Source organism: Ardenticatena maritima (assembly GCF_001306175.1).
Taxonomy (GTDB): domain Bacteria; phylum Chloroflexota; class Anaerolineae; order Ardenticatenales; family Ardenticatenaceae; genus Ardenticatena; species Ardenticatena maritima.
In genome coordinates this window covers 57,672-173,014 of the sequence record NZ_LGKN01000004.1, presented here as the reverse complement: position 1 = coordinate 173,014, position 115,343 = coordinate 57,672, and the positions used below count along the sequence as shown (strand labels likewise).

Annotated in this window: 95 protein-coding genes, 2 tRNA genes and 1 pseudogene (2 of these 98 cut by a window edge); 45 read left to right on the top strand and 53 right to left on the bottom strand. The window is 57.2% G+C overall.

All coding sequences use genetic code 11. The annotated features are described in order from the left end of the window. Positions 1–278: the 3' portion of an ECF transporter S component gene (locus SE16_RS05565; protein WP_054492330.1), read on the top strand. Its footprint begins 592 nt before the window's first position; the window shows 278 of its 870 coding nt (coding positions 593–870); its start codon lies off the left edge, out of view; the stop codon is at positions 276–278. Here SE16_RS05565 and SE16_RS05560 read toward each other — a convergent pair. Then, complete coding sequence (locus tag SE16_RS05560) at positions 256–972, bottom strand: response regulator transcription factor (protein ID WP_054492329.1); 717 nt, start codon at positions 970–972, stop codon at positions 256–258. The two genes, SE16_RS05565 and SE16_RS05560, sit on opposite strands and share 23 nt — an antisense overlap. Before the next feature lie 254 nt (positions 973–1,226). On the opposite strand from SE16_RS05560, the gene SE16_RS16355 reads away from it, so the two are divergent. Then, entirely contained in the window at positions 1,227–2,270 is a 1,044-nt protein-coding gene (locus SE16_RS16355; RefSeq protein ID WP_082381980.1) for a hypothetical protein, read from the top strand. 68 nt (positions 2,271–2,338) lie between these two features. On the opposite strand, the gene SE16_RS16350 is transcribed toward SE16_RS16355, so the two are convergent. The 28 genes from SE16_RS16350 to SE16_RS05415 all read right to left on the bottom strand — a co-directional run bounded on the left by SE16_RS16350 (position 2,339) and on the right by SE16_RS05415 (position 34,615). Beyond that, complete coding sequence (locus tag SE16_RS16350) at positions 2,339–4,558, bottom strand: CHRD domain-containing protein (protein WP_054493127.1); 2,220 nt, start codon at positions 4,556–4,558, stop codon at positions 2,339–2,341. A 50-nt stretch (positions 4,559–4,608) separates the two neighbouring features. Continuing rightward, on the bottom strand, positions 4,609–5,367 hold the full coding sequence (locus tag SE16_RS05545) for a GNAT family N-acetyltransferase (RefSeq protein ID WP_054493126.1): 759 nt from the start codon (positions 5,365–5,367) through the stop codon (positions 4,609–4,611). 3 nt (positions 5,368–5,370) lie between these two features. Then, positions 5,371–6,651 (bottom strand): NAD(P)/FAD-dependent oxidoreductase, encoded by a 1,281-nt coding sequence (locus tag SE16_RS05540; RefSeq protein WP_082374255.1) that lies wholly within the window; start codon positions 6,649–6,651, stop codon positions 5,371–5,373. Positions 6,652–6,669: 18 nt separating this feature from the next. Beyond that, entirely contained in the window at positions 6,670–7,500 is an 831-nt protein-coding gene (locus tag SE16_RS05535; protein ID WP_054493125.1) for a sulfotransferase domain-containing protein, read from the bottom strand. Between the two features lie 13 nt (positions 7,501–7,513). Continuing rightward, positions 7,514–8,548, bottom strand: coding sequence for a 3-deoxy-7-phosphoheptulonate synthase (gene aroF / locus SE16_RS05530; protein ID WP_060687325.1), 1,035 nt, complete (start codon positions 8,546–8,548; stop codon positions 7,514–7,516). Positions 8,549–8,592: 44 nt separating this feature from the next. Continuing rightward, positions 8,593–9,918, bottom strand: a complete 1,326-nt coding sequence (locus SE16_RS05525) for an HlyD family secretion protein (protein WP_054493124.1) — start codon at positions 9,916–9,918, stop codon at positions 8,593–8,595. A gap of 20 nt (positions 9,919–9,938) precedes the next feature. Next, entirely contained in the window at positions 9,939–11,876 is a 1,938-nt protein-coding gene (locus SE16_RS05520; RefSeq protein ID WP_054493123.1) for a polysaccharide biosynthesis protein, read from the bottom strand. 25 nt (positions 11,877–11,901) lie between these two features. Next, positions 11,902–13,080 (bottom strand): hypothetical protein, encoded by a 1,179-nt coding sequence (locus SE16_RS05515; RefSeq protein WP_060687323.1) that lies wholly within the window; start codon positions 13,078–13,080, stop codon positions 11,902–11,904. A gap of 20 nt (positions 13,081–13,100) precedes the next feature. Next, entirely contained in the window at positions 13,101–14,336 is a 1,236-nt protein-coding gene (locus SE16_RS05510; RefSeq protein ID WP_054492676.1) for a hypothetical protein, read from the bottom strand. Between the two features lie 27 nt (positions 14,337–14,363). Continuing rightward, a complete protein-coding gene (locus SE16_RS05505; RefSeq protein WP_082374168.1) occupies positions 14,364–14,999 on the bottom strand; it encodes a sugar transferase in 636 nt (211 codons plus the stop codon). A gap of 3 nt (positions 15,000–15,002) precedes the next feature. Beyond that, positions 15,003–16,193: a DegT/DnrJ/EryC1/StrS family aminotransferase gene (locus SE16_RS05500; RefSeq protein WP_054492677.1), complete on the bottom strand. Its 1,191-nt coding sequence runs from the start codon at positions 16,191–16,193 to the stop codon at positions 15,003–15,005. After that, on the bottom strand, positions 16,190–17,116 hold the full coding sequence (locus SE16_RS05495; RefSeq protein ID WP_054492678.1) for a hypothetical protein: 927 nt from the start codon (positions 17,114–17,116) through the stop codon (positions 16,190–16,192). Before SE16_RS05495 ends, SE16_RS05500 begins: the two co-directional genes overlap by 4 nt. Next, complete coding sequence (locus SE16_RS05490; RefSeq protein ID WP_054492679.1) at positions 17,113–18,351, bottom strand: glycosyltransferase family 4 protein; 1,239 nt, start codon at positions 18,349–18,351, stop codon at positions 17,113–17,115. Before SE16_RS05490 ends, SE16_RS05495 begins: the two co-directional genes overlap by 4 nt. Before the next feature lie 19 nt (positions 18,352–18,370). Further along, positions 18,371–19,654, bottom strand: coding sequence for an O-antigen ligase family protein (locus tag SE16_RS05485; RefSeq protein WP_054492680.1), 1,284 nt, complete (start codon positions 19,652–19,654; stop codon positions 18,371–18,373). Beyond that, entirely contained in the window at positions 19,651–21,180 is a 1,530-nt protein-coding gene (locus SE16_RS05480; protein WP_054492681.1) for a flippase, read from the bottom strand. The genes SE16_RS05485 and SE16_RS05480 overlap by 4 nt, the downstream gene beginning before the upstream one ends. Further along, positions 21,180–22,565 carry a sulfatase family protein gene (locus SE16_RS05475; RefSeq protein ID WP_054492682.1) on the bottom strand — a complete coding sequence of 462 codons (1,386 nt, stop codon included), beginning with the start codon at positions 22,563–22,565 and terminating at the stop codon, positions 21,180–21,182. The genes SE16_RS05480 and SE16_RS05475 overlap by 1 nt, the downstream gene beginning before the upstream one ends. A gap of 14 nt (positions 22,566–22,579) precedes the next feature. Then, positions 22,580–23,293 carry a WbqC family protein gene (locus SE16_RS05470; protein ID WP_054492683.1) on the bottom strand — a complete coding sequence of 238 codons (714 nt, stop codon included), beginning with the start codon at positions 23,291–23,293 and terminating at the stop codon, positions 22,580–22,582. Next, positions 23,268–24,257: an LpxL/LpxP family acyltransferase gene (locus tag SE16_RS05465; RefSeq protein WP_054492684.1), complete on the bottom strand. Its 990-nt coding sequence runs from the start codon at positions 24,255–24,257 to the stop codon at positions 23,268–23,270. The genes SE16_RS05470 and SE16_RS05465 overlap by 26 nt, the downstream gene beginning before the upstream one ends. Further along, positions 24,254–25,093: a DUF3473 domain-containing protein gene (locus SE16_RS05460; protein WP_054492685.1), complete on the bottom strand. Its 840-nt coding sequence runs from the start codon at positions 25,091–25,093 to the stop codon at positions 24,254–24,256. Before SE16_RS05460 ends, SE16_RS05465 begins: the two co-directional genes overlap by 4 nt. 22 nt (positions 25,094–25,115) lie before the next feature. Beyond that, positions 25,116–25,361 (bottom strand): acyl carrier protein, encoded by a 246-nt coding sequence (locus SE16_RS05455; protein ID WP_054492686.1) that lies wholly within the window; start codon positions 25,359–25,361, stop codon positions 25,116–25,118. Positions 25,362–25,413: 52 nt separating this feature from the next. After that, positions 25,414–26,742, bottom strand: coding sequence for an NAD(P)/FAD-dependent oxidoreductase (locus SE16_RS05450; protein ID WP_054492687.1), 1,329 nt, complete (start codon positions 26,740–26,742; stop codon positions 25,414–25,416). Continuing rightward, positions 26,739–27,686 (bottom strand): sulfotransferase family protein, encoded by a 948-nt coding sequence (locus SE16_RS05445; protein WP_060687321.1) that lies wholly within the window; start codon positions 27,684–27,686, stop codon positions 26,739–26,741. Before SE16_RS05445 ends, SE16_RS05450 begins: the two co-directional genes overlap by 4 nt. Positions 27,687–27,697: 11 nt before the next feature. Then, positions 27,698–28,954: an NAD(P)/FAD-dependent oxidoreductase gene (locus SE16_RS05440; protein WP_054493551.1), complete on the bottom strand. Its 1,257-nt coding sequence runs from the start codon at positions 28,952–28,954 to the stop codon at positions 27,698–27,700. Further along, the gene (locus SE16_RS05435) at positions 28,951–30,570 is read right to left on the bottom strand and encodes an amino acid adenylation domain-containing protein (protein ID WP_054493552.1); all 1,620 of its coding nucleotides are present in this window, start codon (positions 30,568–30,570) and stop codon (positions 28,951–28,953) included. The genes SE16_RS05440 and SE16_RS05435 overlap by 4 nt, the downstream gene beginning before the upstream one ends. 20 nt (positions 30,571–30,590) lie before the next feature. Further along, a complete protein-coding gene (locus SE16_RS05430) occupies positions 30,591–31,901 on the bottom strand; it encodes a phenylacetate--CoA ligase family protein (protein WP_054493558.1) in 1,311 nt (436 codons plus the stop codon). A 23-nt stretch (positions 31,902–31,924) separates the two neighbouring features. Next, a complete protein-coding gene (locus SE16_RS05425; RefSeq protein WP_054493553.1) occupies positions 31,925–32,533 on the bottom strand; it encodes a chorismate--pyruvate lyase family protein in 609 nt (202 codons plus the stop codon). An 11-nt stretch (positions 32,534–32,544) separates the two neighbouring features. Next, positions 32,545–33,690 carry an acyl-CoA dehydrogenase family protein gene (locus SE16_RS05420; protein ID WP_054493554.1) on the bottom strand — a complete coding sequence of 382 codons (1,146 nt, stop codon included), beginning with the start codon at positions 33,688–33,690 and terminating at the stop codon, positions 32,545–32,547. A gap of 409 nt (positions 33,691–34,099) precedes the next feature. Continuing rightward, a complete protein-coding gene (locus SE16_RS05415; protein WP_054493555.1) occupies positions 34,100–34,615 on the bottom strand; it encodes a Mut7-C RNAse domain-containing protein in 516 nt (171 codons plus the stop codon). A gap of 98 nt (positions 34,616–34,713) precedes the next feature. Here SE16_RS05415 and SE16_RS05410 point away from each other — a divergent pair, with 98 nt between their 5' ends. After that, positions 34,714–35,721: an LLM class flavin-dependent oxidoreductase gene (locus SE16_RS05410; protein WP_054493556.1), complete on the top strand. Its 1,008-nt coding sequence runs from the start codon at positions 34,714–34,716 to the stop codon at positions 35,719–35,721. Positions 35,722–35,739: 18 nt separating this feature from the next. Next, a complete protein-coding gene (locus SE16_RS05405) occupies positions 35,740–36,570 on the top strand; it encodes an FAD binding domain-containing protein (RefSeq protein ID WP_060687319.1) in 831 nt (276 codons plus the stop codon). Between the two features lie 71 nt (positions 36,571–36,641). Here the strand turns inward: SE16_RS05405 and SE16_RS05400 are convergent, their stop codons facing one another. Beyond that, positions 36,642–41,540, bottom strand: coding sequence for a lamin tail domain-containing protein (locus SE16_RS05400; RefSeq protein WP_082374330.1), 4,899 nt, complete (start codon positions 41,538–41,540; stop codon positions 36,642–36,644). 237 nt (positions 41,541–41,777) lie between these two features. Between SE16_RS05400 and SE16_RS05395 the strand changes: the two genes are divergently transcribed. From SE16_RS05395 to SE16_RS05330, 16 genes are all read left to right on the top strand, one after another. Further along, positions 41,778–43,091, top strand: a complete 1,314-nt coding sequence (locus SE16_RS05395; RefSeq protein WP_054493535.1) for a cytochrome ubiquinol oxidase subunit I — start codon at positions 41,778–41,780, stop codon at positions 43,089–43,091. Positions 43,092–43,101: 10 nt separating this feature from the next. Continuing rightward, the gene (locus SE16_RS05390) at positions 43,102–44,133 is read left to right on the top strand and encodes a cytochrome d ubiquinol oxidase subunit II (RefSeq protein WP_054493536.1); all 1,032 of its coding nucleotides are present in this window, start codon (positions 43,102–43,104) and stop codon (positions 44,131–44,133) included. 222 nt (positions 44,134–44,355) lie between these two features. Next, the gene (locus SE16_RS05385) at positions 44,356–46,077 is read left to right on the top strand and encodes a polysaccharide biosynthesis tyrosine autokinase (RefSeq protein WP_054493537.1); all 1,722 of its coding nucleotides are present in this window, start codon (positions 44,356–44,358) and stop codon (positions 46,075–46,077) included. 38 nt (positions 46,078–46,115) lie between these two features. Then, complete coding sequence (locus SE16_RS05380; protein ID WP_054493538.1) at positions 46,116–47,459, top strand: lipopolysaccharide biosynthesis protein; 1,344 nt, start codon at positions 46,116–46,118, stop codon at positions 47,457–47,459. A 51-nt stretch (positions 47,460–47,510) separates the two neighbouring features. Next, positions 47,511–48,905 (top strand): O-antigen ligase family protein, encoded by a 1,395-nt coding sequence (locus SE16_RS05375; RefSeq protein ID WP_054493539.1) that lies wholly within the window; start codon positions 47,511–47,513, stop codon positions 48,903–48,905. After that, positions 48,889–49,308, top strand: coding sequence for a hypothetical protein (locus SE16_RS15720; protein ID WP_152968815.1), 420 nt, complete (start codon positions 48,889–48,891; stop codon positions 49,306–49,308). Before SE16_RS05375 ends, SE16_RS15720 begins: the two co-directional genes overlap by 17 nt. A 488-nt stretch (positions 49,309–49,796) precedes the next feature. Beyond that, on the top strand, positions 49,797–50,579 hold the full coding sequence (locus tag SE16_RS15350) for a sulfotransferase domain-containing protein (RefSeq protein WP_082381976.1): 783 nt from the start codon (positions 49,797–49,799) through the stop codon (positions 50,577–50,579). Next, the gene (locus SE16_RS15715) at positions 50,572–51,306 is read left to right on the top strand and encodes a hypothetical protein (RefSeq protein WP_152918055.1); all 735 of its coding nucleotides are present in this window, start codon (positions 50,572–50,574) and stop codon (positions 51,304–51,306) included. Before SE16_RS15350 ends, SE16_RS15715 begins: the two co-directional genes overlap by 8 nt. Then, positions 51,296–52,276 carry a sulfotransferase family protein gene (locus SE16_RS15345; RefSeq protein WP_082381975.1) on the top strand — a complete coding sequence of 327 codons (981 nt, stop codon included), beginning with the start codon at positions 51,296–51,298 and terminating at the stop codon, positions 52,274–52,276. The genes SE16_RS15715 and SE16_RS15345 overlap by 11 nt, the downstream gene beginning before the upstream one ends. After that, complete coding sequence (locus SE16_RS05360; protein WP_054492363.1) at positions 52,269–53,447, top strand: glycosyltransferase family 4 protein; 1,179 nt, start codon at positions 52,269–52,271, stop codon at positions 53,445–53,447. The genes SE16_RS15345 and SE16_RS05360 overlap by 8 nt, the downstream gene beginning before the upstream one ends. A gap of 86 nt (positions 53,448–53,533) precedes the next feature. Next, positions 53,534–54,298 carry a WecB/TagA/CpsF family glycosyltransferase gene (locus SE16_RS05355; RefSeq protein WP_054492362.1) on the top strand — a complete coding sequence of 255 codons (765 nt, stop codon included), beginning with the start codon at positions 53,534–53,536 and terminating at the stop codon, positions 54,296–54,298. A 39-nt stretch (positions 54,299–54,337) separates the two neighbouring features. Then, the gene (locus SE16_RS05350) at positions 54,338–55,336 is read left to right on the top strand and encodes an NAD-dependent epimerase/dehydratase family protein (RefSeq protein ID WP_054492361.1); all 999 of its coding nucleotides are present in this window, start codon (positions 54,338–54,340) and stop codon (positions 55,334–55,336) included. A gap of 111 nt (positions 55,337–55,447) precedes the next feature. Continuing rightward, positions 55,448–55,894: a hypothetical protein gene (locus SE16_RS16155; protein WP_054492360.1), complete on the top strand. Its 447-nt coding sequence runs from the start codon at positions 55,448–55,450 to the stop codon at positions 55,892–55,894. Beyond that, positions 55,780–56,859, top strand: a complete 1,080-nt coding sequence (locus SE16_RS05340; RefSeq protein WP_161804513.1) for a sugar transferase — start codon at positions 55,780–55,782, stop codon at positions 56,857–56,859. The genes SE16_RS16155 and SE16_RS05340 overlap by 115 nt, the downstream gene beginning before the upstream one ends. 101 nt (positions 56,860–56,960) lie before the next feature. Beyond that, a complete protein-coding gene (locus SE16_RS05335; protein WP_054492358.1) occupies positions 56,961–57,992 on the top strand; it encodes a nucleotidyltransferase family protein in 1,032 nt (343 codons plus the stop codon). 165 nt (positions 57,993–58,157) lie between these two features. Beyond that, the gene (locus tag SE16_RS05330; protein WP_160316948.1) at positions 58,158–59,246 is read left to right on the top strand and encodes an O-antigen ligase family protein; all 1,089 of its coding nucleotides are present in this window, start codon (positions 58,158–58,160) and stop codon (positions 59,244–59,246) included. 46 nt (positions 59,247–59,292) lie between these two features. On the opposite strand, the gene SE16_RS05325 is transcribed toward SE16_RS05330, so the two are convergent. The 6 genes from SE16_RS05325 to SE16_RS05300 all read right to left on the bottom strand — a co-directional run bounded on the left by SE16_RS05325 (position 59,293) and on the right by SE16_RS05300 (position 66,752). Then, positions 59,293–61,845 (bottom strand): ATP-dependent Clp protease ATP-binding subunit, encoded by a 2,553-nt coding sequence (locus SE16_RS05325; RefSeq protein WP_082374105.1) that lies wholly within the window; start codon positions 61,843–61,845, stop codon positions 59,293–59,295. 63 nt (positions 61,846–61,908) lie between these two features. Continuing rightward, positions 61,909–63,069 carry a 30S ribosomal protein S1 gene (locus tag SE16_RS05320; protein ID WP_054492356.1) on the bottom strand — a complete coding sequence of 387 codons (1,161 nt, stop codon included), beginning with the start codon at positions 63,067–63,069 and terminating at the stop codon, positions 61,909–61,911. Positions 63,070–63,174: 105 nt separating this feature from the next. Then, a complete protein-coding gene (locus SE16_RS05315) occupies positions 63,175–63,555 on the bottom strand; it encodes a RidA family protein (protein ID WP_054492355.1) in 381 nt (126 codons plus the stop codon). 158 nt (positions 63,556–63,713) lie between these two features. Continuing rightward, positions 63,714–66,245, bottom strand: a complete 2,532-nt coding sequence (leuS, locus tag SE16_RS05310) for a leucine--tRNA ligase (RefSeq protein WP_054492354.1) — start codon at positions 66,243–66,245, stop codon at positions 63,714–63,716. Positions 66,246–66,588: 343 nt separating this feature from the next. Continuing rightward, a tRNA-Ala gene (locus SE16_RS05305) sits at positions 66,589–66,661 on the bottom strand. An 18-nt stretch (positions 66,662–66,679) separates the two neighbouring features. After that, positions 66,680–66,752, bottom strand: a tRNA-Ala gene (locus tag SE16_RS05300). Between the two features lie 231 nt (positions 66,753–66,983). On the opposite strand from SE16_RS05300, the gene rplI reads away from it, so the two are divergent. Then, on the top strand, positions 66,984–67,511 hold the full coding sequence (gene rplI, locus SE16_RS05295) for a 50S ribosomal protein L9 (protein WP_082374099.1): 528 nt from the start codon (positions 66,984–66,986) through the stop codon (positions 67,509–67,511). A 75-nt stretch (positions 67,512–67,586) separates the two neighbouring features. After that, positions 67,587–67,907 (top strand): hypothetical protein, encoded by a 321-nt coding sequence (locus tag SE16_RS05290; RefSeq protein ID WP_054492353.1) that lies wholly within the window; start codon positions 67,587–67,589, stop codon positions 67,905–67,907. A 58-nt stretch (positions 67,908–67,965) separates the two neighbouring features. Here SE16_RS05290 and SE16_RS05285 read toward each other — a convergent pair whose 3' ends face one another. The 9 genes from SE16_RS05285 to SE16_RS05245 all read right to left on the bottom strand — a co-directional run bounded on the left by SE16_RS05285 (position 67,966) and on the right by SE16_RS05245 (position 80,309). Continuing rightward, positions 67,966–68,868 carry an MBL fold metallo-hydrolase gene (locus SE16_RS05285; protein WP_054492352.1) on the bottom strand — a complete coding sequence of 301 codons (903 nt, stop codon included), beginning with the start codon at positions 68,866–68,868 and terminating at the stop codon, positions 67,966–67,968. 19 nt (positions 68,869–68,887) lie between these two features. Next, on the bottom strand, positions 68,888–69,691 hold the full coding sequence (locus SE16_RS05280; protein ID WP_054492351.1) for an inositol monophosphatase family protein: 804 nt from the start codon (positions 69,689–69,691) through the stop codon (positions 68,888–68,890). A gap of 9 nt (positions 69,692–69,700) precedes the next feature. Beyond that, complete coding sequence (ubiE, locus tag SE16_RS05275) at positions 69,701–70,453, bottom strand: bifunctional demethylmenaquinone methyltransferase/2-methoxy-6-polyprenyl-1,4-benzoquinol methylase UbiE (protein ID WP_200907204.1); 753 nt, start codon at positions 70,451–70,453, stop codon at positions 69,701–69,703. Between the two features lie 68 nt (positions 70,454–70,521). Continuing rightward, entirely contained in the window at positions 70,522–74,106 is a 3,585-nt protein-coding gene (locus SE16_RS05270) for an alpha-amylase family glycosyl hydrolase (RefSeq protein WP_054492350.1), read from the bottom strand. Between the two features lie 151 nt (positions 74,107–74,257). Beyond that, complete coding sequence (locus tag SE16_RS05265; RefSeq protein ID WP_054492349.1) at positions 74,258–75,229, bottom strand: thiamine pyrophosphate-dependent enzyme; 972 nt, start codon at positions 75,227–75,229, stop codon at positions 74,258–74,260. A 51-nt stretch (positions 75,230–75,280) separates the two neighbouring features. Further along, a complete protein-coding gene (locus tag SE16_RS05260) occupies positions 75,281–77,227 on the bottom strand; it encodes a 2-oxoacid:acceptor oxidoreductase subunit alpha (RefSeq protein WP_054492348.1) in 1,947 nt (648 codons plus the stop codon). 191 nt (positions 77,228–77,418) lie between these two features. After that, a complete protein-coding gene (gene cdd / locus SE16_RS05255; RefSeq protein ID WP_054492347.1) occupies positions 77,419–77,811 on the bottom strand; it encodes a cytidine deaminase in 393 nt (130 codons plus the stop codon). 97 nt (positions 77,812–77,908) lie between these two features. Continuing rightward, the gene (locus SE16_RS05250) at positions 77,909–79,288 is read right to left on the bottom strand and encodes a hemolysin family protein (protein WP_054492346.1); all 1,380 of its coding nucleotides are present in this window, start codon (positions 79,286–79,288) and stop codon (positions 77,909–77,911) included. A 16-nt stretch (positions 79,289–79,304) separates the two neighbouring features. Next, complete coding sequence (locus SE16_RS05245; protein WP_054492345.1) at positions 79,305–80,309, bottom strand: bifunctional UDP-N-acetylglucosamine diphosphorylase/glucosamine-1-phosphate N-acetyltransferase GlmU; 1,005 nt, start codon at positions 80,307–80,309, stop codon at positions 79,305–79,307. 423 nt (positions 80,310–80,732) lie between these two features. Here SE16_RS05245 and rplS point away from each other — a divergent pair, with 423 nt between their 5' ends. Next, positions 80,733–81,113, top strand: a complete 381-nt coding sequence (gene rplS, locus SE16_RS05240; RefSeq protein WP_054492344.1) for a 50S ribosomal protein L19 — start codon at positions 80,733–80,735, stop codon at positions 81,111–81,113. A 62-nt stretch (positions 81,114–81,175) separates the two neighbouring features. On the opposite strand, the gene glnA (SE16_RS05235) is transcribed toward rplS, so the two are convergent. The 7 genes from glnA (SE16_RS05235) to SE16_RS05205 form a co-directional block, all read right to left on the bottom strand. Then, positions 81,176–82,516, bottom strand: a complete 1,341-nt coding sequence (gene glnA, locus SE16_RS05235; protein WP_054492343.1) for a type I glutamate--ammonia ligase — start codon at positions 82,514–82,516, stop codon at positions 81,176–81,178. An 81-nt stretch (positions 82,517–82,597) separates the two neighbouring features. Next, entirely contained in the window at positions 82,598–84,028 is a 1,431-nt protein-coding gene (glnA, locus tag SE16_RS05230) for a type I glutamate--ammonia ligase (RefSeq protein WP_054492342.1), read from the bottom strand. A 263-nt stretch (positions 84,029–84,291) separates the two neighbouring features. Continuing rightward, on the bottom strand, positions 84,292–85,827 hold the full coding sequence (locus SE16_RS05225; RefSeq protein ID WP_054492341.1) for a helix-turn-helix domain-containing protein: 1,536 nt from the start codon (positions 85,825–85,827) through the stop codon (positions 84,292–84,294). A gap of 161 nt (positions 85,828–85,988) precedes the next feature. Continuing rightward, positions 85,989–87,641 (bottom strand): hypothetical protein, encoded by a 1,653-nt coding sequence (locus SE16_RS05220; RefSeq protein ID WP_060687317.1) that lies wholly within the window; start codon positions 87,639–87,641, stop codon positions 85,989–85,991. 86 nt (positions 87,642–87,727) lie between these two features. Then, positions 87,728–89,116, bottom strand: coding sequence for a DNA repair protein RadA (radA, locus tag SE16_RS05215; RefSeq protein ID WP_054493530.1), 1,389 nt, complete (start codon positions 89,114–89,116; stop codon positions 87,728–87,730). Positions 89,117–89,125: 9 nt separating this feature from the next. Further along, positions 89,126–89,857: a zinc ribbon domain-containing protein gene (locus SE16_RS05210; protein ID WP_054493529.1), complete on the bottom strand. Its 732-nt coding sequence runs from the start codon at positions 89,855–89,857 to the stop codon at positions 89,126–89,128. Between the two features lie 10 nt (positions 89,858–89,867). Continuing rightward, positions 89,868–90,659 (bottom strand): Nif3-like dinuclear metal center hexameric protein, encoded by a 792-nt coding sequence (locus SE16_RS05205; protein ID WP_054493528.1) that lies wholly within the window; start codon positions 90,657–90,659, stop codon positions 89,868–89,870. A gap of 129 nt (positions 90,660–90,788) precedes the next feature. Between SE16_RS05205 and SE16_RS05200 the strand changes: the two genes are divergently transcribed. The 18 genes and pseudogenes from SE16_RS05200 to hpf all read left to right on the top strand — a co-directional run bounded on the left by SE16_RS05200 (position 90,789) and on the right by hpf (position 109,982). Beyond that, a complete protein-coding gene (locus SE16_RS05200) occupies positions 90,789–91,499 on the top strand; it encodes a polyprenol monophosphomannose synthase (protein ID WP_054493527.1) in 711 nt (236 codons plus the stop codon). 90 nt (positions 91,500–91,589) lie between these two features. Further along, a complete protein-coding gene (locus SE16_RS05195) occupies positions 91,590–92,330 on the top strand; it encodes a sensor histidine kinase (RefSeq protein ID WP_054493526.1) in 741 nt (246 codons plus the stop codon). Between the two features lie 11 nt (positions 92,331–92,341). Continuing rightward, complete coding sequence (locus tag SE16_RS05190) at positions 92,342–93,061, top strand: response regulator (RefSeq protein ID WP_200907361.1); 720 nt, start codon at positions 92,342–92,344, stop codon at positions 93,059–93,061. A gap of 2 nt (positions 93,062–93,063) precedes the next feature. Further along, positions 93,064–94,185: a sensor histidine kinase gene (locus SE16_RS05185; protein ID WP_054493525.1), complete on the top strand. Its 1,122-nt coding sequence runs from the start codon at positions 93,064–93,066 to the stop codon at positions 94,183–94,185. 16 nt (positions 94,186–94,201) lie between these two features. Next, the gene (locus SE16_RS15710; RefSeq protein WP_152918159.1) at positions 94,202–95,008 is read left to right on the top strand and encodes a carboxypeptidase-like regulatory domain-containing protein; all 807 of its coding nucleotides are present in this window, start codon (positions 94,202–94,204) and stop codon (positions 95,006–95,008) included. 213 nt (positions 95,009–95,221) lie between these two features. Beyond that, on the top strand, positions 95,222–95,734 hold the full coding sequence (locus SE16_RS05175) for a TadE/TadG family type IV pilus assembly protein (protein WP_054493523.1): 513 nt from the start codon (positions 95,222–95,224) through the stop codon (positions 95,732–95,734). A gap of 5 nt (positions 95,735–95,739) precedes the next feature. Continuing rightward, positions 95,740–96,147, top strand: a complete 408-nt coding sequence (locus SE16_RS15340; RefSeq protein ID WP_054493522.1) for a TadE/TadG family type IV pilus assembly protein — start codon at positions 95,740–95,742, stop codon at positions 96,145–96,147. A 40-nt stretch (positions 96,148–96,187) separates the two neighbouring features. Further along, the gene (locus SE16_RS05170; protein ID WP_054493521.1) at positions 96,188–98,437 is read left to right on the top strand and encodes a VWA domain-containing protein; all 2,250 of its coding nucleotides are present in this window, start codon (positions 96,188–96,190) and stop codon (positions 98,435–98,437) included. A 109-nt stretch (positions 98,438–98,546) separates the two neighbouring features. Beyond that, on the top strand, positions 98,547–102,578 hold the full coding sequence (locus SE16_RS05165; protein WP_082381974.1) for a DUF7507 domain-containing protein: 4,032 nt from the start codon (positions 98,547–98,549) through the stop codon (positions 102,576–102,578). Between the two features lie 80 nt (positions 102,579–102,658). After that, positions 102,659–103,474 carry a Flp pilus assembly protein CpaB gene (cpaB, locus tag SE16_RS05160; protein WP_054493518.1) on the top strand — a complete coding sequence of 272 codons (816 nt, stop codon included), beginning with the start codon at positions 102,659–102,661 and terminating at the stop codon, positions 103,472–103,474. 69 nt (positions 103,475–103,543) lie between these two features. Continuing rightward, the gene (locus SE16_RS05155) at positions 103,544–104,878 is read left to right on the top strand and encodes a response regulator (protein WP_054493517.1); all 1,335 of its coding nucleotides are present in this window, start codon (positions 103,544–103,546) and stop codon (positions 104,876–104,878) included. Positions 104,879–104,894: 16 nt separating this feature from the next. Next, positions 104,895–106,274 (top strand): CpaF family protein, encoded by a 1,380-nt coding sequence (locus SE16_RS05150; RefSeq protein ID WP_054493516.1) that lies wholly within the window; start codon positions 104,895–104,897, stop codon positions 106,272–106,274. Positions 106,275–106,294: 20 nt separating this feature from the next. Beyond that, the gene (locus tag SE16_RS05145; protein ID WP_054493515.1) at positions 106,295–107,254 is read left to right on the top strand and encodes a type II secretion system F family protein; all 960 of its coding nucleotides are present in this window, start codon (positions 106,295–106,297) and stop codon (positions 107,252–107,254) included. Positions 107,255–107,262: 8 nt separating this feature from the next. Next, entirely contained in the window at positions 107,263–108,195 is a 933-nt protein-coding gene (locus SE16_RS05140; protein ID WP_054493514.1) for a type II secretion system F family protein, read from the top strand. Then, positions 108,195–108,557 carry a DUF192 domain-containing protein gene (locus SE16_RS05135; RefSeq protein ID WP_082374326.1) on the top strand — a complete coding sequence of 121 codons (363 nt, stop codon included), beginning with the start codon at positions 108,195–108,197 and terminating at the stop codon, positions 108,555–108,557. The genes SE16_RS05140 and SE16_RS05135 overlap by 1 nt, the downstream gene beginning before the upstream one ends. A 32-nt stretch (positions 108,558–108,589) precedes the next feature. Further along, positions 108,590–108,757 (top strand): annotated as a pseudogene (locus SE16_RS16695) (double zinc ribbon domain-containing protein); the annotation flags it as partial. Between the two features lie 15 nt (positions 108,758–108,772). Then, a complete protein-coding gene (locus tag SE16_RS15335) occupies positions 108,773–109,297 on the top strand; it encodes a ComF family protein (protein WP_161804512.1) in 525 nt (174 codons plus the stop codon). Between the two features lie 115 nt (positions 109,298–109,412). Then, positions 109,413–109,982, top strand: a complete 570-nt coding sequence (gene hpf / locus SE16_RS05125) for a ribosome hibernation-promoting factor, HPF/YfiA family (protein ID WP_054493512.1) — start codon at positions 109,413–109,415, stop codon at positions 109,980–109,982. Between the two features lie 67 nt (positions 109,983–110,049). Here the strand turns inward: hpf and SE16_RS05120 are convergent, their stop codons facing one another. Continuing rightward, positions 110,050–111,489, bottom strand: a complete 1,440-nt coding sequence (locus SE16_RS05120) for a DUF3536 domain-containing protein (protein WP_054493511.1) — start codon at positions 111,487–111,489, stop codon at positions 110,050–110,052. 271 nt (positions 111,490–111,760) lie between these two features. On the opposite strand from SE16_RS05120, the gene SE16_RS05115 reads away from it, so the two are divergent. The 4 genes in view from SE16_RS05115 to SE16_RS05100 are tightly spaced (at most 8 nt apart) and all read left to right on the top strand, a layout consistent with a single transcriptional unit that may run on beyond the window. Continuing rightward, positions 111,761–112,312: an SH3 domain-containing protein gene (locus SE16_RS05115; protein ID WP_054493510.1), complete on the top strand. Its 552-nt coding sequence runs from the start codon at positions 111,761–111,763 to the stop codon at positions 112,310–112,312. A gap of 8 nt (positions 112,313–112,320) precedes the next feature. Then, entirely contained in the window at positions 112,321–113,670 is a 1,350-nt protein-coding gene (locus tag SE16_RS05110; protein ID WP_060687313.1) for a M23 family metallopeptidase, read from the top strand. Continuing rightward, positions 113,667–114,323, top strand: a complete 657-nt coding sequence (locus SE16_RS05105) for a uracil-DNA glycosylase (RefSeq protein ID WP_054493509.1) — start codon at positions 113,667–113,669, stop codon at positions 114,321–114,323. The genes SE16_RS05110 and SE16_RS05105 overlap by 4 nt, the downstream gene beginning before the upstream one ends. Beyond that, on the top strand, positions 114,323–115,343 hold the 5' portion of the coding sequence (locus SE16_RS05100) for a protein kinase domain-containing protein (protein WP_054493508.1). The gene runs 221 nt beyond the window's last position; the window shows 1,021 of its 1,242 coding nt (coding positions 1–1,021); its start codon is at positions 114,323–114,325; the stop codon falls past the right edge of the window. The genes SE16_RS05105 and SE16_RS05100 overlap by 1 nt, the downstream gene beginning before the upstream one ends.

Below are 115,343 nucleotides of genomic sequence, written 5' to 3'. Positions count from 1 at the left end.
TTGTGTGGGGCTACCTCTACGGCGTCCTGATGAACCTCTTTTTCTGGCCCTTTGTCGGCGGTGGTGAGATGTATTGGGAACCGGGTATCACATGGCGCGAGACCGTCCAGCGGTATGCCGCGTTCTACCTGTTGACGTCGCTGGTCTGGGATACGGGGCGCGCTATCGGCAACGCCCTGCTCCTGAGCTTGTTGGCGGCGCCCATGCTGCGCATTCTGCGCCGTTTTTACGTGCGCTTTTTCTGGCAACCGGCGGTCAACGTGTCATCTGAACAATAGGTTGATCGTGAGCGCCCGGTATCGTCACCATGCCGTACTGGTAGGCGAAAATGACCAAATTGACGCGATCACGCACATTCAATTTGCGGTAGATGGTCGAAAGATGATGGCGCACGGTTGATTCGCTGACGAACAGCCGCTCGGCGATTTCCTCGTTTTTCAACCCCAGGCAGATGAGATTGACAACCTCGCGTTCGCGTTCCGAGAGGGATTGAATCAGCAAGCGGGCGCGTTCGTAGGGCGTCATTTCAGCGCGCCCTGAGATATGCCCGATGATGGTTGCCATAAAGTGGCGCTCCAACCAGACCTCGCCTTGCATGATTTTTTCGATGGCTTTGAAAAGCACGTTTGGTTGCTCTTGTTTGGAGACAATCCCGCGCACGCCCATGCGGATGAGTTGCGCGTAGTGGATGGGGGCGTCGTCAGCCAGCAAAATGACGTTGGGCTCGCGTATGGATTGGAGCAGGTTCAGAAAGTCAAACAATTCCGGGAAGGTGAAAGAATCGTCAAGCAGAAGGATATCAAAAGCCGTCTCGGCGATATCCGCCGCGAGTGTTTCCAGGTCGGTGTAAATGGTGATGGTGTCCTCTTTTCCCAGAAATTGTGTGCTGAGAAAATACTTGAATGCTTTCGCAATCATCACGTTTTTGTTGGCAATCGCCAGAGCGATGGGCTGTTTGAATGGTGTTGTCATGGTCAACCTCTCCTGGACCAAAGTCCCTTTTCAATCATGTTTTTGCGAAAAAATACCGATACTATGGTGTGAATTTTTCAGCATGCGCGTCGGTTTTTTTGATGTGGTATGACCCCCCTTGTACCTTTTTCCCGCTTCCAAAAGGCTTTTTCTCGACATTCGGTTGCCAGACTTTCCCATAGCGAGCGGCCTCTGTTCTTGCTAGGGTGTTGATGCGTGGAACACGCAGATACCCTTGCATGGAGGCGAACGCTATGCGTCGAACACTTTTCTACGCAATGTTGCTGATGAGTGTGATGGTTGGTTTTTGGTGGTACAGTGGTGAGAGCCAGACTGTTCTGGCACAGACAGCAGATAGCCATCAAGTGTACATGCCCGTTGTCCTGCGACATGGGCGTCCCCCTACCAAGACGCCAACGCCAACGCCGAGCCCTACCCCCAGCCCTACGCCGACCCCAACGCCAACGCCGACACCGACACCACCCCCCGGCGCTTCGACGTACCCCACGGTGATGGGCATTATGGGCATGCCGCTCGATGCGTTCAGCACGGTCTCGGCGCTGAATGGGCGCACTGTCGAGTACCGCGGGAGCACCAATCCGAGCCAGGTGCAAGCGGCGTTCGATGCCGCCAAGAGCCAGGGCTTGAATTTCTTGCTGCGCGGTCCCGACCGCCTGGCATTTACAACTGCTGATGGGCATTTGGATATGGCGGCGGTGACGAACATTTTGCACACCACGTTTGACGGAACAACGCTGATTGGCGACCCCGCCTTTGTGGGGTTCTACCTGATTGACGAGCCATGCCACCCGGACAAGTTCAACATTACGGGCGCGGAGATGGCGGAATTGTATGCGACGATCAAAGCCTACGACCCGTCGCTGAAACTCTTTGTGAACTTCGGCAAATTGTCGGGGTGTCTTGATACGTTGCTGGCGGAATCGGGCGGCGCACCGATTACCGATTTTGCCGCGTTTACCGTCACGGTGCCCAAGATGAACTACGCCGCGTATCTGGATGCGCAGGTGCAAACAACGCTGAACGCCAAAGCCACCACGCCGGGCTTGCAGGTGATTCCGATGCTGGCGGTGTGGGAAGGCGCGAACATGCCCATGCCCGATGAGCAATGGATTCGCGATACAGGGAGCGCGGTTTGGAACACCGGCGCTTTCGACGGCGTGCTCTTCTACCCATGGACAACGCCTTCCTGGGCGACCCGCAGTCTTGATGATGTGATTGACACGTATGCCGACGATGTGGCGTTTGTCTTCTCGATGGTCGCGCAAACTGGGCAGTAAACGTTTCGGTTGTTGGCTGATGTGGGGAGACGATTGCTCGTCTCCCCACGTTGTGTATGTGATCGGCGTCATGGTAAAGGTACAATCTGTCCGCGAATTTCGCCACCGGGGTTGGCAAGCGTGTGGACGTTGACATACGTGTCGCCCGCCCGCATGGCGGCAACCATGTCGGCGAGTGTCAGCCAGCCGCACCCATTGCCTGGATCGGGGGCGGTGAGGATGCCTTGCGTGAGGACGCCGAAGGTGATGCTCACAGGACCACCGCTAAAGAGTGTTGCGCCAACTGGACCGTTGACGCCCGGCGCGCCGCAGTGAATGTGTGCGGCTGTGCCATCCACCAGGTCGCGCACGAGCACGCGGTAGCGCAAACTCGTTTCGTCTTGCGAAAGGCGGAAACGGGCGCGCCCCAGGGTATCCGTGCTGACAGGCGGCACTTCATTCGCACCGCGCAGATTGGCGGAGAAGAAGAAGGCTTGCGGGTTTGGCGTGGGTGTTGGCGACGGTGTCGCGGTTGGTGTGGGCGTTGGCGGTGGTGGTGTGGCGGTCGGTGTGGCTGTTGGTGTGGGTGTGGGACCAGGCGGCGTGGCGGTTGGTGTCGGGGTCGGCGTTGGTGGTGTGCCGCACGTTCCTAAATCGAAAGCGCCAACGCGGGTGTGCCATGCTTGCTGGCTGGTCGTTGGGTAGTATTCCGTGACGTACCAGAAGGTGCAATCGTCGGTTGGGTCCACGCTGAGGGCGCTGTAATCGCCCCACCGCGAGAAAGAGGACGTTTGCGAGCCGCCGCCGGTGATGATGACGCCTTCCCCTTGCGGCATTGTGCCCAGTGGGTCGCTTGCGAGCCGTCCGGTGTAGTGGATGGAGGGGAAGAGCGTGCTGCTGGAAACACTGAACCCAATGGCGATATTCCCCTGCCCGTCCATAGCGGCGCTTGCCATCCAGCGATGGTGAGCGTCGGGGGCGTAGGTGCCTTGTTGGTGGACTGTCCACCCACTGCCGCTGTTGCGCAGTTCATACCAGCGGATGCCGGCATGGTCGGCGCCATTGGCGTCCACAGTGTGGTTGGTGACCAGGGTTTGGTGCGTCCCGAAGTCGCGGAATTGCAAGCGGAACATAAGCCGGTCCGAAATGGCGTCCACACGAACGCCGGTGCCGGGCTGGGGGATACAGTTGCGCACGTAGCCGCACATGTCGCTATCGAAGGCGGCGACCGGAAGCGCCGTGTTGAAGGTAAATGTCGAAGCGGCGGGGTTCACCCAGTCCACATGGAAGTCCCAGAGTTGCACCTGGTCAGGTGAATAGCCCCACGCGTCGTCATCCATTTGCATGACAACGTTGGGCGTCCCGCTTGGCGGCGCGGGACCGTCCAGGTCGGATGGGAGCATGCCGCCCAGGTTGGGGTCTACGCCGAACAGGTCGAAATAGACCATGTTGGCGGGAAGCCCGTTGAGCATTTGGTCGCGTTCAAAGGCGGCGACGCCCGCGCCCGCCCAGTTGCACGTGAAGATGCTGCACGTGAATTGGTTGACGGTCATGTAGTAGCCGTCAGGCCAGACGCCAAATTTGGGGTAATCATTCAGTTTGGTATTGCTGATGAGGAACTCATAGCGATGCCACGCACCCAGCGGGTCGCCTGTCTGGCTGATGGCGATGCACTGATAGAAAGGACCGGATGGGAAGTTGGGCAAGGCGAATTGGCTCATCATCCAGCGGTCGGCAAGATGGTCGTACAAGACGATGGGGTCGCCGTCGTTGGTCGTTTCGCACGGGCCGCCAAAGCCGGCGAAGAGCGTGTTGTTGTTTGCCGGACCATAGAGCAGGTTGCCACTGCGGTCGTAAATGGCAAACGCGATGTTGACCATTTCGACATAGTGATTGGGCCCGATATCCCCTACGGGGTCGGGGGGAAGCACATTGTTGACGTTGTCCAGCCCTTCAAACGTCAGGTTGGGGGCGGGAATGGCTGGTGCGGCCGGGGCGGCCGGTTCCAGCACGGGCGCGCGCTCGGTTGAATTGGTGGGGGCGGCTTTGCGCGGCAACGGCCACAAGGGAATTTCACGCGATTTCAGCGAATCGGCTTTGAGGGTGGGGGCGATGGTGCGCAGTTCTGGCGATGTGTCAAAATGTTGTGCCGGGACAATGGTTGGCGTGCCGGCGCTCAGATTTTGTGGTTGCCATGGGTTCGCGCCTTGCGCGGTGGCGGGTGCGGTGGAAGGACGCCATGCGCCATTGAGGAGCAGGAGTGTGGTCAGCGCCAGGAGCGCCACGCCCCAAAATCTTTTTGAAAACATACGAACGCCTCCTTCGTATTCAACGGCTCCAATGAGGGGATAGAGGGGTATCAGCCCGCATAGATGTGTGGCCTCCTTTCTTTGGAAAGCAGAAGCGGTTGACGTTGCCCCACAACAGGGAAAAGAAAGAAGAAATCTGGTATTTTGAAGCGGATATGAACGCGCGGTTTCCCCACAGGTGCGTGGGTTTCTTTGTCCAAAGACCAGAGCAGATGAATGTACAGGTGCCCCAATACCACATACGTGCGCATGAGGTCGTGTTTGGTGAATCCCAGGCGTTCAATCATGCGTTGCATGGGTTTGTTTTCCACCAAAACTGTGCCCCAGGTTGAGCGCAGGTCTTCGCCGAAGGTTTCCGCCAGTATCCGCTGGAACGCAATGCGAGCATGCAACCCGATGTTGCGGCGGCGCATGTCGGAGCGAATTTCCATGCGCCCTCCCAGCACTTCGCCCACGTTGAGCACATCGTGCAAACAGCCGGGCGACCAGCGGTGCAGTTTGGGCACGCACCAGAGATACCCGACCACTTCATCGTTGAGCAGGGCGTACAGCCCGACATAGCCGCGATTGAGCAGGATGCGAAAACGCCACGCATGCAAGCGCCCTTTCCAGGGGAGAATCCATGCCACGTTTTCGTGCGTGATGGGCGCGAATGATAAGCCCTCTGGTGCGGGTTTGTCCGCCGGCAAGGGCGTCACCGGTTCCAGATAGCGGTACTTATCCACACGTGCGACAAGCCCCTCACGCAACAACCGGTGCAGAACAAAGCCCAAGGTGGTTTTGTTTTCGGAATGGTGTCGGCTTCCCATAAGTTACTCCGTGTATGCAATCGTTGGTGATGCGAGGTCGAGCGGCATGGGCTCGGGGAGAGCGCAGTAGTGGGCGATGGTATCGAAGATGGGGTCGGCGGTGCCCTCGTAAATGCGCCCAATCAGCAAATCAATCAGATGCATGCGATGTTCGGGATGCTTGCGGACGAAATCGGCGAAGCGGAAATTGGGCGTGTAGAAGGCGTAGATGAGTTTGCGCATGGCTTCGATGCCGTGTACAAGGCGCGGTCCAAAGCGTTCCAGTCGGCTGCGTGATGTGTCATCAGCATTGAGCGCTTCGACGATGGTGTCCGCCGCCATTTCAGCGCTTGTGAGCGCCAAAAACAAGCCCGAAGCGTAAATCGGGTCAAGAAAACCAAACGCATCGCCGACCAATACCCAGCCGTCTCCGGCGCATTGGCGCGCACGGTAGGAAAAGTCGCTGATGGCGTACACGTCCGAGATGCGTTTGGCGGGCGCCAGCCGCTTTTTGATGAATGGCGAGAGCGCAATTTCGGCGTTCAAAATCGCTTCGGGATTGCGTTCGCGCCCTTCGTAGAGAAAATCGGGGGCGGCGACAACCCCAACGCTGACGGTGTTGTCCGGTAGCGGGATGTACCAGAACCAGCCTTGATGCTCGCGCACGTACACCACACGGGTCACACCGGCGTCAATGCCTTCATCGCGGATGCCGTTTTCGTAGTAGGCGAAGATGGCCATTTTGTTGAGGCCAGGGTCGCGCTCGATGATGCCCAGTTTGCGCCCCAGGAACGCGGTTTTGCCCGATGCGTCCACCACGACGCGCGCCGACACTTCAAATTCGGTCTCAGTCTCGCCCAGGCGTTGCACGGCTCGCACCCCCACCGCGCGACCGTCTTCAAACAACACGTCGCGCACGATGGTTTCTTCGCAGACGTCCACCCCATGCGCGCGTGCATTATCGAGCAGCATCTCATCGAATGTTTCGCGCAGCACCTGCCAGGTTTGCGAACTTTCGTGCTCGTTGGTCTCGTAGAAGTAGAACGGTCGCGCTTCGCGCCCCTCGGCGGTGACGAACTGCACGCTGTACTTTTTGGGGAAGGGGCTTTTTTGCATGGCTTCCAACACGCCGAGGCGTTTCAGGGGCCAGTACGTTTCGGGCATGAGCGATTCGCCAACCGAGAAGCGCGGAAAACGCGCTTTTTCGAGAATGAGCGTGCGCACCCCTTGTTGGGCGAGGAAGGTGGCTGTGGCCGCGCCCGCAGGACCGCCGCCAATCACGACAACGTCATACAATCCGTTCATAAGAGCAAACTCCTTTGATTATCCAATTTGGCTGAGCATGGTTGGCGACCACTTGGGGCTGACCAACCCGCTTTTGTCAAAGCCCATGCGGGTCATGGTCTCGCCGTGGTATTGCCAGAACGCTTCATGAATATCGGCGGGCATTTCGTCGCGCCATGCGCCAACTTTGCCGCGGCGGAAGAAGTGCGGCCAGCGTTCGTGCAGTTCCTCGAAGGTGGGTGGGCGCACATTCGCCGAGGGCGGAGCAAGGTTGAGCGTTTCCATGGCGCCGGTGATGGCTTCGACCGGGTTTTGGATGAGATGGGCGAAATAGATGGTCGCGGTTGGCGCTGGGCGGGCGTGCCAGGTTTCCACATGTGTGCCCCAACCGCCGTGTCGCCGGTCGTGTGTTTTGAGCAAGGCACGGGGCAGCGTGCGCGGATGCTGGAAGCGTGCATGCCAGCCCGCTTGCCCAAGTGAAGGGAGCACCAAATGCCACATGACCGTGCGGGGGTCGAGCAACCCGAAGGCTTGTTTGAAAAGGCGCAAGCGTTTGGCGTTTGTTTGGGCGTGGAAAATCAAGAAACGGGTGTACGAAACAATCGCGTCTCGCCCGTCGCGCACCAGGTAAATGGCGGGGCGATTATCTGTGGGCAGGTCGTGTGTTTTGACGAAGTGAATGGCGTCGTCACGGTCGAGGTCGTCGAAATGGCGCGGCAAAGGGGCGACGCCAATCGTGTCGCTCATATCGTTGGCGAGAAAAAAGTTGTCGCCCGACTTTGAGTAGGTGTTGATGCCGTACATGCGATGGAGCATGAGACGGCAGAATGTGCTTCCTGAGCGCGGGTAGGATGCGAGCCAGATAATCATTAAACAAACTCCTTTATGCGGTTTGCGGGGTTGGCGCGACTGGATGACCGACGGCGGCGGCGACCGCGCGCACATCATGCATCAGCGCGGTAAATTCCCGGTACGTCAGTGATTGAGGTCCGTCCGACCAGGCGTGTGATGGGTCCGGGTGGACTTCGATCATCAGCCCGTCGGCGCCGGCGGCGACGCCCGCCAGCGCCGCGGCGCGCACGTAGGCGCGTAGCCCCACCGCGTGGCTTGGGTCTACGATGACGGGGAGATGCGTCCAGGCGTTAAGCACGGGCACAGCGTTGACATCGAGGGTGTTGCGTGTGGCGTTTTCAAAGGTGCGAATGCCCCGCTCGCAGAGAATGACCTGGTGGTTGCCGTGCGACATGATGTATTCGGCGCTCATCAGCCATTCCTTGATGGTGGACATCATGCCGCGTTTGAGCAGGACGGGTTTGCCCGCTTCCCCCACGGCGTGCAGGAGTGGGAAGTTCTGCATGTTGCGCGTGCCGATTTGCAGAATATCGGCATATTGGGCGACCAGCGGCACTTGTTCGGGCGCCATGACTTCGGTCACGATGGGGAGCCCGGTTTGTTCGCGGGCTTCGGCGAGCAATTGCAAGCCACGTTCTCCCCAGCCTTGAAAACTGTATGGCGAGGTGCGCGGTTTGAAGGCGCCGCCCCGCAACATGTGCGCGCCTGCTTCGCGGACGGCGTGGGCGGTGTCCAGAATTTGCTCGCGGCTTTCAACCGAGCATGGACCGGCGATGACAGTGAGATGCCCGTCGCCAATGCGCACGCCGTTCACGTTCACAATGGTGTCCTGTGCTTGGAAGTCCCGACTGGCGAGGCGGTAGGGTTTTTCAACGTTCGCCAGCCGCAGGACGCCGGGAAGCCCCTCGAAAACGGGGGGTTCGATGTCGTTGGTGTCGCCGAGAATGCTGATGAGCACATGCCCGTTGGCTTGTGAAATGGCGGTGCGAAAGCCGAGGCTTTCGGCGCGCCCGACGACGTAGAGAATATCGTCCTGGGTTGCTTGGGGTGACATAATCACAATCATGGCAAACTCCTTTTGAGTTGGTGGATTATTGGTTTTTCTGAAACTCAGTTGTCCAGACGAAATGTGACGAACGCGCTCATATTCCAGCGCAAGCGTTCATCAATGTTGGTGGGGCGGACCAGGACGGTGTACATGGTGACGTTTTGCTCATCTTTCCCTTGCAGGCGGATATGTTCGATAGTGCCCTGGAATGAGGTGCCCGGCAGGGCTTCCACTTCGATGGTCACGGGCATGCCTTCGCGTAGGTGCACCACGTCGTACTCGCTCAGGTCTTGGGTTTTGATGAGCCAATCGGACGTGTCGGCAAGCCAGAGCACGGTTTGTGTGGTGCCAACCGTTTGCCCCGGCATAGCGTCCACCTGGGCGACAACGCCGTCGAAGGGGGCGCGCAGTTCCAGGTTGCTGAGCGCGGCGGCGGCTTTGGCGACACCGGCGCGGGCGGAGTCAACGGTGGCTTGGGCGGCTTCCAGTTCAGGGGCGCGGGGACCAGCCATGATGAGTTTCAATTGGGCTTCGGCTTCGCGCACCTGGGCGGCGGCTTCGCGAACGTCGGGGCTGTTTTCATCGATTTGAAGCGCTTGCAGTGCCACCTGGGCGTTCAGGATTTGCGCCTGCGCTGCGGCGAGTTCGGATTCGCTGGGTGGTTTGGTGAGCAAATCGTACTGCGCTTTGGCGGCAATGTAGGCGTTCGTGGCGAGTTCGAGGTCGCGGGATTCGGTGCGTGTGCCGATAGCGGCGTCCCACGCCACTTCATCGTAGCGGGCTTGCGCCAGGCGCAATTCGGCTTCGGCGTTGGCGAGTTCGGCGCTCGCCTGGATGAGGGCTTCTTCTTCCGGACCGGCTTGGAGTTCATCGAAGGCGGCTTGGGCGGCTTCCAGGCTGGTGCGGGCGGCGGCGAGTTGGAGCGGGTCGGCGCGTTCAAGCACCTGGTCGAGACGGGCTTGGGCGGCGTCGAGTGCGGCTTGGGCGGCGTCAATTTGTTCCTGGCGCGGACCGGCAATCAGCAGTTCGTAGTCGGCTTGCGCGACGCGCAAGGCGGCTTCGGCTTGGGCGAGTGCCGCACGGGCTTCTTCATCTTCCAGCCGCGCGATGACTTGCCCGCGTTGCACGGGTTCGCCTTCACGCACCAGGATTTCGGCAATGCGCCCCGTGGTGACGAAACTGAGCGGGGCTGATTGAATCGGCACCACGAACGCCTCCACTGTGATTTCGTTGGGGTTGGTGGGAACGATGAGTTCAAGGTTGTTGGTGCGTGGTGATGGTGTGGTGGCGGTGGTGGTGTTCAGTTGCGGCAGAATCATCCAGCCCGCCAGCCCAATGATGAGCCCAACGAGAAAGAGCAGTGTAATGGTTGACCAAAATCGTTTCACGGGTATGCCTCTCTTTTCTTTCAAGCAGTTGAAGGCAGCGAGATGGGCGCAATTTCGCCCCGCTCATGCCAGGCGTATACATGCTGGGCGATGTTTTCTGCGCGCCAGAGAGCGATGTCCATGCAGAGTAGACGCAACATGTCCGCAGGGAGCAGGCGCTGGGCGGCGTCCACCACCAGGTCTATCGCCTGTCCCAGTTCTTCGATGGTGTAGGGCGGCGGTGGTGGCGTGATGCAAAAAATGCGCTCGTGGGGTGTAGGGCGGCGTTCTTCATCCGCGTATTTCAGTTCTTCGTGCAACTTTTCGCCCGGACGCAAGCCGATGTAGTGGATAGGGATGTCTATGTGGGGACGCAGACCTTTGATGCGAATCATGCGCTCGGCGAGGTCGCGGATGGCGATTTCTTCCCCCATGTCGAGCATGTAGCATTCCCCGCCGGTGGTGTAGGCGCTGGCTTGAATGACCAGGCTCACCGCTTCGGGGATGCTGATGAAAAAGCGGTGCATATCGGGATGGGTGATGGTGACTGGGCGATGCCGTTCGATTTGGTGGGCAAAGGTCGGCACAACACTCCCCCGACTGCCGATGACGTTCCCGAAGCGCACAGCGGTGAAGTGTGTGTCGGATACGGATTGCATGGCGTGAATCCAGCGCTCGCCGATGCGTTTTGTGGCGCCCATGACGCTGGACGGGTTGACGGCTTTGTCGGTGGAGACGAAGACGAAGCGTTGCACGCCGTACTGCGCGGCGAGTTCGCTTACGGTGCGCGTGCCCAGCACGTTCGTCAGGATGGCTTCTTCGGGGAAGCGTTCCATCATCGGGACGTGTTTGTAGGCGGCGGCGTGGTACACAACCGCTGGGCGGTGTGTGCTGAACAGGTGTTCAAGTTTGCGGCGTGATGTCACACTGCACAGGTAGGTGTCAACGGTGATGTGTGGCAGTTCGGCTTGCAGACGAATGCGTAAATCGTGCAGTCCCGATTCGTCAATGTCGAGCAGAATAAGGCGGCGGGGGGCGAGGGCGGCAATTTGGGCGGCGAGTTCGGAACCGATGGAACCGCATGCGCCGGTGACGAGCACCACCTGGTTTTCAATCACACGGCGGCAGTCCAGTTCGTCAATCGTGGCGGGGTCGCGGTTGAGTAAGGTATCGGGTTCGATGTCGCTGAGGTCGGCGAGGTCGAGTTGTACACCGCTGACGAGTTGCAGGGTGCTGGGCAAGACCTTGATTTGCACATTCGCCTGATAGCAGAGGTCCAGCACGCGCTGAAAGGCGGCACGGTTGTTGAAGCGTTGCGCAATGACCACCATATCCACGTTGTCTTCTTCGACGGCTTCGGGCAGGGTGGCGATACGCCCCAGCACTGGCAGTTCTTCAACGCTCATCGCCTGGTTTTCGTCGGCGTCGTCGAGGAAGCCCACAACGATGTAGCGCCCCAGCAGGTCGTTTTGGAGCGAGTGCGCCAGTTGGCGCGCGCCATGGTTGACGCCCACGATGAGGACACGGGTCCGCGTGGGGCGGGTGTACTGGTAGCGGCGTGCACGCGGGTTGAGCCAGGCCAGCACAATGCGCCGAAAGTGCACGATGGCTTCAAGGAGCAGGACCAGCAAGGGCGCGACAAGGTGGACGCTGGTCGGCAAGCGTGCCGGCGTCGGCCAGAGCAGATGGAGCGCCAGCAGCATAGCGGCGGCGGTGAGCGTGCTTTCCGCCAGGCGCATGACTTCGCGCAGGCTGGCGAACACCCAAAGGCGGCGGTAGTTGCCAAAGGCGAAATTGGCGGCGATGTAGAGCAGGGTGGCGTAGAGGCTCCACCGCAGCCAGATAGACCAGTAGGCGCTGGGGATATGGCCGTCGAAACGCAATGCTAATGCGACCAGATACGCCATGGGCACAATTGCCAGATCAAGGAAAATGCGGCGGATATGACGTTGTGCAACGGGTCTTGGTTTTTTGAACATGGTGCTCCCTTACTTGCTTCCTTACTTACTTGGATTGCGCGTGGCAGATGGCGACAACGTTGGCGACCATCGCGCGGTAGGCGTCGCCTTCTGGTCCGCGCATGATGGATGCGAAATCAATCGCTTGTGGCTTGCTCCAAGTCCACCAGAACAACCCATTGACGCCTGGGGTTTCGCACGCCCGTGTGGCTTTGGCTTGCATTTCTTCGGGGGATGGAAATGGTCCAAAAGCGCCGCCCCCAATGGCTTGCAATAGCAACATGTAGCGCATGTCGGGGTCGCCGGCGCGTGCCGGTTGCAGGTTCGCCAGTTGGTCTTGCAGATAGGTCGTCACGTCGCCAAAAGAGCGTTCTTTGTTCAGATAGAATGTTGACATAACAATGTCGGCAACACCTGGTTCGATGATGGGCGGCACATAGCCCGCGTTGATGGCGGTGGGGATTGGTCCCAAAACTTCGTAGGAGCGTTGGGTGGCGGCGCGCAGTTCCTCAGCACTGATGGGCGTGCCCCCCCAGTTGGTGGGGTCGAACGGCTCATCCATGAGCATGTGAGCGTAGAATGTGTCGGCGTAGGCGTCGAGCCCCAGCCCGCGGTAGGCTTCTAGCGCGGCGGTGAAGGCGTCCAGGTCGAAGGGGCAGGCGCGCCGACCTTTCTCCGCGTAGCAATCGGGGTTGACCATTGCCTCGGCTGGCAGCAGATTGAGCACCACTTTCAGCCCTTCTTGGCGCGCCGCTTCCAGGTAGGCGATGGCGTCGTTGGGGTTGTGGGCGGCGTAGAAGACGATGTCGAACCCATACGAGGCGACTTCCGCCAGGTCGTTTGGTGGCACGCCCCAGACGCCCACGAGTTTGCCGCCCTCTGTCGGCGGGCGTGTGGCGGTGGCGGTGGCTTGCGCCTGCGGCGTCGGGCTGGGCGACGCCCCCACAGTGGGCGTGATGGCGCTGGCGGGGGTTGCCGATGCCGTGGGGGTCGGCGATGGGGCGATGGGCGTGCGTGTGCGGCGGGGCGGCGGCGTGCGTGTTGGGCGGCGCGTTGGTTCAGGCGCTTGTGTGGCGGTGGGCGTAGGCGCGGGGCGTCCTACCTGCACCAGGTCAAAGAGTGTCAGGCAGGTAAAGAGCAACGCCATCAAGAGCACCCCTGCGCCAAAGGCAATGAGGTGTGTGCGTGTGATGCGGTTGGTGAGTCCGTCGGGTTGTTGGTTCAACCGTCTATCCTTTCTGCGCGTCAGGCGCGGGCAACAACGGCGCCCCAGCAGTCAATATCCAACAGGTCAAGCACGTCGCGGGCTTCAATAGTCGCTGAGAGGCGACTGGTGCCGGACGTGACGGCGAGCAACGCCCCGTGTGCATGGCGGACAGTTTCGACGCTGACGGGCGAATGCAGCAGTGAGGGGGATGCCAGAATGACCACGTCGGCGTGTTCGCGCAGGGCGTGCAACACCTCGTCAAGTGAGGTGGTGTCGTCCCACACGGCGGTATGCAGGTTGGGAACGCTGGTGGGGTGCAGGCGGAGTTGGTGCGTTTCTTCGGCGTCTGCTTCAATGCCAAACCATTCGTTCAAGTGCGAGCGGGCGTCCGTGTTGAGGAGCACCACGCGTTCCCCCCGTTCCGCCCAGCCGGCGGCGAGATTGGCGGCGACCACTGCTGAGGCGTCGTTTTCATCCGGCGCGGCGACGGCGATGGTGTGCGGCACACCGTTGGCGCTGACGCCGTTGGCTTCCAATTGGCGGCGGCAGTGTTGGGCAAGCGCCCACCACGCCCCCACTTCTTGCGTGCGCCAGGGTTGCCCCGGTGTCGCGCGACGCCAGCCCTGCTTGGGGGTGTGGATTTCGACCAGCACCGGCATACCGGCTTCGCGTTCGAGCGATGCGCCCGAATAGACGGCGTCGCGCATGAATTCGCGCAGGAAGATGACGCCGCCCACCAGCAGAACGCCGAGCGCCCCCACAATCAGCGTCAACAGAAGCCAGGTGGGGTCGAGTTGGGTGGGCACGGCGGCGGCTTCAACCGGCACGACAAAGTTGCGCACGCGCAGGGTGGGGAGCGTTGCCAGTTGGCGCGCGATACCGTTGGCGATATCAGCCGCCAGCCGCGGGTCGCTGTGCGAGACTGTAATCTCGATGAGGTGGGTGTCTTGCACGATTGAGGTGGAAATGGCGTTTTTGAGGCTCGCCGGTGATGTATCCAGCCCCAGTTCGGCGATGACAGCGTCCAGGACGGGCGCGCGCGTTGCCAAATCGGCGTAGGTGGACGCAAATTCATCGGCAAGGTTGATGTAGGACGTGTTCTGGTCAACCGTTGCCACGTCGCCGCCGACCGCGATGGTTGCCGTTGCGGCGTAGCGGGGCAGGTAGCCCAGCCAAATGCTGGCGCCAACCCCGACCAGCAAGCCGGCGAGCAGCCCCAAGAGGAGCGAGCGCCAGTGCCGAATAAAAATGTATGCGTAATCTTGTAATCCCATGAGCGGTTGTGTCCTTTCTGCGAACGATTATTTGTGCGCGACCGGCATTTGTGTCGGCGGTTTGCGGAAGCGGTCGAGCACCAGCACTTTGAGCGTGGTCAGGATGAGTGTGATGTCGCGCCAGAGCGAGTGGTCGCGGATATAGTCCATATCGAGTTCGACTTTGGCGGGCAGGACTTTTTCCAGGTAATCGCGGTCAATGTTTTCGGGGTCGGTGAGCAAATCCTCTTCGTGTCGGAAGTAAATTTGCGTCAAACCGGTCAGTCCCGGCTTCACGTCGAAAATGCGTTTTTGCTCGTCCGTGTAGCGCTCGTAGTAGTAGGGCGCTTCGGGGCGTGGTCCCACAAAACTCATATCGCCTTTGAGAATGTTCCAGAGTTGGGGAAATTCATCCAGGCGCGCATCACGAAGCAGGCGACCAATGGGCGTGATGCGTGGGTCGTCGTCGTAGGTGACGGCTGGTCCCGTTTTTTCGGCGTCCACCACCATGGTGCGAAACTTGTACATGGTGAAGATGCGCCCGTGCTGACCAACACGCCGCCCGCGGTAGAAAACGGGACCGGGCGATGTCAGTTTGATGAGCAGCGAGACGATAAGAAAGTAGGGGCTCAGCACAATCAGCCCGATGCTTGCCATGAGAATGTCAAATGCGCGTTTGAGCATGATTTACCTCCGATAGTGGTGTGCAATGGCACGGGTGGCTTCGATGACTGAGAAAACGTCTTCTTCCGTCATGGTGGTGTAGAGCGGTAGCGAGATAGCCTGGTCGAAAATGGCTTCCGCTACGGGAAAATCGCCCCGCTGATAGCCGAACGTGTCGCGGTAGTAGGGGTGCAGGTGGACGGGAATGAAGTGCACCGATGTGCCGATGTTGGCTTCGCGCAGTTTTTCGATAAAGGCGGCGCGGTCAATACGCAGGGTTTCGGGGCGTAGCCGCAAGATGTAGAGATGCCAGGCGTGCTCCACGTCGGCGCGAGTGGTGGGCAGTACAAATGTGTCCATGTCGGCGAAGGCTTCGTTGTACAGCGCGGCATAGTGACGGCGCACTTCGATGAAGTCGTTGAGGCGGCGCAGTTGGTGCAAGCCGATGGCGGCGGCGATGTCGGTCATGTTGTACTTGTAGCCCGCGGCGGTGATTTCGTAGTACCAGGTGCCTTTGTCCGAGTAGCGCGCCCAGGCGTCGCGGTTCATGCCGTGCAGGCGCAGGGTGCGCATGGTCTCGGCAAGGTCGGCGTCATTGGTGGTGACCATGCCGCCTTCGCCGGTCGTCAAATTCTTGGTGACGTAGAAGCTGAACGCGGTTGCGGTGCCGATGCTCCCAATCATCTTGCCGCGGTAGCGCGCCCCGACGGCGTGGGCGGCGTCTTCGACGATGGGCAGGTTGTGGGCGGCGGCGATGTCGAGCAGTTCATCCATGCGGCAGGGGTGTCCCGCCATGTGGACGGGGATGATGGCGCGGGTGCGGGGGGTGATAGCGCGTTCCACGGCGTGCGGGTCAATGTTGAAGTCGTCGGCGCGCACGTCGGCAAACACGGGGCGTGCGCCCAGGTGCACAGCAACATTGGCGGTGGCGGCAAAGGTGAGCGGCGTCGTGATGACTTCATCGCCGTCGCCAATGCCCAGTGCGGCAAGCGCCAGGTGAAGCCCCGCCGTACAGGAATTGACGGCGATGGCGTCGGTGGCGTTGGTGTAGGCGGCAAAGCGTTTCTCAAATTCGATTGTTTTGGGACCCATGCTGAGCCAGCCGGAGCGGAGCGTGTCCACCACTTCGGCGATTTCCGCCTCGGTGATGTCGGCGCGTGCATAGGGCAGAAAGTCGGCGCGTCGCCAGTTGGTTTCTTGCGGTATCTGTGTCATGCGGACCCTCCTTGTTCGCTATAGGGCGTGGGGACGCCCGGCGCCGGCGCATGGGCGGCGAGTGAGAGCACATGTTGCACGCGCCGTAGCGTGTCGTTTTCGGGGTAGCGGTGTGTCAGAGCCTGCACGGCGCGCCGTGTCAGGCGGTTGGTGAGCAGGGTGGAAGCGATGGGGCGTAGCCGTACGGCAAAGGTAAGCGGCTCGAACACGAAGCCCATATGCGCTTTGAATTTGTCCAGCCCTTGCCAACTTGAAAGCCCGGCGGGACCAAAGCTGACGGCGCGAATCCCCGGCGTGCGCATCCATGTTTGCGTGAGCGCAAAAATCAGCGCCGGACTGCTGTGCTTTTTCAGGTAGGCGGCGCGGGACATGGTGTGCAAGATGTTGACCACACCGTCGGCGACGAAGAGCGCGGCGTATGACGCCAATTCACCCTCCACGAACGCCCCCCAGGCGTGCGCCCCGTCGCAGACTGTGCCGGCGTGGCAGAAGCGCGCCCACTTTTGGGCGTTGCTGAGCATAGGGTCGTCGCGGCGTTGGCGGGCGAGCGATTCACGATTGAGCGCCAACCCCTCTTGTTGCAAACGTTCAAACGAAATCGGGCGCACTTCGCACTGTTCCAGCCCGCGGCGCACTTTGCGGCGCTGGGTGGATTGCAGGCTGGGGAAGTCGTAGTTGGCGTCGCGCACGATGTAGAGCCCCCCGTTCGCTTCGGCGTCGGTGGGCGGGAGCGAATACTTCAAGCCCAGCAAGGAAGGGCGTCGCCACAAGTGCGCCAGTTCGTCGGGCGTGGGGTGGCGTGTTTCGTAGGGGGGGACACGCACAAAAAAGCCGTGCCCCACGCCATACCAGACGCCGCTGGCGGTGGTTTCGACGTCATAACCGGCTGTTTGCAAAAAGTGGGCGATTGGCGCGTAGGTCATGCAACACTCTCCAGACTTGGCATGGCTTGCGATGGCAAGGGTGCCAGGATTGATTGCGGGTCCAGATGGAGCCGCTCGCGGATGAGGCGGCGATACATCAGGTCGGTTTTCCAGAAGAAAAAGCGTTCGTCGAATTGGTTGATGGCGCGTTTGCGGGCGGCTTGTCCCATGGCGCGGGCTTCTTCGGGATGATACAGGATGTGGTAGATGGCGTCGGCGACGGCGCGTGAGTCGTACAGCGGCACGAGCAAGCCCGTCACGCCATGCTCCACGGCTTCGTTGTTGCCGCGGGCGTCGGTGGCGACGGCGGGGACACCCATTGCGGCGGCTTCCATCAGCACACGGGGAATGCCCTCGACGCCGTGCGAAGGCAGGACAATGGTGTTCAGAATGCTCAACAATTCGGGAATGTCGTCGCGATAGCCCAGCAACAAAACGTCGTCTTCCAGCCCGTATTCCCGAATCATTTGCTGGGGGGAGATGATGTTTTCCCCCTGGCGTGGTGTGCCCACCACAATGTACTTAGCCGGCACGCCGCGCGATTTCAGCAAGCGTGCGGCTTCGATAAACTCAAAAATGCCTTTTTCGCGCACCAGCCGCCCCATGTAGCCCACCACGAACTCGTTGGGGCGAATGCCGAGCGAGGCGCGCAGTTGCATTTGGGCTTCGCGGGTGTGGTGTTGGGGGTCGAAGCGGCTCAGGTCAATCCCGTTGCCCAGAAATTCAATTTTTGACGGGGGACAAATACCGCGCGTCGTCATCGTCTGGATGTCGGCGTGGTTTTGTGAAAGAATGCCGTGCGAAAGTTTCGAGCCCAGCGTTTCGATCGCTTTGAAGAAGCGGTATTGCCTGGGGGACATGAGTGTATCATGCAGATAAAGCCCGTGGATGGTGTGAATGATGATGGGCACGCCGGCAATAGCGGCTGCCAGCCGCCCCAGCAAGCCCGGTTTGACGGTATGCGTATGCACAATGTCGAACCGTTCTCGGCGGAAGTACCGCACCAGTTGGAGCAATGAGCGTAAATCGGTGAGCGGTGTGATGGCCGGGTCGAAACGCACGATTTTGACACGCACGCCATCCAGGATGGTGGTGTCGTGGGTCAGCCAGCGCCCCGGTGGGCAGACCGCATGCACCTCGTAGCCTTGCGCTTGCAAATAGCGCATGTAATTGCCGAGATGCACCCGTAAGCCCACGTCCAGATTGTCGAGATGAACAACTTTGATACGCCTCACTGTGCTTCCTCCTCTTGTTTTAGATTGTTTGGGCATGCGCAATGGATGCTGTTTGCGTGAGTGAATGGTCAACCTGCTTGTATTCGCGGGTGAGCAATTGCGTGTGCAGACAAATAGCCGCGAAGAGAACCCAAAGCGGTCGCCCGTGGGTGGCTTCGTGGGTGGTGGACATGAGCATGATGCCCAGAAGCCCCGCCAGGAGCGCCATGGTCGTCCAATAGTTGGCGGATGTGCGTCCCAGGCGCAGGGCGGTGGCGAGTGCGAAGAAGAGTTCGCCGAAGAGAATCATCAACCCGACGAAACCAATCAACCCACGTTCCACGAAAAAAGCCACGTAGTCGTTGTGCATGCCGCCGCTGACCACTTCTGCGGACATGTTGGCGCCGATGCCCAAGGGGCTTTCTTTCATCGCTTCAAGCCCCCCTTGCCAGATGGCGGTGCGTTTTTGCAGTTTGTCGGCCAGCCGGACATAGGCGAAGGCGAAATCTTGTTGCGAGAATTGGTCGAAGAGCATGGGACCAACAACAGGCGTCAGTGCGGCGAGCAGGCTGGTGCTGATGGCGAGCATGGCAACCAACAAGAGCAGCGCCCGTCCTTGTTTCATCAGCCAGGCAACGCCCAGCACGCCAAGCCCCAAAAGCGCCCCCAGCAATGCCCCGTTGGAGCCTGTCATCAGGATGGCGAGCAAGAAGATGAACCCCACAGGCCATTTGAGCCAGGTGTACTTGCCCAGCGGCAGGGCAAGGAAGAGATACATGGCCAGGAGCAGATAGCCGCCGGCGGCGTTCGAGTTGGAGAACGTGCCGCTGGCGCGCCCAATGCTTTGCAAGAAGGCGTCGGGGTCGGTTTTGCGTAGCGCGAGTGCGGCGTTTTTGCCGCCTTTGGGTGTCAGGAAGGCGATGCGTAGCCCCAGTCGGCTCAGAATGATGTACATCGCGCTGAGTGCGGCCGTGCCGGTCAGCACGAGCATGAAGCGGTTATAGGCGTCGCGTGTGATGAAAGCGTTGACCAGGGTCAGGAAAAGGATGTAGAGATAGATTTCTTGTACCACCGCGAGCATGACCGTTGAGAAGCCCAGCAATGTAAGCGTACCCAGTAACGTACCGACGAAAATGAGCCACATGCCCAACGCCAGCGGGAGATGAACGCGGGCGCGTTCTTTCCAGATGAGCAGCCACACAATCGCCATGGCCGCCATCATGGCGGCGTCGCCGGGTCCCAGGCTTTTCACCGTGAACCGTTCCAGCGGCATCATCAGCCCGAAAATCATCAGCAGAATGAGTGTCCAGCGTCCGCCTCTCATTCAATTTCTCCTTTCGCGGCAGAAAACGCCCAGGCTTCGGTTGCCGGCAGGCGAAGCAGACGGCGCACCGGCGTGGGAACGCGGCGGATACGCAAGATACGCAGAAGGTGTACCGTTTCTTGTGGCGAGAGTGCCCGCAACCCAATCACGCCGCTGGTGTAGGCAATTACCCCAACGGCGATGGTCAGCGGCAAGGGCAGGGTGGCGCGCACCAGCCAGACCACGCCCCCCATCAACAGCGCCGCCGCCAGTAAGCGCCCCAACGAATGCCACGGAATAGGCTCGTCCAGTTCGCGGCGAATCGCCCACCAGAAGCCGGCAAACACCGCAATTTCGGAGAGCACACTGCTGTATGCCGCGCCCATGTAGCCAAAGCGGGGAATCAGCCAGAGGTTCAAGCCCACGTTGAAGGCGGCGCCCAGCCCCATCATCAGGGCGCGCACGTTTTGCTTGTCGAGAGCGGTGAGCGTGAGCCCTAGCGATGTGTCCCAGAAGCGCAACAGCGTCATCAGCGCCATGAGTTGGAACGCGGTTGCCGCTACCATGAATTGCGCCCCAAAAATGAAGCCAATCAGCGGGGCGCTCAGCAGCCAGCCGCCAACACTGATGGGAAGCGCCAGCGCGGCTTGGAGTTTCATCGTGGGGCGCACGTACTTCACGACGCCGCGCCCTATTTGCCCGTACTGGCGGGCAATGAGGGGGAGCATGGCGACACTAAACATGCGCGCCAGGACGTTCAGGCGGTAGAACAGAATGCTGGCAACCTCATACAACCCCACTTCGACGGTGTTCCGCAGGTAGGAAAGCAGCAGAATATCCACACGTGCGAAGATGGGCGACATGGCCATGCTGAACGCATACGGCAAGGTTTTGCGCCCAAGTTGGCGTTGCAGGTGCATGTCGAACCGCAGGCGCGGCCATTGCCCCCAATGACGACGGTAGAGCCAGGTGCTACTGCCCAGCCCAACCAGGCGCGAGATGACGTAGACGACGAAGATTGTCATAAATGGCAAGTGTAGAATGAGCACAACCGCGCCGACGATGAAGAAGGCGGTTTCTTGCAGAATGATGGCGAACGCCGAAAGGTCCATGCGTTCGTGCCCACCAAATCCCGCGTTGAGGATGTTGCCCCACGTGTCAATCGCCATGGCGACCGCCGCCAACGCGACCGCTTCAACAATCATGCTGGGGTAGCCCAAGAGCCAGACGATGGTGGGCATGGTGATGATGCCGATCGCCCCCAAGCCCAGGCTCATGGTGAGCGCATTGCCAACGTAGGGGTGTACGTGCTCGCGGTGGAATCCAATATCGCGAACGAGCAGAAGCAAAAGCCCCATGTGGTTGAGAACGCCGAACGTCATCACGAATGTGAGGACGAACGAAAACGCCCCCACTTCTTCCACACCGCGGAAGCGGGCAATCGCAACCACGATGAGAAACTTCGAGACGCTGACCGCCAGGAAGTTTGCCAGTTGTGCCAGGCTGTTGCGTGTGACGCGCTGGGCGTCATTGAGAGATGGGTTCATTACAGGTATCCGAGGCTCTTCAATTGCGCGATGAGGTCGTCATCGAGTGTTTGTTCCAACACATTCACATCCAAGGGGTTGATGCTTTCTACCCACTCGGTCAACATGGCGTGCAACTGCGCGGCGCGTTCAGGCATGTGAGCGATGCGGTTCGTTGTTTCGCGCGGGTCGCTGGCGAGGTCGTAGAACTCGTGTGCGCCGTCGCCGCGCCAGATAAACTTTTCCTGCTCGGTGCGAATGGCGCGCAATGGTTGTTCCAATGCTGTCGTGTCAAAGTCGGGCGTCAGGCGCGCCAGCCGCTGCACATTGGGCGCGGGGTCTTCGCTCACTGCGAAGGAGAGCGGGGCTTGTGCGACATGCGACGGCCACAAAGCGCGACCGCGCACGTCGTTGGGCACGTCATCAGGCGTGAGCCCCACCAAATTGAGCAGAGTGGTAAAAATCTCGGTTGTTTGCACCAGCGAGGGCACGCGTTCGCCGCCGTGAGCGTATTCGGGATGGCGCATGATGAGCGGCACATGGATGAGCGGTTCGTACATGGAGTTGCCGTGCCCCGTGAGCGCGTGTTCACCCAGGTGCTCGCCATGGTCGGCGGTGATGATGATCAACGTATTGTGCAGCAAACCGTCCTCGGCGAGTTGGTCGAGCAATTGCCCGATGGCGTGGTCCAGAAAGGCGATTTCGCCGTCGTAGTAATCGGTCAGCATATCCAGGTATGCGTCGGTGGCTTCGATTTCGCCCGTGATGATTTTGTGACCGTCCATCCCGAAGACCCAGGGCGATGGGCGTCCTTCGCGTGTGGGTGTAAACCCACGATGGCGAAAGTAAGGCCAGTGGGGGTCGGCAAAGTGAATGACGGCGAAAAAAGGCGTTTCATCGTCGGCATTGAGCCAGCGACGGGCGTTTTGGCTCAGGCGTTTGGTCATTTTGCCTTGCGTGTCAGCGGTCAGGCGTTTTTCGATATGGCGGGCGAGTTTTTCGATGCGCGTGGTTTGGGGGAACCAGCGACGCAGGGGCTTGTATCCGCGCACTTCGGTTTCAAAGCAATCAAAGCCCCGCTGGAAGCCAAACGTGCGGTTGATCCAGCCGCCGGTGCCGAACATGGCGGTGCGGTAGCCGGCTCGTTGCATGACCTCGCCCAGAGTGGTCCAATGGGTGTCCAGGAACTGGTGCAGAAAGGATGTGCCATGTTGGGAAACGAACAGACCTGTGTAGATGGACGCCATGGTGGGCAGTGTCCAGGATGATGGCGAGATGCATTGCTCGTAGAGCACGCCCGTTTCGGCAAGTCGGTCGAGGGTGGGGCTTGTCGGGCGTTCGTAGCCATAGCACGACAGATGGTCGGCGCGTGTGGCGTCCATAATGAGCATCAGGACGTTGGTCATGGTTTTTCCCTTCTTCACTGGTTTGTTTGCAAAGTGATGTCAGCAGTGCCGGCGCGGATGATGTCGAGCGAGTCGGGCCCGTGGTTGAAGAGTAAATCAATGACCGCCATGTAGGGTATGAACTCACCATGGTGTTGGGAGTAGACGGGGTGGCAAAAATCGTTGTATGAGACGGTGAGCCCCCGCTCGGCAAAGATGGATTCGTCCAGGTACTCACGCCCCATGGGGCCTGAAAGGTATTCCGTGCCCCCAACCGCCGCCGTCAAGTCGGCAAGCAGTTGGCTGCTTTTGCCTTCAACGCCCAATGCAGAAGCCGTGTAAAGCGGTCGCTCAATCCCCAGGAGCGCCATGATGCACTGCATGAACGCAATGTTGAGGTCGGCAATTTTGTGCCATGGGCGTTCGTACATGGCGTGAATGGCTGGGGCGTAGGTCTCAAAATAGGGCGCGCGGCGGTAGTTCTGCTCAATGGATTTCCAGTGCGATTTTTGCCAATTGCGCTCGCTCTCAATTTCCACGTCGCAAATGCGCTGGTGATAGCGCCCTTTGGTGCGCACAGGCACTGACAGCCACATGCTGCCGTTGGCTGTGCGGATGCGGTTGCGCCGCACAAAATCGCGCTTTGCCATTTGGACATTGTCCAGGATGACCCACGCATCGGCGTTGAGCATTTTGTTGTAGTACCCGAGATAGCCGATATGTTCAGGCTGGTGAATGGCGATGCGCATGCAAAACCTCCATTTGGGATTGAGAAGCGGATGAGCGTGGACGCATGAACTGGTCGAGTGTTTCATGCCGCCAGTGCGCCCACGGTGCGGGGTCATCCGCCAGATAGGTGTTGAGCAGCGCCGCAAAATGCGTGAGGGGGGCTTCAAGCGGCGTGTCGCGGGAAACGGAGATGGGCGGGTGAAAGATCATGTCGTAGCCCACAGTGCGCCGTCGAAAGAAAAAGGGAACAATGGGTAGCCCAAGCCATTGCGCCAGGCGCACAGGCCCCGTTTTGAGCCGCAGTGTGCCGTTCAGGAACGGAATGTCGGCGACGTGCGGCGGTTGCAGGCGGATGGTCTCATCGTCCAGTGCATCACCCAGAATCATCAAGGCTTTGCCGGCTTGCGCGGCTTGCAGCAGGCGGCGTTGTGGCAAACCGTTGGTGGTGAGAATGTCGAACGAGCGATGCGCATAATTGCGTACGGGATAGACGATGCGGCGATAGACCTCGGAAGCGTTGGCGGGCATGTCGTACCCCAGCACGCCCAGGGTGGGAATGTTCTGGTGTTCCAGCATGTGCAGTGCAGGATACCCGTTCAAGCCGTAGTGCGCGCCCAGCAGGATGAAACTTTGCCGGCGTGCAAGCAGGGGCTGAACATGCTCAAGCCCAATAGGCGTTGCCAGGCGGGTCAGTTCTGCACGGCGGAGTTTGGGGAGCATATCGTTGAGCAACTTGTTGTAAGCCGTCTCACGAAAGAGATCGCGCGCGAGGCGGTCGGTCTCTGCGCGTCCCAAGCCCCATGCCATGTTGCGCCGTGTGTGGGCGGCGTCGGCGCGCGAGATGGTGTACCAAATATCGCCCAAGATGCGCGCGATGCGTGCGGCGCGCGGCAGGCGATGGCGTATTGGCATGGTGCGCCACGCCAGGGTCGCGCCAACAAACGCCAGATGTGGAAGGTCGGAAAAATGGAACAAGCGTGTCATGCGGAAACCTCGGAATATGGTTGCAACGATGCCAGGTGCTCAGCGATGGGCGCAAAGGTGAAGTCGTTGAGCAAAGTGCTCAGTTTGTCGGCGACCGACCGCCGCCCCAGCCCTTGGGAGAGCCGCAAGCGCCACGGCACGTGGTGCGGAATGCTGGCGAATTCGTCCGGGTCGAGTTCGTAGGGGTGGAGATAGACGACGGCGGGCATGCCTTCGGCTTCCAGGCGTTGGAGTGCGCGGCGGGTGAGGGCGTAGGGAAACAGGCGGAAGTAGCCGCCGCCGGCAACAGGCCAGCGCCGACCGCCCCATTCGATGGTCGAGAGCGGGACTTCCCACAAGCCGTTGTCCAGCATGTGGATGCGGCGCGGCTTGTCCGCCATGCCGTAGCGCGGTGTGCGCACGGGAAAGATGCTTGAATCGTAGAGCAAGCCCGCTTCTTTCAGGATGTCGAACGCCCAGGGCGTCTCCGCCGTCACCGAAAAGTCGGGCGCACGGTAGCCGCGTACCGCTTGCCCCGTGCACGCTTCCAGCAAGGCAACCGAGCGCGTCAGTTCGTCGGCAAAGCGATGTGCCCCGATGGCATAGACGGGGCGGTGAGAGTAGCCGTGTGTGGCAATCTCATGCCCTTCAGCCGCCATTTCGGCCACCAGCGCGGGAAAGGCTTCGGCGAACATGCCTTGCACGAACATGGTGGCTCGCACATTGTGGCGGCGCAACAGGTCGAGCAGACGGCGCATGTTGTCGGCGGCGCGTTCGGTCATGGGCAGGTCGAAGTTGAGTGTGGATTGCGGCCAGTCTTCGACGTCAATTGTGAGCATGTGGGTCATCTGTGCCATAGGGCGCACAACTTCCTTTGGGTTAGGCGGGTTGTTTTGCCGCAACGAAGGCTTCCATGCGGGCAATGGTTTCAAAGTTTTCTTGCATCACTTCATGGTCTTCGATGGCAATGCCAAAGCGTTCTTCGAGGAACGTGATGAGGCGCAACAGCGCCAGCGAATCCAGAATGCCACTGGAAATCAGCGATTCATCGGGCGCGATGGGGTCTTGGCGCATTCCCAAAAGCAAATCGTCGAGAATGAATTGTTCGATCACTTTGGCTGTCATAAGAACTCCTCCATTTGATTGATGATTGACGGGCACGATCTGCTGGACGTGGTTAGATGAAAAGGCGTTCCAGCGGTTTCATGCGGATGGGTATGTGTGTGGTGCCGGTGTTGGTGCTGTCTTGCCTGGCGAGATGCAAAAAGTTTTCGGCGCGATGGGTGGTGGCGGCGGCGGCGAGCGCCAATTCGCGCTCGTTTTCGGGCAAAAAGCGCATCAGGCGTTGCGCCAGGGCAAGGTCCATGCCCTCTTCGCCGTCCATGTGCCCAAATGAAATGGCGCGAATGAAGGCGTAATATTGCTTGACCTGGTTGGTGTAGATGCGGCGGTATGCCTGGGCGCGTTGCGGGCGTTTGAGTATGGATTCAATCGCCCAGGCGCAGACGGTGGCGTTGAAGAAAGCGGCTTGCACCCCCTGCGAGAAGATGGGGTCTACGAAGCCGGCGGCGTCTCCGACGCAAAAGAAGCGGTCGCCGGCGATGGTTTCGTTGTAGTAGGAATAATCGGGGCGCACGGCGAGCGAGCCGGGGATGAATTCAGCGCCTTCCAGCAAGTCGCGCAGGTAGGGAATGCCGGCGCAGGTCTCCAGGAAGTAGTGTTCCAGCCCCTCTTTGCCCTTGCCTTTGCGCACATCATCTTTGTTGATGACCAACCCCACGCTGGTTTTGCCGCGCAACACAATGTGCCACGCCCAACCGTCGGCGAACGACAGCACGAACGTCACCGGGCGCACATCGTGAACATCGGTGTCCGGGTAGGCGTGGGCGTCCACGCCAAGGAAGCGAGCGTTGCGGAAGTACCCCCAAATGCCAACATAGTGCCCGCCTTTCCCGACGAGTTTGCGGCTTTGGCATTTGCTCGCCATGAGCGTTTGATAGCCGGTTGCGTCCACCAGGTAGCGACAGCGAATCGCGCCTTCTGTTTTGGCGGCGTTGCGGTGGTCGTGATAGGTGACGGTGACGCCGTCGTCGTCAATATCCACGTCCTGCGCGGCGACTTTTTCAAACACGCGCACGCCTTCTGTTTCGGCGTGGCGCAACAAAATCTCGTCGAAGCGGTCGCGCTCGACGTGGAGCCCACTGCCGCCTGTGATACCAAATTCAGAGAAGGAAATCTGATGCAGGCTATCGTTCCAGGCAATGATGCCGCCCATTTTTTTGACGAATTGTTCTTCGCGAATGGCATCTGCAACGCCGAGCAAGTCCAGAAACTTCCAGACGTGCGGCAAAACGCTTTCGCCAACTTGCGGGCGGGGGTGTTGGGCTTTTTCGAGCAGGACTACATCCAGGCCGGCGCGCTGCAACAGCGTGGCGGCGCTGCTTCCAGCGGGGCCGCCGCCGGCGACAACAACATCGCATGTGGGGGGAAGAACGGTTGCACTCATGTTGATGCTCCTTGTGGGGCGCTGTTTGGATGTGCGAGGTCATACGCATAGCGGTGCGCCAGGGGCCAGGTTGCCCATGCCAGCAGGTGGGCGTAGCGTGGCAGCGCCTGTTCCCATGCCCGGTCGGCGCGAATGTGCACGGCGCCGGCGCGGCGCATACGGTTGCCGCCAATGCCATGACCACCTTCAAACGGTGCGCCTGTGTGCAATCGGTTGATGACCGGTTGCATGTCAATGTTCAAAAAGCCCCCAATCTGTTGCAGGGTGAGTGCAGGTGTGCCGGTCAGGTCTTCGTAGCGAATGCGTTTGACCGGGATATGGGGGTATGCCGCGCGGGTGCGTTCCACCGTGGCATGCGCCATCATCCAGCCGATGAGTACGCGCAACATGGCGGTGCGGCGTGTGGGGGCGTGCCCTTCTTGTTCCAGGCGGCGGTTGGAGCCGCGGAAGGTGGCGTAGAGAATGGCGCGCGGGTCGCGCACGAGGTGGATGATGCGCACCGGCAAGTGTGTGGTGCGAATGAGCGCGGCGGTGCGTTCGGCGGTGTTGCGCGAGTTTTTGGATGAATCGAGTACCATGCGCGCGCCCGTCTGGTGAGCGATGGCTTGAAAGATGGTGCGCCAGAGCAAGCCGTAGGCTTCATCGTTGCGTGGTGAGCCGCCCAGCCAACGCGGTGTTTCGGTGCGGCGGGTGAGGTGTTCGGCTTCGGCTGGGGTGGTGTGGGCGGGTAAGTGGTTCAGCACGTAGGACCAGATGGCGCAGGCGTCCAGGGGTTGCCCGCACGAGCAGGGGGTTCGCGCTGCGGCGGCTTCAAATATCTCGGTGAGTTCGCCCGCGCCGAAGATGTACGGGTGGGCGTTCAGCAGAATATCCAGCAAGGTTGAGCCACTGCGCCCATAGCCCGCGATATAGACAATGGTTGGTTCGGCGGTGTACGTGCTCACACGGTCTCCTTTCACGCGGTTGAAGCCATCTGGTTCTGTTGGGCGTGGGCGCGCAAATTGCGCAACCCTTGCAAGCCCCGGAAGGTGTCGGGGGCGTTGAAGAGCCGCCCGGCGAAGATGTCAATGAAATCCTCGCGGTAGCGTTGGTGTACGAAGAACGCGAATGCGAGGGGGAAATCCCAAAAACCATCTACCGTCTCTTGCAAGGCGTCCTGGGCGCGTGTGCTGAGGGCGGCGTAGGCGGCGAAGGGGTCGGCGGCGTCGCGGTGCGCCCCGTCGAGATAGTCGCGAATGGCGTCGGCGGCGAGTTGGGCTTCTTTCATCGCCATGTACACCCCGAATGAAAAAATGGGGTCAATGAAGCGGTGGGCGTCGCCGATGCAGAGGAAGCCGCGCCCGGTGAAACGGGGGACGTTGTACGAAAAGTTGGGAATGGCGCGCACCTCTTCCACCAGCCTGTCGTCGGTGATGCGTTCGGCAAGGTTGGGGTTCAGTTCGTGCAGTTCGCGGCGCAGAAATTCGGCTTTGCTCTCGCCGCGGGCGGCGACGTAAGCGCCCGGCGCGGTCACCCCCACGCTGACGATTTCATCGTCCAGCGGGATGAACCATGCCCAGTGGTGCTTGTCGCCGTAGAAGATGAGCGTGTCGTCGGGGTATTCGCCGCCGCGCACCGGATTGGCGATTTGCGAGAAGATGGCGACTTGCTTGGCGTAGCGTCCGGGCACCCGTGGCGCGGCGACGTCTTGCCGCGAAAGGAACGTGCCAAGCCCGGAAGCGTCCACCACCACGTCGGCGTCAATGTCCAGCAGGTGCTGGCTGTCGTGGGGGCGTACTTGCACGCCAATCACGTCGCCTTGCTCGTTGCGCAAGACGTTGACAACTTCGCCTTGCATGAAGTCCGCACCGACGGCGCGGGCATGTTCGAGCAACATGGCGTCGAAATCGCTGCGGCGCACTTGCCAGGTGGTGGAATCCACCAGGGTGTCGCCTTCGCGCCGCATGACGGGGACGTACCACGACGTGGCGCCCGTCGGTCCGAAGACCTTGACGCCATGCTTCACGGGATGGCGTCGGCGCGCCATTTCATCGCCCAGCCCCAGGTCGCGGATGATGGCGCCGCATTCGCCCGTCAATGATTCGCCGATGTGGTAGCGCGGGAAGGGGTCTTTTTCGATGAGCAGGCACTCAATGCCGGCGCGGCGCAGATAGGCGGCGGCGGTTGCGCCACCGGGACCCGCGCCAATGATGGCTACTTGCGTTCGCTTCATGGCGTTGCTCCTTTTGCCGCCATGGCCATTTTCTTCAAGCCGGTGCGGTCGGTTTTGCCGGTGGATGTTTTCGGGAGCGTTGCGAGCAGTTCAATGCGTTCAGGAATCATGTAGCGCGGCAGGTGTTGCGCGCAGTGCGCCCGCACGATGTCGGCGCTGAGGTGATACCCGTCTTCGGGGACGATGTAGGCGTCCAGCCGATTGCCGATGAGGTCGTCGGGGATGGCGACCACGGCGGCTTCCTTGATGTGGGGGTGGGCGTAGAGCGCGGCTTCAATTTCGCCCAGTTCGATGCGGTAGCCGCGGCTTTTGATCATGTGGTCGCGCCGCCCGATGTAAATCCAGTTGGTGCGGTCTTCGGCGAGTACCACGATGTCGCCGGTGCGGTAGGCGGTTTCCTCAAAGAAGGGTTGGTATGGGTTGCGCACGAACGAGCGGGCGGTCTTTTCGGGGTCGCCCCAGTAGCCTTGGGCGACGCACGAACCGCGCACCCAGAGTTCGCCTTCTTCGCCCGGCTCGGTGACGAGCGTGCCGTCGTCTTTCACGGCAAAGACTTCCATGTTCTCACAGGCTTTGCCGATGGGGACGGGGCGCGTGCGGTCGGGCGCGATGTCGGTCGGTTGCACTTTGTAATAGGTGCAGACGTTGGTTTCTGTGGGACCATACAGGTTGTAGTAGTCCGGGTGGGGGACCATGTTCACCAGCTGGCGCAGGTACTTGATAGGGAAGACTTCGCCGGCAAAAAGTACCAGCCGCAGCGCCGAAAGGTCGTGCTTGGGCAGTTGCCCGTAGTTGACCATCATCGAGAGCACGGACGGCACCAGATAGGTGACGGTGATGCGCTCATCTTGCAGCAGGCGCACCAGTTGTACCGGGAAGATGGAGAGCTGTTCGGGCACAAGCACCACGGTGGCCCCGGCTTGCATAGCGACAAAGATGTCGAACGTCGAAAGGTCGAAGTGGAGCGGGGCATGACTGGTCAGGCGGTCGTTCGCGGTGATGTTGAAGGTATCCGAGCACCAGTTGATGAAAGTGAAGATGGTGCGGTGTGAAATCATCACCCCTTTGGGGACGCCGGTTGAGCCTGAGGTGTACAGGATGTACGCCAAATCGGTTTCAATCACGCCGGGGTCGGGTGGTGGGGTAGGGGGTTCAGCCATGATGCGATACCAGGGGACAACGCGCACACCGCCATTGAGTTGCGCCGGCGCTTGTGCGTCCTGGTCGGTCATCATCACAACGCCGACGGGGGTCTCATATTCGAGCATGGCGTCCAGGTCGCGCAGTTTGTTGGTGGCGGAAAGCACCACGCGAATATCGCAATTGCGGGTGATGTACGCCAGACGTTTGGCGGGCGCGTTCGGGTCGAGCGGGACATACACGCCGCCGGCTTTCAGGATGCCGAAGATGGCGACCAGCGAGGCAAACGATTTGTGGACGTAGATGCCTACACGGTCGCCACGACGCACCCCCTCGTGTTGCAGGGCGTGCGCGACCCGATTGGTGATTTCATCCAGCTGGCGGTAGGTCATGCTTTGTTGCTTGAATCGGGCGGCTTCGTGGTGTGGGTAGCGTTGTGCGCTTTCGGAGAGCAGATGTTGAATGAGATACGCCATGAGAACACTCCTTCCTGACATCAAACGTGGGTGGTGGTGGTGCGGTGGTCGGTGAACCGGCGGGCTTTCAGGTCGAAGCGGGGCAGTGTGCCGTATTCGACAGGGAAGACGTTGACGCGCAAGCCTAATGAGTTGCGGATTTCGGCGCGCACGGTATTGGCGACGCGCTCCGGTTCATCGGCTTGTGTCTCGATACGAATGTCAATTTCATCCATGGCGCCGCGGCGGTAGATGTCTACGGCAAATTCGCCCACTTCGGGGGACAGGCGCACAATGTTTTCGATGGCGCTGGGGAAAATGTTGACGCCGCGCACGATGAGCACATCATCCACCCGCCCGATGACGCCGCCTTCAAAGCGCAGGAAGGTGCGACCACAGGCGCAAGGCGTTTGGGCTTTGCGGACGCGGTCGCCGGTGCGGTAGCGAATGACGGGCATTCCCACACGCCCCAGATTGGTGATGACCAGTTCGCCTTCGTCGGCTTCCTCGCCGGTCACGGGGTCAATCACTTCGGCGATGAATTCGCCTTCATTGACATGCAGTCCGTTTTGGGCTTTGCATTCAAAGCCCCATGCGCCCACCTCGGTAGCGCCGGCGTGGTCGTAGCAGCGTGCGCCCCAGCCGCGCTGGATGCGGGCTTTGGTGCCCGGCAGGCTGGCGCCTGGTTCGCCGGCGTGGATGGTGATGCGCACATTGGACGATGCGAGGTCGAAGCCTTCTTGTTCCGCCACCTCGATGAGGTGCATGGCGTAGGTCGGGGTGCAGATGAGTACCGAAATATCGTTGACCAGGATGGCTTTCACGCGCTGGTACGAGTTCATGCCGCCACCGGGCACCGCCATGGCGCCGATGACGCGCGCCCCCTCGTAGGCGCTCCAAAAGCCGATGAAGGGACCAAAGGAAAAGGCGAAGAAAATGCGGTCGCGCGAGGTGACGCCCGCGGCGCGATAGACGGTCGCCCAACACTTTGCCCACCAGCGCCAACTTTCTTCGGTATCCAGCACACGCAGGGGTTCGCCGGTGGTGCCCGATGTCTGGTGAATGCGGGTGTAGCGGTGGCGCGGGAAGGTGAGATTGGTGCCGTAGGGTGGGTGGGCGAGTTGGTCTTGCATCAATTCGGCTTTGGTGGTGAAGGGCAACTGCTTCAAATCGTCGAGCGTGCGGATATCCTGGGCATGGCGCACGCCGGCATCGCGGAGTTTGCGCCCGTAAAAGGTGTTGGTGGCGAGCACCTGTTCCAGCATGAGCTGGAATTTGCGCAGCTGGATTTCACGCATGGCTTCCAGCCCCAGCGATTCGATAAACGGGTCGAGATATGCGGCATCATACATCATGGGAATACTCCTTTTCGGTTTCATTCGTGGCGTGGGCGAAAATCGTGTTCGAGTGGAAATCGTTCGGTAATCATCATGAGGGGATGCCCCTCGGCGATAATGCGGTAGGTGCGTGTGAGAAATGTGCGCCCGACACGTTGCGCAAGCGTGTGGGGCAGGGTTGGAATCTCTTCATGCCCGTACCACAGCACATCGCGATAACTTTCCACCTGATCACCGAGCAACAAACGCCCCAAACTGCCGCCCTCAGTCTGCAAGCCGGCTTGCACATGCGCCCCCACACGGTCGGGCAGAATGAGCGAAGCCGCGTAGGCGTACACGGTGCGGCTGTATTCACCCACCAACAACACTGTGCGGCTGATGGCGCGGGTGCCGGCGTCCGCGGCGAGCCAGGGATGCGGGGCGTCGAGCGTGATGGTGGTTTGCGAGAGCCGCTCGACAGCGACGGGTTCCATGGTGTAGGCTTCAATAAACTTGGTGACTGTGCCATCAATGACGAGCAACGCCCGCTGGAAGGGGGTGAGCGCCCGCAAGTTGACGGCTTCCACGTGAGCGGGACGCTCGTCTTGGGCGAGAAAGAGATTGCGCAACGGGTCGAATGTCTGTGTGGTGTTTTGCACCGTCGTCATGGAATACTCCTTTACAAGCCCATCAGGCGGGCAATGACCACGCGCTGAATGTCTGAGGTGCCGGAGTAGAGCACACCCCCCAGGGCGTCGCGCACATTCTGCTCGATGCCGTACTCGCTCATGTAGCCGTAGCCGCCAAAGGTGCGGACAGCGTCCAGGCTCGTTTCCAGAAAGGCTTCGCTGAGGTACAACTTGGCGAGTGCGGCTTCCATCACGGCGGACTTGCCTTGTTGTTTGAGCCAGGCGACTTTGTAGAGCAGCAGGCGGGCGGTTTCCAGGCGCACTTTCATGTCGGCGATGCGGTTGGCGACTGACTGGAATTTGCCGATGGGTTGCCCAAACTGCTTGCGTTGCCGCGCGTAGGCGATGCTTTCTTCCAGCAGTCGTTCCATCACGCCCACATAACTGGCGAGAATGCACGCCCGCTCATATTCCATCGAGCTGTTGAACACAGCCGCGCCAACCCCTTCGCGCCCCAAGCGGTTCGCCGCCGGAATACGGACATCGTCGAGGAACACTTCCCCCATTGGCGATGTGCGTAGCCCCATCTTTTCGAGGGGACGCCCGACGGTGAGTCCGGGTGTATCGGCGGGCACCAGGAACGCCGAAATGCCCATGCGGCCTTTTTCGGGGGCTGTGCTGGCGAAGATGATGAAAAGGTCGGCAATGGGGGCGTTGGTCACGAATGTTTTGGATCCATTGAGGATGTACGTGTCGCCGTCACGGCGGGCGGTGGTGCGCAGGCTGTACGCATCGGAACCGGCCTCGGGCTCGGTCATGCCGTGTGCGCCAATCATTTCACCACGGCAGAGGGGAGGGAGATAGGTTTGTTTTTGTTCCTCTGTGCCGAATGCCAGGATGGGGTGTTGGACTGCCCACATTTGCGCGTTGATGGCAAAAATCAAGCCATTGTCGCGGCAGGCGTAGCCCAATCCTTCCATGACCAGGGTGGCCGTGAGAATATCCTGCCCCATACCGCCATACGTTTCGGGGATGGTGAGCCCCTGAATGCCCATGCGGGCACAGGCACACCAGGCTTCTTGGGAAAAGCGCCCAACTTGTTCACGGTGTTCAAAGTCGTCATTCAGTTGGCTTTGGGCAAACTCAATGACGGCTCGCTTGAACTCCATTTGCTGCGGGGAAAGCGAAAAGTCCATAGCGTACACCTGTCTGCTGTTGTTGGAAGATGGCGAAAAGGGCTCGCACCACGCCGCTTCTCTTATGCACGGGGGTAACGATGTCTGTACTCTACTGTTTTTGGAGGCGCTTCGCATCGGTTAGAGCGCCCAAATGTGCATGTCGTGTTGAACAGTCTTTCAGAGAGGCGAATAGCACAATTGTTTATGATAAGCATGCTAAATAGTGGGGGATTGTTGCAAAAAAAGCACGATTTATATGGCGATAGCGAAAGAATTTCGGAGTGGAGATGATGCGATGTGGCACTTTTGGGGGAGGAGCAAGGACGCAAAATAGGCGTTTTGTGGGGGAGGAAACGCTTTTGAATTCGCCGAAGCGATGATATGTTTATATCAACAGCCGGCTGAATGGAGGAAGCAAGCCGTGCGCTCAGCCGTCCGGCGGTTTCTCTTCTTCCTGAAAAAGCGCGGCAAATCGCGCTTCGATATCGTCTATGTGTGTGCCGCGCCAAAACACACGTTGGCATGTGGGGCATTCACGAAACGTTTGGCGTGTGCGCCAGACATACTCAGGCACGCGCGCTTGCGCGGCGGTGCGGCTGAGCGGGTGTAGCGGTGTGTTGCAACGGGGGCAGCGTGCCTGTTCGGGGCTGCGCCGCAAGTGGTAGGTGCGTACCACCTGGCGAAGTTGCTCCCACACGTCATCGCTTTCGATGAGAAGCGTGCGCAGACCACGCCGCTTGGTGAGTTGCACATCGCGCGTGAGGAGAATGCGCCCTTCGCGCCGCGCAATATCCGCCAGGTCGCTGTCCTCGATGTCGCGCTGGTAGAACGTGTCGTAGCCAAGCAGGCGCAGCCAGGTGGCGAGCCGACCGAGCATGGCGTCGGCGGCGAAACGGGGCGCTGGTGCTGGTTGCTGGGCGTGCAACGTCTGGTTCTTTTGCATTGCTTTGCCTCACATGCAGAAGTACGATACACTTTTCCAACCCACACAAGCCGTTGCCCAAGTGAAGCGTCGTCCGCAGAGAACAAGGAGGTTCATGCATGCCCGACCGAGTTGCCCTCTACCTGCAAGACAAGCACGACCTGCGCGAAAGTATCCGCTTCGTTCAGTATGCTGAAAGTAAAGGCTTTGAAGCCGTCTGGCAAGCCGAAAGCCGCCTCGTGCGTGATGCGATTGTCCCCATGGCAGCCTATGCCGCCACCAGTGAACGCATCAAAGTGGGCAGCGGCGTCATCAACAACTGGACGCGCAACGCCGCCGTGATTGCCGCCACCTTCCTCACACTCGATGACCTTGCCCCCAACCGCATTTTGCTGGGCATTGGCGCCTGGTGGGACCCCCTCGCGTCGAAAGTGGGCATTCAGCGGCGCAAGCCGTTGCAAGCGATGCGCGAAGTGGTCACGGTGGTGCGCCGTTTGCTCAACATGGAGCGCGTGACCTTCCACGGCGAATTTGTGCACCTTACCGATGTTGAGCTTGATGTGGTGCATGGGCGGCGTGAACCGCGCCACGTGCCCATTTACATTGGCGCGACTGGCCCCAAGATGCTGGAACTGGCGGGCGAAATCGCCGACGGTGTCTTGCTCAACTACCTGGTCTCGCCAAAGTACAACGAGATGGCGATGGAGCGCATTCAAGCCGGCTTGAAAAAGTCGGGACGCTCGATTGATGAATTCGACCGCCCGCAGTTGGTCGTCTGTTCGCTGGACAAGGACCGCAAGAAGGCGCTGGACAACGCCCGCAAACTGGTGACGCAGTACCTGGGGCAACAGCCGCACATTATGAAAGCCAGCGGCGTCAGCCAGGAATTGCTGGATGAAATTCACCAGATTTTGACGTGGCCGGCGACCGAAGAGCAAATCGAACGGGCGATGGAATTGGTGCCCGATGATGTTGTGCAGATGATTACCGCCAGCGGGACGCCAGAAGAGTGCCGCGCCAAAGTGCGCGAGTACATTGCGGCTGGGGCGACGTGCCCGGTGCTCTACCCCCTGGGCGACGATGTGCAGGCGATGATTGATGCGTTCGCCGACGGGTACAGTCATTGAGAGCGGAAGGAGCCTGAGATGCCTGATGTTCGCGCCTACGAACGTCCACAATCGCTCGAAGAGGCGCTGTTTCGCCTGATGCAAGAACCGCGCACGGTGCCGCTTGCCGGGGGGACGGCGCTCATGGCGTATGGTGTGCCGCACGAAGACGCCATTTTGCTGGATATCAGCGCGTTGCCTTTTGACGCCATCGAGCAGTGGGAGGACCGCCTGGTGCTGGGGGCGCTGGCGACGCTGGAAGCCCTAGCGCGCGATGAGAAGGTGCGCACGTTTGCCGATGGCGTGCTGGCGGAAGCTGCGCACGCGGAAGCGACCAGCCTCTTGCGCCAGCAGGGACGGCTGGCGGGGGCGTTGCTGACCGATGTGGGACGTAGCGAAATCGCGCCGGTGTTGCTGGCGCTGGATGCGCGCGTGAGCGTTCAGCAGATGAATGGACTGAAAACCTGGCCCCTGGCGGCCTTCTTCGAGCAGATGGAGACGGCGTTGGGGCGGGGGTTGCTGGTGCAGGTGGATATCCCGCGCCCACTCGCCGAAACACGGGTGCGCCGCGAGCGGGTGGCGCGCGCGCCGCGCGACCGCGCAATTCTGAGCGTGGCGGGGGCGGTTCGCCTGGATGGGGGGCGCATTGCCGCTGTGCGGCTGGCCGTTTCGGGCGTGGGGGCGCTGCCCGTGCGCTTGCACGCTGTTGAAGACGCATTGTCGGATGAGCCGGCGACGCCCGCGCATGTGCAAGCCTTGGCAACGCAGGCGATTGCCGCTGTGCCGCTCGCCGATGACCGTTGGGCGAGCGCGGCGTATCGCCGTGAGGTGCTGCCGGTGCTCATTCGGCGGGTAGTGTGTGGGGCGTAAACGCCGCGCCCCTGGGCAGAAAAAAAGGCCGTGGCAACAATGCCACGGCCTTTTGCATGCCGGCCAAACGCTTAGGGTGCGTTCTTGAAGAGCAGCGGCATGTAGATGCGCCGAATCGCGCCGAAGGTGGCCACGACGGGATCGTGGTCGGATGCTTGCCAGACCACCGGCAAATCGGCGTAGGGCGAGAAGGGATAATCGGCGTTGAGGTGCAATGGGCTGACGCCCTTCAACGCCAGCAGCAGGTCGTTCGAGATGAGCACATGGTCGAGCACCTGCGAAACGCCTTCAAAGATGTACGAGTAGCGTTCGTTCGGCGGCAGTTGATACCATGTGCTGGTGATGACGCCGCTGGCGTAGATGGCTTGCAACGGCGGCGAATCCTCAAAGTCGTTCAGGTCGCCCATGATGATGATGTGGCGCGAACCGTTGTTGTAGAGTTGCTGCGCCAGATTGCCGATGAATTGCCCCTGTTCAAGGCGGCGTGCGTCGGATTCTGCGCCGCCCCGTTTGGATTTGAAGTGGTTGGCAATCACCACCACGTCCATGGGAGTGCTGTTGAGCGTCACCGTCGCGGTCAATACCACCGGACGACGCGAGAAGAGCGGATATTCACCGGGAACGGCGTCGCAATAGGGGTCGTAGGTCGGCGCGCTGGTGCTTCCGTTGGGTGAACACGCCTGATACTGCGTAGACCAGACGGCGTTTGTCACCTGGTCGGTGCGCCAGAGCAGCGCCACGCCGTGCCCGCCCACGTCCGGATGCGAGGCTGCGTATGCGTAGGGGATGCCTTGTGCCGCCAGGTTGTTGATGAGGTCGGTGATGACGGTGGTGCTGTCAATTTCTTCCAGCGCGAGGAAGGTCGGCCCGCCCAGTTGCAGCACGGTTGAGACGACCTTGGTCATCTTCACAGCCGGGTCGGCGGCGTCGAAGTTGAGCGTGTTGAAGGTAGCGGCGGTGAAGGTCTCCGTCGTGGGCGGCGACCACGAGGGCGGTGTATCCGGCAAGGGCTTGGCGCTCACCACCTGCCACGGTTTTCCGGGCTGGGTGATGACCATGTAGTCGCCATAGGAGAAGCCCAGCGGTCCCGCCACGTCTGTCACCACGCTCCCCACGATGAGGCTGGGGGCGTCGGCGCCGTTGATGTTGCCGTAGCGTTCGTAGTGGCGCACGCCAACCGGCATGCCTTCTTGCGGTGTGTTGCGCAAGGCGCGTTCCACACCTTCACTGCCGGGGATGACATAAATCGCGCCGAAACTGGTGGGACCGGTGACGGTTTGCGTGTTGGGCGCGGTGACGAGCATGCCTTCCAGCGATTCCCAGTAGGCTTCGGACGCCACAGGGTCGCCCACCGGCGTGAGAACGGTCGGCATGACACTGCCCACACCGGCAACCTGCACGTTGGCCATGCTGGTGCGGATTTGCGTGATGCACTCGGTATCGGGGCAGGCGTTGTCGTCCCATTCGATGAACTCTTCAACCGTGCCCGTGACCGTCACCACATCGCCAATCTTCAACGTGGGCGAGACCGTATCGGTGCCAACGTGGACGAAAATACCGTCCGACGTGGCGGGGTCGCCGTCGCCGGTTTCATCCTGGATGAAGAAGCCGTTGAAACTGCCGCTCCCTGGGTAGTTGCCCTCGAAGAAGCCAACCACCACGCCGCGCGTCTTCACCGGCATGCCGCGGAAGGGCGAGAGGAAATCGTTGCCCTGGATGGTGTAGATGGGCGTGTAGTCGCCGATGGTGGTGAGCACGGGCGCGCCCAGCGTGGGGGTGATGAAGTTGGCGGCGACCACGCCGTAGGCGTCGTTTGTGATGACGCTGCCCATTGCGCCCGTCGCCGTCATCACGAAGCGCACGCTCACGCTGCTCATGTCGGCAACAGTGCCCACGTTCCACGAAATGACGCCGTTGCTGAGTGTGCCGCCGTCCAAGACGGTCGCCAGCGCCGCGTTGGCGGTCGGGATGCGGTCGGTAATCACCACGCCGGTCAGGTCGTAGCCCAATTCGTTGGTGATGGTGATGGTGTAGGTGAACACACTGTTCGGCGCGACGTTCAGCGGCGCCTGCTTCACCACGATGGGCGTGGTTTGCACCACGCGGATATCGTCATCACTGCGCGGTTCCAGTTTGTAGTTGCCGAACGAGTACCAGGCGATACCGCGGATGTAGCCGTAGGTGTCGCCCAGCGTCGGCAGATAGGTCAAGTCGCCGTCTTTTTCGCCCAGGTCGTCGGCGCGGGTGGGACCGCTGCCGTCGTCAAACTGCCATTCGCCAAATCCAAGGTCGGCGTCGGTGACGGTGGCGTTTTGGAATTCAACCAGCACGCCTTCCCATTGCTCCGAAACGGCGGGGTCGGCGTCATTGAAGGCGCCGGTGTTGAGCACCTGCGGCGCGGGTGGCGTCGCTGTGCCCATCGGTTCGGCAAGCGTTGTCGTCAACTCCGTCAGTCCGTAGTACTCCGTCACCGTACCGAAGGCGCGTACCTTCGTGCCCACGGGGAATTGGGTGGGGTCGAAGCCGGCCGAGCGGAAGAGCACCAACCCGCTCCATGGACCGCCGGCTGCATCTTGAATGACCATAATACGGCTGGGCGTGTCAATGTCGCCGGGTTCGCTCGTGACGATACCTTCCACCCACACACTTTGCCCGACCAGTGGGGAAGCGTCGCTGGTGGCGGGGTCGGTGACTTGCTGGATTTGCTGGATGGTGACCAGCGGCCAGGCGGTCGTAGTGGCTGTCGCGACGTTATCGGCCGGGTCATCCCCCGCCAGGTCCGAAGCGACTTCAACCGTGTTGGTGAGCACCGTGCCGGCGGCAACGTTGGCGTCAATCGTCACCGTGAGGTTGAAGGTGATGGTGGTGCTCATCGGAACGGTGCCGAAGTTCCAGACATAGACGCCCGGCGCGGCCATTGTCGGCGTGACGCCGCTGTTGTCGGCGACGTAGGTTGTGCTGACGGGGAGCGTGTCGGTCAGCACCACGTTGGGCGCATCGTTCGCGCCGGTGGTGAGTGTGATGGTGAAGGTGTGCGCTTCGCCGATGACGGCCAGCCCGCGCGTTGCCTTGCTCACCGCCAGCGCAGCGCCCGGCGTCGAAAGCACGTTGGTGCTGCCCAGCGTGCAGGTCTGGTCGAGCCAGGTGCTCCCACCACCCGACGAAAGCCAGTCGTAGCCGTCGTTGGGGCCGGCGCCGTCGGGCACGCGGGCGAAACATTCATCCTCGGCTTCGCCGTTCCAGCCGATCTGGTCAATGCGCACAAATGAGTCGTCGAAGAGATACGCCACGTCCGTGCTGCCAAAATCAACGCCGAAATCTTCGGGTTGCCAGTCCACGTTCTCTTCCAGCAGGGCAAAGCCGCCCGGCGGAATCACGATGTTGGATGTGATGACCGCCCAATCGTTGCCGTCGCTCACCCACCAGCCGGTCACCGTGATGGGGGTTGTGGTGGGGTTGTAGAGTTCGAGGTGGTCATTCCCGCTGGTGGGAACCGTGTCGATCTCATTGATGACGACCGACGAACCGAGCGCAACACCCGCCACATCGTTTGACGTGCCTCGGGTGGGCGTCTTGTCCACGTTCCAGTCGGCGGCATCGTCGCCGGTGCGTACTCCGTCGCTCACACGCGCAATCGAGGCATCGCCGGCGCCGGTCGAGGATGCGAGAGGTGCGCCGCCACTGTTGCCATAGGCGACGCTGTCGGCAAGGGTGTTGTCAGCCATGCAGAGCAGCAAGGTGTCGCCGTTGTTGCTCAATGCGAAGTTGTCGCCGGGCGCGCCATTCGTCACGGTGAAGAAGCCGCCGGGGGCGATTGGCGTGGTATCGGTGATGAGGCTCGTTGCGCCGGTGCAGGCCGTATCTGTGAGATACCAGCCGGTGAGCGTCTGCGTCAGGGGCGAGCGGTTGTAGAGTTCGACCCACTCTGTTCCCTTGGGCGCAAACTCATTGATGACAACCGGACCGCCGTTGATCGCGCCCAACGAGCAGGGCAGATCGAGCAGCGTTGCGCCGCCCCCCGACGAAAGCCAGTCGTAGCCGTCGTTGGGACCGGCGCCGTCGGGCACGCGGGCGAAACAGCCGTTTTCAAATTCGCCGTTCCACCCCAGTTGGTCCACACGCACGCGGTTTTCATCGAAGAGGTAGGCCACGTCCGAGCTGGTGAAGTTCAAGCCCGTGGTTCCCTCATCCTGGAGGTCCACCCCTACTTCCAGCGCCACGACACTTCCCGGCTCTACGACAACTGTTCCAACGACTTGGGCGACTTCGTCGCCGTCGCTCACCCACCAACCTGTGATGGTTATCGGCGTTGTCGTGGGGTTGTAGAGTTCGATGATGTCATTGCCGCTATCGGGGTACACATCAATTTCATTGATGAGCAGGCTACTTCCTAATGCGGTACCGGGCGCATCATTCGGCGTCCCAGGCGTGGGCGTTGAGTCAAGATTCCAGTCGGCGGCGTCATTGTCCGTATCCTGACCATCTGCCACGCGGGCGGTTGAGTAGATAAAGGCACCGTTGCTCGGAGGCACGGGAGCGCCGCCGTCGATCCCATATGCCACCCGGTCAACCTCGTTGTGTGCATTGTCACAAAGGCTGATGACCTCGGCGGTGCTGCTGAAATTGAAATTGCCGCCCGCATCCGAAACAGTCAAGACGCGGAAGTCATTAGGGGCAATCGTCCCCGTCATTGTGGTGGTTGGTGAACCACAGCCCGTATCGCTGACATACCAGCCAGCAACGCTTTGTGTGACGGCTGTGGTGTTATACAGTTCTACCCAGTCGGTGCTTTTCACCGAAAACTCGTTGATAACAATGAGCGCCCCTCCTTCTGGTGCGGCGTGCGCCACTGTGGTGCGCGTCACCCAGAGCGCGGGCACAAAAATGAACACCACAAGCAGACTGAATGTGAGGAGCAACACCACTGTGCTCCTCCAAAATGGACGGAGCGAACAACCATCCGTGGTCATACCAAAACCTCCTTGTTCGTTCAAAAAACACTGAATTGTTGCGGGAAGTGGTCGGGCGAGTGTACTCTACAATGGTTCAGGTAAGCGGTCAATCAAGGGCGTGTAAACATTCATTGATGTTCACATCTTTCTGTTCTGTGACAAATGACACCCTCGCGCCCATGACATTCGGCGCGCATTGCCCGGCTGGTTCCGGCTATACTCTGCGGCGTTCCAAACAATCCTGGTGAGGTGTCTATGAGTGATTTGTTCGCAGCCCGTTCGCAAATGGCGATGTCGTTGGCGTTTCACATCATCTTTGCTGTCATCGGCATTGGTATGCCCCTGCTCATGGTCATCGCCGAAGCCTTGTGGTTACGTACACGCCGCGAAGTGTATTTGACCTTGGTGAAACGCTGGGCGCGCGGCACGGCTATCATGTTTGCCGTTGGCGCCGTTTCGGGAACAGTGCTCTCGTTTGAATTGGGGCTGTTGTGGCCCACTTTCATGGCCTATGCCGGCCCGATTATTGGCATGCCCTTTTCGTTGGAAGGGTTCGCCTTCTTCACCGAAGCCATTTTTCTGGGCATCTACCTCTATGGCTGGAATCGCGTGCCTGAAAAAGCGCATTGGTTGGCGGGGGTGCTGGTCTGGTTGAGCGGAACCGTTTCGGGTATTTTCGTGGTCACGGCGAATGCCTGGATGAACACGCCTGCCGGTTTTGAGATTGTCAATGGCGAAGTGGTCAACATTGACCCGTGGGCGGCTATGTTCAACCCGGCGGCGTTTTCGCAAACCCTGCATATGACCATTGCGGCGTTTCAGGCGGTGGGGTTTGGTGTGGCGGGTGTACACGCTTTTTTGTTGTTGCGCCAACCGCGCAATGACTTTCACCGCAAGGCGATTGCCATCGCGCTGACGGTGGGCACGCTTGCCGCGCTCATCCAGCCGCTCAGTGGTGATATCAGCGCCAAGCATGTCGCGCGGCACCAGCCCATCAAACTGGCGGCGATGGAAGCCCAATGGGAGACGGAACGGGGCGCACCGTTGCGCATCGGGGGCATCCCGGATGAAGAGGCCGAAGTGACGCGTTTTGCGCTGGAAATACCGTATGCGCTCAGCATTCTGGCGTATAACGACCCCCACGCGGAAGTGATGGGCTTGAAAGAGGTGCCGCGGGAAGATCGTCCACCTGTGCTTATCACACACCTGGCGTTTCAGGCCATGGTGGGGCTGGGCATCGCCATGATGTTGATTGGACTGTTAGGGGCGTGGCTGGCGTGGCGGCGCAATCGTCTGCCCGACCAGCCGTGGTATCTCAAATTGCTGGTGCTGAGTGCGCCGATGGGCTTTCTCGCCATCGAGTTTGGCTGGACGGTGACGGAAGTGGGGCGGCAACCCTGGATTGTGTATGGGTATATGCGCACCGCTGACGCGGTCACATCCATGCCCAACCTGGTGATTCCCTTCCTGACCTTCACCCTCCTCTACATTGTATTGGGCATCAGCGTTGTCTACCTCATGGCGAAATTTGTCTTCGCCAGTCCGGTCATCGAGCCAGAAGAAGCGTAAGGAGTTTGGTATGGGGACACTGGCCTTTTGGGTCGCTTTGTTCATGTTTGGCGCCTTGGTGATTTATGTCTTGACCGGCGGCGCAGATTTTGGGGGTGGGATTGTGGCGTTGTTGGCGCGTGGACCCCGGCGTGAAGCAATCCGCGAGTTGGTGTTTCACGCCCTCGCCCCCATTTGGGAAGCCAACCACGTGTGGTTAATCGTGGCGATCGTGCTGCTTTTCGTGGCGTTTCCCAAGGTCTTTGCAGCCGTCACCACCGCCTTGCATATTCCTTTGACGTTGATGTTGATTGGTATTGTCTTGCGCGGGGCGGCGTTTGTTTTCGCCCAGTACGATGAAGAAACATCGCGCGCGCGTTATTGGTGGCAGCGTGTCTTCATGTGGTCGAGTCTGCTCACACCAGTGACCTTTGGCGTCGTCGTGGGCGCTGTGGCTTCCGGGCGTATTCGTGTCGAGCCGCAGACCGGCCTGGTGCAGGTTGGCTTTGTGGAAGGCTGGTGGGCGCTCTTCCCGTTTTTGGTGGGGGGCTTTGCCGCAACTTTGTTTGCCTATCTGGCATCGGTTTACCTTCTGCTGGAAACGGAGGATGTGGGCATCCGTGAGTGGTTGCGCAAATTGGCGCTTGGGCTTGGGGTGGCATTAGGTGTTGGCGCGTGGGTGACGTTGTGGTGGGCGCAGCACGAGACATTGACGGTGTACGACCGTTTGGTGCATAGCCCGCTGGCGCAGCCCTTTCACCTGGTGACGGGCGTGGCCGCTCTGTTGGCGCTTCTGGCGCTTTGGCGGCGGCGCTACACATTGGCGCGCATCAGCGCCGCCACGCAGGCGGTGGCTATCATGACGGGGTGGGGGTTGGCGCAATATCCGGCGTTGCTCGTGCCGGACATGACGATTGCCAACAGCGCCGCTCCGGATACCGTCTTGCGACCTTTATTGATTGCGTTGATTCTTGGCTCAGTGGTGCTGATTCCGTCATTTGGGTATCTGTATTGGGTCTTCAAGCAGCATACGTTAGCCGTCAGGCAGCGAGCGCCGCAGTAGATCGGTTGTGGAATGGCATTTGACAAAACAAGTAGGGCTATTGTACACTCCTCTCCGCCAAATGCAGTGGACAAAGGTCGCTTGTAAAAAGGACGAAAGCCCTTGATGTATTCCTCGTTGTCCAAGCGATGACGCCTCTTGTGCAGACGCAGACAACGTAAACTATTGGGGCTGATCATGCCGTCAGTAGCAAACCAAGGTTGAGAGGAGACGTTGCTTCTTATGAACACACCCCTTGTGCCCCCGGATATGCTCACCGATGAGGACACCATTGATTTGCGGCAGTATTGGCTTCTTATTCGACGGTGGTGGTGGGCGTTCGTCCTGGCGCTTCTGCTTGGTGCGGTGGCCGCCTACATCGCAAGCCAGTTTCAACAGCCGATTTATCGCGCCGAAGCCCGCATTTTGGTCTCCCAATCCTCTTCCAGTGACTTGAACGACATTTATCGAGATATCGTCATTGGTGAACGGCTTGTGAAGACGTATGCCGAAATTATGAAGAGCGACGCCGTCCTGGATCTGGTGGCGGAGACTGTGGGTGAAGAAGCACTGGAAGAGGCAAAGATTTCGGTTTCACCTGGGCAGGATACGCAATTGTTGGTTGTCGCTGTTGAACATCCTGATCCAGAATTGGCGGCGACGATTGCGAATGAAGTCGTGCGTGTTTTCAGCGCCTATATGCGCCGTGTTCAGACGGAACGTTTTGCCGAATCCAAGGCCAACTTGCAAGCGCAGATGGAGCGTGTCCAGGCTGAAATTGAACAGCTGCAACAGCAATTGGATGCGCTGGGAACGCCCGAGACGGAAGCTGAACAGACACGCCAGCAGCAATTGCAAACGTTGTTGACGCAGCAGCAAGCCGCCTATACCACTTTGTTGCGCAGTTATGAGGAAGTTCGCCTGGCGGAAGCCCAGGCGGTTGATTCTATTGTAGTGATAGACCCCGCAACACCGCCGGAGCGCCCTGTACGCCCACGTGTCTTGTTGAACACGCTCTTGGGCGGGGTGTTGGCGCTGGTGGCTGTTGGGGCTGTGGTAGTGCTTATCGAGGTGTTGGATGATCGGGTGCGGTCTCCTGAAGTGATCGAGCGCCTAACCGGATTGCCGATGATTGGCGCGATTGCTCATATCGAAGGCACAAATGGCGATGGCGTGTTGGTCGCGCGTGAGCAGCCGCGTGCCCCGGTAAGTGAAGCGTATCGTGTCGTGCGCACAAACTTGCAGTTTGCCGAGGTCCAGTCCCCGTTGCATTCATTGGTGGTGACGAGTAGCGAGCCAGGCGAAGGAAAGACCACGACGGCGGCTAACCTGGCGTTGGTGATGGCGCAAGCCGGGCGCAAAGTGGTGCTGGTGGATGCCGATCTGCGTAAGCCCTTGGTGCATCGCCTGTTTCAATTATCGAACGCCCAGGGATTGACATCTGCATTGATGCATCCCGAGATTGCCGTAGACCGCTTCTTGCAGCGTGTTGATGCGGGCGGCGGCCAAACACTCTGGGTCTTGCCGTCAGGCCCACTTCCCCCCAATCCTGCTGAAGTGGTCGGGTCGCGCCGAATGCAGGAGTTGCTGGATGAGTTGATGACGTTTGCTGATATCGTGATTCTTGATACGCCCCCCGTGCTTGTTGTTGCTGATCCGGCTTTGCTTGCTCGAATGAGCGATGGTGTTTTATTGGTCACACGTATGAATGTGACCCACCGACAGGCGTTGCAACGTGCGATTGAGCAGTTGCGTTATGCTGAGGCACGTATTCTGGGTGTCGTCGTGAATGACTTGACAGCCCGTGATGGCGGCTACTATTACTATGCCTACAGTCAATACTATCACCATGATGATGGATCAGGTGGTGATGGAACACGCCCCGAACGAAAGCGGCGCCGGGCGGATGCTTCGCGGAAAGGTGTAATGGCACGCTTGCTATCGTTTGTGAATGTAAAATCGTAGTTGTCAGCGTTGAACACGAGCACAAATCGTTGAATGGTATGAATCACAAGATGCAAGCGGCGTTTTCACGGCAACGCATTGTTGTTGTGCGTTTGTTGCGTTCGCCTTTGGCGCAAGAAACTGTATGGAGTTTTGTCCTCAAAGCATCCTATGCTGGCTTGACTTTTATTTCTACAGTTTTTCTCGCCAGAGTGCTCGGTGCGGAAGGGTATGGTATCTATGCATATGCTTACGCATTGGTTATGTTGCTTGCTATGCCGGTCACGGCTGGGTTACCGAACTTGGTCATCCGGGAGACAGCCAAGGGCTTAGCAAGTGGCCGTCCGGAGGTTGTGAAGGGGGTCTGGCAATGGGCAGGGCGCGTTGTAACAGGGCTTTCCCTGGCGGTGATTCTCATTGCCGGCCCGTTGCTTGTTCTCTGGCAGGGAGGCCTCGATACGCCTGCGGGGCAAACCATGGCTTGGGCGTTGGCGCTGGTGCCATTGATGGCGCTTGGTAATCTGCGCGGCGCTGCTTTACGTGGGCTGAAGCGGATTGTTGCTGGTCAGCTACCGGAGTTTGTGCTACGTCCTGGTATGTTTCTTGTCTTGATTGCTGTGAACGTGTTGGTCGTTGGTCAACGTATATCTGCGCCGATAGCCATGGCTTTGCAGGCCATGGCTGCTTTGTTGGCTTTGGTGGGAGCGGCTTGGTTGTTGTGGCGCTATACTCCTCAAGAAGTCAAGCACGTTTCTCCTTCGGTTGATACACATGGCTGGCTTTTCAGCAGTGTAATCTTTGCCCTTATGAGTGGTTTCAATGTAGTGAATAATCAGGCAAGCACGGTTGTTCTTGGGATATTTGAAACGCCTGGATCTGTAGGACGGTATAGGGTTGCTACACAAGTCGCGGCGCTCACGTCTTTTGGGCTGCAGGCTATTAATATGGTGGTGGCTCCTCGGTTTGCCGAACTCTGGGCGCGTGGCGAAAAGGAACGGCTGCAGCGTCTGGTTACTCAGAGTGCCAGAGTCGTGCTGGTATTCAATATATTGTTGACAGCCATGTTTGTATTGGTGGGGCGGCCGTTTTTTCGGTTTGTTTTTGGGGCTGAGTTTGACGCATCATATTTCCCATTATTGGTTTTGTTAGGCGGGCAGATGGTCAACTCAGCGGCGGGATCGGTGGCGTTTTTGCTCAATATGACGGGTCATGAGCGAGAAACGGTGCTTTGGATAGGCCTTGCTGCTGTTCTGAACCTGCTGCTTAATTTTGTACTGGTACCGCTATGGGGGATTTTGGGTGCCGCCGTTGCGACGGCAGTAAGCATGGCTGCCTGGAACGGTTTGCTTTGGTGGCGTGTTCTACGTCGCTTGGGAATTAATAGTTTAGCGTTTCACTTTTAGATTTGTTATGCAGAAAGGATTTATTTACACCTTTCATTAAAGAGGTGGCTGATGTCATTTAGTGTTGCTTATCGCAATGTGTCAAAAATTCAAATGGCGCTTGTATTTGTTATAACCATCAGCGTGGCTGTTGGTGCATTGATCGGTATGTTAAATGAAGTTGGGCTATTTGTGTTTTTTGCCTTACTTGTGACAATAGCATTCTTTTTGGTCCTTTGGCGACCGATTTGGCTTTTTTATCTTGTCTTTGTTGTTTCATCTTCTGCTTCCGCCTTCCGGGAAGTGAATCTTCCTTTTGGAAATACGACGCTCACACTCTCGGGTTTTCTGTGGCTGGGCATTACCGTTCTTATTGTTTTTTTCTTACTTATGCACATCAAAGAAGTCCAAGTGTTTGGATATTTATGGCCTTTCATATTCTTTTCACTTTGGATGATCATTCGATGGATAATAACTCCTACAGGTTTTGCGGGACTGAAAGATATCCTGTGGTATAGTATGCCGATTGTATTTGGACTGTTTGTGCCTGTCGCTTTGGGAAGAAACCGGCGAGTATTTTTACACAATGTCGAGCGTGTTGAGAAGGCTTTTCTCTTTAGTGCGTTGATTCCTGTCGTTCTGTATGGTGTAGCGTTGAGTACCGGGTTCGCAGAAATGACATCGCGAGGCCCACGTGGTGAATTAATTGGGTCTGCACGAGGAACACCTTTATATTTGCTTATTGTCCTTTCTCTTGCTCTGGGGAATTGGCGGTATGACTCTGAGAGAATACGAGGTCGAATCTTTAGTTTGATCTCTCTGGGAACTATTTTTTTCACTTTGGGACGAATGGTCATCTTCTTAGGTTTGTTGCAATTGGGTTTGAGTAGGGTAAACCTACGGCAGAAGTGGAAGGTCTTGTTTGCTGCATCTGTTACAATGGCATTCTTCTTTTATGCTGTAATGAATTTTCCCTTACTCCAGCAACGGTTCTTTTTTACGGATGCTTGGGATCCTTCTATGGGATTGAGAGGGGTAAACACAGCAGGTAGAAATGTTATTTGGCCAACAGTTTTTTCATCAGCTCTACAAGAGCCAATGATCGGGCGCGGCATAGGAACGGCCCGGGTTGTTACGGCACAACTTTTTGTTGATAAGAATGTTTCTGAGTACCACCCGCATAATGAGTATCTACAGGTTTTCCATGATGCAGGATTGTTCGGTTTGTTGTTGGTTTGTTGTGCGTGGATTGCTTTGTTTATTCGGCAGTGGAAATTATGGGAAAGGGCTGAATTGAAGGTAGTTCAAAAATGGGGTATGGCTAGTACATTGTCAGTCGCTATGGTGCTTATTTCTGCACTGACTGACAATACATTGCACTATTCTATAGTTATTGCTCCCACTTTTGTTTTAGTCACAATAGCCACTTTGATGCAAAGGATGGATTTGAATGCAGAAGACAATTAAGGTGCTTTATATTGCAGGTAGTGGACGTTCTGGCAGTACGATCCTTGGCCAATTGCTTGGTGAAATTGACGGATTTGTGAATTTAGGAGAGGTTCGCTACCTCTTCAATGAAAGAATGCAAAAACGAAACTTGCCTTGCAGTTGTGGTGCAACGCCAGAGATGTGTGAGTTTTGGGCTCGGTATATTAATAGCATTCCGCGCGAGCTGTGTCTCTGGTCAACGAAACGTCTTCGATTGCTCACATTGCCAAATCTAATGCTTGGCTCTCAATTAACAGGTCAAGCGAATTTGAAAGAATTTTTAAATGTTGTAGAGAAATTATACTTTGAAATGGCAAGGGATACAGGCGCCAGAGTCTTTATTGATACTTCAAAACACCCTGTTTTTTGGCGACGGCGATGAGTCAGGTGCCGGGAGTGGATGTGTATATTTTGCACTTGGTCCGAGATGCTAGAGATGTTATTGGCAGTTGGTCTCGTCGGAAGGATTATCTGCGGGCAAGATTTCCTTTTCGAACAATGATGGAGTGGATTGCCTATAATATAATATCTTTACGGAAGCCTTGTTCGCGAAATCAGAAAAATATATGCGTTTGCGATATGAAGATTTTGTTCACAATCCGTTACAGCGATTACAGGATGTGGTATTATTTGTAAATGAAGATACAAAAAGATGTACGTCTTTGCTCTCTGAGAGTGCGCATCGATTTCAACTCACACGAATTCAACATTCCCTCGCGGGAAATCCCGCAAAGATGCATGCTTTTAGATTTATAGATATTCAACCTAGGAAGGTAAAAAGAATGAATATTTTTTGGCAGATAGCGGCTCTGCTGTTTTGCGGACCGCTATTATCTAAATATGATTATAAAGCGAGAAAGGTAGAATAAAATGGATTTAAAAAAAATTATTTGGGATTTTCATCGGTTTGGACTTACTCCGAGGAAGATTGTAGCGCGAGTTTCTAATAAAAATATTCCTAAAATTATCGTAATCAGTGTGCCCAAGGCGGGTACCCATCTGATTGAGCGTGTTTTATGTTTACATCCTAATTTATATCGCCCTTTTGTCCGCACGGTGCATTCGAAGAATCTAGAGAGTTATGGAGGACTGGATACACTCCTACGAAGATTAAAGCCTGGTCATGTTTTGATCACACATCTGCATTATACCGAAGCATTTTACGATATGTTGAGAAATACTAATGTAAAACCTATTGTGGTTATTCGTGACCCTCGAGATATTGTCGTATCACGGGCATTTTATGTGGTTCGCAATAGAAAGCATTATTATTATCCATATGCAAAGGATCTTACTCTAGAAAAACGGTTATATCATGCTATTATAGGAGATACTAAACGTGGGTATCCATCTATGAAGCAAACTTTGGAGTGGTTTGAGGGGTGGCTTAATACAGAGTTTCCTATATCACGTTTTGAAGAGTTTGTTGATCCTGAACAGAGATTGTGCTTGATCGAAAATCTCTTTGCGTATCTTGGTCTTACCTTAACCCAGCATCAGATTGCGAGTATATCTGAGCAAATTATTTCCAGTGCCAGCCCCACTTTTCGGAAGGGGGCGACAGGTGAATGGCGCAAATACCTGCAGGGCGATCTTTATAACCTGTTTCTGGAGACTTGTGGGGACTTAATGCAAAGATATGGTTATGAATGAACCACTTGGCAAGATCATAACAAATTTTCGCTTTACGCTCAGAGCCGCATTAGCTGAGAAACCAGCATTCTACTTTACCCTTCAACGCCTGCGGCCAAGTAGAAGAGATCTTATAGTGTCAAAGGACACAGAAATCGTCATTGAAGGCTACCCGCGCTCGGCGAATACTTTCGCGGTGGCGGCGTTTCTTCTGGCACAGGAGAGACCAGTAAAAGTGGCGCATCATTTGCATGTGCCTGCGCAGGTAATACGAGCTGTGCAGTGGGGTATTCCAACCGTTGTGCTGATCCGAAAACCTGAGGATGCCATAGTGTCGAGACTTATAAGAAGACCAGATATGGATATAGTGTGGGCGTTACGCGGTTATATCTCTTTCTATCAAACAATTACTCAATATCGAACTGGATTCATAGTTGCGCCATTTGAAGAGGTGGTGTCAAATTTTGGTCAGGTTATTGTTCAAACCAATGAGAGATTTGGAACGAGATTTGTCCCTTTTGAACACACTGAGGAAAATATACAAAGGGCCTTTGCTCTGGTGGAAGATATGGATATGAAAGACAGGAAAAAGGGTAAGGTCACAGAAACAACGGAGGGTAGGCCATCTTGGATGCGTGAAGAATTAAAGGCTAGAAAGAAATCCGAACTTGATAATCCTATGGCCAAAGTGCTTTTGCAAAAGGCGAGGCTAATTTGTAAGTTGGAGATAGCACTCAATGCTTTCTAAGAGTGCGTTGCAGATTCTAAATGTCGTTTTGCGTCCCATTGACAGGTCGATCTCCATTCTCTTGTCGCCCCGATGGCGCAGCCAGAAAATTGAACGTCCCATCTTCATTATTGGAGTGGAACGTTCGGGGACCACGTTGGTTTATAGTCTGCTTGCAAATCATCCAGACTTTTATTGGCTTTCACGACTTGATTCCATTATCCCTGATTGCCCTCTTCTTTCATGCTTCATCCGGAGGGGCATTTCGTTCTTTATGCCAGATCAAAATTATGTGGCAATCCCTCGAGCAATTTCTCGCTCTCGAGGTATGATACCCCCCTCAGAATGTTTGCCTTATTGGAGGAGAATATTTAACTGGGGATCAGAGGACAATTATATCGTAGATGATGATTATTTCACAGAGATGGATGCGACGGACAGTTTGCGAAAGTTTATATATCGAGATTTGCGTGTTCGACTGGCATTTAGCAAAAAATCTCGCTTGCTTTTTAAGCAACCGGGTCTTAGTTTAAAGATACGTTTTCTAAACTCTGTTTTCGAGGACGCTATTTTCTTGCATGTGATTCGTGACCCTATAACTAATTTTTTATCCCTTGTTCAGGCCAAAAATAGAAGCCAAGAGAAGTTCTGGGGGGTAAAAGTTCCTGGTTGGCGTGAATTTTTACAATCCTCAAATGAGGTTCAATCTGTGCTTCAAATTCGGAGGACACTTGAGATTATCGATCAAGATATTCAGCAAATAAAAGGTACCAACCGATATTTTAGAATTTATTATGAAGAATTAACAAATCATCCTTACTTGGTCTTAAATAGTGTATTAGAATTTTGTGGCTTGGAATGGTCGGACCGTTTGAGCCCTGTTTTGCAAGGAATAAGTGCTCCGAGAAAGGTGAGTAACATACCCGAAAGTCTGCCTGAGGATTTACGGAAATCGCTTTACCTACTTCGAGAAAAGTACGGATATGCTTAGAGTATGTCTCATCCACAACCACTACCTCCAACCCGGCGGTGAGGATGCCGTCTTCGAGACGGAGATAGCCCTGCTGGAGCGGATGGGCCACGAGGTCATTCCCTTCGTGGAGGACAACGCGCGGCTCAGCGGGATGAACCCGCTCCAGGCTGTACGAAATGCGGTTTGGTCTGGGGAGACGCAGGAAAAGATGCGGCGGCTCATCCGGGAGAGAAAGCCCGACGTGGCCCACTTCCATAACACCTTTTTGATGATCTCCCCGGCGGCCTACTACGCCTGCCAGGAGGAGGGGGTGCCGGTGGTGCAAACGCTGCACAACTATCGCCTCATCTGCCCCGGAGCGTTGCTGATGCGGGAGGGGCGCGTTTGTGAAGAGTGCGTAGGTCGGACGGCTCCCTGGCCCAGTGTGATGCACGGCTGTTGGCGAGGTTCGCGCCTCCAGACCTCGGTGGTAGCGGCCATGCTCATGGTCCATCGAGCGATGAAGACGTGGAGCGAGCAAGTGGATATCTACATTGCTCTCACCGACTTCGCCCGGCGGAAGTTTATTGAAGGCGGCCTGCCAGCTGAGAAGATCGTCGTCAAGCCGAACTTCGTGGACCCGGATCCCGGTGTGGGACGCCATGAAGGGAATTACGCCCTCTTTGTGGGGCGACTCTCGCCGGAAAAGGGAATGCACACGCTCCTTCGCGCCTGGCGAATGCTCAAGGACGTGCCCCTCAAGATTGTGGGGGATGGACCGCTGCGGGCGGAGGTTGAAGCGTTCATCGGGCGCGAAGGACTTACAGAGGTGGAGGTGCTGGGACGAAAAGCGAGAGAAGACGTTTTCTGTCTGATGCAGAAAGCGCGGGTCTTGGTGTTTCCATCAGAATGTTATGAGAACTTTCCGGTGTCGGTTGCTGAAGCCTTCGCCTGCGGGTTGCCCGTCATTGCCTCGCGGCTTGGCGCGATAGCTGAGATTGTAGAGGATGGGCGCACGGGCCTTCTCTTCAACCCGAATGACCCGGAAGACCTGGCGGTCACGGTTGAATGGGCCTGGACGCACTCCGAGAAACTGGCAGAGATGGGACGCGAAGCGCGTCGAGCGTATGAGGAGAAATACACAGCAGAGCGAAACTATGCGTTGTTGATGGATATTTACGCCCAAGCGCGACAAATGGCGCTGGTATAATCGCATTGTCTCGGGTATCTTTTACCCCTAAAAAAGGTTTCCTTCATCGTTTATTTGTACAACTTTGATTGAGCAGGAGTCGTTTTATGGAAAGCCCTCCATCGTACTCGGTGTTAGGTGTGCGTGTACATGCGGTACAAATCCCCGATGTCATAGCCCTTATGGAAACATGGATTGCTGCACGCGAGCGGTGCCATTATGTGGCTGTCACAGGAATGCACGGGGTCACTGTCGCCCAAGAAGATGAGACCTTTCGCCAGGTCCTCAACGCTGCCGATTTGGTTGTGCCGGATGGGATGCCCCTTGTATGGCTCGGTCGCCGGCGGGGGTACGCTTTGAAACGGCGTGTGTATGGCCCCGAATTGATGGCTACCTTTTGCGAGCAAACCGGCTCTCGGTATCGCCATTATCTGTACGGTGGGCTTCCAGGCGTTCCCGAACAGTTGGCCGAAGTGCTGCATGCGCGGTATGATGTCAATGTTGTTGGGATGTATTCCCCGCCGTTTCGCCCACTCACACCTGAGGAAGACGCAGCCGTCATTGAGCATATTCACGCCGCGCAACCTGATGTCTTGTGGGTTGGGATCAGTACGCCCAAACAGGAACGCTGGATGTATGAGCACCGTGACCGTTTGAATGTCCCCGTCTTGCTGGGTGTAGGCGCCGCTTTTGACATTTTGAGTGGGCGCACGAAGGAGGCACCGACATGGATGCGTGAACATGGTTTGCAATGGTTGCACCGTTTGTTGAGTGAACCACGCAGATTGTGGCGGCGTTATTTGCTGGGCGGCAGTAAATTCGCCTGGTGGGTTTTGCAGGAAGAGTTGGGAATCCGTTCACAATCGGTGTGAATGGTGTTGTTGTCAACAGAAGCAAGGAGGAGGTTTTTCATGCAAACCAGAGTGCTTGTAACGGGGGCCGGTGGATTCATTGGGCATCACCTGGTCAAGTATCTGAAGCAAAAAGGCTATTGGGTGCGCGGGGTGGACATCAAAGAGCCTGAATTTGAACCTAGCCCGGCGGATGAATTCGAGGTGCTGGATTTGCGCCGCTGGGATAACTGCCTGCTGGCAACCCGCGGCGTTGATCACGTCTATCACCTTGCGGCAGATATGGGGGGCATTGGCTACATTACAGCATACCATGCGGTTATTGCGAGCAATAGTGCAATGATTAATGTCCATATGCTCGAAGCCGCGCGTCGTAATGGGGCTGAAAAATTCTTCTTCTCCTCGTCGGCGTGCATTTATCCGCAATATCGCCAGCAAGACCCGGATTTGACGCCCTTGCGTGAGGAAGACGCTTACCCCGCTGATCCCGAAGAGGGATATGGATGGGAAAAACTTTTCATGGAAAAACTCTGCCAGTATTACTATGAAGATTATGGGTTCAAAACCTATGTGGCACGTTTCCACAATATTTTTGGACCTTTGGGAACGTGGGAAGGTGGCAAGGAAAAAGCGCCTGCGGCATTGTGCCGTAAAATTGCGATCACAAAATTGACCGGGAACCCTGAAGTGGAGATCTGGGGGGATGGTGAGCAAACCCGTTCCTTCTGCTATGTTGACGACCTCGTAGAGGGTGTGTATCGCTTGATGCAGAGTGACTACCATCAGCCTCTCAATATTGGGCAAGATCGTATGGTGACGATCAATGAGTTGGCCGATATCATCGCCAATATCGCGGGTATTGAGATTGTGAAGAAGCATGTGCCGGGGCCGCAAGGCGTTCGCGGGCGCAACTCCGACAATACGCGCTTGCGCGAGGTCCTGGGATGGGAGCCTCAAATTTCGCTTGAAGAAGGTTTAGCGCGCACTTATGCCTGGATTGAGGAACAGGTGCGCCAGAAACTCGCGCGTGAGATGGATATCTCGTCTGCCTCGGTCTAACCAAACGATAGCTTTTGGTATGTGCTCGTCAAGATGAGTTTCCCATCATCTTGACGAGCGCCTTTCCCCGCTGGTTGTTGTGTCGTTTGTTGGAGGAAGGAGGAGTCTCCGATGTTGCGCCGCTATAGTACCGATTTCGCTATTTTATCAATGGTGCTGGATGCCGTCTTTGTCGTCGTAGCGTTTATGGTAGCGGCGCTCGTGCGCCCTTCATTGCATACTTATTTCCCATTCGTCACTCCGCATCCGGAAGGCCAGGTGCCGGCTTTCGTCTATGGACTTGCTCCATTAGTGTGGGTTGGCGTCTTGTTGATTGTCTCTGCATATGACCCACGCCATACCTATAAAGCCGTGGATGAATTTTCCCGTGTTGCTTTTGGGATTTTGCTGGCGGCATTGTGTTTTGCCGGCTTGCTCTATTTGACCGAACGCTCACTCTCGCGGTGGCTTTTTGGCACCTTTGTCATCCTGGTTTTCGTTTTTTGCTGGCCTGGCGGGTTGGAATGCGTGTGCTCTGGCGCATTCGCAAACTGCCCCCCAAAGAGCGCCGCGTGCTGATTGTCGGTGCGGGGCAGATGGGCCAACAAGTCGCGCAGATGATTGATAAATACGCATGGACGGGCTTGCGCTTTGTGGGTTATCTTGATGATTGTGTTGAGAAACAGCAACATGTTGAAGCACCCATTTTGGGGACGTTAGACGATGTTGCTCGCGTGGTTCAAAAATACGATATAGAAGAAGTTGTTATTACACTTCCACGCCGTGCGTATGAAAAAGTTGAGATGTTGGTTGTGACACTGCATGAATTGCCCGTACATACTCTCATTGTTCCCGATTATTTTTCACTCGCCTTGTACCGCGCGTCTGTTGAGGAGTTTGCGGGCATTCCCATGATCAATGTGCGTGCGCCTGCTCTGAATGAGTACCAACGCATGCTCAAACGCATCTTTGATTTAAGTGCGGGCGGGCTTGCTACACTGATGGCACTCCCCGTTATGGGGCTTATTGCGCTGGCGATCAAACTGGACTCACCAGGTCCCATTCTCTTTCGGCAAGTACGAGTGGGGGAAAATGGCCGCCTGTTTACCATGTACAAATTCCGAACGATGGTTGTCGGTGCTGAGAAGATGCAAGCGCTGGTCAACGAAGTAACCGAGGATGGCAAAATTATTCACAAAAAACGTGACGATCCTCGTGTCACCCGTGTTGGACGATTTTTGCGCCGCACAAGCCTGGATGAATTGCCGCAGCTATTCAATGTCCTCAAAGGCGAGATGAGTCTGGTGGGGCCACGCCCGGAATTACCCTGGTTGGTCGAACAGTACGAACCCTGGCAACGTAAACGTTTTTGTGTGCCGCAAGGGATTACTGGTTGGTGGCAAGTCAATGGGCGCTCTGATAAGCCCATGCATTTGCATACCGAAGATGATTTGTTTTACGTACAGAACTATTCGTTTTGGCTTGATTTAAAAATTCTGTGGAGAACGGTTTGGATTGTTCTGTTTGGAAAAGGGGCATACTGAACGCAATGGAAGCATACACACATTTTGCACGAAGTCACCAGCACAGGTACAAATAAGTGGCTTCGTGCTTTTTTATTGACAAGAAACGCCAAGGCGAGCACATGGTGAAACAAGGTATTGAAGCATATTTGTATCTTACACAGACGCGATTAGCGTTGCGGCGAGAAGACGCAACCTCTCTCAAACAAGCCTACTACACCTCACTTGGGCATGCGGCATTGCTGGAAGCACAATTGCACCAGGTATTGCCGCTGGTGCAGGATGTGGAGCATGCTGTGTTAAAAGGCGTTGCATTGGCGTACACGCTTTATCCCGAACCAGCTGCCCGTGAAATGTCAGATATTGATCTTTTGGTACCTTTTGAGACATGGAATCTGCTTGTTGAACGCTTCCACACTCGTGGATACAGAGTTGTTCCTTCCCCTGCAACGCCGCCGGCTTTCACACGCATGTTCGGGGGTGAATTGAAACTCGCGCCGCCCGGACAGCATCTTTTTCCCGTTGAGCTGCATTGGCCTTTGGCGCGGGGCGAATGGGTGCGTTTGACGACAGAGATTGATTTTGCGGCGGTATGGGCGCGGCGGCAACAGGTCGAAGTTGCCGGCTTTCCAGTTTCTATTCTGGCGTTTGAAGATATGTTGCTCTATGCCGCCATTCATTTTGCGGTCAACCATCGCTTGGGACATTTTGGCGTTCGCGCTTTGTTGGATTTGCATGTTCTGGCGCAATATCCGCATCTCAACTGGGATCAAATTGTGCGTGACGCACGGGCTTGGCGTATTCAGACAGTGGTCTGGTTGGTATTGGGGCTCACCAAGCATGTTTTTGACTCGCCTGTTCCACAAGATGTTTTGACCCAACTCCAGCCAGGGAAGGCGCGTCGTTCCCTTTTGCAATTGTTGCATCCAGAGCATGCGGTGCTATCTCCAGCCGACGCTCGCCCATTTCGGCGTTTCTTGCTTCTGTATCTCCTTGTTGATCGTCCACAAGATGTTGTGCGGTTTTTGCGCCATACCTTTTGGCCAGACAAACATTGGGCGATGGCGCGGTATGAAGCAGAGACATGGCGGGGGATTTGGAAGGCGCGCTTGAAGCATTTTTGGGATTTAGCAACCAATGCGGAACGCTTGTGAACCATGCGGAACAACGCAAGTACGTTGACCAAAACCTGGTGGTGGGTGACGCTCTTCCTTGTTTCTGGAAGTGTGGCTTTGGGCTTTGTCAAACCGCGTTTTCTGCCTGTCGCCCCACTCATATTTGTTGGCTCGCTTCTCGTGTATGCGGCTCTCCGGAGGCGTATGGCCTGGCGTCACACACCGCTTGACTTCCCCCTGCTGGCGTTCGTCCTGATGACGCCCATCACCCTCGCGGTGACGACACAATGGGCAACCACGCTTGAACAGGTATGGCGATTGCTTGGGGGTATTGCTTTGTTCTTTTCAGTCGTGTATGCGGTGCAACGCCCCCAGGACCTGCGGTTGTTGTTTGCAGGAATATGGGTGGGGATTGCTGCGCTTGCGCTGACAAGCCCGATAACGGCGAACGGTGCTCGTTTGATGTGGGAGATAGCCGCCCTTGATCCTTTGCGCGGGTTTATTCACCACAATGTCATGGGAGCTTTGATCGCGATTACGTTGCCTTTGGGTTTGGCTCTGTTGTTCTTTGCGCGGGCATCTCTGTCATGGCTTGAAATCTTGCTCTATGTATTGGGATGTGCCGCAATGGCGTTTGGTCTTTGGGTTGTGCCCTCACGTGGGGCTTGGCTTGGCGTTGGCGTGGCTGGACTGCTCTTGTTGCTCTGGCACAGCAAGTGGACACGTATGCTCTTGGTCGTTGCTTGTCTGGCCGGCTTTTGGTTGATCACGACTGACTCAGGGCGCGCCATTCTTTTTTCAGATGCATTGTTGGGGGCGTCCGTACCAGGTGAGCATGATCCCTTGCAGTGGGGGCTTGATGCCCGTTGGGAGATTTGGCAACGCTCGTTTGCATTAGCGCGATTATTCCCGTTGACGGGGGTTGGCATGGGAACATTTCACGAGGTGATGCGCACAGTAATTGCCGATGATGTCTTCATCTATTCCTGGCCGCATGCGCACAATATCTTTCTGCAAGTTGCCCTTGACTTGGGCGTGGTCGGCGTGATTGCATGGACAATCATGCTTGGAACGCTTGGCTGGTGTTGTCTGCATATGGCGCGTCACTCGGATGGGGTAGTGCGCGCTGTCGGTGTTGGGGGCTTGGCGAGTCTTCTTGCGTTTGTTACACAAGGCATATTTGATGCCGCACTCTGGGGGATGGTGCGTGCCGGCGTTTTTGTGTGGATGGTGTGGGGCATTCTCATAGCCGCTTGGCTATTTGCGCCACAGCAAAACACCCCCGCTACGTAGCGGGGGTGTTTTCTTGCATTCAGCCTAGCGCGCTTTGCGTTCGGCCTTACTGCTCCGCCTCGGGCATATCGCCGGGCTCATTCTCATCCGTATCGAAGAGTCGCTCGATTTCGTCAATATCCTCATCGCTGACGAGCAACTCCGTGGCGCCGCCTGGCTCGCGACGGAAAACCAGCTTCTCTTCATCGGGCGCTTTGTCCACGATGATAAGGTCGCGTGGCTGGTATTCGCCTGCCAGCAATCCTTCGCTAATCGGGTCAATCACCAATTCTTGAATGACGCGGCGCAGCGGGCGCGCACCGAAGTGCGGATCGTAGCCCTTTTCGGCCAGCAAATTCTTGGCCGCGTCGGTCAGTTCAAGCGCCAGTTCTTGCTCGGCCAGCAGGCTGTGCAGGTTGCGCAACTGGATATCCACGATCTGCTTGATTTCGTCGCGCACCAGCGGCCGGAAGACGATGACGCCATCCAGGCGGTTCAGGAACTCGGGGCGGAAGCGGCGCTTCAGCTCATCCAGCACCTTTTCTTTCATCGCCTCGTATTCGCTCTTCATCTCGTCCGCTTCACCAGGCTTGCGGAAGCCCAACGCCGCCTGGCGGTTGAGCAAATCAGCCCCGACGTTCGACGTCATCAGGATAATGGTGTTGCGGAAGTCAACGCGCCGCCCTTTGGCGTCCGTCAGGTTGCCGTCTTCCAGAATTTGCAACAGCATGTTGAACGCTTCGGGGTGCGCCTTTTCGATTTCGTCGAAGAGCACCACACTGTACGGGCGACGGCGCACCGCTTCGGTCAATTGGCCGCCTTCTTCGTAGCCAACGTAGCCCGGCGGCGAACCGACCAGGCGGCTCACGTTGTGGCGCTCCATGAACTCGCTCATGTCCAGTTTGATGAGCGCCTCTTCACTGCCGAACATAAATTCGGCGAGCGCCTTCGCCAGCTCAGTCTTCCCTACGCCGGTGGGCCCCAGGAACATGAACGAGCCGATGGGGCGCTTGGGGTCTTTCAGCCCGGCGCGGGCACGCCGTACCGCCTTCGCCAGCGCTTTGATGGCTTCTTCCTGCCCGATGACGCGGGCATGCAGCTCTTCTTCCATGTGCAGCAACCGTTGCGACTCTTCTTCCGCCATGTGCGAAACGGGGATACCCGTCCACATCGAAATGACTTCGGCGATGTCTTCCTTGGTCACAACGGGCTGCTCTTCGCCCCATTGGTTCTTTTGCATCTCTTCGATTTGCCGTTGCAATTCGAGCTCGCGGTTGCGGAGCTCAGCGGCTTCCTGGTAGCGCCGTTCGGCAAAGGCTTCCTCTTTTTCGCGCTGGATATCGCTCAACTGGCGATACGTTTCGCGCAAGCCGCTCACTTGCGGCGCTTTGTACATGCGCACACGGCTGGCGGCTTCGTCAATCAGGTCAATGGCTTTATCCGGCAAGTAGCGGTCGGGCACGTAGCGGGCTGAGAGATGCGCAGCGGCTTTGATGGCTTCATCGCTGATAATCAGCCCGTGGTGCTCCTCATAGCGTTCCTTGATACCGCGCAGAATTTCGATGGTTTCCTCGATGGTCGGTTCTTCCACCATCACGGGCTGGAAGCGGCGTTCCAGCGCGGCGTCACTTTCAATGTACTTGCGGTATTCATCAAGCGTGGTGGCGCCGATGACTTGCAGCTCGCCACGCGCCAGCGCTGGCTTGAGAATGTTGGCGGCGTCTACCGCACTGCCGGCGGCACCCGCGCCGACAAGCATGTGCACTTCATCAATGAACAGGATGGCTTCGCTGTTCTTCAATTCATCAATCACACGCTTCAGGCGCTCTTCAAACTGCCCGCGATAAATCGTGCCGGCTACGAGTGAACCGACATCGAGCATCCAGAGGCGCTTGTTGCGCAATGTCTCTGGAACATCGCCATTGACGATACGCTGCGCTAAGCCTTCCACAATCGCCGTTTTACCAACACCAGGCTCACCAATGAGGGCGGGATTGTTTTTGGTGCGGCGGCTCAAAATCTGAATCACGCGCTCAATTTCTTGCTGCCGCCCAATGACCGGATCAAGCTTGCCCTGGCGCGCTTCCTCGGTCAGATCCACGCCCAACTGGTCCATCAACGGCGTTTTGGTCTGTTGTGGCGTGCTGGAAGGTGTGCGTGCCTGTTGGGGTGGCGGTTCCTGCTTCATCATTTCCAGCGTGCGGCGGCGCACCGCGTCCAGGCTCACGCCCAGGCTGGCCAGCACATCGGCTGCAATGCCATTCCCTTCGCGGGCGAGCCCCAACAGCAAATGTTCCGTGCCGATGTAGTGGTGCCCCAACCGACGCGCTTCGTCAACCGCCAGTTCGATGACGCGCTTGGTGCGCGGCGTCAAACCAATGCGGCCAACAGTGGTGCGTTTACCGCGCCCGACAATATCCTCGACGGCTTGCCGCACTTTCGGCAAATCCACGCCAAGGTCTTTCAGCACGCGGGCTGCCACGCCATCGCCCTCGCGGACCAGCCCAAGCAATAAATGCTCGGTGCCGATATAGCCGTGATTCAACGCTTGCGCTTCTTCCTGCGCGAGCGAGAGCACACGGCGTGCCTTTTTGGTGAAACGATCAAATTTGTTGGCCATAGTTACACCTTTCTTGTTTACGTCCTACTCTACAGATGCCGGTTGACACCTGTATGTTACGTCTTACTGGATTTCGTTGGTTTCTTCGTCTTCGGGCTGCGTGATGTCAGATTGCTCGTCGTTGATGATACTGTTTGTTTGACTGGCCAAACTGAGCCCCAGCCGCTTGCGATCAGATTCGATGCGCACAATCCGCGCCCGAACCTGTTGCCCTTCCTGCACCACATCTTGCGGCTGAGCAACATGCCCATCGGCCAGTTCGGAGATGTGAATCAGCCCTTCGACGGGCAAATCAACCAGGCGGGCGAACGCACCAAATTCAGCCAGCCGGGTGATGATGACGTCCACTTCGTCACCCACCTGGTATTTTTCGACCAATTGCTCCCACGGCTCGGGATGCAAGCGTTTGAGGCTCAGGCCGATACGTTCACGCTTGTGGTCAATTTTCAACACATACACGTCCAGCTCATCGCCAACCTTGACGACTTCACTGGGATGCTCAATGCGATCCCACGACAATTCGCTGATGTGAATCATCCCATCTACGCCGTCCAGGTCTACGAAGGCGCCAAAGTCCACCACGTTGGTGATACGACCGCGCAACACGTCGCCAACTTGGAGCGATTCCAGCATGTGGCGCTTGCGGCGTTGCAGCTCTTCTTTTTTGGCTTCGCGCTCCGACAAAATCAGGCGGTTGTCTTTGCTGTCGGCTTCCAGGACTTTGAGCGTCAAGGTTTTGCCGAGCAGCTGGCGCAGCACCGCCTGGCGATCAGGCACCTTTGTGTTGACACTGACAACGTGCGAAGCGGGCACAAAGCCACGCACCATGCCGACGTACACAATCAAACCACCTTTGTTGACTTCGGCAACGCGCCCCTCGACGAGTTCGTCGTCGCTGAGGTTTTCCAGCCACTGCCAATCTTTTTCCTGAGCGGCGCGCGAGATTGACAAGAGTGGTGGCTCGTCATCTTCAAATGTGCGCATGACGTACGCGCGAACGGTGGCGCCTTCTTTGATGTTGGCTTTGATGGATTCGTCCACCCATTCAATGTCACTCAGCGGGACAATCCCTTCTTGCTTGGCGCCGATATCCACCAGAATTTCGTTCGGCGTGATGTGTGTGATGACGCCTTCGATGATTTGACCTTCACTGAGTTCGGACAATTGCGACTCGACGAGGTCGAGCCACTGCTCCATGGACGTGATGGTGCTTGTGTCTGGCATCCCTTTCTTTACCCTCTTGACTAGAATTTCGACCGTTGGTTTATGCCGCGGGTCACGCATATTATAGTCGCGACCGTAGGCAAAGGCAACACGTTCCAAAAAGTTTTAGGGAACGACCGCAACCATTTCAATTTCGACGCGAGCATCGAGTGGGAGGCGCGCGACTTGTACTGTTGAACGCGCCGGTGGCTCGCCTTCAAAGTAGCTGCCGTAGATGGTGTTGATGGTGGCAAAATCGTTCAAGTCGGCGACAAAAATGGTTGTCTTGACGACGTGCGCCAAATCTGTGCCGGCGGCTTGCAAGATGGCTTGCAGGTTGCGCATCGCCTGGTGAGTTTGGGCTTCGACGCCTTCGACCAGTTTGCCTGTGGTGGGGTCGATGCCCAGCTGCCCGGCGGTGAAGACCAGTTGCCCGGCACGCACGGCTTGGGAGTATGGTCCGATGGCGGCGGGTGCCTGGTCTGTGTGAATGATGTCGCGGTTCATGGGTGCCTCCCTGTGTCGTCTGGCTTCAATGGCAGTGATTGACTGTGGCGTCTATGAGGTCGTGTGTTGTGTGTGGTTGTAAAGTATACACGCTTCACAATGTTTGGCGAAACAGGGTTGTTTGGGGGAGCCATGCAGCGGCTCCCCCTTGAACATGCTTACTTGGCTACGATGTTCAACAGTCGCCCAGGCACGTAGATAACGCGTTTGATGCTCTTCCCGGCCAGATGGCGTTGCACATTCGGGCTTTCCAGGGCTTTTTGCTTGGCTTCCTCTTCGCTGATGTCAACCGGCAGGGTCATTTTGTCGCGCGTTTTGCCGTTGACCTGAATGACCAGCTCGAACGCTTCTTCGGCGGCGCGGGCTTCATCCCATGTCGGCCAGGGTTGTGTATGCACACTGGGTTCGTTGCCCAGCCGCACCCACATTTCTTCAGCAATGTGCGGCATGAGCGGCGCCATCAACTTGATGAAGGTTTCCATGCTTTCGCGCCACAGCGGATGATTGACGACCGCCGTCTTCTTCATGTCGCGCAAGTCATTGCTGAATTTCATCAGTGCGGCAATGGCGGTGTTGAATGCAAACTGGCGCAGGTCGTTCGTCACATCGCGAATGGTTTGGTGCAGGCGGCGTTCCAGTTGGCGCACGTCGGCATCGCTTGGTTGGGCGTCGCTCGGCACATCAGGCGGTGTGAGCACCATATCCCACACACGATTCAGGAAGCGATACATGCCTTCGATGCCTTGCGTGCTGAATGGCCCGCCTTCGTTCCACGGACCAATGAACATCAGATAGCCGCGCACCGTATCGGCGCCGTATTGGTCAACCAGCGCATCGGGGTCTACCACGTTGCCGCGGCTCTTGGACATTTTTTGCCCGTCGGGCCCCAGAATGACGCCCTGGCTGTACAGACGTGGGAAGGGCTCATCGAAGTCCACCATGCCCATATCACGCATGACCTTTGTCCAGAAACGGGCGTACAGCAGGTGCATCACGGCGTGTTCCGCCCCACCCGTGTACTGGTCAACAGGCAGCCAATGTTTTTGTGAGGGGTCGAAGGGCCCCTTATCGTAATGAGGGCTCAGGTAGCGATATTGATACCAGGACGAATCCACGAAGGTATCCATCGTATCCGTTTCGCGTTCAGCTGGCCCCCCACATTGCGGGCAGGTGGTATTACGGAAGCCTTCGTGGAACTTCAGCGGCGATTCACCCGTGGGGCGGAAGTCCACATCGTCGGGCAGGGTGATGGGCAGTTCTTCTTCGGGCACAGGCACGGTGCCGCAGGTGGGGCAGTACACAATGGGAATGGGCGTGCCCCAGTAGCGCTGGCGTGAAATCAACCAGTCGCGCAGGCGGTAGGTGACGTCGGCATGCCCGATGCCTTCGGCTTCCATGTGGGCGATGATGGCTTCTTTGGCTTCCTCTCCTTCGGGCGGCAGCTCAATGCCGTACTCTTTCGCCAGCGCCTCATTCCACTCATCGCGCCAATACTTGCCCAGCGTGATGCGCCCCGTCAATGGCCCGCTGTACACCATCTTGCCGGGACCCGTGTACGCTTGCGTCAGCGGCTCCCCGTTCCAATCCGGGGGCACCACAACGATGCGAATCGGCAGGTTGTACTTGGTGGCAAACTCCCAGTCGCGCTCGTCGCCTGAGGGGACAGCCATGATAGCGCCGGTGCCGTAGCCCATCAACACGTAGTCGGCAATCCAGATGGGAATGCGCTCCTTGGTGAAGGGATTGATGGCGTAGCCGCCCGTGAACACCCCCGTTTTTTCCTTTTCGGTGCTCATGCGCTCGATTTCACTTTGGCGAGCGGCTTGATACTTGTAAGCTTCGACGGCTTCGCGCTGCTCAGGTGTGGTGATTTTTTCCACCAGGGGGTGCTCCGGCGCCAGCACCATAAACGTTGCGCCGTAGACGGTGTCGGGGCGTGTGGTGAAGACTTCGATCACATCGTCCACCCCTTCGACGGGGAAGCGGATGGTTGCCCCGCGGCTTTTCCCAATCCAATTGCGCTGCATGACCTTGATGCTTTCCGGCCATTCCAGCTTTTCAATGTCATTCAGCAATTCTTCGGCATAGTTGGTGATGCGCAATTTCCACTGTTCCAATTCGCGCTTGATGACTGGTGTATCGCAACGCTCGCAGCGGCGGTCTTCGCCGACCACCTGCTCACGCGCCAGTGTCGTGTTGCACGTGGGGCACCAATCCACCGGCGCTTTCTCGCGATATGCCAGCCCCCGCTTGTAGAATTGCAGGAAGAACCACTGATTCCAGCGGTAGTATTCTGGTTCGCAGGTGATGATTTCGCGCGACCAGTCGAATGAAGGCCCCATGCGCTTGAACTGCCAACGCATGTGTTCGATGTTTTTGTAGGTCCATTCTTTGGGGTGAATGTTGCGCTTGATAGCGGCATTTTCGGCGGGCAACCCAAACGCGTCGAAGCCTATCGGAAACAGCACATTGTAGCCTTGCATACGCATAAAACGGGCGTAGGCGTCCGCCGGTGCAAACGCATACCAGTGGCCTGTATGCAAGTTCCCGCTGGGGTAGGGGAACATGGACAACAGGTAGAATTTCTGGCGCGATGGGTCATCTTGTGTGCGGTAAATCCCCATCTCTTCCCATTTTTCCTGCCACTTCGTTTCAATTTCGCGGGGATTGTACTCGATTGGCGTGCTCATGGTGCTGCTCCTGTACCCTATTTGTCGTTTCTTGATTGAGGAGATGCGATAAAAAAAGCCTTCGTCCCCTGAGGGACGAAGGCTGAGCCTCCGCGGTACCACCCTCGTTCCGGCTGCTAGGGCAACCGGCACTCGTGGGCGCTATAACGGGCGCACCCGTCAGCGGCTACTTGCCTTCACCGCTGCGACTCGCAGGCGAGTTCAGCCTGACGCGCTCCCGTGGCACGGTGTTGGGCTTCCACTCTCCCCAACTCGCTGCGGGATGGCCTACTACTCCTGCTCACCGTCTTTCACCTGATGTGGTTGTAACAAAAACGCCCGGTCGAACCAGGCGTCATCGCAGTGGAGCCGAGGGGACTTGAACCCCTGACCTCCTCAATGCCATTGAGGCGCTCTCCCAACTGAGCTACGGCCCCGTGATGAAATTTTGAAGATGGAGCTGAGGGGACTCGAACCCCTGACCTCCACAGTGCGATTGTGGCGCTCTCCCAACTGAGCTACAGCCCCTTGCACATGCGCGGGGAAGTATATCCAGAAGCGGAGATGTGTCAAATGTGGGATGGGGGCGATGAGAGAGGCGAAATGCTTTTAGTGGAGATGGGTGCGTCAAAGTAGCGCGCACCAACGTTTATTTGACTGACGCCTGGAAATGAAAATGCCCCTTTCTTTGCTCTTTTGGGCACTCTCGTGTATAGTACGCGGCCGTAGCCAGAGAAGCAGAAGGGAGGCATTGGAAACATGGAAGTCTTGCTCTTGAAAGATGTTCCCAATCTGGGATTGGCCGGTGAAATCAAAAATGTCAGCGATGGCTTTGCGCGCAACTACTTGATTCCCCAGGGGCTGGCGAAAGTTGCCACACCTGGCATTAAAAAGCAGGCTGAGCAGATTCGCCTGGCTGCTGAACGTCGCCGCGAACGTGAACGCAAAGACGCTGAAGCGCTGGCCGCACGTATTGCTGAATTGACACTCGAATTTACAGCGAAAGTTGGTGAAACCGGGCAGCTGTTTGGCTCGGTGACGGCGGCGCAAATCGCCGATCGCCTGAGTGACGCATTGGGTGTCGAAATTGACCGCCACAATCTCGACTTGAACCGCCCAATTCGCCAGTTGGGCACGTATGAAGTGCCGGTGCGCCTGGCTGGTGGTGTGGTGCAAGCCGTGAAAGTGGTGGTCGTTGGTGAAGGCGGCGAGACGGCCGAATCGTTGGGATTGACCGCCGAACAGGGCGAAACCGAGGCGGAAGCCGAAGCCGAAGCAGAAGCATAAACGCGCCCACGTTCGGGGGTTGTTCCGCAGGCCGCATAGACATCCCGCCGCAAAGGGATGAAAGGGCAAAGAAGCATGGATTCGCATCGTTCCGCGGAACTCCGCCGACAAATCGCCGAAGCACGGCGGTGCCGCCAGTGTGGAAGCACGTATGCGCAAGAGCATGTGTATGTGCTCGGCTGTCGTGAAGCGCTGTGGGCAATTGCTCTCAAATGCTCGGCCTGCGGTGCTCAGGCCATTCTCTTTTTGAATGAGCCGCCGCCGTATACGCACGAACTGACACCAGCAGAAGAACAAACCTTTTTCAACATGCCGCCGATTGGGCGCCGCGACCTCTACACCATCCAGTCAGCGCTCAATGCGGTGGAGGATGACATCAGCAGTTTGTGGCAGTAACAGCGCCGACAACAAAACGCCCCCACTTCGGGGGCGTTTTTCTTTTTTCTGCTCATGCTCATTGCGGAACCCAGCGCAAAACCCCACGCACTACTTCGGGCGCAATTGTTCCTTGCTCGGTGAGATGCGCCAGGTAGGCGGCAATCGTGGCGCGCATGAGGACGTAGGTGCTGAGTGTGGTGGGGGGATTTTCAAGCCGCGCTGTGACGGCATGGACCACCTCATCGGTGGTCGCGCCGTCTCCGACGGCGTCGCGCACCCAGGTGATGGCACGTTCAATCGCCGCACGGTTTTCCTGAACGGCGCGTTCAATGTCTTCGGTCGGCGTGCCATGCCCAGGAACAAAAATGTCGTAGGGCAGGGAGCGCAAGCGTTCAAGCGCTTCTATCTGGCGGGCAACGTTGTGGGTGAAGGGAATTTCGTACTTGTTGAGCACTTCGGTGCCGAAAAACGCATCGGCGGCAAAACAGACGTTTTCGGCGCCGATGGCGGCTTGGACAACCGCATGCCCCGAAACGTCATGCACCTGCAAGCGCATCTCGCCAATCTCCAGCAGGGGCTCTTCGGCTGGATCGTACACGTGGTCTACCGGCGATGGTTTGGCCATGAGCCACTTGTTGCGCAGTGCCGTGGGTGGTGAAGCGCCGTCAAACAGATACATCGGTTCCAGCAGTGGATAACGCAGGATGGCTTCCTCAAAACGCGGCGCCCAGACGGGCACGGCAAATTGGCGGCAGAGATAGTCGTTGCCGCCGTAGTGGTCGGCGTGGGAGTGCGTGTTGATGATGGCGATGGGGCGCAAGCCCGCGGCATCGAGGGCTTTGCGCAGCGTGCGCCCGTGGTGTTTGTCGCCCCCGCTGTCAATCAGCACGGCTTGCCCGGCGTCGTTGAACACAATGCCGACGTTGACGCTACCCGGCAGGTAGGCGGTGTGCGCCGAAAGGGTGCGCAAGTCGCTCATGGCTCCTCCACGTTGCTCCTTATTCTGTCTCGCGTGTGCGCGCCGATTGCAATGCTTCGAGCAGGAGCGGCAACAGGTGTGGATTGGCGGCGGCAATACTTTCAACGCCCAAATGCCACGGGTCGCCCTCTACGGTGGTGATAGCGCCCCCCGCTTCCGTCACAATGAGCGTGCCCGCCGCCCAATCCCACGGCGCGAGGTAGTATTCCCAATAGCCGTCCAGCCGCCCCGCGGCGACATACGCCAGGTCGAGGGCGGCGGAGCCGAGCCGGCGCACGCCTTGCACGCGCAGCGCCACGGCTTCAAATTCGGCGATGTTGTTGTGGCGCACACGGTCGCGCAGGTAGTGGAAGCCCGTTGAAACAATGCTTTCACGCAGGCGGCGGGCGTTCGACACTTGCAAGCGGCGCACACTGCCGCCGGCGTCGCGCATCCACGCGCCCTTGTCGCGTTCCGCCCAAAAAAGTTCGTCGCGCATGGGGTCGTAAATCACCCCCAGGTGGGCGCGGTCGCCTTTGTAGAGCGCAATGCTCACGCAGAAGTGCGGCAACCCGTGGGCAAAATTGACCGTGCCGTCCAGGGGGTCAACGACCCAGCGCCACTCGCTGGCGCTGGTTTCGTGCGCGCCGCTTTCTTCCGCCAAAATGGCATGTTGGGGGAATGTGCGGCGCAAGCGCTCTAAAATCAGCGCCTCGCTGGCGCGGTCAGCGTTCGTTACGGGGTCAATCTCGCTGGATTTGGTTTCCACTTCCAGCGTGCCGCCAAAATGTTCGCGAAGCACTTGCCCCGCATCGAGGGCGAGTTTGATGGCAAAGTCGCGCATGGTGTTTCCTCACTCGCTTGGTTTTTGTCCGACGTGAATGGCGATTGTGCCGAGCATCAGCCGCTTGTAGTGCACCTTCTCAAAGCCGATGGAGCGCAAGATGTTCGCCAGCGCTTCGGGCGGCGGAAAACGGCGCACTGATTCGGGCAGGTAGGTGTACGCGTCGGGAGCGCCTGCGACTAACCCGCCGATGATAGGGACGAGCCGACCGAAGTACCATTCAAAGGCTTGTCGAAAGCCGGGTGTTTGCGGCATGGTGATTTCCAGACAGACGACGCGCCCCCCTGGTTTGAGGACGCGATACTGTTCGGCGAAGCCGCGCGTCACGTCTTCGACGTTGCGCATGAGGAAGGCGCTCAACACCGTGTCGAAAGTGTTGTCGGGGAAGGGCATTTGCAAAGCGTCAGCCGCCACAAATTGCAGGCGCTTTTCGTTGCGGCGCGCGAGTTTTTGTTGCCCCACAAGCATCATTGGCAAGGCGAAATCCGCGCCAATGACGCGCGCCGAGGGGCGTTGTTCGAGCACGGCAAGCCCCAGGTCGCCCGTGCCTGTCGCCAGGTCGAGGACGAGGGCGTTCGGGGGAATATCCGCCATGGCGACCGCTTGCCGCCGCCAGGCTTGGTCGCGCCCCATGGTCATCAGGCGGTTCATCAGGTCGTAACGGGCGGCAATGCGGCTAAACATTCGGTTGACATAACTTGCTTTTTGCTCGCCATGCAGGGCGCGGCGCATGGCGTCAAGGTCGGGTGCCTGGTTCGACATAGGCGTTTCCTTCTCCTTTGTTGGTCTTTTTCAGCGAGAAGGGCGACCACTGGTCGCCCTCGGTCTCATCACTCGGCTGCGTGCGCTTCGTTCTCTTGCTCGTCGGGTGGTGCGGCGTCGTCTTCCGCTTCGGTGAGCTCATCCGCATCCTCGGCGGTTGCATCTGCTGCTGGCAAAGCCGAGGCTGCCCGCAACGCCTGCACGCGATAGCCGGCCCCGTCGGCGGCGTTCAGCAACAGGCGCCCCAGGGTGGTGACGGGCGCATGCAACGTTTCTTCGCGTGTCGCCGCATCCACGGCGGCGGTGAGGGCGATGGTTGTGCGTTCAAAGGCTTCTTTGTTGAACCACTCGACGCCCTCATATTCATGGACGTTCCAAAATTCAAGCACGCGCGGGTCGTCCAAAAGTTGCATGATAATGCTGTCCAGCAAATCGGCCAATTCGGCGTCGCTGTGTTCGTGGGGCAGGTCTTCTTCGCCCACAATGAGCATGGCGGCAATGGCGCCGGCATGGGCGAGCAGAATGTCGAAGAGGCGCATGGTCTGCCGGACCTGCCAGGTGTCGCCGCCGAGGGTGTGCAGGGTTTCTTCGATGGCTTTGCGCAACAGCCATTCATCGAGCAGGCGCTCAATGGTTTGGGATGGCGTTTCGGTGTCGTCGGTGGCGAGTGCGCCGAGCGGCGTCAACAGCACCCACAGGAGCAGGGCGTGCCAGGTGATGGTATCATCGTCCAGCAGGTCGGCGAGCGGGGCGTCGGCGTCGTTCTGCCAGTGAGCGGGCAGGCTCAGCAAGCGGCGCACGTGTGTTTCGAGCGTGTCGAGCGCCGCTTCAAGGTTGGGGTGCAGGTGGGCGAACGCCGCCATGGCGGTGTAGGTTTGCTCGGCTTGGGCACGCACGCGGGCAATCAGGGCATCGTCGGGCGTGGCGTCGGCGGTGAAGGCGCGTTGTGCGAGCAGGTCGCGCAGGGTGTCGGCGTTCAGGAACATGCGGAAGGGGTGCAAAACGGGAGCAAGTTCCATTTCACGCAGGGCTTCGGCGATGGATGGGACGCCGCGCCCCTGGAGTTGGTCGGTGAGTGTGGCGTAGTGGCCGCTTTCATCCTGAACAAATCGGAAGTCCAGGAAGACGTGGTATTCGTAGGCGCGCAGATGGAGCGTGAGCCCTTGGGTGCGCAGGGTTTCGACGCGGTAAATGTGTTCCAGATTGGTCACGTGGTCGCGGAAGATGACGTAGGTGTTGGGCGTGTCGGGTAGGGCAAGTCCCTCGGCGAGCGTTTTGGAGACAAGGTGCTTGGCGCCGTCTTCGCTCTTCACGGCAAAGAGGGCGGATGTGCGGATAGTGCCGCTTGTTTCGGCATAGCGGTTGTGATAGACCACGAGCGCGCGTTCTTCGCCCAAGCGGTTGGAATAGGCGAAGACGTTTTCATCCACCGTGCCGTCGGGCCGCCAGAAGTCGTAGAGCAGGAAGTTTTCCACGTCGGCAAAGAGACGGCGTTTGCGGAAGAGCGGGAAGATTTCGCGTTCGTGCCGACGAATGAGGTATTCGTCGGGGCTTTCGTCCAGGTAGGCACGGCGGTATTCCATGCCGTACTTTTCAACAAAGCCTTCAATTTGCCCGTGCCCCACCATGGGCAAGCCGGGCAACGTGGCGAGAAGCGTGGCAACGCCGAAGTATTTATCACCTTTGCCGAATTGCGCCACGGCGGTTTCTTCATCGGGGTTGTTCATGAAGTTGACGTAGCGCTTCAAGATTTGCGGGTCGAATTCGAGCGTGTCTTTCATTACTTTGCGGTAGCCCGCGTTGTCTTCATCGCGCAGCATGTGCATGAAGGCGCTGTTGTAGACGCGGTGCATCCCCAATGTGCGCACAAAATAGCCTTCCATGAGCCAGAACGCTTCGGCGAGCAGGAGCGTGTCGGGGGCTTCCTGCGCGACGCGGTCAACCACTTCACGCCAAAATTCGTTGGGCATCAGGCGGTCGAATTCTTCTTTGGTCATGGCGAAGGCGGCGCGTGAGGGGATACTGCCCCCTTGCCCCGGCTGGGGATACCAGAGCCGCTGGATGTGGCGCTTGGCGAGGGTCATGGCGGCGTCGAAACGGATGATGGGGAATTTGCGCGCCACGTGCAAAATTTGCTGGATGACGGCTTCGCGCACCTCGGCTTTCAGGTAGTCCAGTTGGGCGGTGTCGTTCCAGGGCGTGCTGGTGCCGTCGTTGCCGTGGTAGATGTAGCGCACTTCGCCGGTTTCGCGGTTCACCCACTTGAAGACGACGGCGGCATCGGTGCGATCGTAGTAGTGGTCTTCCAGGTAGATGCCAATGCGCGGGTTCCACGATAAATCGGGACCGTTGAATGTGTAGGATGGGAAGGGGGGGCGGTCGGTCCAGATGAAGCGGTCGGGGTATTCCATGACCCAGCGCGAATCAATGCCCATGTGGTTGGGCACCATGTCGCTGGCGAGGCGGATACCCCGTTGCCAGGCGCGGTCGCGCAGGTTGCGGTAGGCCTCTTCGCCGCCCAGCGCCTGGGCAATTTCGTAGTCGAAGAGCGCATACGCCGAGGCTTCGGCGTCGGGGTTGCCGCACAGGTGCTTGATACGTTTGGACGCGGGACTCCGCTCCCAGATGCCAATCAGCCAAAGCCCGGTGATGCCCCAACGGGCGAGTTTGTCGAGTTCTTCATCGGGAATCTGGTCGAGGCGTGAGATGTCGCGCCCGTACCAGCGCGAAAGTTGGTGCAGCCAGACGTAGGTGTTTTTGGCGATGAGGACGACGTTGGGCATCCAGTCAAGGTCGGGGCTGAAGGCTTCGTATTCTTCATCAAGGTTGATGGTGACACCGAAGGCGTCCGTTCCGTGGAAGACGGGCGCTTCGCCTACGCGTGGACCACCGGGAGCGGCATGGCGCAAGGCAAGGGCGCGTTCTTCTTCACGGGCAAAGTCCAGCCCGATGAGGATACGCCGCGCCAGGTGGGGGGGCAGGAAGTCGAGCCAGTGCTGGCGGATGTAGTCGAGTTGGGCGAAGATGGAGTGCGGCGCGATACGGCTGGGGAGCGCCAGCAGTTCCAACAGGGGTTTGTTTTCGGGTCCGAAAGGTGGTTCACGGCGGAAGAAAGCATCGAGTTCGGCGAGCAGCGGTTCGTAGGCGGTTTGGCGTGCCAGCATGCGGTCGTCGAACAAATCGCGATACCGGGTGAGGGCGGGGTTGTTGTTTTCAAGCCAGATGATGATGCTTTCTTCGAGCAAGCGTTCGCGATGGGATGCGCCTGTTTCGTCGGTGGCGGCAAGGTACTCATCGGCGGTCATTTCGCCCCGCTGGACGGGGAGCGGGGGGAACGTTTCGACGATGGCGCGCAAAGTGGTTTCAAGGGCGATGCGCCCAAGGCGTTCTTCGAGCCACGCAATGGCATCGGCGAGGGCGCGGGGGCGGCGTTCGGTTTGGTAGCGGGTGATGATGGTGTGCGCCAGTTCGTGCAAGAGCCCCATGGCGTGGAGTTCCGCGGGCGATGCCTGATGCTCCGCTGGGCGGTGGCTGTTCAGCCGCTGGGCGAGCAGGTGGGCGGTGTAGAAGTCGGTTGTCGCGACGTCGCCATTGGGCAGGAAGAAGGTTTCATCCAGAGCGTAGCGTTCGCGAAGTGCGCGTGCAATGTGCATGTCCGGCTCCTTTGTGTTGGCGTGGATTCGTTGTCGCCATTCTACGTGAGTGGTGAAAGTTAGGCAATCTGTTTTGTGGATGGTGCCGGCGGGGGAAATGCAACAACGGGGGCGCAAGGCCCCCGTTGTGTGTCCTGGCGTGCTGTGCGGTTTAGTAGTTGATGGCGAGTTCTTCGTAGAAGGGTGAAAGGTCTACTTGCGAGTAGCCGTTTTCGTCGCGCACGTCGCGCACGGCGGGCGGATTGCTGCGGTAGGACGGGATTTTCTGGCTGATGCGCTCTTCGTAGGTGGGAATGGCGCGGTTTTGCAGCAGAATACCCGTCGGGATACGGTCGCCCCATTCGTTGGCTTTCTGCATGAAGGCGAGCATTTTGGCGTTGATGGTTTCTTCGTCAGCGCCTTCGGGAATGACGGGGTCGTACCCTTCTTCTTGCACGTCGTACACGCGCGGATGCCCCAGATCTTCGCCGTTGTACCATTCTTTGGTGTGAATGTTGTTGTAGGTGGGGCAGGGTTGCAGCACTTCCAGGTAGGAAAGCCCAGGGTGCTGGATGGCTTCTTGCATGAGTTTGACGAGTTGTTTCACGTTGTAGGCGTAGCCGCGCCCAATCCACGTGAAGCCAGAGGTGAGCGCCAGCATGAGCGAGTTGATTTTGTTCTGCATGTTGGGTTCGGGCAGGGCTTTGGTCTGCATGCCCAGTGGCATGGTGGGGGCGGCTTGCCCTTTGGTCAGCCCGTAGACTTCGTTGTTGAAGAGGATGTAGGTCATGTCAATGTTGCGGCGGCCGGCGTTGACGAAGTGCGCCGCACCGATGCCCAGCCCGTCGCCGTCGCCCCCGACGGCCACAACGGTCAGTTCCGGGTTGGCGAGTTTGGCGCCTTGCGCATAGGGCAGGACGCGCCCGTGCAGGGTGTGCACGCCATAACTGCTGACGTAGTAGGGCGCTTTGCCTGAGCACCCAATGCCGCCGAAGACGGCGACCTGGTGGGGCAGCAAACCAAGTTCGGCGAGTGCGCGTTGCAAGGACGAAAGGATACCGAAGTCACCACAGCCGGGGCACCAGTCCACCGGATGGGGTGGGCGGTAAAGTTTGGGTGTTACTTTCACATTTTGCACAGTCATGGTTTCGCTCCTCTCACATGCTCGGTCGAGATGACCGCTGGTTTGTCAGGTTTATTCAAACGGGTTGCGAATGACGTAGCGGGCGTCGGTAATGTCGCCGTTGTGGATGCCGCGCAGAACGTCGGCGAGGACGTGCCCGGCAATGGGGCGACCGTTGTACTTCACCACCAGGTGGTCCACGTCGCGCCCCATTTGCTCGCGCATGAGCCGCGCCAACTGGCCGGAGTAGTTCAGTTCGACGTCCACCAGCGGCTTGGCGGTGGCGAGCAGTTCGCCCAGCACTTCGCTGGGGAAGGGGTAGAGCACGCGCACCTGGATGAACCGCGCTTCGATGCCTTCTTTGGCGAGCCGTTCAATGGCTTCGAGAATGCTGCCTTTGGTGGACCCCCAACTGATGATGGTGAATGCCGCGTCGGGGTTGCCGTAAACCTTCACCTTTTCTTCGGGGGTGAGGTCTTTGCGGATGGTTTCCAGTTTGCGCATGCGCTTTTCCATTTGTTGCTCGCGGATGGTGACGTCTTCGGTCACACGCCCGTGCACGGTGTGTTCGCCACCCGTCACCCAATGTTCGCCGCCGGGTTGCCCAAGCACGGCACGCGGCGAGATACCGCTTTCGGTGACAGCGAAGCGCGGGAAGGTGCCTTCGTGCTGTTTTTCTTCCGGGTTGTAGCGCAAATCGCGTTCAATTTTGATTTTGCTGGTGTCGAACGCCGGCAGGCTGACCGAGTTGCTTGCCAGGTTCTTATCCAGCAGGTGAATGACCGGCACTTGATACTTTTCAGCATAACTGAGCGCCTGTGCGGCGTCGTAGAACGTTTCTTCCACGTCGCCCGATGCCAGCACAATGCGCGGAAATTCGCCGTGCCCGGCGTGCACCGCAAAGAGCAGGTCACCCTGTTCGGTGCGGGTGGGCATCCCCGTGCTGGGGCTCCCGCGCTGGTAGTCGGTGATGACAACCGGCACTTCCACCGTCCCGACCCAGCCGAGGGCTTCAACCATCAGCGCAAAACCGGGGCCCGACGTGGCGGTTGCGGCACGCGCACCGGCAAGCGCCGCACCGGCGGCCATCGTGATGGCGGAGAGTTCGTCTTCGGTCTGGACGACGATGGCGGCGCCTTCACCACCGTTGCGCAGCGGGAAGTGGTTGTGCCCTTCCAGGTAAACGCTCTCGTCGGTCGCCGGGCTGATGGGGTAGTAGGTTTGCATGGTCAGCCCGCCGGCGAGTTTGCCCAGCGCGCCCGCCTGGTTGCCGTTGACGAGGATGTAGCGTTCGTCGGTCTCGCGGCGGTCGAGGCGGAACATGAACTTGGAGAGATCGTATTCGCTGCGCACGTATTCGTAGGTGGTTTCGGCGGCGGCGACGTTCAGATCAATGATTTTTTGGCGACCGGGGAACGATTTTTCAAGCGCTTTGACGACCGTGGTTTCGTCGAATTCGAGCATGGCGACGGAGATGGCGACGGCGATGGTGTTGATGGTGCGCTGCGCCACCGATTTGTGGATGCCGCGCTGTTCAGCCAGGCGCTCCATGATTTCATCGTAGGGGAAGGCGAACACCTGCACCCCGCGGCGGCGCGCGTCTTCAAGCAAGCCGGCTGTGGTGGGGGGCAAGTCGCGCTCCGCGAGGTAGGCGGCAAGGTCATCGGCGTAGCGCTTGTCAAGGTAGGTGATGCGGTCAAAGGGGACGTCGGCGTCGGCAACGTTGTACACGATGGCGCCGCCCGGTACGACGTTGACGGCGTGGCGTGCGAGCGACTCGGCTTCAAAGGTTGCCAGCAAGTCAACTGTTTCGCGGTGCGATGTGAGGCGGCGGTGTGAAACGCGCACGTCGTAGAAACTGTGACGCCCCATGATGTTGGAGTAATACTCACGACGACCGAAAACAAAGAGCCCGCCGTACATGCAGGCATAACTGAACATTTTTGCGGCCGTATCAACCCCGCTTCCCTGGGGGCCGCCGACCCGCCAGGCTAATTCTTTTCGCTCAACTGCTGCCATGATGCCTCCTTGGTTTTACAGACTATGCGTTTTGATAGAACAGCATGGACGCGCAAAATTATATCCTTTTCCACATGAAGGGCTATTCGCGACAAGAAACACCAGAAAAATGTAAGGCAGCCTGCACAACGATAGACAAAAAACCCCGACAGCGCGTTGATTGCTGTCGGGGTGAGGTGGTTTGGTGGCTTTTATGAGGCGTCGCGCCGAAATTCAAAACCATCGAGGAGTAGGTCTCCCAACCGATAGCGTTTGACGATCTTTTCTGGCGTTGCGATGATGACGTCCATCTCTGGGGAGCCAAACTCCGCCATCACAGAGCGGCACCCGCCACAAGGCGTGCCGCCGTCTTCGGTGACGAGCAAAAGGCGCCGTATGCGGCGATGCCCTTCGCTGACGGCTTTGAAGATGGCGACCCGTTCGGCGCACATGCATTGTGGGTAGGCGGCGTTTTCCACGTTGCACCCTGCAAACAGTGTCCCATCCTCAGTTTCAACGACGGCGCCCACAGCATAGCGTGAATAGGGCGCGTATGCCCGTTGACGGACTTCGACGGCGTAGCGATGCAGTTCTTGTTCAGTCATGGATGGACTCCGTTCTATGTGGTCTTCTTCGACGCAAGGGTATCAAGAGAATATGCTATCTGAGGGCGGGCGCAATCCACGCGAGATGTGAATTTTTTCATCCAACGGTATCAAAGCCGTAGTGCATGCTGGTATTCTGTGGTGGTGTTTCTTTCGCACTGGTTGAAGGTTCATCGCGCGTCGTAGCGGGTGTCTCTTCTTCCTCTAATGAAGCATCGGGCGGCAGTTTTTGGACGTGTACCTTGGTAATGCGCCGCTCATCCCGTTCGACAACGCGCAGACGTGCGCCGTCAATGATTTCTTCGTGCCCGACTTCGGGAATATCGCCAAGCAGGGCGTACAGCAAGCCGCCGATGGTGTCGCTCGTATCGGTGGGCAAGGCAACATTGAGAATGCTGTTGATATGGTCAATGTCGGCGTGCGCATGGCAAAGCAGTTCCGTGGGCGAAAGGTGTTCGATTTCGGGGGCTTCTTCATCGTATTCGTCTTGAATATCGCCCACGATTTCTTCCATGATGTCCTCGATGGTCGCAATGCCGGCTGTCCCGCCGTATTCGTCCACCACCACCGCGAGGTGCATATGTTGTTGCTGCATTTCTTTCAGCAGACGGTCGAGTTTTTTGCTTTCGGGCACAAAAAGCGGTTGGCGCAAAATACCGCTTTCGGCGATGGTGCAGTGCAAATGCCCCGCCTGCAACGGTTTGAAGAGGTCTTTGGCGTAGAGCAAGCCCACAATGTTGTCAATGTTATCGCGGTAGATGGGAATGCGTGAATGCCCTTCTTCGAGAATGAGGGCAATTGCATCGGCAAGGGTGGCCGTTTCCGGCAGGGCGACAATGTGAATACGCGGTGTCATCACTTCGCGCACGTTGGTTTTGTCCAGGTCCAGAATGCGCTCAATCATGCGGCGTTCATCTTCGGGAAGCCCTTCAACGGCTTCGGTTTCGCCGACGATGGTCGCCAGAATACGGATTTCGTCATCGCTCAGGATGTTGATTTGGGGGTCTTCCTCGCTTTCTCGTTGGGGTTCCAGCCCAAGCAGGCGTTCGTAGAAGGCAAGAATAGGCTTGCTCAGCCAGAGAAGCCCTTGAATCAGGTAGAAGATGATGTCGGCGTTCCGTGGGCTGATGTGCCGCGCCAATGTTGCGGGCAAAATGTGCCCGACGGCAAGGAAGACCAGCATGATGACGCCGAAGAACGCCCAGGGTGACCAGGGCAGGCGTGTTGCGCTGGGCATGAGGGCAACGAAAGCAACCATGAGCAAGGGCAGGCGCACCGCCGCAAAGGCGAGCGAGGCGTGCAGTGGATGGTCGCGCAGGTGGGTGGCGAGTGAGCGGTGCTTGTCGGTGAACAGTTGGCTGCGCGGATAGGTGCGCAAGACCGTTTCGGCATAGGTGACAAACGCATAGAGGAAAAGGACTATCACAACAAGAACAAGCGCAAGCGGGGAACTACTGTCAGGTTCCAATGTGATCATCTCCTTTCGTCTGATTTCACCCTATGGGAATACCGTTTTCTTCACCAACCAGTTTGACGCCGTCGGCAAAATCGCGGTTGTAGAGCCGTACACCGCTGAGCAGGCAACCGCGCCCCGTCGTCACGTTGGAGAGATGGGTGAATGGGCCAATGTAGTTTTCTTCGCCGATAATGGTCAGCCCATCCAGGTGGACGTGCGGCTCAATCAGCGTATCGCGCCCCACGCGCACATGCGGCCCAATGAAGACGGTTTCGGGTTGGACGAGCGTCACGCCTGCGCGCATGAGGGCTTCGCGCCGCCGATTGAGCAGAACGCGCGTGGCGGTGGCGAGTTGCACGCGGTCGTTGACGCCGAGCACTTCTTCGGGGTCTTCGGCGACGATCGCGGCGACGGGCAACGCATCTTCGACCGCCAGCGCAACCATGTCAGTCAGGTAGTATTCGCCCTGCGGGCTGAGTGGAACGTCGTCCAGGCGCGCCCATAGCCAATCGGCGCGGAAGGCGAGAATACCGCTGTTGCATTCACGGATGCGGCGCTGTTCCTCGGTGGCGTCTTTGTGTTCCACGATGGCTACCACGCGCCCGTTGGCGTCGCGCACGATGCGCCCGTACCCTGTGGGGTCGGGCGGCTCGAAGGTGAGCAGGGTCACGGCGGCATTGGCTTCGGTGTGGCGCGCAAGCAACGTGCGCAACGTTTCCGGCCGAATGAGCGGCGTATCACCATAGAGCACGAGCACGGTGTCTGCGCGCCCTTCCAGCAGTGAACGGGCTTGCGCCACGGCATGCCCTGTGCCCAACTGGCGGGCTTGCAGGGCGTAGCGCACGCCGTCGCCCACAAGGTCGCGGACTTGTTCCGCGCCGTGCCCGACCACCAGCACCAGTTCGGCGGGGTTGAGGGCGCGGGCGGTTTCGATGACTTCTTCAATCATTGCGCGGCCGGCAACCGGGTGCAGGACTTTGGGTAGGCGGGATTTCATGCGGGTGCCTTGTCCGGCGGCCAGGATAATCGTTGCCAGTTTCATGGGTGTGTCGTCCTTTCGTGGGGAATGAAGTGAAACAAAAAGAGACCCGCGCACCGGTGGAATTGTTGCGAAACAGTGTCAGCCGGGCGGGTCGTCCAGCACATGGCGATATTGAGTTGGTGGATGGATAGGTCTGCGAGTTGTTTCTTCACAGTCCTCGGCAAATTGGTTCAACTCCTTACCTGGTAGGATATTCAAAACGGCCAGAAAGTCCAGAAATTTTGTGAAACGGGGGGCGAAAATCGGAGAGCGCGCCTGTTTGAGCGAGAGAGGGCTTTCTTTGTAGGGAAAAGGCGCGCCATCGCTTCCCATTTGCTCACTTTTTGAGGTTGTGTTATACTCCCAAGCCGCTGTCGAAGAACAACAAAACGCCCGCCACGAGGGCGTTTTTCTGTGTGAATTTAGCCAAAGGGAGTGACAACAATGGCCGACCTGGTACAGGCTCTCGAATCAGAAGTGTTGGAACAATTGGCCGCCAAAAAGGACGTGCCCCGTTTGCGCCCTGGTGATATTGTGCGCGTCCACCTGCGCATTGTTGAAGGCAATAAGGAGCGTGTGCAGGTCTTCCAAGGGACCATTATTGCAATCAAGGGGCGCGGGGTCAACCGCATGATTACGGTGCGCCGCATTGCTTCGCACGGCGTGGGGGTCGAACGTATCTTCCCCGTCTATTCGCCGCGTGTGGAGAAAATCGAAGTGGTACGCCACTCGAAGGTGCGCCGCGCCAAACTCTACTACCTGCGCGACCTGACCGGCAAGAAGGCGCGTTTGCGCCAGCGCTTCATTTCCGAAGACAAGGAATAGCAACGGTTTCCTTGCGAACGAACAAAACGCGCGTGGTTTTGCCACGCGCGTTTTTGTTTTCCTCAGAAAATTTCAAAGTAGCGTTCAATCTCCCATGTTGAGACGTGCGCCCGATAGTCGTCCCATTCACGCCGTTTGGCTTCGATGAAGCGGCTCAACAGGTGCGGACCCAGCGCCGACGCAATCACCTCGTCTGATTCGAGTGCGTCCAACGCTTCGGCGAGCGAGTTGGGCAAAAGTTCCAACGGGCGCGAGAGACGGCGGGCGTCCAGGTGGAAGAGGTCTTCTTCGGCGGGTGGTGGTGGTTCAAGTTGGCGGCGGATGCCGTCCAGCCCGGCGGCGAGCATGGCGGCAAAGGCGAGATAGGGGTTTGCCGATGGGTCGGGGCTGCGCAGTTCGACGCGCGTGCTTTGCCAGCGCCCGGTGCTGATGCTGGGCACGCGGATGAGCGCCGAGCGGTTGAAGCGCGCCCACGAGACATACACGGGGGCTTCGTAGCCGGGCACGAGGCGCTTGTACGAGTTCACCGTCGGCGCGACGACGGCGCTCAATGCGCGGGCGTGCGCGAGTTGCCCGGCGATGAACCAGCGGGCGATGGCGCTCAATCCGTATTCGCCATGCGGGTCCACGAAGGCGTTTTCGCCTGTTTCAAGCCGCACAAGGCTTTGGTGGGTGTGCATGCCACTGCCGTTGATGCCGGAGATGGGTTTGGGCATGAATGAGGCGTACAACCCGTTGCGCTGGGAAATGGTTTTGACGGCGATGCGCAAGGTGACCACGTTGTCGGCGGTGCGCAGGGCGTCGTCGTAGCGAAAATCTATTTCGTGTTGCCCAGGGGCGACTTCGTGATGGGTGGCTTCCACTTCGATACCGAGGGCTTGCAGGGCGTTCACCATTTGGCGGCGCACGTCGAGCCCCAAATCGGTGCTTTCGTCGAAATAGCCGGCGCCGTCATGCGGTTCGAGGATGGGGCGACCGCTGGCGTCGCGCTTGAAGAGGAAGAATTCGGGTTCGGGACCCGTTTGGTAGCCAAAACCGAGCTCGGCGGCTTCGGCGAGCGCGCGCCGCAACACCTCGCGCGGGTCGCCTGGGAAGGGGTCGCCGTGCGGCGTGTACACGTCGCAGATGATGCGGGCGGTGGCTTGTTCGCGCCGTTCCCATGGCAAGATGGCGAAGGTGCTCAGGTCGGGTTTCAGGTACATGTCGCTTTCGGCGACACGTGCAAAACCTTCAATGGATGACCCATCGAACCAGACGCCGTGGGTGATGGCGTCTTCCAATTTTTCGACAGGAATGGTGACGTTTTTGACGTGTCCGACAATGTCGGTGAATTGCAGACGGATGAAGCGCACATTTTCGGCTTCGATACGCGCCCAAATCTCCTCGAATGTTGGCATAGGCATGCTCCCCTGCTTTGTCGCCAGGCGCAAAGGCGGCGTGTGCTTGCCGACACACGCCGCCTCGGTTGGAATGCGCGCCGCAGTCTAAACGTCGAAGTAGAGCACGAATTCTTGCGGATGTGGACGCAAGCGCACCGCGTCAATTTCCTCAGTCACTTTGTAGCGGATGTAGGCGTCCAGTACGTCTTCGGTGAAGACGTCACCGCGCAGCAAGTACTCGTGGTCGGCTTTGAGTTCTTCAATGACGGCTTCGAGTGAGCCGGGCGTGTTCTTGATGTGGGCGGCTTCTTCCGGTTCCAGGTCGTAGAGGTCTTTGTCAATCGGTTCGCCCGGATCGAGGCGGTTTTGGATGCCGTCCAAGCCTGCCATGAGCAGTGACGCAAACGCCAGGTAGGGGTTCGCCGATGGGTCGGGGGCGCGGAATTCGATGCGCTTGGATTTCGGGCTCTTGCTGTACATGGGAATGCGGCAAATGGCCGAGCGGTTGCGCTGGGAATAGACGAGGTTGATAGGGGCTTCATAGCCCGGCACCAAGCGCTTGTACGAGTTGGTGGTGGGGGCGCAGAACGCCAGCAGGCTCGGCGCGTGCGTCAGAAGCCCACCAATGTAGTGCACAGCGGCTTCGGAGAGTTGGGCGTAGCCCGCTTCATCCCAGAAAATGTTGACGCCGTCTTTCCAGATGCTTTGGTGGACGTGCATACCACTGCCGTTGTCGCCATAGAGCGGCTTGGGCATGAACGTCGCCGTCAATCCATGCTGGCGCGCCACGTTTTTGATGATGTACTTGTACATCATGATGCGGTCTGCCATGCGCACGAGGGTGTCAAAGCGCAAGTCAATTTCGCCCTGCCCGGCGGTGGCCACTTCGTGGTGATGCAGTTCAACCGGAACACCGGCGGCTTCGAGCGCCAGCACCATGCGGCTGCGCACATCTTGCAAGGTGTCGGTGGGCGGCGTGGGGAAGTAGCCGCGCTTGGGCGGAATTTGCGCGCCCAGGTTGGGGCCAAGGTCTTTATCGCTGTTCCACCAGGCTTCGGGGCTGTCCACTTTGTAGAACGCCTGGTAGGGATAGGTGCCGTAGCGCACATCGCTGAAGACGAAAAATTCAGCTTCGGGCCCCCAGTAAGAGGTGTCGCCGATACCGGTTTGCTTCAAGTAGGCTTCGGCTTTTTTGGCGATGTAGCGCGGGTCGCGCGTGTAGGGTTGCAGGGTGATGGGGTCGTACACGTCGCAGATGATGGCGAGTGTCGGGACTTCGAGTACCGGGTCTACGAACGCCGTCGTCGGGTCGGGGAGCAGAAGCATATCGGATTCGTTGATGGCCTGGAACCCGCGGATGGACGAGCCGTCAAAACCAAGCCCTTCTTCAAAGAGGTCTTCATCTATGAGGCGGACGGGCACGCTGAAATGTTGCCAGGTTCCCGGCAAGTCGGTGAAGCGGAAATCCACCATTTGGATGTTGTGTTCTTTGATGGCGTGAATAACGTCTTTTGGGGTTTTGCAGTCGAGAGCCATGGTTGAAAATTCCTCCCAAAGTTGTCTGGTTGGTTGAAGTGCCTCAAGACGCTCTCAGCATAGCAAAGTGCCCATATGAATCCTACGGCTTTTTGGCTAAAAGTCCCTGGGTCTTGTTTGTGCATGTTGCACAAATGACAGGCGTGGAATGGACCGCGTGGGTGTCGCTGCGCCTGTGGGGGTGCCCATATGCCCCTTGGCGGCGTGGCTTGGGCGAGAAGAGGGGCAGCCGGCGTTTGTGCACTTTGAAAAAGCAGGCGCGGTCAATCGGGGGTGTGCAAATGGGGTTCAACCAGGGGGCGCAGATAGAGAGCCAGATGGAACCGGAAAGCGTCTTCGGGGTCGAGAGGGTCAAGGTGGGTAATGTCTTTGATGCGTTGGAGACGGTAGGCGAGTGAGTTGCGGTGCAGGTGAAGCGCGGCGGCGGTGCGGCTGATGTTGCCGCGGTGTGCCAGAATGGTTTCCAGCGTGTGCAACAGGTCGGTGTTGTGTTCGCGGTCGTAGGCAATCAGTGGGGCGATGGTTTGGGCGTAGAATTCGAATAGTTCGGGATTGCCGTCCAGGTGGCGGAAGAGGCGGTAAAGCCCCATGGCGGTGTAGCGGAACGTCTGCCCATGTCCAAAGAGGCGCACACCGAGCGCGAGCGTATCTTCGGCTTGCGTGAGCGCGTCGCGCAAGCCGTCCAGCCCCTGGCGAACCTCGCTCACCGCCAGCGTCAGCGGTTGACCATTCCACGCGGCGCGGCAGGCGTCCAGCCATTCGTTGAGCCCGACGAACCGGGCGGCATTTTCTGTGCCGAGCAAAATCGCCAGGCGGTCGGGGCGATTGATGGTGAGGGCGTTCCAGTTGTGGCGTGCCGCCAGGTCGCGAATGCGGCGCGCCCATAAGTCCCACTGCGTTTCGGTGGGCGTGGCGGCTAGAATCACCAGGTGGGCGCCGTCAATCTCGTAGCCCAGCCCGCGCGCCCGCGCCCGAATGATGTCGGGGTCTTCGCGGGCGGTGATCGCGTCGAGGATGTCGGCGTGGATGGCGTGTTGGACGGCGCTAATGGCGCGAAGTTTGGAGAGTTCGAGCGAGAGGGCGGTTGCCGCTTGTTCAACAGCAAGTTGTGTGAGGCGGTCGAAGTTGTCGGCGTTCGTGTTGAAAAGGCGCAAGGTGGCAATGGTGGCGCCGTCGTTGTCATGAAGTGCGTGGGTGTACACAGGCCACGTGATGGGGCTGTGGGGAGCGTCCATGTGCGGCGGGGCGTGGCGCAGGGTTTCCCCCCCGACACTGAGTTCGACCAGATGCCCGGTGAAGGTTGCCAGCGCCTGCAAGACCGCGTCGAGTCCCTCTTCGTGCGCTAGCAGGGCTGTGAAACGGCGGAGCAGTTCGGCGCTACGGGTTTCTTCCTGAATTTCACGGTCAATCAGCAGGCGCACAACAGCGCGCGCTGTGCGCTGAAGGTCTTCTCCGGCGGGCAGGATGAAGAGCGGCAACCCGTTCTGTTCGGCGGCGCGCAGGGCGCTTTCGTCAACCTCGCTGTTCACCGCCAGCCCGGACACAGGAATCTCGGCAAGGGCGTGGACAACACGTTCAAGCCGCAACAGGGGGTTGATAGTGCGTGCGGCGCGCATGTCCAGGATGGCGAGTTCGTCCGCGTTCAACTCAGGGAAAAGCGGGAGCGTGGGGTTGCTGGTGCGTACCCAGCGGACAGAGCGCACAAGCCCAATGCGCCCGGCGACGAGCCGCGTGCCCAAGGGCAGGGCAAGCCGCCAGACGTCACGCATGGTTTGGGTGACCAGTTCGCTTGAAGGCATAGCAGTTTAGGCTGGATTCTTGGTTGGCTTTGTGCAGATTGTAGCATAACAGGGCGGTGCGTGGGAAGGTATGCCCAATCATGCCGAAAACGCGACGGTTCTTTCTGTGCAATGTGCACAGTTTGGGGCGAGGCGCGCCCAGATGGGTGAGCCGGCGGGGTTTAGGGGGACTGTTCAATCAGCGGAAGGAACAGGCGTTCCTGCGGCGGGGTGAGGGGGGCGAGCGGTTCAAAGAGTGGACCGGCAAAACAGGGGTAGGTTTCGGGCGTGGGTTCGCCGTTCACCGTCCAGCAATAAAAGCCGTTGGCGTCGTCGCCGCTGGCGTCGGTTTGCATTTGCGGCACGTACCAGAGCACGATGTTGGTGTCGGCGGCGGCTTCACCGTCAATGAAGAGGTCGGGACCTTGCTGGTGGTTATCATTGCAACAGCCCCCAATGGAGCCTAAGTCGCTATCGCCTTCGTCGGGGTGATGGCGGGTGAGGTAGATGTAGGCGTAGTCGCCGCGTTCTTCGGGGGCGAACAATCCGGGTTCGCCGGGGATGAGGCGGTAAGCGGTGTTGGTAAGCGTATCGCTGATGACCCAGTTGGTGGTGGGGGTGTTTTGCAGCCACCATGTTTCGGTTGCGGCTTCGTTCCACGTTTGCCCGTTATCGTTCGATGTGCGTAGGGTATCGTGGTTGTCGCCGTCCAGGGCAATGTCAATGCGCAGCACAGGGCGATAGACCGGGTCGGTACTGCACCCACGCCCATATGCGCCCCCCACAATGCGAAAACGCCCATCGGTGAAGAATTGCATGTGTTGCTCGTAGCGATAGTTGCACGATGCGCCCCAGTTGCTCATGCGAAAATCTTGCACGATTTCAAAGCCGAGATAGGCGTTGCTGGCGTCGCGCAGGTCGCGCACTTCGGTTTCGCCATACGGGGCTATGGCAAAACCCCCGCCGCCGTCGCCGCAACCGGTTGAATCGCGGAAGCCGGTTGTGCCGTAGTCCACGTGCCATTCGACGAGTTTGGCGCTGGTGAGCAGGGTGTGCGTGTAAAAGGAGACGTCGAAAATGCGCAAGCCGTCGGTGGACGTGGTTTCGTAGGCGAGCGACCAGCCGTCGCGTTGGACGGTGCCGGGTTGGGGGCATGTTTGGGCGGTAAAGCGGATGGACGCCCCGTCTTCCGCCACAGTGGTCCAATTGGTGCCCACCAGGCGTTCATCGGTGAGGTCCACGATGGCCCACAAGATACGGTTCCCCACGCGGAACGTGGGTCCCACACAGAGATGGCCTGCTTCGCAAACGGAGTTGACCATGTCGGCGTCCACCGGCGCCATGTCCACGCTGGTGGGGCGAAAGCCGAGCGCACGTTGCACTTCAGGGGCGTTCAGGGCGATGGCTTGGGCGCGTTCGGCGAGGCGTTTGTTGATGCCGGGGCGCACGCCGGGCTGGTAGAACACGTCCAGCACCGTGCGGCTGTTGACATTGACGATGGCGATGACTGCGGCGTCTGCCTCGAAAACGTAGAGTTCCACCTGGCGGCAGTCTATCTCCGGTTGGCGGCATTCGGCGGCGCTGGGGGGAACGTCGGTGCGGAGACGGCGCACGCCAAAAACCTCGCTTCGACGCCCCGCCGTGTACGCCTGAACGCGCGGGTCGGCAAGCGCAAGGTCTTGGGCGAGGCGTTGTTCGGGTGAAAGCGTGTCCGTGAGCGGGTAGGCGGCGGGTTTGCCGCGCAGTGGGCTGGGCGCGTTGTGCAATGCCCACCATACCATGATGGACAGCACGCCGAGCATGAAAAGCAGACGGGCAATGAGTGGGCGGGACACGCGCTCCCTCGCTTGGCTTGGTTTCGCTGTTTACGGAGAAACCCAAGTGTAGCATGGCGGACGCCCAGGGAGAAAGCGCGTGCGTTTCAGGCGTGTTGCCCCGATTTGAACGCGGCATGCAGGGCTTCGACGACGGTTCCGCACGGGATGACGTGAATGCCCTCGGCGCGCACGGGGCGGCTGGTTTTGGGCACCAGGCAATGGGTGAAGCCGAGTTTCGCGGCTTCGCTCAGGCGCTTTTCGAGTTGCCCGACGGGGCGCAATTCGCCGCCCAGCCCAATTTCGCCAATGGCCGCCATGCGGCGCGAGATGGGTTTTTCGCGATAACTGCTGGCAATGGCGAGGGCGACGGCAAGGTCGGCGGCGGGTTCGGCAATGCGGAGCCCACCCACCACGTTGACAAAGATATCCTGGTTGTGGAGTTTCAACCCCACGCGCTTGGTCAATACCGCGATGAGCAGATAGAGCCGATTCAGGTCGAAGCCGGTGGCGGTGCGGCGGGGTTGGCTGAACGCGGTGGTGGTGCTGAGCGCCTGAATTTCCACCAGCAACGCGCGCGTGCCTTCCAGCGTGACGGCGATGGCGGCGCCTGTGGGGTCGGCGCGGTGGTCGCCCAGGAAGAGTTCACTCGGGTTGGCGACTTCGAGCATGCCGCGCTCCGCCATTTCAAAAACGCCCACTTCGTGCGTGCTCCCAAAGCGGTTTTTGACGCTACGCAAGAGGCGGTAGGCGTGCAGGCGGTCGCCTTCCAGATAGAGCACGGCGTCCACGATGTGTTCCAGCACGCGCGGTCCGGCGATGTCGCCGCTTTTGGTCACATGCCCGACGAGGAAAATGGGGATGTTGAGGATTTTGGCGGTTTGCAGCAGACGGGCGGCGCATTCGCGCACCTGTGTGACCGAGCCGGCGCTGGACGCGAGCGAATCGAGATAGACGGTTTGGATGGAGTCCACAATGACAGCGCGGGGGTGCAGATGCTGGATGTGGGCGACGATGCGTTCCAGGTTCGTTTCGCTCAGCAGGTACAAGTCGGCGGCGTGGATGCCCAGGCGTTCGGCGCGCATGCGAATTTGATGCGTGCTTTCTTCCCCTGAGACGTAGAGCACAACGCCCTGACGTTCCGCTAACTCGCCCGCTACTTGCAAAAGAAGCGTGCTCTTGCCGATACCGGGATCGCCGCCGATGAGCACCAGCGAGCCTGGGACAATGCCGCCGCCTAGCACGCGCGCAAACTCGCGATTGGTTAGCGGGATGCGCTGCATGGCTTCGGCTTCAACTTCGGTCAGGCGGCGGGGTGGGTTGTCGCTCGCCCCGAGCCAGGTTTGGGCGGTGTGCCGCGTTGATGGTTCGGGCGCGATTTTGAACTCTTTGAGGGAGTTGTACGCGCCACACGTCAGGCACCGCCCCCCCCATTTGGGATGTTCGGCGCCGCATTCTTCACAGACGTAAACGGTTCGGGCTTTTTTGCGTGCCATAAGTTTGCACTACGCTCGCTTGTGTTGTGATGTGTTGCGTGTCGCACGGACCAAAATGCGGTCGCAGTTGCCGCATTGGACAAGGTCGCCCCGTTGAACGGCGATGATTTTTTGTTGGGAGACGGCAACGCCGCACAGACCGCACACCTCGTCTTGCAAGGGAGCGACGACGGGCAAGCCCTTGCGTGCTTTCAGGTATTCGTAGCGTTCGATGTCAGCCGCGTTGATGGTGGCGCGAAGTTGGGAGACTTTCTTCTGCATGACCGCAAGATAGCGCGTGAGTTTTTCTTCGGCTTTTTGCAGTTTGGCGCGGCGTTTTTGCCAATCGGCTTCGGCGGCGCGCAAGGCTGTCGCGGCTTCGTCGCGCACCTGCTTGGCGCGTTCTGCAGCTTCTAGTGCTTGCAGCACTTCATTGGAAAGATGATTCTGGCGCTCTTTCAGGTGGTTCACTTCTTCCTGAATGGCGCTGAGCTCTTTCGGGTTGCGGACGGAGCCGTTGTAGAGCCGTTCTTCTTCCTGGCGAATTTTGGCTTCGACCTGCGACAGTTCATCTTCGAGTTCGCGTTGGCGTTGCCGGGCTTGCACATAGGCGACTTCGGCCTCTTCAAAATCGCGTTGCGCTTTGGCAAGTTTGCGTGAGCCGCGTAGCGCCTTCTGTACTTGACGTAATTTCTCTTCTTTTTCGGCGATGTCTTGTTCCAGCTGTTGGAGTTCAAACAGCAGATGTGCCGATGTCGTCATCGTTCACTCCTCACTTGGTTGGCAAGTAGGTGAAAGGCGTGGTGGCGATGCGGCTGATGGTGACGCTGACGCCAAGCGGGCGCAGATGGTCGGCCAGCAGGGCAAGCACGGGGGCTTCGCTGTAGAAGTGGTCGGCTTCGATGAGGGTCAGCCCGATGGCGCGTGCGTCTTGCGCTTCGTGGTATTTGACTTCACCGGTGATAAAGCATGTGCAACCGGCGGCGCGTGCCTGGTGAATAAAAGCCGCCCCGCTCCCACCAAGCAAGGCGGTGCGGGTGTGTGTGGTGTGCCCAGCGTCGGTGATGCGCGGCGAGGGTGTGCCGAGACGGGTATGGACGCGTTCGGCGAGTTCGGCGGTGGTGAGTGGTTCGTGCTCGCAAATCACACCGAAGCCGAAGGCGTCGGGAGCGTGCGGCAAGGGGGCAAGCGCACTTTGCCACGAAAGCCCGAGGGCGTCCGCCAAGGCGGTGCTCACGCCGGGGTTGGCAGCGTCCAGGTTGGTGTGGGCGCTGTAGACGCCAATGCCGGCACGGATGAGTTCGGCGATCAGGTGTCCTTGGGGGGTGGCGGTGTCAATGCGTGAAAGCGGGCGAAAAATGAGCGGGTGGTGCGACACGATAAGGTCGGCGTTGTGCGTGCGTGCTTCATCCAGGACGGCGGCGTCGAGGTCGAGTGTGATGTGCACGCGTGCGACGGACATGGTGTCGTCGCCGATTTGCCAGCCTACATTATCCCATGATTCCGCCCAGGCTGGGGGGGCGAGCGTTTCAATGGCTTCTCGAATGGCTTGCGCGGTGAGCATGCTTTCTCCTGCGTGGTTGGTTCGCTTTCATTGTACCGGAGGCACTTTCTCGGGCAAACCGTTGGGGATTGTCAAGGTCTTTTCTTCTTTTACAATGCGCGCTCATCAATTGAGCAGCGGAGTGTTTGGATGCAAACGGCTATCATTCTTCCCACCTACAACGAACGTGAGAATGTGCCACAGTTGGTTGAAGAGATTGCCCGCCTGGCGCTCGGCGCGGATGTCATCATTGTGGACGATAACAGCCCGGATGGAACAGGGGCTGTGGCGGACGCCTTGCGTGAGACGTATGGATGGGTACACGTCCTGCACCGTGCCGGAAAATTGGGGCTGGGCACGGCGTACAAAGATGGGATGCGGTATGCGCTGGCGCGCGGTGCGGAGCGTATCATCACGATGGATGCCGATTTTTCGCACCATCCGCGCTATCTGCCCGACATACTGGCGGCGAGTGAGCGCTACGATGTGGTGATTGGTTCGCGCTATGTTCCCGGCGGCGGAACGGCGAATTGGCCGCTTTCGCGTGTGCTGCTGAGTTGGACGGCGAACATGGTGGCGCGGTTGGTGTTGGGTTTGCAAGCGCACGATTGCACAGCGGGCTTTCGGTGCTATCGGCGGCATGTGCTGACGGCGCTCGATTTGGAGCGCATTCGTTCAAATGGGTATTCTTTTCTGGTGGAAATGCTCTTTTACTGTCAGCAAGCAGGCTGGCGGATTGGGGAAGTGCCCATTTTGTTTGAAGACCGGCGGCAAGGTGTCTCCAAAATCTCGCGGCAAGAAATCTACAAAGCCGCTTTGACCGTGTTTCGCTTGCGGTTGGCTGGTGGTGCAGAAAAGTAGCCATAAAGTCGCATTGCATGGGGCGTCAAAAAAGGGCATGCTGAACATGTGAGGCAATGCTTATTTTTCATTGACGCTCAGGAGTAGAATATGGTATACTGGCATACAGATGAAACAGACCAAGACCCGTTGGCGGCTGAATGGGCGAAGCAGTTTGTCAACACCAGGCGGCAAGAAGCCTTTTGGGCGCTCTGGTGGACCGAAGAGACGGCGCTCCGCCTTGCTCGCTTTTTGAGCGACGGTCCTGGTCAATTGTTGGCGAACGCAACATTTGAAATCAACGCTTGTCTGCAACTACTCGATACGTCTCCCGATGTGGCGCGAAGTGGTCTTGAAGCCTTGCGTGATGAATTACAGCAAGGTTTGCGCGATGTGCAGGCGTTGGTCAATGGGCTGTATCCACGCACACTATTCGAATTGGGATTCCATGCGGCGTTGAAGGCGTTTCAAGAAGCGCTTGATGGGCAAACGGCTGTCCGCATTGTCTGGCAGAATGAATTGACGCGGCAACGCTATCCGTCGTTGTTTGAATTAGTTGCCTTTCGGGTGGTGCAGGAACTGGTCTTTGCGGTACTTTATTGGGGAAATAGCAATTCGTTGCACGTTGCCTTGCGTGAGAGCGACCAGGGTATCGAAATGTATTTTGAGGATGATGGTGCACCGGTGACGTTGGCGCTGGATTTTGATGCTGAACCCGATATGCGGGCATTGGCATTATTGAGCGCATGGGAACGGGTACGATGGCTGGGGGGACGCATGCATGTCGAAAATGGCAACCCTCAGGGGACGCGGGTTGTCGTGCACCTTCCAATGCGCCATGAAGAAAAGTGAAGGGGGCCGTTGTGAGGAGTGGAGAACAAATCGAGCGTATTCGGGTCGTCTTGTGTGATGACCACCCATTGTTTCGGCGTGGATTGCGCAACACATTGGAAATAGACCCGCAAATTGAGGTGGTGGCTGAGTTGTCCAGCGGCGAGGATGCCACCGAGCGCATTTTGGAAATTGAGCCGCATATTGTTCTTATGGATATCAACCTTCCCGGCAAGAATGGTTTGCGTATCACCCGGGAAGTGACTATGCAGAACAGCAAAATTTATATTATCATTCTCACAGCATATCATGATAAAGAGCAATTATTCCACGCTATTCGTGCCGGTGCTTCCGCTTATTTCCCCAAAGATGTTGACCCTGAAACCTTGCTGAACGCTATTCACAAGGTGTATGAGGGGAAATATGTGGTCAATAATCAGGTGATGAGCGAGCAGCAGATGGCGGCTTGGTTGCTCAAGCAGTTTGAGGAAATGGCGCTTTACGGCACGGCGGATGAAGATGCGTTTGTTCCCTTATCGCCGCGTGAAATGGAGATTTTGACGCTGATCACCAAAGGCTATTCAAATAAGGAAGTAGCACACCATTTGGGCATCAGCCGCCAAACCGTCAAAAATCATATGACCTCCATTTTGCGCAAACTGCAGGTGAACGATCGGACACAGGCGGCCGTGTATGCATTGCGCCACGGCTGGATTCGCTTGGATGAAATTGATGATGAGGATGAAGGGTAGGTATGCAACAGCAAACAGGATTTTTGCGAAAACTGGCTGATTTGCGGACCGATGCTGCGCAAGAGCTGGAGCGTATTCAAGGTGAATTGCGAGAGTTGGATGTCTTGATTCGGCAAAGCACCGCGGAAGTGGAGCGTCTGGCGCAGCGGAATTTGCAGGCACAGAACCGTGTACGGCAAATGGAGATGAACTTTGATACTGTGCCGCGCGAAGATATTAAAGCCCTTTACACGGCGGCGCATGAAATGCAAATGCGCTTGTTCATGATGCGAAGCCAGATTGAACAGTTGCAGAATAAGCAGCGCATTTTGGAACAGTATGCTGAAATGCTCCAGCGGGTTGTCGAGTTTGCCGATACGGTTGAATCTGTTCCGGGGACGTCGGCTTTGCGATTGAGTGATGAAGAAGGCGAGTTTGTGCCGCTGGATAGCATGGCTATGGTGGCGCAACTCATTGAAGCCCAAGAAAGCGAACGCCTCAATCTGGCGCGCCAGATGCACGATGGCCCCGCGCAATCGCTGACGAACTTGATTTTGCAAGCCGAAGTCTGCCAGCGGTTGTTTGATATGGATGCTGACCGTGCACGTGTCGAGCTGAATAATCTCAAGAATGCGGTCAATACGACATTTCAGCAGATTCGCGATTTCATTTTTGATTTACGCCCCATGATGTTGGACGATCTGGGGTTGGTGCCTACGGTCAAGCGGTATGTTGAAGCACTGCAAAAGAAAGTCCCGTTTGCCATTCGCTTGCAAGTCTTCGGCGATGAACAGCGCTTTGACCCAACGATTGAAATCACACTTTTCCGCACGCTGCAAGAATTGCTGCGCAATGTCGAGCGCCACGCGAATGCCAGCAATGTGTTAGTCACGTTGGATCGCCAAGGGGATGAAGTGATCCTCACTGTTGAGGATGATGGCGTTGGTTTTGATGTGGGTTCGGTCTTGCGGACGTCGGCGCAACAAAAACGCATTGGCTTGACGACCTTGCAAGAGCGTATTGAAATGTTGCAGGGCAAAATGCAGGTGGACAGCGCCGCGGGGCGCGGGACGCGTGTCCAGGTGCGTATGCCGGCGTTGACGCCAACCGAGCATACCTCGCCGCGCTTACCATCAGCATCATGAAAGGGAGCGATAGGATATGAATACTCACGCCAAGCGCATTGGTTTGTCGCTCGTTTTGCTTCTTTTGGTCGCTTTCCCATCGGTGGGCTATGCTGCATCGCCGTTGCAACAACGGGCAACACCGACACCAACGCCAACTGCTACAGCAACCCCTGTCCCTCCAACAGCCACGGCTACGCCGTCGCCTGAACCAACAACATCTGCACCATCTATTACGCCGACGGCAACGTTTACCTCTACGCCAGTGCCGCCAACGGCAACACCACCTGCGCCAAGTACACCACCAGCCACGCAAACGCCTCTTCCTCAGCCCACAGAAGTGCGTGCGCCGACTGCAACGGCCACGCGTACCAACGCTGGGACGGGAACCGATACACAAGCTTGCTGCTCGCGCGTTGAGGGGTTTGTTGTTGATGCCCAAGGGGCTGGCTGGCCGGGTGTATTGGTGCGTTTGCGGGGAGGAGGCTGGCAAGCCGAGTGGCTTACGGATTCCAATGGCTTTTTCTACTTCAACAACTTGGGGGCTGGGCAAGCCATTATTGAAGCGTTGGTGGAAGGGCAAGTGTTAGCCCAAGATGTTATTGAAACAACCGGTACACCCGGTGAGGTCATTTCATTGCGTTTGGTCCTTGGGCAGACAGGTATGGCTACCGCTACACCTACACCAACGCCAGAGCCGACCAAAACACCGCAGGTGCAGACTGTTCTCCCTCAAACAGGGAATGATGTCAGTGTGTTTTCTCAACTATGGTTGCTGGTTGCAACGCTCTTTGCGCTTTCGCTCATGGGGGTTATTGCTTTGCGACGCCGATTTGACACATGAATCGGCTTATTTTATCTTGTAATATATCTTGTAATCTTCTTCCTGTACAATCACCTATGTAAAAGGCGATTGTAGGAACATCCTTCTTCATAGCCCTAACACTGCTGACAAAAGTCCCACATTCATGCGTGCAAAGACTGCACAGAATGCCTATTGCATCTTCCCGTTTTTCCTGTTAGAATGTTGAAGGAAAACAACGTTGTATGGGGTATTATGCGCCAAGTGAAAAGTCAAATAAAACGATATATGCGCAGACATGAGCGAGGCCAGAGCCTTGTTGAAACGTCATTGACACTCATTTTCTTGTTGGTGATGTTGCTTGCTGCCTTTGAAATGGCGCGCGTTTTTACAACGTATTTAACTCTGGTGTCGTCTACGCGGCATGGGGCGCTGTATTTGGTGGATAAACAATCCATGCTCAATGAGGTAGGGCGTTCTCATTGCCAGGATCCAGAATTAAACCAGAGTGAAACGCCAACATTGTATGAGTTTTGCCGCCGAATTATTGAATCGGCACAAACAAAAGGGCTTGACCCGGCACGTTTAGTCATATCAGACCCTGTGTACACAGAGATTGGAAACGGGCGTTACGAAATCTTTGTCAGCGTGACATATGCCTTGGATGACTTGTTTACGAGTACAATGAACTTTCCGATTATTGGTCGAATGGGGCTTCCCAGTTCATACCAAATTCGGTATAACATGACGGTTGAAACGGTATGGTAAGAAGTATGGCGCGTATTCAATCGAAATGGAAGCAAGAAAAAGGGCAATCGTTGACAGAGTTTGCTCTTTCTTTGCCTTTGCTGGTTGTTACGCTGGTAGGGTTTGTGGCGATGTCCTATGCGTTTTATGCCTGGATTGTGATGTACCATGCCACAACTGAAGGGGTGAGTTATGCTGTACGGCATCCAAATGCCACAAACCAGGAGATTATAGATAATGGTGTCAAACCGAATTTTGTGGGGTTGGTAGGTACACCGTCAATTGTGTTGGATCGCACAGGGAATCAGATAACGATTACGTCGTATTATACCTTCAATCTACCAACGATACGTATACCGTTATTGTTGACAAACAACAGCATCACCATTTCTCGACCATTTTCAATGCAAGTGACATCCATTGGTTTTTACTGAAGTGTCAAGATCACTTATTTAAGGAAGAAGAGGTAGGCTTATGAAAGGAACAACGTTTTTCCGTTCAGTGCGTCGGGAAACCGGGCAATCACTCGTCATTATTGGTGGTGCTCTGGTTGTCCTGATGGCGCTTCTGGCATTGGTGACAGATGCCGGGAACGCCTACGTTCAACGCCAACGTGTGCAGAATGCTGTAGATGCGGCTACGTTGGCAGGTGGCGCCGAATTGGCGCGCACCTATGTTGACCCGGATAGCGGGCACTATGCCGGGACGCCACAGGATGAAAATCGTATTTGGCAAACGATTGTCCGTGTGGCTCAGGCAAACGGTATTCCGGATAGCAACGGGAATCCCAATGACAGCGTGAACACGAACATTGAAGCCTACTTCATCGGGCCAGACGGACAGCGCGTCGGTGTTCCATTGCCCAACAACGGGGGTATTCCGCCTTCGTATGAGGTCAGTGGTGTCGAGGTGCGTTCTACACTTGCGTTTGGTACCTTCTTTGCGCGTGTGATTGGCTTTGATGAGATGGAAACGTCAGCCGACGCATTTGCGCAGGCTCACCCGGACTGGTGCCCGGCGAGCGCCAGCAATCTCTTCCCGATTGCGGTGAGCGCAGCGTTGTTCCAGGATGACCCGGGTGGCAAGCCCATTGAAGGCGCAACGTATCGCATTTGGGACAAGAACAGTAACTCTTCATATGGGAACTTTGGTTGGATTTCGTGGGATAACGATCCGAGCAACACGACCCTCATTGCAAATATGCATGATACGCGCCGTAGTGGCACATGGCACGTAGGCGATCTTGTGCCTGGTGCAACTGGGGTGATGAACAGCTCAGGCGTACGTCAGGAACTTGATGCGTATATTGCCGGTGCCACGCATTCGCGGAATGGGCTGACGATTCAACATGATCCCTCAGTTATTATACCCATTTACGATTATACGGTTGGCAATGGAAACAACTTGAAGTATCACATTGTGGGCTTCGCTCGTTTTCGCTTAACAAATTATAAGTCCACAGGTGGGGATAAGTGGATCGAAGGTGTGTTCGAGCGCTATGTCGATACGACGTCGCCGCCGGGTGGGGGCTGCTACTTGACGCAAACGGTCAAGCTGTATGACGAGCCGCCTGCGGATTTGGGACGTGTGATTGCTGGGACGGTGCACTTGAATGAAATCTTCTATACCGAGGGGTCAAGTGAGCAGCATGTCCCCGTGGATGTGATGCTGGTGCTGGACATTTCTGGCTCTATGAATGCCTCATGGTCGGGCGGTTCGTCAAAGTTGCAATCCGCAAAAGATGCTTTGATTGCCTTCAACAATACGCTGAATGTTGTTGAGGGTGACCGCGTTGGCTTAACGACATTCCCGACTGTAGGGCGAGGGGCACAGTATAGAACAACGTGTGATAATTATAAAATGAATCTGTACTTGTATTCCGAAGTTCGCTCATCCTTGACGGATAATGTTGGGTATGTGAATAGTATTATTCAAGGCTTGTCGGCTGATAGTGGTACATCATTGGCGCATGCGATTCAGACAGCGCGTGAACAACTGTTGGCTGATTTACGACCTGGCGCCATTCCTGTATTGATTATCGCTTCTGACGGTATTGTAAACGTTACCTTGGATGGAAAATGGACAGGATTTGGTGGGGCTGCTGGGCAGGGGCAAAATACACCGTCTTGCAACAACCAAGCCGAACAGCAAACGATTGAGCAGGCGAACCTGGCGAAGGAAGCAGGTATCATTGTCTTCTCGATTGCTATTGGGGATGGTTTTAATACGGCAGTAACCGAAGCAATTGCCTCGCCGGACGCCGATTATGATGGCAATGGGCAAATTGATGATTACGAAAAGCACTTCTATATCGCACGCAATGCCTCCGACCTAGCGAATATTTACCAATTGATTGGGAACCGTGTGCAACAGATTGCCGAAGAAGGTTCCTATTATACGAAGGAAACATTGGGGGCTGGTGCGACTGTAGAGTTGCGCACAACAAGCGGCGCTATTGTCCAGACGACAACTGCGAACAATGCTGGCGCCTTCCAGTTTACAGATGTGGCACCAGGGGATTATCGCCTTACGGCGCGGGTGAACCGTAATGGTCTCATCTATGACATTCTGACGTATGGTAATGGTGGTCCGCCGCGTGATCCCAACAATCCGCGTAATGGGTACGTTGAAGTTTCGATTGGACAGGGGACTGGTATTACGCAGGTGGAAGTGTTGTACCTGAGCACGTGTGACGGCGCAGCCCGCCCGACTTGGTGCCCGTAAACGTTCGCATGTGGTCTACTCAAAGGGGGGGCTTTATGCCCCCCTCTTATATGTCATAGGCAGCCTCTTCATGCTTGTATTTGTACGAATAGTGAGGAAGGAGTGATTTATGCAACTGTTTGCTCGTGTTCCTCGACGCATTCTCTTTTTGTTAGTTAGTTTTTTGGTAACATTGGCTTTTGGCTTCTTGGCAAGTCTGGGGTTGTTCTGGCCATATACTGCCAGTGCGCGTAATATTCCCACTTTTCATTTTGCTCATACCCCAACTTCAACGAATGTTGATCCGCTGCTTGCTATTGTTGAGGATGATAGTGAGCAGGACTTTTTCCAGGGGCGAGGATATTTAACGGGGGTTTCGCGTCGTTCTGCTCCTGTGGGAGACGGCAATGGCGAGATTACGTTGCTGGCGATTGGCTTGGCTGGCGATTGGTACACGATGCCAAATCCGCAAGGTTTGCCGGATATCAAAGAGCATACGGTTGAGATTTTCAAGGATGCCCAAGGCACAGAGCATCTTTATGTGATTGGTGGTCGTGTAGGTGGATTGGCACAAAATACCATTTACCATACAACGATTATTACGAGCAATGTGCCAGATACGCCTGATATTCCCGGGGCGTGGGAACTGTTACCATCCACCCTTCCGTCATCTTTATATGGGCATCAATCTGTAATTTGGAATAACTACTTATATGTAATTGGCGGCATTGATCAGAATTTCGTTGTTACCGATACGGTATTTTTTGCTTCTATTGATCCACAAAATGGTTCATTGAGTGCATTTTCGCCAACAGCCTCATTGCCAATTTCCAGTGCGATTGGTCTGTGTGATGAAATCCAGAGTGGAGAAACTGGCCGCGCACGGATATCTGCTGTTGTGATGAGTGATACCATTTATGTCATTGGAGGGCAGCCTGGTATTTTAGATGGTTCAACATGTGTCTTCGCGGCGCATCCCCAGGCTGATGGTACGATTTCAGAATGGGTGCGGCTTTCTGAAAATTTGCCGGAAAAAGTATTTGGAAGCACAGCAGTGGCCTATGAAGGGCGTATTTACAACATGGGGGGGAGTGATACATCGAGTAATGTCTACTATGCTGCTCCGTTAGTACCGACTGATACCATTCCTGGTGGGTGGATTCCTACACAACCTCTGCCAGAACATCGTCGCTATGCGGCGGCGGTGGAATACAATGGGCAATTTTTGGTAATTGGTGGTGCCTCTGGAACGAGTCTGACAAACGCTTCTGACAAGGTGACGACGGGCATTGCACGTCCCGATGGTGGTGTTGACTTTTGGTTTGAAACCAAAGCGCTCGATCCTGCGCGCTTTTTGCATGATGCGGTGATTTCAAGTCGTGGCTGGATTTATGTGATTGGTGGCGCGAGTGGTGGATTGGCTTCAGATGGAATGAACGATATCAGCTATGGTTCAATGAGTGGGGCGGCTTCACAATATGCGCCGTATGGTGAGTTTGTTTCGCGCCCGATTGTGCTTTTTTCAAACCGTACATTGCGTGAACTGCGTTGGACCACTTTCATCAGCCCCACACTTGATCTGACGACAACGCCTGTTACCGTTACGATTGAGTATCGCACGGCAAGTGGCTCTCTAAGTAATCTTCTGAAGGCGCCATGGGTCGGTCCCTTCCATAGCACATATACGCAGACGGTACGTCTGCCTGATGGTATCTACACTGATTCCATTCAATTCCCGGCTGGGACGAGTGGGCAGTTTTTCCAATATCGCATCCGTATGGGGACGACATTTACGAAGACAACGCCTGCTGTCCAGCGGGTGCAGTTGGTGTATGAAGTCCCTCCGCCTGATTTGTGGGTTTCAAAAACCAGTTTGAATACCGGCTTTATCTCGCGGGGAAGTTTGATAACGTATAGCATCCAGTATGGCAACCGTGCATCAGCGTTTGATTCTATTGCTTCTAATGCCGTCTTGACGGAGACATTCCCGTCCTATGTTGATTTTGTAGAAGCTTCTCACCCATTTGTTTTTGCTGGAACCACACAGACAGGTGACCGCATTTATACAGCTGACCTGGGGCAAGTGTCTCCAGGTATAACGAACACGATTACCTTCACTTTGCGGGTGACGGATGTCATTGAAGCGTTACCATTGCAAAATGAACGACCGGTCATCACGAATACAGTCCAGATTGGGTATCCCGGCCCGGATGCCGATCCAGGCAACAATCAGATGCAGATTTTGAATGACCTGGAAGTGGTGCGTTTCGATTTTACGAAACTGAATACCCCTCAAGGATTGGTGGTACCTGGGCAAGAGATTCAATACACTTTGAATATTTCAAATACAAGCAATTTGCCGGCACGTAATGTGATTGTTGAAGACGCTGTGCCTACAAATACGACCTACATTGTGGGGTCTGAAACGCATCCGGCCGGGTTTACGTTCCAATATGATACGAATCGTACACCGCCTGTATTGCGCTGGATGATTGGCGAGATTCCACCTCACAGTGGGGGGACGTTTACTTTCAAAGTTCAGGTGAATACAGACGTAGAAGCTTTTTCGGGGGATGATATTTTCAACTCTGCCGTGATTAGCAGTACCGATAGTTTACCTAAATTCAGCAATGCGGTCTTCAATACGATTACAACAACTGTGCAGTTGGATATCCGCAAAGAGGCGCTTCCCGCGGTAGCGAAAGCTGGCGATGAAGTTGTGTATCGTATTGTCTATACCAACACAGGCAACGTCGATTTGACCGAGGTTGTGCTCACGGATACTGTGCCAGCGCTTACAACCTATGTCACAGGTTCCATTAGCGGCCCCGGGGCTGATGATACAAATCTGCCAGAGTTGCGTTGGAATATCGGTTCGGTGCCGATTGGTCAGAGTGGTGAAGTGTCGTTCCGTGTGCGGGTTGATCGACCGTTGCCGGCTGGTACAACGGTCATTACAAATACAGCGCAAGCACGCACCTTATCCACAAAGGATTTGATGTCGAACGAATCTGTATTGACACTTACCAGCCGACCTGTTTTGCACATTTCCAAACGCGCCCAACCGTCCAGTGGGGTGCAACCTGGTGATGTGATTACATTCACACTTGCTTTTACGAACACGGGCGATATGGACGCCACAGGCATTGTTGTAACTGACCGATTACCTTTGAACACAACATTGTTGCAGCCGTATGGTGCTGTGTTGGTGGGGGATGTGCTGTCGTGGACGTGGCCCACTGACCTTGCAGGCCTTGGTGGCAGCGGTGTTGTTTCGTACACTGTGCATGTTGACGACGTTTCAGGCGGTGGTATCGCAAATACATCTTATAGCATCAAAGATGCACATGGCCATACGGCCTCTGGTGCGCCGGTGTTTGTGCCCGTCGCAGGCGATTTTTGGGCGTCGAATTTGGTGGCTTCACGGACTGTGTTGCGCACAAATGAAACGGTCGTTATTCATTTCGATGCCCATATGACGGGGATGCCACGTGTTGATCAGTTGCCTGACCCGACGACATGGGGCATTTGGGCTGATTTATATGTGTTCCCACAACCAACACCGCCGGATCGTATGGCTCTCTCGAATGTTGATACATATTGGTATGTCAACGGGGCTTCATTGCAAAATGGTTCAGTAAAACTCTCGAGTGATACCACTACTGGGGGATCTTTAACCTCTTTTACAACCTCCGGCACGTACTACATTTATGCGCAAGTAAATACAGATGATGGAGATGGAGACCCTTCTGATGGTTGGCCACTTCCTGAATGGCCGGAGACAAATAACATTGTGGGACCCTTGGTTATCACCGTCACCGATGCTATTGCACCCAGTCCAGAGGTGATTTCTGTTTCACCGGCGCGTGTTCCAGCACAGGATGGACAAAGCATCACAATTAGTGGAAATAATTTTGCAGACGGTGCAACTGTTTGGGTGCAGAAAGGTGTTTCACGTATTGATGGGGTTATTTCGTCGCTCACAGGCTCACAAATTACAGCAACCTTTGATTTACAGGGACAATTGGGGGGCGCCTGGGATGTTTATGTGCGTAACCCGGATGGCGGTACAGGTGTATTGCCCGGTGGCTTGTTGATTGAGACGAATGCTGTTGTTTGTCCGCCAGATTGTAATGTTTATTTGCCAGCCATCTTCCGATGATCTGGTAGATGATTTGCCAGAGATGATGAGAAACGGTATGCTCGATATACACAACAACTTGAACATGCGAGGTGAATAACATGCGTGGACGAATCCTCGTCTTGCTGGGTTTGATAATGGCTGTTATTTCAGCAGGGCTTGTTTTTTTCCTCTTGGCGTCTTCGTCAGGTGAAGAGGCTGCGCCTGTTGAGACGCGCCCAGTCGTTGTCGCTATTCAACCCGTGCCTGCTCGGAGTGTTATTCCGCCGGATGCCATTACGGTACGTGAATGGCCTGTTGAGTTGATTCCAACAGGTGCTTTGACCGACACGGCTGAGGTCGCCAACAAATTGGCAACAACTGATATTTACCAAGGTCAACCGATTGTTCGTGATATGGTTGTGGATAAAGAAGCTGCTGCAGAAGAGTTAGGAACGACTGCGGCACAACGTTCGGATGTTTCCTTCCTCATTGAAGAAGGAAAAGTTGCCATGGCGTTCCCTGTTGATGAAATTTCGAGTGTGGCTGGCGCTATTCGCCCTGGGGATACTGTTGATATCATTGTTTCTTTCTCAGCTTCTATTCAGGATTTAGGTGGGACATTGCCGCCTAATTTGAGTCGTACTTCTGTGAACATGACTGCATTTACCCTGCAAAACATTGAAATTTTGCGCACGAGTCCATGGACGGCGGAAGATAGTGAGGCCGCCGGCAACATGTACACCATGCTGGTTGATCGCCAGCAAGCTGCGATCTTGACATATATCCGCCAGTATATGACGCCGGTCTTTGTGTTACGTCCTGCCGGTGATGAGGCTGTTTATCAGGTAGAGCCGGTCACGATGCGCTATATTTTGACCAACTACGGTCTTGACCAGGCATTGCTTGATTCTGTTTTTGTTGAGCCGACGCAATAACATGTGAGCCTTTTTGATGGAGGCTCTTCGGTGCTAAAATACTTCATCCGCGCATGAAAGGGAGGCGCCGTGAGTACAATCCGCTTGCTTATTGTTGATGACAGCGCAGATACCCGCGAGAATCTCAAAAAACTTCTCTTCTTCGAAAACGATATCGAAGTCGTGGGGACGGCTGCAAGTGGAGAAGAAGCCATCCAGGAAGCCCGCCGCTTACGTCCTGATATTGTTCTTATGGACATCAATATGCCGGGCATGGATGGCATTGCAACCGTTGAGGCTTTGGCACGTGAAGTGCCCGGCACTCAGGTTATCATGATGAGCGTGCAAAGCGATGCCGATTATCTGCGGCGCTCGATGCTAGCCGGTGCGCGTGAGTATCTTATTAAGCCCTTTACCAGTGACGAGCTGAGTGCGAGCATTCGGCGTGTGTATGCTTTAGCGCAGCAAATGCGTCCTCCTCAGGTTGAAGCGCCTGTCGCTCCTTCTCTCGGGGCTGAGCGTGGCGTAGGGCAGGCGCCTGCTGCTCGGGGAGAAGCAACGACGGCAACGCGTGGCGCAACAATTACGGCCGTGTTTGGGGCAAAGGGCGGTGTCGGTGCCACCACGTTAGCCGTCAATATGGCTCTTGCCCTTCAGCAGCAAAATCCCTCGGCGCGGGTTGCGCTTGTCGATGCCGACCTGCAATTTGGTGATGTGAGCGTTTTCCTCAACCTCGAAGTGACGCGAACCCTCCGGGATTTGGCGGAATCCATTGACGATGCTGACACACAATTTCTTCATGATATTTCTGTGACACATTCATCAGGTGTAAAAGTCTTACTGGCACCATTGACACCAGTTGATGCCGAGCTTGTAACGCCTGATGTCTTTGTTAAGTTGTTCGAACTGCTGCGCTCAGAATATGATTATGTCTTGGTCAATACGCGGACTTCATTTCATGAACCTGTACTGACGATCCTTGATCATGCTGATAAAATTTTGTTGGTCATGACAACGGAAATTCCCGCCATTCGCAATACCAAAAACTTCTTTGAATTGGGTGAACAGTTGGGGTATGACGAGTCGAAAATTGAGCTGGTTTTGAACCGGTATGATGTACGAAGCGGCATCAAACCAGAAGCCATTCAGGCAAGTATTCGCCATGCCTTGTTAGCGGTTATTGAGGCAGATGAGCGCGTGGCGGTTGACGCACTGAACAAAGGCATTCCTTTTGTTCTCAACCAGCAACGAACGCCCATTGCTCAAGGTGTATTGGGGTTGGCAAAACGCTTTCATGAAAAAGTTTCCGCAAGAGAAGCGGAATCTGTTGATGAGCATTTGGAGAAACCGGCCAGCCAGACGCGACAAGCGCCTAAGAAGGGAAAAGATGGTTCTCTCTTTGGTAAGTTATTTGGCCGTTCATAAGTAAAGGGAGGGTGTGATGAGTCTCTTGCGGCGATTAGAAGGTAAAGATGATAAGGGGAAAAAACCTACCTCAAAGCCTACATCCCCTGGGACACCGGAAGCGCGTTTGCGCCGTCAACCGTTGGCACCGGCTGCGCGTGATTCATTTGTAGAGCTGAAAAGCGAGATTCAATCAAAACTTATTGCGGAACTTGATCCCAAGATTGACCTTTCTAAAAAGGATGAAGTGCGCAATACCATCCGCAATATGTTTGAAGAGTATCTCAATGAAAGCGGCATGGTATTGACTCGTGCGCAACGCAACTCGCTTTTTGAAGCGATTATCGCCGAAATTTTGGGATATGGTCCTCTAGAACCTCTTTTGCAAGATGATTCTATTTCGGAAATCATGGTCAATGGTCCGAACCATATCTATGTTGAACGTGCAGGGAAAATTGAAAAAGTCCCTATACAGTTTGATAGCGATGAACACGTCATGCGCATCATTGACCGCATCGTTTCACCTATTGGACGCCGCGTAGATGAAAGCCAGCCGTATGTGGACGCACGTTTACCGGATGGGAGCCGTGTCAATATTATCATTCCTCCCCTTGCACTGAATGGCCCCACCATTACGATTCGTAAGTTCAGCCGCAATCGTTTGACTGCTGAGGACCTCATTCGTTTTGGCAGCTGTACGAAAGAGGCGATGGAATTTTTGAAGGCGTGTGTTCAGGCGCGTTTGAACATTGTCATTAGTGGTGGTACGGGGTCTGGTAAAACAACCTTGCTCAACGTCCTCTCAAGTTTTATTCCTGAAGGCGAGCGTATTATCACCATTGAAAACGCAGCTGAATTGCAACTGCACCAGGAACATGTGGTGACGCTCGAAAGCCGCCCCCCGAACATTGAAGGCCGTGGTGAAGTCACCATTCGCGACCTTGTTATCAACTCGTTGCGTATGCGCCCTGACCGTATCGTCGTCGGGGAATGTCGTGGCGGTGAAACATTGGACATGTTGCAGGCGATGAACACAGGTCACGAAGGGTCAATGACGACATTGCACTCTAACAGCCCACGTGACACACTTGCACGTATGGAAACGATGTCTTTGATGGCGGGTATGGATTTGCCCTTGCGCGCTATCCGTGAACAGATTGCCAGTGCCGTGGACCTGGTGGTGCACCAGGAGCGCTTCCGCGATGGGACGCGTAAAATTACGCATATTTCGGAAGTGCAAGGCATGGAAGGTGACGTCATCGTCATGCAGGATATTTTCGTCTTCCAGCAGACGGGTTACGAAAACGGTCGCATTATTGGGCGTCTGCGACCGACCGGCATTATCCCGCGCTTCATGGACCGCTTGGAAGAGCATGATATTCACTTGCCGCCGCAAATCTTTGGTGTGCGGCGCTAAAACGGACAGGAGAGGAAACCATGACACCGTTGGTGGCTGCGGGGCTTGTCGGGCTCAGTATTTTGCTTCTCTTTATCGGGTTAGCGCAAGTATTGAGCGCCCCTGCCGAAATTGTCGACGATCGTTTGCAGCGATATGCACACCGCGAAAGTGGGCAGTTCGAGTTCCTCGATATCATTGACGACGAGTCAGATTCTGGCGGTAGTTTTCTTGATGAATTAGCTGAAGAACAAGCGCGCCGTAGTGGTCTCTTGGTTGAGTTAGCACGCGCTGATTTGAAATTAACGCCGCGTGAATGGTTTACCTTCAACTTTCTCGTTGTCCTTCTGATGGGATTGGTGGGATGGCTGTTGTTCCGGAATATCGTTCTGGCGGTGGGGTCTGCTATTGTCGGGATTTTCCTGCCGCGCATTTGGTTGCGTATGCGCCAACAGCGCCGTCTCAACAAGTTCAACCAGATGCTGCCGGATGCCATTGGGTTGTTGGCAAACTCGCTTCGTGCTGGGTATAGCTTGTTGCAAAGTATGGAAGTTCTTTCACGTGAAATGCCCGACCCTATTGGCGCTGAGTTTCGCGTTGTGATTCGTGAAGTGGGATTGGGACTGACGGAAGAGCAGGCGCTGAAAAACTTGCTTGAACGTGTTCCTAGTGATGACCTTGACATGATGATTACCGCTATCAATGTTCAAAAAGAGGTTGGTGGGAACCTGGCGGAGATTCTGGATATTTTAGCCTATACGATCCGCGAACGTGTGCGTATTCAAGGCGAAATCCGGGTGTTAACATCGCAACAGCGGTTGGCCGGCTGGGTGTTGACCTTTGTGCCGGTCGCGCTCTTTTTGTTCATGTTTATGGTCAACCGCGAATATGTCTCGCTGCTGTACACAACAACGTGTGGTTGGATTATGCTTGTGACGGCAATCTTCCTCATCATCGCAGGGAATTTTGCCATTCGCAAGATTATCGCGATTGAGGTGTAGGAGGGCTTATGCTCATCCCACTGTTGGCAGCTTTATTGACGGGGGCAAGCATTTTCTTGCTTGTATTAGGCCTTTCGGGCGCTTTGCAGCCTGAAACAGAAGATGTCAGTGAGCGCATTGCGCGGTATGGGACGCGCCAGGTCTCTTCTTTGCAGGAATTAGAATTAGAAGAGCCTTTTACCGAGCGTGTTTTGCGCCCATTAATTCGTTCTATGGCGCAAGCCATTTCGCGCTTTACCCCCCAACAAGTTCTTGAAAACCAACGTGCCCTCCTTGAAGCCGCTGGTAATCCTAACAATTGGACGCCCGCCGACTTTTTAGGCGTTCGCGGGCTGGCGGCCATTGTGCTTGGGGCTTTGCCCGGTATTTTGCTGTTTTTGAGTGGCGCCTCTTTCCTGCGCGTGATTGGCTTTTCCGCCGGTTTTGCCTTGTTGGGGTTCTTGCTGCCGGGTATTTGGATCAACCGCAAGATTCAGGATCGCCGCAAACAGATTCTCAAAACATTGCCGGACGCTTTGGACTTGATGACGATTAGCGTTGAAGCCGGTTTGGGGTTTGACCAGGCGATGTCAAAGGTCGCTGAGAAGTGGGGCGACAACGAACTTGCCAAGGAGTTCAACCGCGTTATTACCGAAATTCGTTTGGGCAAAACACGCCGTGAAGCGTTGCGTGACTTGGCGGAACGGACGCAGGTGGATGAAATTCGCGGGTTTGTGGCTGCGGTTATCCAGGCTGACCAGCTCGGTGTTTCCATTGCCAAGGTGTTGCGTACACAAAGCGAACAAATGCGTATCCGTCGTCGCCAGCGTGCGGAAGAACAAGCGCAACAGGCTTCCATCAAGATGCTCTTCCCGCTGGTGTTCCTCATTTTCCCCGCCATTTTTATCGTGTTGCTCGGACCGGCGATCCCTCGCATTATGGACGCTTTAGGGGCGCTTTGATGGCGTACTTGCGTATTGAAAATACGGCGCGGCAAACGGTGCTCTGCCACCGTGCTCGCCGCGCCGATTCATTTGGTTCTCGATTGCGTGGGTTGATGTTTCGGCGCTCCTTGGTGCCGGAAGATGGTTTGTTGCTTGTGCCTGATTGGTCTATTCACACGTTTTTCATGCGGTTCCCCATAGATGTGCTCTTTCTCGATACCGACTGGCGTGTGTTGAGCGCGTACCCCTCTGTTCCACCGTGGCGTGTTGGCCCCGTGCATCGCGGCGCATATGCGGTGCTTGAACTTCCTCCGGGCACGATTGCGCGCACCAATACACACGTTGGCGATAGCCTCTCACTTCAGGAAATCGAACAGTAACAACAAACACCCTCACCAATGGAATAGAACCCATGATTGCGCACTTGCAACGTGTAGTGGCGACACTCCTCGACTTGTTGTTTCCGCCTGCATGCGCTGTTTGTCGCACAATTGGAACACCCCTTTGTCCCAACTGCCTCTCTCAGTGGCATTTTTTCGCTGAGCCGCGTTGTCCACGGTGTGATGAATCGTTGACTCCTCGCCACACGTGCGCTTTGCCGCCTGCGCTTGACCATCTGTTAGTGGTGGGACCTCACACGGGCAACGCTCGCCGCGCCGTACACGCCCTGAAATATCGCCGCCAGCGGGATGTGGCGGAGCCGCTGGGTGTCTTGATGGCGTTTCGGGTGACGGCGCTTGGCTTTCAGCCTGACCTTGTGGTGCCTGTGCCAATTCCCCCGCGGCGCTTGGCGGAACGCGGCTATAACCAGGCGGCGTTGCTGGCGCACGTTGTGGCGCGTGAAATTGGCGCGCCTTCTGTGGAAGCGTTGACACGCACACGAGAAACCCCGCCGCAGGTGGGACTTTCACGTCGGGAGCGGTTGCGCAATGTGGCTGGCGCATTCGCAATTGCGGGGGATACAGCCCTCTCCCTTGAAGGGCGGCGTGTGCTTCTGGTTGATGATGTGTGCACCACAGGCGCGACAATGAGCGCATGTGCTGAGGTGTTTCGCGCGTGTGGCGCTGCAATGGTTGTGGGCGTGGTGCTGAGCCGCAGTTTACCCCCTTCCACAAAGTGAGAGAGGTCATCACGTGTGAACGTATTTTGTCGCTTGACGCTGACTTGCCCGCATGGTACGATTTGCGCACTACTGGCAATCGAGCCGGTAGTGGACTCAAAGGAGAGGAGGCGCTATGGACATTCGAGTCATCGGCAACGGTATCGAAGTGAACGACCGCGTAGAGGAGTATCTGTCGAAGAAGATTGGCAAGCTCGAACGATACCTGCCGGAAGCGACCGAGGCTGTTGTGGAATTGCGCCACGAGCATACGAAAGATGCCACCAAACGCAATGTTGTGGAGGTGACCCTGTTTGACGGGCGTGGGGCGGTGCTCCGTGGCGAGGAGCGCTCGGCTGATTTGTATTCGGCCATTGACATGGTCATGGATAAGATGCACCGCCAGATTGAGAAGTACAAAGGGAAACGTGTCGCGCGCGCACGCCACCAGCACAAGGTGGAAGCCGCGATGAACGAACGCCTGGCTGATTTGCAAGAACTGGAAGACGCCGGTGAGGCGCCGTTGAAGTTGGTGCGCGTCAAGCGTTTCGCCATGGGGCCCATGACGCCCGAAGAAGCCATCGAGCAGATGGAATTGTTGGGGCATAACTTCTTCATCTTCTACAACCCCGATGAAGGGCAGGTGAACGTGGTCTATCGTCGCCGCGATGGTACCTACGGCTTGATTATTCCCGAACTTGTCTAGTTGAAGCCCGGACGAACAAAGCGGGGGCACGCGCCCCCGCTTTTTGATTTGCTGCGATACCTGGGTGCTACCCCCGGTGTGCGAATGCGTATGCTGCGGCGAGATGTTGCCACTGCGCCCAATATTGCCAGAAGATGGTATCGCCGCGTAAACCCGTGCGACGACTTTGCACCGCACGCAATCGTGCCGCGGCGGTTGGTGCAAGGGTGCGATGTGTGGCTTGTTGGGCGAACCACACCGCTTGGGTCGCGTACGCAACGTTGTTTTTGGGTTCAATGCGGTCAAAGTCCTCGAAGAACCAACCGCATGAGGTGAACATTTGTTGGCGCGCGTGCTGTGATTTCAGCAGCAGAGCGATGGCCTGGGTGATTTCTGCATCGAGACGCTTGCCCGCCATTTCCCAAATCAGGTCTTCAGCCGAACGGTGCCCCAAAATGACTTCGATGTAGCGATGACGCAATTCCCACACGTTGGAAATGTACGGTTGCACATGTTCGACGTACACGCCATCCAGCATAGCGCCAATGCGGTTCATCGCATCACGAAACGCCTCTTTCCACGCGCCGCCGTCAGGTGTGCATGGGCACATGCCCGACCATCGCAAGACACCGTGGTGGCAACTCCATGAGGTGTTGTCGCGAATGTGCATGATGGCGCGAGCAGGGTGCTCACGTAGCCAACGAGCGGGGAATGTGACGTCAACCCCATTGCACGGGGCTGTTGTGGTCAACAGGTATTGCAAGAAGTAATCGCGGAAGGGTTGATGGTGCCCGTACAGTTCGCCATCTGAGGCGAGCAGCACAAGGCGTGGTTCACCATCTGGCATGGGCTGTTCGAGCAAAGGGCGCAGGCGTGTGGCAAAGAACTCGTCCGCATTGGCGGTCGCTGTGGGGTCAAAACTGATGGTACTGCTCAGCGACGGGTGGTAGAAAAAGACGTTGATACTGCGCCCGTGGGGCAAGGGAACGCGATACGCGCGTCCTGTGTCCAGGTGTGGGTCTTGTGCCTGCCAGGGCGCCAGAATGGTAAACGTGATGCCATGGTCGGCAAGCACGCATAAGGTTTCCGTGTCCACCGCTGTTTCAGGCAGCCACATGCCCTCCGGTTTGCGCCCGAAGCGATGCTCAAATTCAGCAATCCCCCAGCGCACCTGAGTGACTTTGTCCATGTAGGCGGCGAGGGGCAAAATGGTGTGGTTGTAGGCTTGCGCGATCGCGTTGCCTACGCCAAACTGGGCAACATTGGCGCGGTCTTGTTCGATGATGGCGCGCACCGTAGCGGGGTCGTACGTTTCCATCCAGGCGAAGAGGGTGGGGCCAATGTTGAAACTGATGCGCTGAAAATTGCCCAAGCGTGCATTCGGTTCGTAGCATTCCGCATGAATGCGCTCATTCCAGTTGTGATAGGGTTCAGCCCCCGGCTCTTTGGGAATTTCTCCCGTGATTGGGTCGTGCCGAGGGGGTTGATAAAAATGACCGTGAATACAAAGCGCAGCGTTTTTCATCATTGAAAAGCCTCTTTTGCAATGTACCTGATTTGATAAGCCTGGCAAATAAATGCATGCTCATCGTATGCGACAAATGCTCGTTCGTCAATGAGAAAGAAGGGTGAGATTGTGAAACGTTTTGTCATGTATGCTCATAGAGGCAACGCAAAAGGAAAAAATACATGTCTTGCGCGTGGCGGCGTCAAAGTGAAAGCGTTGCCATTCGCGCGAACCTTCTTATAATCAGAGTCCGCTTGCAGGAGCGAAAAAGAAACGAGCAGACAGGTGACCTATGCCCGGCACATTTGACCCACGCTCGGAATTTGAGCCATCGTCAAAGCGCACCCGTCGAGGACGTGGTGTTGACATAACAAGCGTGCGTTTGCGTACCTTGCTTTCCATGCTTGTCTTGGGGCTCGTGCTTGTCGTGGTGTTGGTGGCGCTGAGTTGCCGTCGTGAGCCGGAGACAACGCTCCCCGGTACAACTTCACCTGGGAACGTGGTAGCGACCGCCGCATTGGCAACCTTTACACCGGGACCGTCGCCAACCGCCTTGCCCACGATAACTGTGGCGCCTGAACCGACCCAGACGCCCGCTGTACCGACGACTGTTGGCATTGGCGTGACGGTTGAAGTTGTCAATACCGACGGCTTAGGGTTGAACATGCGCGAGGGACCCGGCGTCACGTTTGCCATTGTCGAATTGTTGCCGGAAGGAACACGGCTTGTGATTGTGGATGGACCTCAAGAGGTTGATGGGTTTGTGTGGTGGAAGGTGCAGAAAGTGGATAGCCAGGTGCAGGGGTGGGTGGTCGAAGAGTATATCAAACCCGTGTTGCCATAGGATGAACAATGTCGCGTCGCTCGATTGACACACTTATCGGAATAGGGGTGGGCTTGCTTTTGCTGTTGATGCTGTTTACAGCCGCCGCCGCTACCTCTGCACGCTCGCGTGGCTTGGCCACGGCGTCGGCGTTGAACGCGCACGCCAGTACCACCGGTGAAGAAGCGCTTCCGGCTGAAGCCGAGCCTACCCCAACCCCCGATGCTTCCACCACACCAACACCGGCGCCGACACTCACGCCCACGCCCGCCTTCACCTTCCCCGAACTTGTGCGTGTGCGCCCACAGCCGGCGACGCGCGGCAGTACGCTCACCGTTGTGGGGCGTGGCGGCTTGCCGACCGGTGAGCATGGCGACGGTGCGGCGTTTGTGGAGTTCCCCCTCTGGCTTGACGAGCAAGAGGTTGGCGTGCTTTCCTGCTATGCCGGCGCTTGCACCGCCAGCCTTGCCCTTCCCCCCGATATTGCGCCCGGCACGCATACGTTGCGCGTGGAAGGGGGGGCGACACTTGCCTTTGATATCACCACAGCCACACCAACACCCACACCAACACCACCCCCGCCGACGCCAACACCCATCCCAACCCCGCAAGCCACACTTCACTTTTGGCTTGAGCGGCCTATTCCGGCGTCGGCGACAAACACAGTGGCGCGGTTTTACCCGTATGGTTCGACGGGTGAAGGGCAATACGCGCCCCATCATGGCGTGGAATTCGTCAACCCGTTGGGAACGCCCATTCTCGCGCCAGCGGATGGCACGGTTGTGTTCGCCGGGAGCGATGACACCATTGCTGTGGGACCCACAACGCACTTCTACGGCAATGTGGTTGTGATGCAACTTGACCGCCAGTGGAAGGGGCAGCCGGTCTATGTGCTCTTTGGGCATATGAACGAGATTGCCGTGCAAACAGGTCAGCGTGTGCAAACGGGCGACCTGTTGGGGACGGTCGGCGCAAGCGGCATTGCGCTTGGTCCACACTTGCATCTGGAAGTGCGCGTGGGGCAAAACTTCTACGATGCGGTGCGCAACCCCCAACTCTGGTTGAAGCCGTTGCCGGGGCATGGTGTGCTGGTGGGGCAGGTGCTCACCGCCGATGGTGAACCGGCGCGCGAGGCGCTGGTGACGGTGTTGCCGATTGATGAAGACCGTGTCGCTTTCTACGAATACACCTACGCCAGCGACGAGACACCGCCTGATGACGAGTGGCAGGAAAACCTGCTCATCGGCGATATTCCGGCGGGCACGTGGCGCGTGTTTGCCGACATAGGGGGAAGTGTGGTCATGCAGATTGTCACCATCGAAGACGGTGGGGTCGGTTTTGTGCGCTTGCAGGCTCCGCCGCGGGAGAACAACCCATGAGCGAAAAACAGGCTGCGCTTGAAGCCTTGCGGCGTGAAACCGAAGCCGCACTTTCTACCCTGTTGACGCCCGACCAAACGCAGGTTGTTTTTGGTGAAGGCAATCCCGATGCGCCGTTGATGCTGGTTGGAGAAGCCCCAGGTCCCCAGGAAGACCGCGAAGGACGCCCGTTTGTGGGCAAGAGCGGGCAGTTGCTGGAACGTGTGTTGACCGAATTGGGGTTAGACCGTTCCCGCGATGTCTGGATTAGCAATGTCGTCAAAGTCTGGCCGACGCGCCGTCAGGGGCGTTCGTTGCGCACACGCCCCCCCAATGCCGCCGAGCGACAGGCGTCCTGGCCCTTTTTCGAGCGTGAAGTGCGCCTGATTCGCCCCAAAGCCCTCTTGCTGTTGGGGGGGACGGCGGCGAAAGCCGTGTTAGGGCGCAGTGCAGTGCGTATGCGTGATATTCGCGGCAAATGGTTGGAAACACCGTTTGGCATTCCCGCCCTGGTGACCTACCACCCTTCCTACATTTTACGAATGCAGGGCATGCGCCCTGATGAAGCCGAGCGCCTTTTGGCTGAATTTCGCGCCGATGTGCGCGCCGCTGCCGAACGGGCTGGCTTACTGGCACCCATCCACACCGAAACCACCGATGCAGGAGCGGAGTGATGAGCGTTGAATGGCAACCAACCCCTCGTTTTCGCGTTGTGCGGTTGATTGACCGTCGCCCGGGGTATGACCTCTTCGAGGGCGTGGATGTCGAACATGACCGCATTGTCTGGATCAAACGCTTCTTGCCGGAACTGAATCAGTCAAGCGCTTTCTACGACCGCTGGTATGACCGCTTGTGGCGTTTACGCGAATTGGCGCTTCCTACGCTTCCCACGTTGCTTGATTTTGGCGCGACCGAAGATGGCACGCTCTACCAGGTTGAATACCCGCCGGCGGGGATTTCGCTCAGCCAGTGGATGGCGGAAGCCCACTTGGGCGAACCAGAGATGACGGTTACCGTGGGAACGGCGATTGTTGAAGCGCTCGCCCCCGTCCATGCTGCGGGCGTGGCGCATGGGGCGTTGACGCCGGCGACGATTTACATTCTCGAAGAGCCGCACAACCATCTGCATGTGACATTTGCGGCATGGGAACTTTCCGACATGCTGGCGGTAGGCTACGATGTTCCGGATGTTCACCCCTATTTGGCGCCGGAGCGTCTTGAAAACCCGTCAGCGCCCTTCACAACCGCGGCGGATGTGTATTCGTTGGGCGTCATCCTGTATGAAATGCTCACACAGCACTCACCCTTTGCGCCCAACGATACCTCGCGGCTCTACCCGACACCCCCCTCACGGTATAACCCACTGCTTTCCGAGACGCTGGAAACGCTCATTCTGCGTTGTTTGAGCCCCAACCCGTACATGCGCCCGCCAACAGCGCGTGTGTTGGCGCGCACTTTGCCGCTCGCCTTGCACGATCGTGTCTATGAAGTGGCGCATTCAATGGGGGCTGAAGCACAGGCGGCGCCTGTGCGCGCTTCTTCTTCGCCTGAAACGATGTTTTCAATGGGGGTGTTGAGTGCGCTCCTGCTTGTGATGTTGGTGGCGTTTGTCTGGCAGGTTTCGCAAGGAAACAACGGCGCGTCGGCACCAGCCTCGCCGGCGGTAAGCACACCGGCGGCTGAGACGGTGGAAG

What these genes read in the sequence shown, in the direction of transcription:
- SE16_RS05405 (WP_060687319.1), top strand. Translation starts at nt 35,740, where the DNA reads ATGCCTGATGTTCGCGCCTACGAACGTCCACAATCGCTCGAAGAGGCG.
- SE16_RS05395 (WP_054493535.1), top strand. Translation starts at nt 41,778, where the DNA reads ATGAGTGATTTGTTCGCAGCCCGTTCGCAAATGGCGATGTCGTTGGCG.
- SE16_RS05320 (WP_054492356.1), bottom strand. Translation starts at nt 63,069, where the DNA reads ATGCCAGACACAAGCACCATCACGTCCATGGAGCAGTGGCTCGACCTC.
- SE16_RS05495 (WP_054492678.1), bottom strand. Translation starts at nt 17,116, where the DNA reads ATGACCTACGCGCCAATCGCCCACTTTTTGCAAACAGCCGGTTATGAC.
- leuS (WP_054492354.1), bottom strand. Translation starts at nt 66,245, where the DNA reads ATGAGCACGCCAATCGAGTACAATCCCCGCGAAATTGAAACGAAGTGG.
- SE16_RS05390 (WP_054493536.1), top strand. Translation starts at nt 43,102, where the DNA reads ATGGGGACACTGGCCTTTTGGGTCGCTTTGTTCATGTTTGGCGCCTTG.
- cdd (WP_054492347.1), bottom strand. Translation starts at nt 77,811, where the DNA reads ATGACTGAACAAGAACTGCATCGCTACGCCGTCGAAGTCCGTCAACGG.
- SE16_RS05205 (WP_054493528.1), bottom strand. Translation starts at nt 90,659, where the DNA reads ATGCTCACCGCGCAAGCCATTCGAGAAGCCATTGAAACGCTCGCCCCC.
- SE16_RS05455 (WP_054492686.1), bottom strand. Translation starts at nt 25,361, where the DNA reads ATGACAGCCAAAGTGATCGAACAATTCATTCTCGACGATTTGCTTTTG.
- SE16_RS05375 (WP_054493539.1), top strand. Translation starts at nt 47,511, where the DNA reads ATGTCATTTAGTGTTGCTTATCGCAATGTGTCAAAAATTCAAATGGCG.
- SE16_RS05245 (WP_054492345.1), bottom strand. Translation starts at nt 80,309, where the DNA reads ATGAAACTGGCAACGATTATCCTGGCCGCCGGACAAGGCACCCGCATG.
- glnA (WP_054492343.1), bottom strand. Translation starts at nt 82,516, where the DNA reads ATGCCTATGCCAACATTCGAGGAGATTTGGGCGCGTATCGAAGCCGAA.
- SE16_RS05335 (WP_054492358.1), top strand. Translation starts at nt 56,961, where the DNA reads ATGGTGAAACAAGGTATTGAAGCATATTTGTATCTTACACAGACGCGA.
- glnA (WP_054492342.1), bottom strand. Translation starts at nt 84,028, where the DNA reads ATGGCTCTCGACTGCAAAACCCCAAAAGACGTTATTCACGCCATCAAA.
- SE16_RS05150 (WP_054493516.1), top strand. Translation starts at nt 104,895, where the DNA reads ATGAGTCTCTTGCGGCGATTAGAAGGTAAAGATGATAAGGGGAAAAAA.
- SE16_RS05325 (WP_082374105.1), bottom strand. Translation starts at nt 61,845, where the DNA reads ATGGCCAACAAATTTGATCGTTTCACCAAAAAGGCACGCCGTGTGCTC.
- SE16_RS05250 (WP_054492346.1), bottom strand. Translation starts at nt 79,288, where the DNA reads ATGATCACATTGGAACCTGACAGTAGTTCCCCGCTTGCGCTTGTTCTT.
- SE16_RS05200 (WP_054493527.1), top strand. Translation starts at nt 90,789, where the DNA reads ATGCAAACGGCTATCATTCTTCCCACCTACAACGAACGTGAGAATGTG.
- SE16_RS05535 (WP_054493125.1), bottom strand. Translation starts at nt 7,500, where the DNA reads ATGATTATCTGGCTCGCATCCTACCCGCGCTCAGGAAGCACATTCTGC.
- SE16_RS05505 (WP_082374168.1), bottom strand. Translation starts at nt 14,999, where the DNA reads ATGCTCAAACGCGCATTTGACATTCTCATGGCAAGCATCGGGCTGATT.
- SE16_RS05135 (WP_082374326.1), top strand. Translation starts at nt 108,195, where the DNA reads ATGGCGTACTTGCGTATTGAAAATACGGCGCGGCAAACGGTGCTCTGC.
- SE16_RS05355 (WP_054492362.1), top strand. Translation starts at nt 53,534, where the DNA reads ATGGAAAGCCCTCCATCGTACTCGGTGTTAGGTGTGCGTGTACATGCG.
- SE16_RS05480 (WP_054492681.1), bottom strand. Translation starts at nt 21,180, where the DNA reads ATGAACCCATCTCTCAATGACGCCCAGCGCGTCACACGCAACAGCCTG.
- SE16_RS16355 (WP_082381980.1), top strand. Translation starts at nt 1,227, where the DNA reads ATGCGTCGAACACTTTTCTACGCAATGTTGCTGATGAGTGTGATGGTT.
- SE16_RS05520 (WP_054493123.1), bottom strand. Translation starts at nt 11,876, where the DNA reads ATGTTCAAAAAACCAAGACCCGTTGCACAACGTCATATCCGCCGCATT.
- SE16_RS05145 (WP_054493515.1), top strand. Translation starts at nt 106,295, where the DNA reads ATGACACCGTTGGTGGCTGCGGGGCTTGTCGGGCTCAGTATTTTGCTT.
- SE16_RS05510 (WP_054492676.1), bottom strand. Translation starts at nt 14,336, where the DNA reads ATGGGATTACAAGATTACGCATACATTTTTATTCGGCACTGGCGCTCG.
- SE16_RS16155 (WP_054492360.1), top strand. Translation starts at nt 55,448, where the DNA reads ATGTTGCGCCGCTATAGTACCGATTTCGCTATTTTATCAATGGTGCTG.
- SE16_RS05225 (WP_054492341.1), bottom strand. Translation starts at nt 85,827, where the DNA reads ATGCCTTCAAGCGAACTGGTCACCCAAACCATGCGTGACGTCTGGCGG.
- SE16_RS15710 (WP_152918159.1), top strand. Translation starts at nt 94,202, where the DNA reads ATGAATACTCACGCCAAGCGCATTGGTTTGTCGCTCGTTTTGCTTCTT.
- SE16_RS05175 (WP_054493523.1), top strand. Translation starts at nt 95,222, where the DNA reads ATGCGCCAAGTGAAAAGTCAAATAAAACGATATATGCGCAGACATGAG.
- SE16_RS05450 (WP_054492687.1), bottom strand. Translation starts at nt 26,742, where the DNA reads ATGAGTGCAACCGTTCTTCCCCCCACATGCGATGTTGTTGTCGCCGGC.
- SE16_RS05500 (WP_054492677.1), bottom strand. Translation starts at nt 16,193, where the DNA reads ATGACACAGATACCGCAAGAAACCAACTGGCGACGCGCCGACTTTCTG.
- SE16_RS05380 (WP_054493538.1), top strand. Translation starts at nt 46,116, where the DNA reads ATGAATCACAAGATGCAAGCGGCGTTTTCACGGCAACGCATTGTTGTT.
- SE16_RS05315 (WP_054492355.1), bottom strand. Translation starts at nt 63,555, where the DNA reads ATGAACCGCGACATCATTCACACAGACCAGGCACCCGCCGCCATCGGA.
- SE16_RS05170 (WP_054493521.1), top strand. Translation starts at nt 96,188, where the DNA reads ATGAAAGGAACAACGTTTTTCCGTTCAGTGCGTCGGGAAACCGGGCAA.
- SE16_RS16350 (WP_054493127.1), bottom strand. Translation starts at nt 4,558, where the DNA reads ATGTTTTCAAAAAGATTTTGGGGCGTGGCGCTCCTGGCGCTGACCACA.
- SE16_RS05115 (WP_054493510.1), top strand. Translation starts at nt 111,761, where the DNA reads ATGCCCGGCACATTTGACCCACGCTCGGAATTTGAGCCATCGTCAAAG.
- SE16_RS05330 (WP_160316948.1), top strand. Translation starts at nt 58,158, where the DNA reads ATGGCCTGGCGTCACACACCGCTTGACTTCCCCCTGCTGGCGTTCGTC.
- rplI (WP_082374099.1), top strand. Translation starts at nt 66,984, where the DNA reads ATGGAAGTCTTGCTCTTGAAAGATGTTCCCAATCTGGGATTGGCCGGT.
- SE16_RS05140 (WP_054493514.1), top strand. Translation starts at nt 107,263, where the DNA reads ATGCTCATCCCACTGTTGGCAGCTTTATTGACGGGGGCAAGCATTTTC.
- SE16_RS05165 (WP_082381974.1), top strand. Translation starts at nt 98,547, where the DNA reads ATGCAACTGTTTGCTCGTGTTCCTCGACGCATTCTCTTTTTGTTAGTT.
- SE16_RS05360 (WP_054492363.1), top strand. Translation starts at nt 52,269, where the DNA reads ATGCTTAGAGTATGTCTCATCCACAACCACTACCTCCAACCCGGCGGT.
- SE16_RS05430 (WP_054493558.1), bottom strand. Translation starts at nt 31,901, where the DNA reads ATGTATGATGCCGCATATCTCGACCCGTTTATCGAATCGCTGGGGCTG.
- hpf (WP_054493512.1), top strand. Translation starts at nt 109,413, where the DNA reads ATGGACATTCGAGTCATCGGCAACGGTATCGAAGTGAACGACCGCGTA.
- SE16_RS05560 (WP_054492329.1), bottom strand. Translation starts at nt 972, where the DNA reads ATGACAACACCATTCAAACAGCCCATCGCTCTGGCGATTGCCAACAAA.
- SE16_RS15345 (WP_082381975.1), top strand. Translation starts at nt 51,296, where the DNA reads ATGCTTTCTAAGAGTGCGTTGCAGATTCTAAATGTCGTTTTGCGTCCC.
- rplS (WP_054492344.1), top strand. Translation starts at nt 80,733, where the DNA reads ATGGCCGACCTGGTACAGGCTCTCGAATCAGAAGTGTTGGAACAATTG.
- SE16_RS05105 (WP_054493509.1), top strand. Translation starts at nt 113,667, where the DNA reads ATGAGCGAAAAACAGGCTGCGCTTGAAGCCTTGCGGCGTGAAACCGAA.
- SE16_RS05460 (WP_054492685.1), bottom strand. Translation starts at nt 25,093, where the DNA reads ATGGCACAGATGACCCACATGCTCACAATTGACGTCGAAGACTGGCCG.
- ubiE (WP_200907204.1), bottom strand. Translation starts at nt 70,453, where the DNA reads ATGTCGAACCAGGCACCCGACCTTGACGCCATGCGCCGCGCCCTGCAT.
- SE16_RS05385 (WP_054493537.1), top strand. Translation starts at nt 44,356, where the DNA reads ATGAACACACCCCTTGTGCCCCCGGATATGCTCACCGATGAGGACACC.
- SE16_RS05210 (WP_054493529.1), bottom strand. Translation starts at nt 89,857, where the DNA reads ATGACGACATCGGCACATCTGCTGTTTGAACTCCAACAGCTGGAACAA.
- SE16_RS05195 (WP_054493526.1), top strand. Translation starts at nt 91,590, where the DNA reads ATGGTATACTGGCATACAGATGAAACAGACCAAGACCCGTTGGCGGCT.
- SE16_RS05485 (WP_054492680.1), bottom strand. Translation starts at nt 19,654, where the DNA reads ATGAGAGGCGGACGCTGGACACTCATTCTGCTGATGATTTTCGGGCTG.
- SE16_RS05415 (WP_054493555.1), bottom strand. Translation starts at nt 34,615, where the DNA reads ATGCAAAAGAACCAGACGTTGCACGCCCAGCAACCAGCACCAGCGCCC.
- SE16_RS05120 (WP_054493511.1), bottom strand. Translation starts at nt 111,489, where the DNA reads ATGATGAAAAACGCTGCGCTTTGTATTCACGGTCATTTTTATCAACCC.
- SE16_RS05280 (WP_054492351.1), bottom strand. Translation starts at nt 69,691, where the DNA reads ATGCGCGACTTTGCCATCAAACTCGCCCTCGATGCGGGGCAAGTGCTT.
- SE16_RS05440 (WP_054493551.1), bottom strand. Translation starts at nt 28,954, where the DNA reads ATGAAGCGAACGCAAGTAGCCATCATTGGCGCGGGTCCCGGTGGCGCA.
- SE16_RS15340 (WP_054493522.1), top strand. Translation starts at nt 95,740, where the DNA reads ATGGCGCGTATTCAATCGAAATGGAAGCAAGAAAAAGGGCAATCGTTG.
- SE16_RS05420 (WP_054493554.1), bottom strand. Translation starts at nt 33,690, where the DNA reads ATGGACTTTTCGCTTTCCCCGCAGCAAATGGAGTTCAAGCGAGCCGTC.
- SE16_RS05465 (WP_054492684.1), bottom strand. Translation starts at nt 24,257, where the DNA reads ATGACACGCTTGTTCCATTTTTCCGACCTTCCACATCTGGCGTTTGTT.
- SE16_RS05265 (WP_054492349.1), bottom strand. Translation starts at nt 75,229, where the DNA reads ATGACTGTGCAAAATGTGAAAGTAACACCCAAACTTTACCGCCCACCC.
- SE16_RS05540 (WP_082374255.1), bottom strand. Translation starts at nt 6,651, where the DNA reads ATGAACGGATTGTATGACGTTGTCGTGATTGGCGGCGGTCCTGCGGGC.
- SE16_RS05400 (WP_082374330.1), bottom strand. Translation starts at nt 41,540, where the DNA reads ATGACCACGGATGGTTGTTCGCTCCGTCCATTTTGGAGGAGCACAGTG.
- SE16_RS05470 (WP_054492683.1), bottom strand. Translation starts at nt 23,293, where the DNA reads ATGCGCATCGCCATTCACCAGCCTGAACATATCGGCTATCTCGGGTAC.
- SE16_RS05410 (WP_054493556.1), top strand. Translation starts at nt 34,714, where the DNA reads ATGCCCGACCGAGTTGCCCTCTACCTGCAAGACAAGCACGACCTGCGC.
- SE16_RS05435 (WP_054493552.1), bottom strand. Translation starts at nt 30,570, where the DNA reads ATGGCGTATCTCATTCAACATCTGCTCTCCGAAAGCGCACAACGCTAC.
- radA (WP_054493530.1), bottom strand. Translation starts at nt 89,116, where the DNA reads ATGGCACGCAAAAAAGCCCGAACCGTTTACGTCTGTGAAGAATGCGGC.
- SE16_RS05270 (WP_054492350.1), bottom strand. Translation starts at nt 74,106, where the DNA reads ATGCACATTGCACGCGCACTTCGCGAACGCTACGCTCTGGATGAAACC.
- aroF (WP_060687325.1), bottom strand. Translation starts at nt 8,548, where the DNA reads ATGATTGTGATTATGTCACCCCAAGCAACCCAGGACGATATTCTCTAC.
- SE16_RS05425 (WP_054493553.1), bottom strand. Translation starts at nt 32,533, where the DNA reads ATGACGACGGTGCAAAACACCACACAGACATTCGACCCGTTGCGCAAT.
- SE16_RS05110 (WP_060687313.1), top strand. Translation starts at nt 112,321, where the DNA reads ATGTCGCGTCGCTCGATTGACACACTTATCGGAATAGGGGTGGGCTTG.
- SE16_RS15715 (WP_152918055.1), top strand. Translation starts at nt 50,572, where the DNA reads ATGAATGAACCACTTGGCAAGATCATAACAAATTTTCGCTTTACGCTC.
- SE16_RS05545 (WP_054493126.1), bottom strand. Translation starts at nt 5,367, where the DNA reads ATGGGAAGCCGACACCATTCCGAAAACAAAACCACCTTGGGCTTTGTT.
- SE16_RS05350 (WP_054492361.1), top strand. Translation starts at nt 54,338, where the DNA reads ATGCAAACCAGAGTGCTTGTAACGGGGGCCGGTGGATTCATTGGGCAT.
- SE16_RS15350 (WP_082381976.1), top strand. Translation starts at nt 49,797, where the DNA reads ATGGATTTAAAAAAAATTATTTGGGATTTTCATCGGTTTGGACTTACT.
- SE16_RS05290 (WP_054492353.1), top strand. Translation starts at nt 67,587, where the DNA reads ATGGATTCGCATCGTTCCGCGGAACTCCGCCGACAAATCGCCGAAGCA.
- cpaB (WP_054493518.1), top strand. Translation starts at nt 102,659, where the DNA reads ATGCGTGGACGAATCCTCGTCTTGCTGGGTTTGATAATGGCTGTTATT.
- SE16_RS05260 (WP_054492348.1), bottom strand. Translation starts at nt 77,227, where the DNA reads ATGGCAGCAGTTGAGCGAAAAGAATTAGCCTGGCGGGTCGGCGGCCCC.
- SE16_RS05285 (WP_054492352.1), bottom strand. Translation starts at nt 68,868, where the DNA reads ATGAGCGACTTGCGCACCCTTTCGGCGCACACCGCCTACCTGCCGGGT.
- SE16_RS15720 (WP_152968815.1), top strand. Translation starts at nt 48,889, where the DNA reads ATGCAGAAGACAATTAAGGTGCTTTATATTGCAGGTAGTGGACGTTCT.
- SE16_RS05475 (WP_054492682.1), bottom strand. Translation starts at nt 22,565, where the DNA reads ATGACCAACGTCCTGATGCTCATTATGGACGCCACACGCGCCGACCAT.
- SE16_RS05185 (WP_054493525.1), top strand. Translation starts at nt 93,064, where the DNA reads ATGCAACAGCAAACAGGATTTTTGCGAAAACTGGCTGATTTGCGGACC.